111 protein-coding genes and 1 pseudogene (2 of these 112 cut by a window edge) are annotated in these 114,910 nt (G+C 57.0%); 38 read left to right on the top strand and 74 right to left on the bottom strand.

What is annotated here, in order from left to right:
* The 3 genes and pseudogenes from BUQ90_RS10665 to BUQ90_RS10655 all read right to left on the bottom strand — a co-directional run.
* On the bottom strand, positions 1-703 hold the 5' portion of the coding sequence (locus BUQ90_RS10665) for an amidohydrolase family protein (protein WP_074205211.1). Its footprint begins 593 nt before the window's first position; the window shows 703 of its 1,296 coding nt (coding positions 1-703); the start codon lies at positions 701-703; its stop codon lies off the left edge, out of view.
* Positions 700-2,103, bottom strand: a complete 1,404-nt coding sequence (locus tag BUQ90_RS10660; protein ID WP_074205210.1) for an amidohydrolase — start codon at positions 2,101-2,103, stop codon at positions 700-702. Before BUQ90_RS10660 ends, BUQ90_RS10665 begins: the two co-directional genes overlap by 4 nt.
* Positions 2,104-2,131: 28 nt before the next feature.
* A pseudogene (locus BUQ90_RS10655) lies at positions 2,132-3,961 on the bottom strand (peptide MFS transporter).
* A gap of 155 nt (positions 3,962-4,116) precedes the next feature.
* Here BUQ90_RS10655 and BUQ90_RS10650 point away from each other — a divergent pair.
* Positions 4,117-4,716 carry a nitroreductase family protein gene (locus BUQ90_RS10650; protein WP_074206351.1) on the top strand — a complete coding sequence of 200 codons (600 nt, stop codon included), beginning with the start codon at positions 4,117-4,119 and terminating at the stop codon, positions 4,714-4,716.
* Positions 4,717-4,798: 82 nt separating this feature from the next.
* Positions 4,799-5,143, top strand: a complete 345-nt coding sequence (locus BUQ90_RS10645) for a GntR family transcriptional regulator (RefSeq protein ID WP_074205209.1) — start codon at positions 4,799-4,801, stop codon at positions 5,141-5,143.
* A gap of 12 nt (positions 5,144-5,155) precedes the next feature.
* Here the strand turns inward: BUQ90_RS10645 and BUQ90_RS10640 are convergent, their stop codons facing one another.
* The 5 genes from BUQ90_RS10640 to BUQ90_RS10620 form a co-directional block, all read right to left on the bottom strand.
* Complete coding sequence (locus BUQ90_RS10640; protein ID WP_074205208.1) at positions 5,156-7,159, bottom strand: tetratricopeptide repeat protein; 2,004 nt, start codon at positions 7,157-7,159, stop codon at positions 5,156-5,158.
* Positions 7,160-7,162: 3 nt separating this feature from the next.
* Complete coding sequence (gene prsR / locus BUQ90_RS10635) at positions 7,163-8,545, bottom strand: PEP-CTERM-box response regulator transcription factor (RefSeq protein WP_074205207.1); 1,383 nt, start codon at positions 8,543-8,545, stop codon at positions 7,163-7,165.
* Position 8,546: 1 nt separating this feature from the next.
* Positions 8,547-10,658, bottom strand: a complete 2,112-nt coding sequence (gene prsK, locus BUQ90_RS10630; protein ID WP_074205206.1) for an XrtA/PEP-CTERM system histidine kinase PrsK — start codon at positions 10,656-10,658, stop codon at positions 8,547-8,549.
* Between the two features lie 2 nt (positions 10,659-10,660).
* Entirely contained in the window at positions 10,661-12,049 is a 1,389-nt protein-coding gene (locus BUQ90_RS10625; RefSeq protein ID WP_074205205.1) for a TIGR03013 family XrtA/PEP-CTERM system glycosyltransferase, read from the bottom strand.
* 134 nt (positions 12,050-12,183) lie between these two features.
* Positions 12,184-13,572, bottom strand: a complete 1,389-nt coding sequence (locus tag BUQ90_RS10620; RefSeq protein WP_074205204.1) for a helix-turn-helix domain-containing protein — start codon at positions 13,570-13,572, stop codon at positions 12,184-12,186.
* A gap of 273 nt (positions 13,573-13,845) precedes the next feature.
* On the opposite strand from BUQ90_RS10620, the gene BUQ90_RS10615 reads away from it, so the two are divergent.
* Positions 13,846-14,220 (top strand): hypothetical protein, encoded by a 375-nt coding sequence (locus tag BUQ90_RS10615; protein ID WP_074205203.1) that lies wholly within the window; start codon positions 13,846-13,848, stop codon positions 14,218-14,220.
* A gap of 28 nt (positions 14,221-14,248) precedes the next feature.
* Here BUQ90_RS10615 and BUQ90_RS10610 read toward each other — a convergent pair whose 3' ends face one another.
* From BUQ90_RS10610 to BUQ90_RS10580, 7 genes are all read right to left on the bottom strand, one after another.
* Positions 14,249-14,842, bottom strand: a complete 594-nt coding sequence (locus BUQ90_RS10610; RefSeq protein ID WP_074205202.1) for a DUF3501 family protein — start codon at positions 14,840-14,842, stop codon at positions 14,249-14,251.
* An 11-nt stretch (positions 14,843-14,853) separates the two neighbouring features.
* The gene (locus BUQ90_RS10605; protein WP_074205201.1) at positions 14,854-16,185 is read right to left on the bottom strand and encodes a (Fe-S)-binding protein; all 1,332 of its coding nucleotides are present in this window, start codon (positions 16,183-16,185) and stop codon (positions 14,854-14,856) included.
* A 115-nt stretch (positions 16,186-16,300) separates the two neighbouring features.
* Positions 16,301-16,720 (bottom strand): rubrerythrin family protein, encoded by a 420-nt coding sequence (locus BUQ90_RS10600; protein ID WP_074205200.1) that lies wholly within the window; start codon positions 16,718-16,720, stop codon positions 16,301-16,303.
* Between the two features lie 165 nt (positions 16,721-16,885).
* Positions 16,886-17,266 carry a hypothetical protein gene (locus BUQ90_RS10595; RefSeq protein ID WP_074205199.1) on the bottom strand — a complete coding sequence of 127 codons (381 nt, stop codon included), beginning with the start codon at positions 17,264-17,266 and terminating at the stop codon, positions 16,886-16,888.
* 1 nt (position 17,267) lies between these two features.
* A complete protein-coding gene (locus tag BUQ90_RS10590; RefSeq protein WP_074205198.1) occupies positions 17,268-18,596 on the bottom strand; it encodes an amidohydrolase in 1,329 nt (442 codons plus the stop codon).
* Positions 18,597-18,675: 79 nt separating this feature from the next.
* On the bottom strand, positions 18,676-19,299 hold the full coding sequence (locus tag BUQ90_RS10585; RefSeq protein WP_084192667.1) for a DUF4893 domain-containing protein: 624 nt from the start codon (positions 19,297-19,299) through the stop codon (positions 18,676-18,678).
* A complete protein-coding gene (locus BUQ90_RS10580; protein ID WP_074205196.1) occupies positions 19,296-20,081 on the bottom strand; it encodes a 3-hydroxybutyrate dehydrogenase in 786 nt (261 codons plus the stop codon). Before BUQ90_RS10580 ends, BUQ90_RS10585 begins: the two co-directional genes overlap by 4 nt.
* Before the next feature lie 130 nt (positions 20,082-20,211).
* Between BUQ90_RS10580 and ypfJ the strand changes: the two genes are divergently transcribed.
* Complete coding sequence (gene ypfJ, locus BUQ90_RS10575) at positions 20,212-21,096, top strand: KPN_02809 family neutral zinc metallopeptidase (RefSeq protein WP_074205195.1); 885 nt, start codon at positions 20,212-20,214, stop codon at positions 21,094-21,096.
* 5 nt (positions 21,097-21,101) lie between these two features.
* On the opposite strand, the gene creD is transcribed toward ypfJ, so the two are convergent.
* Entirely contained in the window at positions 21,102-22,520 is a 1,419-nt protein-coding gene (gene creD / locus BUQ90_RS10570) for a cell envelope integrity protein CreD (RefSeq protein WP_074205194.1), read from the bottom strand.
* 125 nt (positions 22,521-22,645) lie between these two features.
* Here creD and BUQ90_RS10565 point away from each other — a divergent pair, with 125 nt between their 5' ends.
* The 3 genes from BUQ90_RS10565 to BUQ90_RS10555 are packed head-to-tail and all read left to right on the top strand — an operon-like array spanning position 22,646 to position 24,873.
* Positions 22,646-23,794: an alpha-hydroxy acid oxidase gene (locus tag BUQ90_RS10565; RefSeq protein ID WP_074205193.1), complete on the top strand. Its 1,149-nt coding sequence runs from the start codon at positions 22,646-22,648 to the stop codon at positions 23,792-23,794.
* 26 nt (positions 23,795-23,820) lie between these two features.
* Positions 23,821-24,312, top strand: coding sequence for a hypothetical protein (locus tag BUQ90_RS10560; RefSeq protein ID WP_074205192.1), 492 nt, complete (start codon positions 23,821-23,823; stop codon positions 24,310-24,312).
* A 33-nt stretch (positions 24,313-24,345) separates the two neighbouring features.
* The gene (locus tag BUQ90_RS10555) at positions 24,346-24,873 is read left to right on the top strand and encodes a hypothetical protein (protein WP_074205191.1); all 528 of its coding nucleotides are present in this window, start codon (positions 24,346-24,348) and stop codon (positions 24,871-24,873) included.
* Here BUQ90_RS10555 and BUQ90_RS10550 read toward each other — a convergent pair.
* The 4 genes from BUQ90_RS10550 to sdhC are packed head-to-tail and all read right to left on the bottom strand — an operon-like array spanning position 24,851 to position 28,345.
* Entirely contained in the window at positions 24,851-25,675 is an 825-nt protein-coding gene (locus BUQ90_RS10550) for a class I SAM-dependent methyltransferase (protein ID WP_074205190.1), read from the bottom strand. The two genes, BUQ90_RS10555 and BUQ90_RS10550, sit on opposite strands and share 23 nt — an antisense overlap.
* 36 nt (positions 25,676-25,711) lie before the next feature.
* A complete protein-coding gene (gene sdhA, locus BUQ90_RS10545) occupies positions 25,712-27,553 on the bottom strand; it encodes a succinate dehydrogenase flavoprotein subunit (protein ID WP_074205189.1) in 1,842 nt (613 codons plus the stop codon).
* Positions 27,553-27,942, bottom strand: coding sequence for a succinate dehydrogenase, hydrophobic membrane anchor protein (gene sdhD / locus BUQ90_RS10540; protein ID WP_074205188.1), 390 nt, complete (start codon positions 27,940-27,942; stop codon positions 27,553-27,555). The genes sdhA and sdhD overlap by 1 nt, the downstream gene beginning before the upstream one ends.
* A 4-nt stretch (positions 27,943-27,946) precedes the next feature.
* Entirely contained in the window at positions 27,947-28,345 is a 399-nt protein-coding gene (gene sdhC / locus BUQ90_RS10535; RefSeq protein ID WP_074205187.1) for a succinate dehydrogenase, cytochrome b556 subunit, read from the bottom strand.
* A 238-nt stretch (positions 28,346-28,583) separates the two neighbouring features.
* Between sdhC and BUQ90_RS10530 the strand changes: the two genes are divergently transcribed.
* Together BUQ90_RS10530 and BUQ90_RS10525 are read left to right on the top strand one after the other, a co-directional pair.
* Complete coding sequence (locus BUQ90_RS10530) at positions 28,584-29,300, top strand: SDR family NAD(P)-dependent oxidoreductase (RefSeq protein ID WP_074205186.1); 717 nt, start codon at positions 28,584-28,586, stop codon at positions 29,298-29,300.
* Positions 29,297-29,977 (top strand): spermidine synthase, encoded by a 681-nt coding sequence (locus BUQ90_RS10525; protein ID WP_074205185.1) that lies wholly within the window; start codon positions 29,297-29,299, stop codon positions 29,975-29,977. Before BUQ90_RS10530 ends, BUQ90_RS10525 begins: the two co-directional genes overlap by 4 nt.
* Positions 29,978-30,053: 76 nt before the next feature.
* Here the strand turns inward: BUQ90_RS10525 and BUQ90_RS10520 are convergent, their stop codons facing one another.
* Positions 30,054-30,578 (bottom strand): hypothetical protein, encoded by a 525-nt coding sequence (locus tag BUQ90_RS10520; RefSeq protein WP_074205184.1) that lies wholly within the window; start codon positions 30,576-30,578, stop codon positions 30,054-30,056.
* A gap of 371 nt (positions 30,579-30,949) precedes the next feature.
* Here BUQ90_RS10520 and BUQ90_RS10515 point away from each other — a divergent pair, with 371 nt between their 5' ends.
* Both BUQ90_RS10515 and BUQ90_RS10510 read left to right on the top strand, forming a co-directional pair.
* On the top strand, positions 30,950-32,833 hold the full coding sequence (locus BUQ90_RS10515) for an ABC-F family ATP-binding cassette domain-containing protein (protein WP_074205183.1): 1,884 nt from the start codon (positions 30,950-30,952) through the stop codon (positions 32,831-32,833).
* Positions 32,826-33,809 (top strand): 50S ribosomal protein L11 methyltransferase, encoded by a 984-nt coding sequence (locus tag BUQ90_RS10510; protein ID WP_074205182.1) that lies wholly within the window; start codon positions 32,826-32,828, stop codon positions 33,807-33,809. The genes BUQ90_RS10515 and BUQ90_RS10510 overlap by 8 nt, the downstream gene beginning before the upstream one ends.
* Positions 33,810-33,831: 22 nt before the next feature.
* Here BUQ90_RS10510 and phhA read toward each other — a convergent pair whose 3' ends face one another.
* Entirely contained in the window at positions 33,832-34,728 is an 897-nt protein-coding gene (gene phhA / locus BUQ90_RS10505; RefSeq protein ID WP_074206350.1) for a phenylalanine 4-monooxygenase, read from the bottom strand.
* 29 nt (positions 34,729-34,757) lie between these two features.
* Here phhA and BUQ90_RS10500 point away from each other — a divergent pair, with 29 nt between their 5' ends.
* Positions 34,758-35,453, top strand: a complete 696-nt coding sequence (locus BUQ90_RS10500) for a TIGR02117 family protein (RefSeq protein ID WP_159437091.1) — start codon at positions 34,758-34,760, stop codon at positions 35,451-35,453.
* A 10-nt stretch (positions 35,454-35,463) separates the two neighbouring features.
* Here the strand turns inward: BUQ90_RS10500 and BUQ90_RS10495 are convergent, their stop codons facing one another.
* Positions 35,464-36,141 (bottom strand): Crp/Fnr family transcriptional regulator, encoded by a 678-nt coding sequence (locus BUQ90_RS10495; protein WP_074205181.1) that lies wholly within the window; start codon positions 36,139-36,141, stop codon positions 35,464-35,466.
* 84 nt (positions 36,142-36,225) lie between these two features.
* Between BUQ90_RS10495 and BUQ90_RS10490 the strand changes: the two genes are divergently transcribed.
* Complete coding sequence (locus BUQ90_RS10490; RefSeq protein WP_074205180.1) at positions 36,226-37,080, top strand: sterol desaturase family protein; 855 nt, start codon at positions 36,226-36,228, stop codon at positions 37,078-37,080.
* 66 nt (positions 37,081-37,146) lie between these two features.
* Here BUQ90_RS10490 and BUQ90_RS10485 read toward each other — a convergent pair whose 3' ends face one another.
* The 23 genes from BUQ90_RS10485 to BUQ90_RS10375 form a co-directional block, all read right to left on the bottom strand.
* Positions 37,147-38,637, bottom strand: coding sequence for a S41 family peptidase (locus tag BUQ90_RS10485; protein WP_074205179.1), 1,491 nt, complete (start codon positions 38,635-38,637; stop codon positions 37,147-37,149).
* Between the two features lie 133 nt (positions 38,638-38,770).
* Complete coding sequence (locus BUQ90_RS10480; RefSeq protein WP_074205178.1) at positions 38,771-39,886, bottom strand: helix-turn-helix domain-containing protein; 1,116 nt, start codon at positions 39,884-39,886, stop codon at positions 38,771-38,773.
* A gap of 91 nt (positions 39,887-39,977) precedes the next feature.
* Positions 39,978-42,095 carry an NAD-dependent DNA ligase LigA gene (gene ligA, locus BUQ90_RS10475; RefSeq protein ID WP_074206348.1) on the bottom strand — a complete coding sequence of 706 codons (2,118 nt, stop codon included), beginning with the start codon at positions 42,093-42,095 and terminating at the stop codon, positions 39,978-39,980.
* A gap of 50 nt (positions 42,096-42,145) precedes the next feature.
* Positions 42,146-42,547, bottom strand: coding sequence for an endonuclease domain-containing protein (locus BUQ90_RS10470; protein WP_074205177.1), 402 nt, complete (start codon positions 42,545-42,547; stop codon positions 42,146-42,148).
* Between the two features lie 128 nt (positions 42,548-42,675).
* A complete protein-coding gene (locus tag BUQ90_RS10465; RefSeq protein ID WP_239447414.1) occupies positions 42,676-43,056 on the bottom strand; it encodes a putative quinol monooxygenase in 381 nt (126 codons plus the stop codon).
* Positions 43,053-44,717, bottom strand: coding sequence for a DNA repair protein RecN (gene recN, locus BUQ90_RS10460; RefSeq protein ID WP_074205176.1), 1,665 nt, complete (start codon positions 44,715-44,717; stop codon positions 43,053-43,055). Before recN ends, BUQ90_RS10465 begins: the two co-directional genes overlap by 4 nt.
* A gap of 62 nt (positions 44,718-44,779) precedes the next feature.
* A complete protein-coding gene (locus BUQ90_RS10455) occupies positions 44,780-45,559 on the bottom strand; it encodes an outer membrane protein assembly factor BamD (protein ID WP_074205175.1) in 780 nt (259 codons plus the stop codon).
* A 144-nt stretch (positions 45,560-45,703) separates the two neighbouring features.
* Positions 45,704-46,279: a hypothetical protein gene (locus BUQ90_RS10450; RefSeq protein ID WP_074205174.1), complete on the bottom strand. Its 576-nt coding sequence runs from the start codon at positions 46,277-46,279 to the stop codon at positions 45,704-45,706.
* Between the two features lie 144 nt (positions 46,280-46,423).
* A complete protein-coding gene (gene pnp / locus BUQ90_RS10445; RefSeq protein ID WP_074205173.1) occupies positions 46,424-48,697 on the bottom strand; it encodes a polyribonucleotide nucleotidyltransferase in 2,274 nt (757 codons plus the stop codon).
* A gap of 174 nt (positions 48,698-48,871) precedes the next feature.
* On the bottom strand, positions 48,872-49,141 hold the full coding sequence (gene rpsO / locus BUQ90_RS10440; RefSeq protein WP_074205172.1) for a 30S ribosomal protein S15: 270 nt from the start codon (positions 49,139-49,141) through the stop codon (positions 48,872-48,874).
* Positions 49,142-49,166: 25 nt separating this feature from the next.
* The gene (truB, locus tag BUQ90_RS10435) at positions 49,167-50,174 is read right to left on the bottom strand and encodes a tRNA pseudouridine(55) synthase TruB (RefSeq protein WP_143182838.1); all 1,008 of its coding nucleotides are present in this window, start codon (positions 50,172-50,174) and stop codon (positions 49,167-49,169) included.
* On the bottom strand, positions 50,162-50,701 hold the full coding sequence (locus BUQ90_RS10430; protein ID WP_074205171.1) for a GNAT family N-acetyltransferase: 540 nt from the start codon (positions 50,699-50,701) through the stop codon (positions 50,162-50,164). The genes truB and BUQ90_RS10430 overlap by 13 nt, the downstream gene beginning before the upstream one ends.
* The gene (locus tag BUQ90_RS10425; RefSeq protein ID WP_074205170.1) at positions 50,694-51,272 is read right to left on the bottom strand and encodes a thymidine kinase; all 579 of its coding nucleotides are present in this window, start codon (positions 51,270-51,272) and stop codon (positions 50,694-50,696) included. Before BUQ90_RS10425 ends, BUQ90_RS10430 begins: the two co-directional genes overlap by 8 nt.
* A 73-nt stretch (positions 51,273-51,345) precedes the next feature.
* Entirely contained in the window at positions 51,346-51,756 is a 411-nt protein-coding gene (gene rbfA, locus BUQ90_RS10420; protein ID WP_074205169.1) for a 30S ribosome-binding factor RbfA, read from the bottom strand.
* A 102-nt stretch (positions 51,757-51,858) separates the two neighbouring features.
* Positions 51,859-54,381, bottom strand: coding sequence for a translation initiation factor IF-2 (gene infB, locus BUQ90_RS10415; protein ID WP_074205168.1), 2,523 nt, complete (start codon positions 54,379-54,381; stop codon positions 51,859-51,861).
* 60 nt (positions 54,382-54,441) lie between these two features.
* Positions 54,442-55,125 (bottom strand): DUF448 domain-containing protein, encoded by a 684-nt coding sequence (locus tag BUQ90_RS10410; protein WP_074205167.1) that lies wholly within the window; start codon positions 55,123-55,125, stop codon positions 54,442-54,444.
* Positions 55,106-56,749, bottom strand: coding sequence for a transcription termination factor NusA (nusA, locus tag BUQ90_RS10405; protein WP_074205166.1), 1,644 nt, complete (start codon positions 56,747-56,749; stop codon positions 55,106-55,108). The genes BUQ90_RS10410 and nusA overlap by 20 nt, the downstream gene beginning before the upstream one ends.
* Before the next feature lie 2 nt (positions 56,750-56,751).
* Positions 56,752-57,297 (bottom strand): ribosome maturation protein RimP, encoded by a 546-nt coding sequence (rimP, locus tag BUQ90_RS10400; protein WP_074205165.1) that lies wholly within the window; start codon positions 57,295-57,297, stop codon positions 56,752-56,754.
* Positions 57,298-57,403: 106 nt separating this feature from the next.
* Positions 57,404-58,099: an aquaporin gene (locus BUQ90_RS10395; protein ID WP_074205164.1), complete on the bottom strand. Its 696-nt coding sequence runs from the start codon at positions 58,097-58,099 to the stop codon at positions 57,404-57,406.
* Positions 58,100-58,110: 11 nt separating this feature from the next.
* Positions 58,111-58,536, bottom strand: a complete 426-nt coding sequence (locus tag BUQ90_RS10390) for a VOC family protein (protein ID WP_074205163.1) — start codon at positions 58,534-58,536, stop codon at positions 58,111-58,113.
* The gene (locus BUQ90_RS10385; RefSeq protein ID WP_074205162.1) at positions 58,533-58,877 is read right to left on the bottom strand and encodes an ArsR/SmtB family transcription factor; all 345 of its coding nucleotides are present in this window, start codon (positions 58,875-58,877) and stop codon (positions 58,533-58,535) included. The genes BUQ90_RS10390 and BUQ90_RS10385 overlap by 4 nt, the downstream gene beginning before the upstream one ends.
* 71 nt (positions 58,878-58,948) lie before the next feature.
* Positions 58,949-59,923: a calcium/sodium antiporter gene (locus tag BUQ90_RS10380; RefSeq protein WP_239447413.1), complete on the bottom strand. Its 975-nt coding sequence runs from the start codon at positions 59,921-59,923 to the stop codon at positions 58,949-58,951.
* 2 nt (positions 59,924-59,925) lie between these two features.
* Complete coding sequence (locus tag BUQ90_RS10375) at positions 59,926-61,188, bottom strand: argininosuccinate synthase (protein ID WP_275425819.1); 1,263 nt, start codon at positions 61,186-61,188, stop codon at positions 59,926-59,928.
* A 50-nt stretch (positions 61,189-61,238) separates the two neighbouring features.
* On the opposite strand from BUQ90_RS10375, the gene BUQ90_RS10370 reads away from it, so the two are divergent.
* Positions 61,239-61,682: a DUF1801 domain-containing protein gene (locus tag BUQ90_RS10370; protein ID WP_074205160.1), complete on the top strand. Its 444-nt coding sequence runs from the start codon at positions 61,239-61,241 to the stop codon at positions 61,680-61,682.
* Here the strand turns inward: BUQ90_RS10370 and BUQ90_RS10365 are convergent, their stop codons facing one another.
* From BUQ90_RS10365 to BUQ90_RS10350, 4 genes are all read right to left on the bottom strand, one after another.
* Entirely contained in the window at positions 61,683-62,921 is a 1,239-nt protein-coding gene (locus tag BUQ90_RS10365) for a class I SAM-dependent methyltransferase (protein ID WP_074205159.1), read from the bottom strand. It abuts the gene before it with no gap.
* Between the two features lie 34 nt (positions 62,922-62,955).
* Complete coding sequence (locus BUQ90_RS10360) at positions 62,956-63,717, bottom strand: molybdopterin-dependent oxidoreductase (protein ID WP_074205158.1); 762 nt, start codon at positions 63,715-63,717, stop codon at positions 62,956-62,958.
* Positions 63,710-64,525: a cytochrome b/b6 domain-containing protein gene (locus BUQ90_RS10355; RefSeq protein WP_239447412.1), complete on the bottom strand. Its 816-nt coding sequence runs from the start codon at positions 64,523-64,525 to the stop codon at positions 63,710-63,712. The genes BUQ90_RS10360 and BUQ90_RS10355 overlap by 8 nt, the downstream gene beginning before the upstream one ends.
* A gap of 168 nt (positions 64,526-64,693) precedes the next feature.
* Positions 64,694-65,329 carry an outer membrane protein gene (locus BUQ90_RS10350; protein ID WP_084192665.1) on the bottom strand — a complete coding sequence of 212 codons (636 nt, stop codon included), beginning with the start codon at positions 65,327-65,329 and terminating at the stop codon, positions 64,694-64,696.
* Positions 65,330-65,523: 194 nt separating this feature from the next.
* Here BUQ90_RS10350 and BUQ90_RS10345 point away from each other — a divergent pair, with 194 nt between their 5' ends.
* A complete protein-coding gene (locus BUQ90_RS10345) occupies positions 65,524-65,916 on the top strand; it encodes a RidA family protein (protein ID WP_074205155.1) in 393 nt (130 codons plus the stop codon).
* Position 65,917: 1 nt separating this feature from the next.
* Here the strand turns inward: BUQ90_RS10345 and rlmN are convergent, their stop codons facing one another.
* The 5 genes from rlmN to BUQ90_RS10320 all read right to left on the bottom strand — a co-directional run bounded on the left by rlmN (position 65,918) and on the right by BUQ90_RS10320 (position 69,467).
* Positions 65,918-67,147 (bottom strand): dual-specificity RNA methyltransferase RlmN, encoded by a 1,230-nt coding sequence (gene rlmN / locus BUQ90_RS10340; protein ID WP_074205154.1) that lies wholly within the window; start codon positions 67,145-67,147, stop codon positions 65,918-65,920.
* 60 nt (positions 67,148-67,207) lie between these two features.
* Entirely contained in the window at positions 67,208-67,576 is a 369-nt protein-coding gene (locus BUQ90_RS10335; protein ID WP_159437090.1) for a PilZ domain-containing protein, read from the bottom strand.
* 223 nt (positions 67,577-67,799) lie between these two features.
* A complete protein-coding gene (locus BUQ90_RS10330) occupies positions 67,800-68,204 on the bottom strand; it encodes a PilZ domain-containing protein (protein WP_084192664.1) in 405 nt (134 codons plus the stop codon).
* 115 nt (positions 68,205-68,319) lie between these two features.
* The gene (locus BUQ90_RS10325; protein ID WP_338044529.1) at positions 68,320-68,829 is read right to left on the bottom strand and encodes an invasion associated locus B family protein; all 510 of its coding nucleotides are present in this window, start codon (positions 68,827-68,829) and stop codon (positions 68,320-68,322) included.
* Entirely contained in the window at positions 68,826-69,467 is a 642-nt protein-coding gene (locus tag BUQ90_RS10320; RefSeq protein ID WP_074206343.1) for a histidine phosphatase family protein, read from the bottom strand. Before BUQ90_RS10320 ends, BUQ90_RS10325 begins: the two co-directional genes overlap by 4 nt.
* A 230-nt stretch (positions 69,468-69,697) precedes the next feature.
* Between BUQ90_RS10320 and dnaN the strand changes: the two genes are divergently transcribed.
* The 3 genes from dnaN (at position 69,698) to BUQ90_RS10305 (ending at position 72,467) form a co-directional block, all read left to right on the top strand.
* A complete protein-coding gene (gene dnaN, locus BUQ90_RS10315) occupies positions 69,698-70,813 on the top strand; it encodes a DNA polymerase III subunit beta (RefSeq protein ID WP_074205151.1) in 1,116 nt (371 codons plus the stop codon).
* A 70-nt stretch (positions 70,814-70,883) separates the two neighbouring features.
* Positions 70,884-71,321, top strand: a complete 438-nt coding sequence (locus tag BUQ90_RS10310; protein ID WP_074205150.1) for a DUF2946 family protein — start codon at positions 70,884-70,886, stop codon at positions 71,319-71,321.
* Between the two features lie 60 nt (positions 71,322-71,381).
* On the top strand, positions 71,382-72,467 hold the full coding sequence (locus tag BUQ90_RS10305) for an alpha-amylase (protein WP_074205149.1): 1,086 nt from the start codon (positions 71,382-71,384) through the stop codon (positions 72,465-72,467).
* Between the two features lie 42 nt (positions 72,468-72,509).
* Here BUQ90_RS10305 and BUQ90_RS10300 read toward each other — a convergent pair whose 3' ends face one another.
* Positions 72,510-72,902, bottom strand: a complete 393-nt coding sequence (locus tag BUQ90_RS10300; protein WP_074205148.1) for a hypothetical protein — start codon at positions 72,900-72,902, stop codon at positions 72,510-72,512.
* A gap of 3 nt (positions 72,903-72,905) precedes the next feature.
* On the bottom strand, positions 72,906-74,648 hold the full coding sequence (locus tag BUQ90_RS10295; RefSeq protein ID WP_074205147.1) for an N-acyl-D-amino-acid deacylase family protein: 1,743 nt from the start codon (positions 74,646-74,648) through the stop codon (positions 72,906-72,908).
* Between the two features lie 78 nt (positions 74,649-74,726).
* Here BUQ90_RS10295 and BUQ90_RS10290 point away from each other — a divergent pair, with 78 nt between their 5' ends.
* A complete protein-coding gene (locus BUQ90_RS10290; RefSeq protein ID WP_074205146.1) occupies positions 74,727-75,617 on the top strand; it encodes an alpha/beta fold hydrolase in 891 nt (296 codons plus the stop codon).
* Here BUQ90_RS10290 and BUQ90_RS10285 read toward each other — a convergent pair.
* Positions 75,614-76,921, bottom strand: coding sequence for an FAD-dependent oxidoreductase (locus BUQ90_RS10285; RefSeq protein WP_074205145.1), 1,308 nt, complete (start codon positions 76,919-76,921; stop codon positions 75,614-75,616). The genes BUQ90_RS10290 and BUQ90_RS10285 overlap by 4 nt on opposite strands.
* A 122-nt stretch (positions 76,922-77,043) precedes the next feature.
* Positions 77,044-77,811 carry a COG3904 family protein gene (locus BUQ90_RS10280; RefSeq protein WP_239447411.1) on the bottom strand — a complete coding sequence of 256 codons (768 nt, stop codon included), beginning with the start codon at positions 77,809-77,811 and terminating at the stop codon, positions 77,044-77,046.
* Positions 77,812-78,071: 260 nt separating this feature from the next.
* Here BUQ90_RS10280 and BUQ90_RS10275 point away from each other — a divergent pair, with 260 nt between their 5' ends.
* The 3 genes from BUQ90_RS10275 to BUQ90_RS10265 all read left to right on the top strand — a co-directional run bounded on the left by BUQ90_RS10275 (position 78,072) and on the right by BUQ90_RS10265 (position 82,035).
* Complete coding sequence (locus BUQ90_RS10275; RefSeq protein WP_074205143.1) at positions 78,072-78,839, top strand: CsgG/HfaB family protein; 768 nt, start codon at positions 78,072-78,074, stop codon at positions 78,837-78,839.
* Between the two features lie 106 nt (positions 78,840-78,945).
* Positions 78,946-79,959, top strand: a complete 1,014-nt coding sequence (locus tag BUQ90_RS10270; RefSeq protein ID WP_074205142.1) for a YncE family protein — start codon at positions 78,946-78,948, stop codon at positions 79,957-79,959.
* Positions 79,960-80,013: 54 nt separating this feature from the next.
* Positions 80,014-82,035 carry a GMC family oxidoreductase N-terminal domain-containing protein gene (locus tag BUQ90_RS10265; protein WP_239447410.1) on the top strand — a complete coding sequence of 674 codons (2,022 nt, stop codon included), beginning with the start codon at positions 80,014-80,016 and terminating at the stop codon, positions 82,033-82,035.
* Positions 82,036-82,119: 84 nt separating this feature from the next.
* Here BUQ90_RS10265 and BUQ90_RS10260 read toward each other — a convergent pair whose 3' ends face one another.
* Positions 82,120-82,695, bottom strand: a complete 576-nt coding sequence (locus BUQ90_RS10260; protein WP_074205141.1) for a phosphoribosyl-AMP cyclohydrolase — start codon at positions 82,693-82,695, stop codon at positions 82,120-82,122.
* A gap of 378 nt (positions 82,696-83,073) precedes the next feature.
* Between BUQ90_RS10260 and prfB the strand changes: the two genes are divergently transcribed.
* Both prfB and BUQ90_RS10250 read left to right on the top strand, forming a co-directional pair.
* Positions 83,074-84,201, top strand: coding sequence for a peptide chain release factor 2 (prfB, locus tag BUQ90_RS10255; RefSeq protein WP_074205140.1), 1,128 nt, complete (start codon positions 83,074-83,076; stop codon positions 84,199-84,201).
* A gap of 101 nt (positions 84,202-84,302) precedes the next feature.
* On the top strand, positions 84,303-85,043 hold the full coding sequence (locus tag BUQ90_RS10250; protein WP_143182916.1) for a class I SAM-dependent methyltransferase: 741 nt from the start codon (positions 84,303-84,305) through the stop codon (positions 85,041-85,043).
* A 307-nt stretch (positions 85,044-85,350) separates the two neighbouring features.
* Here BUQ90_RS10250 and lepA read toward each other — a convergent pair whose 3' ends face one another.
* The 4 genes from lepA to BUQ90_RS10225 all read right to left on the bottom strand — a co-directional run bounded on the left by lepA (position 85,351) and on the right by BUQ90_RS10225 (position 89,337).
* Positions 85,351-87,156, bottom strand: a complete 1,806-nt coding sequence (lepA, locus tag BUQ90_RS10240; RefSeq protein ID WP_074205137.1) for a translation elongation factor 4 — start codon at positions 87,154-87,156, stop codon at positions 85,351-85,353.
* 82 nt (positions 87,157-87,238) lie between these two features.
* Positions 87,239-88,138 carry a MipA/OmpV family protein gene (locus BUQ90_RS10235; protein ID WP_074205136.1) on the bottom strand — a complete coding sequence of 300 codons (900 nt, stop codon included), beginning with the start codon at positions 88,136-88,138 and terminating at the stop codon, positions 87,239-87,241.
* A 52-nt stretch (positions 88,139-88,190) separates the two neighbouring features.
* Entirely contained in the window at positions 88,191-88,619 is a 429-nt protein-coding gene (locus tag BUQ90_RS10230) for a DUF2141 domain-containing protein (protein WP_084192782.1), read from the bottom strand.
* A complete protein-coding gene (locus BUQ90_RS10225; RefSeq protein ID WP_420812015.1) occupies positions 88,588-89,337 on the bottom strand; it encodes a sterol desaturase family protein in 750 nt (249 codons plus the stop codon). Before BUQ90_RS10225 ends, BUQ90_RS10230 begins: the two co-directional genes overlap by 32 nt.
* 110 nt (positions 89,338-89,447) lie before the next feature.
* Between BUQ90_RS10225 and crtY the strand changes: the two genes are divergently transcribed.
* Genes crtY through BUQ90_RS10210 form a run of 3 tightly spaced genes read left to right on the top strand, consistent with a single transcriptional unit; the run spans position 89,448 to position 93,081 of the window.
* On the top strand, positions 89,448-90,620 hold the full coding sequence (gene crtY / locus BUQ90_RS10220) for a lycopene beta-cyclase CrtY (RefSeq protein WP_074205134.1): 1,173 nt from the start codon (positions 89,448-89,450) through the stop codon (positions 90,618-90,620).
* Positions 90,617-92,143: a phytoene desaturase gene (locus BUQ90_RS10215; protein ID WP_420812014.1), complete on the top strand. Its 1,527-nt coding sequence runs from the start codon at positions 90,617-90,619 to the stop codon at positions 92,141-92,143. Before crtY ends, BUQ90_RS10215 begins: the two co-directional genes overlap by 4 nt.
* Positions 92,144-92,151: 8 nt before the next feature.
* Positions 92,152-93,081, top strand: a complete 930-nt coding sequence (locus tag BUQ90_RS10210) for a phytoene/squalene synthase family protein (protein WP_074205133.1) — start codon at positions 92,152-92,154, stop codon at positions 93,079-93,081.
* A gap of 6 nt (positions 93,082-93,087) precedes the next feature.
* Here the strand turns inward: BUQ90_RS10210 and BUQ90_RS10205 are convergent, their stop codons facing one another.
* The 3 genes from BUQ90_RS10205 to BUQ90_RS10195 all read right to left on the bottom strand — a co-directional run bounded on the left by BUQ90_RS10205 (position 93,088) and on the right by BUQ90_RS10195 (position 95,618).
* The gene (locus BUQ90_RS10205; protein ID WP_074205132.1) at positions 93,088-93,867 is read right to left on the bottom strand and encodes a 3'(2'),5'-bisphosphate nucleotidase CysQ; all 780 of its coding nucleotides are present in this window, start codon (positions 93,865-93,867) and stop codon (positions 93,088-93,090) included.
* Between the two features lies 1 nt (position 93,868).
* Positions 93,869-95,215 carry a TldD/PmbA family protein gene (locus BUQ90_RS10200; RefSeq protein ID WP_074205131.1) on the bottom strand — a complete coding sequence of 449 codons (1,347 nt, stop codon included), beginning with the start codon at positions 95,213-95,215 and terminating at the stop codon, positions 93,869-93,871.
* A 97-nt stretch (positions 95,216-95,312) separates the two neighbouring features.
* Positions 95,313-95,618 carry a hypothetical protein gene (locus BUQ90_RS10195; RefSeq protein WP_159437088.1) on the bottom strand — a complete coding sequence of 102 codons (306 nt, stop codon included), beginning with the start codon at positions 95,616-95,618 and terminating at the stop codon, positions 95,313-95,315.
* A 304-nt stretch (positions 95,619-95,922) separates the two neighbouring features.
* On the opposite strand from BUQ90_RS10195, the gene BUQ90_RS10190 reads away from it, so the two are divergent.
* The gene (locus BUQ90_RS10190) at positions 95,923-97,209 is read left to right on the top strand and encodes an NADH:flavin oxidoreductase/NADH oxidase family protein (protein WP_074205129.1); all 1,287 of its coding nucleotides are present in this window, start codon (positions 95,923-95,925) and stop codon (positions 97,207-97,209) included.
* On the opposite strand, the gene BUQ90_RS10185 is transcribed toward BUQ90_RS10190, so the two are convergent.
* The 4 genes from BUQ90_RS10185 to BUQ90_RS10170 form a co-directional block, all read right to left on the bottom strand.
* A complete protein-coding gene (locus tag BUQ90_RS10185) occupies positions 97,210-97,986 on the bottom strand; it encodes a glucose 1-dehydrogenase (protein ID WP_074205128.1) in 777 nt (258 codons plus the stop codon).
* 186 nt (positions 97,987-98,172) lie between these two features.
* Positions 98,173-98,895, bottom strand: a complete 723-nt coding sequence (locus tag BUQ90_RS10180) for a hypothetical protein (protein WP_084192663.1) — start codon at positions 98,893-98,895, stop codon at positions 98,173-98,175.
* Positions 98,896-98,898: 3 nt separating this feature from the next.
* Positions 98,899-100,104 carry a toxic anion resistance protein gene (locus BUQ90_RS10175; protein ID WP_074205127.1) on the bottom strand — a complete coding sequence of 402 codons (1,206 nt, stop codon included), beginning with the start codon at positions 100,102-100,104 and terminating at the stop codon, positions 98,899-98,901.
* 152 nt (positions 100,105-100,256) lie between these two features.
* Complete coding sequence (locus BUQ90_RS10170) at positions 100,257-100,964, bottom strand: arylesterase (RefSeq protein ID WP_239447409.1); 708 nt, start codon at positions 100,962-100,964, stop codon at positions 100,257-100,259.
* 33 nt (positions 100,965-100,997) lie between these two features.
* Between BUQ90_RS10170 and BUQ90_RS10165 the strand changes: the two genes are divergently transcribed.
* Positions 100,998-101,723 carry an ABC transporter ATP-binding protein gene (locus BUQ90_RS10165; RefSeq protein ID WP_074205125.1) on the top strand — a complete coding sequence of 242 codons (726 nt, stop codon included), beginning with the start codon at positions 100,998-101,000 and terminating at the stop codon, positions 101,721-101,723.
* Positions 101,720-104,245, top strand: a complete 2,526-nt coding sequence (locus BUQ90_RS10160) for an ABC transporter permease (protein ID WP_074205124.1) — start codon at positions 101,720-101,722, stop codon at positions 104,243-104,245. The genes BUQ90_RS10165 and BUQ90_RS10160 overlap by 4 nt, the downstream gene beginning before the upstream one ends.
* A gap of 24 nt (positions 104,246-104,269) precedes the next feature.
* On the opposite strand, the gene BUQ90_RS10155 is transcribed toward BUQ90_RS10160, so the two are convergent.
* Entirely contained in the window at positions 104,270-105,229 is a 960-nt protein-coding gene (locus BUQ90_RS10155; protein ID WP_074205123.1) for a bile acid:sodium symporter family protein, read from the bottom strand.
* Between the two features lie 202 nt (positions 105,230-105,431).
* On the opposite strand from BUQ90_RS10155, the gene BUQ90_RS10150 reads away from it, so the two are divergent.
* The 8 genes from BUQ90_RS10150 (at position 105,432) to BUQ90_RS10115 (ending at position 113,386) form a co-directional block, all read left to right on the top strand.
* Positions 105,432-106,334 (top strand): tetratricopeptide repeat protein, encoded by a 903-nt coding sequence (locus BUQ90_RS10150; RefSeq protein ID WP_159437087.1) that lies wholly within the window; start codon positions 105,432-105,434, stop codon positions 106,332-106,334.
* Positions 106,307-107,248: a hypothetical protein gene (locus BUQ90_RS10145; protein ID WP_074205121.1), complete on the top strand. Its 942-nt coding sequence runs from the start codon at positions 106,307-106,309 to the stop codon at positions 107,246-107,248. The genes BUQ90_RS10150 and BUQ90_RS10145 overlap by 28 nt, the downstream gene beginning before the upstream one ends.
* 97 nt (positions 107,249-107,345) lie before the next feature.
* Positions 107,346-109,163, top strand: a complete 1,818-nt coding sequence (gene typA / locus BUQ90_RS10140) for a translational GTPase TypA (RefSeq protein WP_074205120.1) — start codon at positions 107,346-107,348, stop codon at positions 109,161-109,163.
* Positions 109,164-109,338: 175 nt separating this feature from the next.
* Positions 109,339-110,286: an MBL fold metallo-hydrolase gene (locus BUQ90_RS10135; protein WP_143182836.1), complete on the top strand. Its 948-nt coding sequence runs from the start codon at positions 109,339-109,341 to the stop codon at positions 110,284-110,286.
* 120 nt (positions 110,287-110,406) lie between these two features.
* Positions 110,407-111,258: a glycerophosphoryl diester phosphodiesterase membrane domain-containing protein gene (locus BUQ90_RS10130; RefSeq protein ID WP_074205118.1), complete on the top strand. Its 852-nt coding sequence runs from the start codon at positions 110,407-110,409 to the stop codon at positions 111,256-111,258.
* Between the two features lie 204 nt (positions 111,259-111,462).
* Complete coding sequence (locus BUQ90_RS10125; protein WP_074205117.1) at positions 111,463-111,759, top strand: DUF3297 family protein; 297 nt, start codon at positions 111,463-111,465, stop codon at positions 111,757-111,759.
* 23 nt (positions 111,760-111,782) lie between these two features.
* A complete protein-coding gene (locus tag BUQ90_RS10120; RefSeq protein ID WP_074205116.1) occupies positions 111,783-112,610 on the top strand; it encodes an SDR family NAD(P)-dependent oxidoreductase in 828 nt (275 codons plus the stop codon).
* Complete coding sequence (locus tag BUQ90_RS10115) at positions 112,610-113,386, top strand: enoyl-CoA hydratase (RefSeq protein ID WP_143182835.1); 777 nt, start codon at positions 112,610-112,612, stop codon at positions 113,384-113,386. The genes BUQ90_RS10120 and BUQ90_RS10115 overlap by 1 nt, the downstream gene beginning before the upstream one ends.
* A gap of 3 nt (positions 113,387-113,389) precedes the next feature.
* Here BUQ90_RS10115 and BUQ90_RS10110 read toward each other — a convergent pair whose 3' ends face one another.
* A complete protein-coding gene (locus BUQ90_RS10110) occupies positions 113,390-113,971 on the bottom strand; it encodes a hypothetical protein (RefSeq protein ID WP_074205115.1) in 582 nt (193 codons plus the stop codon).
* Between the two features lie 60 nt (positions 113,972-114,031).
* Positions 114,032-114,910 carry the 3' portion of an alpha/beta hydrolase fold domain-containing protein gene (locus BUQ90_RS10105; RefSeq protein WP_159437086.1) on the bottom strand. 21 nt of this gene lie beyond the right edge of the window, so the window shows 879 of its 900 coding nt (coding positions 22-900); its start codon lies off the right edge, out of view; its stop codon occupies positions 114,032-114,034.

Below are 114,910 nucleotides of genomic sequence, written 5' to 3'. Positions count from 1 at the left end.
GAACCAGCAGCCGGGTCGAACCATTCAGCACCGGCAACAGCGCCCTGGCATCCGATGCCTTCATCAGGTCACTGTCAAAGCGGGCCGGATTACTGGCATGGTTGCGCGCTTCGTTGAGCATCGCCCGAAACAGGATATGCGCGGCAGTCCGGCTGCCGCCGGCCCGGCGATGACCGGTTTCGCCGAGCTCGACAAACTGGAACGCCCTGGCCCTGGTAATTGGGCGACTGTCCTGGCCAAGGTCAATTATGGCTCCAAAGCCGCCAAAAATATTGGACGATGTGCTGGGCGACACCACCGCCCGGGTGACACCCGCTGCCCGGCTGACCGATATCGGAGAAGCGAAGGGATTGACTGCATATTGCACGTCCAGCGCTGCGGAAAATACCGAGCCGCTGGCATTGGCATCATTGGTCTGGCTAACCGCCCCTACCTCGATGAGGCCGACGCGGCTGAAGCCGGCAAAAATGCCCGGCGTCACCCACTTGCCCGTCGCATCGATCCGGCGGGCATTGGCGGGAATGGTGATATTTCGACCTGCTGCGACGACCTTGTCATCGCGCAAGATCACGGTGGCACCCTCCATGGGAGCGCTGCCATCGCCAACCACAACCGTGCCACCGGTGATCGCAAGGGTTTCTGCTGAAGCGCCGCTGGCCAGCAGTGAAACGGAAGCGGCGAGAATGGTTACGAGATGCTTCACTTCACATCTCCTTCGCCAGGCTGACCGAGCTCGAAATCACTCACCGGTCGGCGGGAGGGGTCAGCACTGTCAAACAGCAGCGCACCGTCGATCCAGACCTTTTCGGGCCGCGAATAGACGCTCAGCGGATTGCCGTTCCACAACACCACATCCGCCATCTTGCCGGGTTTCAGACTGCCAGTCTGATCGGCAATGCCCATCGCTTTGGCCGGGTTGTAGGTGATCCAGCTGATCGCGGTAGCATCGCTGATCTCAACGCCCATCGCGCGACCGTCCGCCATCGCCTTGGCAGCTTCCTGGTTGAGGCGCTGGATCTGGTTTTCATCGTCCGAATGGATGACGGTGCAGGCCCCGGCCTGGTGCAGCAGCGCGGCATTTTCCGGGATCGCGTCATAGGCTTCCATCTTGAAACCCCACCAGTCGGCCCAGATTGCCGAGCAAATGCCTTCCTCGGCCAGAATGTCTGCGATCTTGTAGCTCTCCACAGCGTGATGGAAGGCGGAGACCTTGTAGCCGAACTCCTTGGACATATCGATAATCTGCTTGAGTTCATCGGCGCGATAGCAGTGGTTGTGGACGAGGATTTCACCTTCGAGAACACCGACCAGAGTTTCCTTTGCCAGATTACGTTTCGGTGGTTTCCCGCTGCGCATCTTCTTTTGATAGTCCTGCGCATCAATCCAGGTCTGCCGGTTGAGCGCGAGATTGCCCATGCGGGTTGATGGCAAGCGATTGCGGTTGCCATAGACCCGCTTCGGATTCTCGCCGCAGGCCATTTTCATGCCGTAGGGCGCGCCCGGAAATTTCATCGCCTGAACGGTCCGCGCAGGTATGTTTTTCAGCGTGACCGCCCGACCACCGAACAGATTGGCAGAGCCGGGAAGGATCTGCAGCGAGGTTATCCCGCCATTCGCCATCGCCCGCGAGAAACCCGGGTCCTGCGGCCAGACACTATGCTCGGCCCAGACCTGTGGCGTCACCGGAGATGTCGCCTCATTGCCGTCATTGTGCGCCGCGACGCTGGGCGTCGGATAGTCACCGAGATGGCTGTGAATATCGATGATGCCGGGCGTGACATATTTGCCGGTCCCGTCGATCTGCATGGCCCCTGCGGGAATCTCGGTTTCGGTACCGCCAATTGCGCGAACCTTGCCATCGGACATGAACAGCACGCCATTGTCGATACGCCCGCCCTCGCCGTCAAAAATCGTAACACCGGTAATCGCCGTGTCGACAGACGGATAGGGCGTGTAGGTCGAAGGATACGGGGTTTTTGCCGATTCTGATGTATCCGATCCGGCATCCGAAGCACTGGCGGTATCCCGCTCCGCTGCGGTCGCGGCACAGCCGCTCGCCAAAGCGCCTGCTACTGCAACCGCCAGCCATCCCCGTGTTGTCATATGTCGTCCTCTGTCTGTTTCAGTCGCCTCAGGATTTTGTGGCCGGATGGATCCCGGCGGCCTGCGGCTCACCAATTTCCCGCTGACCTTCGAGATCATCATCGATGGTGTCATCTTTCAGCGTGTCCAGATGCATCAGCTTCTTGACCAGCGGACTGACCACCATGACGGCCACACCGATGCCGACAGCATACCAGCCGACCGTGGAATAGACATCGAGGACCAGTTGCTTGCCGGCTTCCTCGCCAACACCGTCACCGCCGGTGGCGGCGGCGATTTCCCCTGCAACCAAATTTCCAGTGGCAGAAGCAAAAAACCAGCTGCCCATTATTAACGATGCTATTTGTGGCGGGCTAAGGCGGTTCATCGCCGAGAGACCAACTGGCGAAAGACAGAGTTCACCGGTCGTGTGCAGCAGGTAAATCAGGAAGATGAAAATCACCGGTGTTGGAATGTTAACCCCGACACTCTCTGCGCCCCAAACCAGTACCAGGAAACCCAGCCCCACCTGAATGACCGCCAGACCAAATTTCATCGGCGTTGACGGTTCGACGTTTTTGGCAGCCAATCCCTGCCACAACATCGCAAACACCGGAGCCAGCAGAACAATGTAAATGGCATTGATCGATTGGAACATCGAGGCATTGACTCCCTGCGTGTCAACATGTCGGTCCGTAAAGACATTGAGCGAGGAACCGGCCTGCTCAAAAAGGGCCCAGAATACAACCGAAACGACGATAAGGAACATCGCAGAAATAATACGGTCGCGCTCGTGAAACACCTTTGTGAAGCACTGTTGGATGAGCACTGCCACAAGCAAGACGAAGCCCGCGAGCGCCATGTATCTCATGTTTTCCGATCCAAGCACTGCAGCAATTATTCCGATCACCATCACTGCAGAACCAGCAAGATACGCCGTGAATGGGCCTCTGGGAGCATTTTCCCATCCATCATATGCCATCTTGAACGTAACTATGGCGAGAACGTAAGATAACAAAGCTCCACCAAATGCACCCAACACAACACCCACCAGATCCTGCTACTGGATAGCGGCCCAACACAGCAGAACCATGCCAAGGCCGGCGCCATAAATCGCCCATTCCTTGCCGCCCGCGATTTTTGCCGGATCCTTCGGTTCGCCTTTGCCGAGAAGCAGAGGCTTGCCGATGATGAAGAAGACCAGACCAATCAGCATCCCGATGCCGGCCAATCCAAAGCCATATTCCCAACCATAGGTCTGCCCCAGGAAACCGCAGATTATCGAAGCGGTCGCAGCGCCCACGTTAATCCCCATGTAGAAGATGGTATAAGCGGGATCACGCCGGATATCGGTGCGATCATAGAGCTGGCCGACGATGACGGAGATATTGGCTTTCAGGAAACCAGAGCCAACGATGATCAAAGCCAGCGCAAGCCAGAATACATTGATCATCGGGTCAGCTTGTCCGCCGCCGCCTTCAAACGCCATGAAAAAATGCCCAAATGTCAGGAGAATAGCTCCGAACAGGACAGCCTTGCGCTGCCCTATATATTGATCTGCCAGATATCCGCCAACAACTGGCGCGATGTAGACAAGAGCGGTGTACGCTCCATAGATGACATAGGCTTTTTCTTCCGCAAACATCCAATGTTGAATGAGGTAGAAAATCAGAAGCGCCCGCATCCCGTAATAGGAAAAGCGTTCCCACATCTCGGCCATGAAAAGCAGGAACAGCCCCTTGGGGTGCCCGATAACCTCGGCCTGAGGGCGAGTGACCAGGAACAAACCGCCCAAAAGGAAGCCTGCCAAAGCGACAACGGCGATCCAGAATGTCCACATTTCAAATGCGGAATCAAATGTGAAAATTAACTCGTGCATGGTGTTGGATACTCCCCACTAACCGGAATATGGCCGTCTGTCGCAGCCTGATTGCAGGGCACCCTAATGAAAAAAAGCGGCAAGTGAAGCAGATTGTTGCATATGAGACCAAAAAGCCGCTTGCAATTGCGCCGCGGTCACACAAAGTCGGCAGCATGACAGACACAGCTTTCAACGATCTTTCCAGCCTCGGCAGTTACCTTAAAACCCGTCGGTCGAGCCGTCCGCGCAACATGACGGCGCCCGGCCCAAGTGATGCGGAACTGCGCGATTTTGTCGCGACCGCGATCCGGACGCCTGATCATGGCAAGCTGTCTCCCTGGCGTGTCGTTCAGGTCGACCTGGATCAGCGTGCCGCGCTGGCGCAAGGGTTTATCGAAGCCTACCGGGCGGACAAGCCAGATGCCGGGCGACTGGAGATCGAAGGACTGGAAAAAATTGCCCATGAAGCCCCGGCCCTGCTGGTTGTGCTGTTCTCACCGATCTCGTCCACAAAAATCCCGGTCTGGGAGCAGGAACTCAGCACCGGAGCCTTTTGCATGAACATTCTTCATGCCATCCATGAAAAAGGCTTTGTCGGAGGGTGGATCACCGGCTGGCCCGCCTATAGCGACCGGGTCCGGGACATGTTCGGAGGAGCATCCGAGAAAATTGCCGGATTTCTCTATGCCGGCACTGCCCGGGAGCCACTGGAAGAGCGCGGCCGCCCCGATCTGGACCGAATCTTCGGCAAGTGGGATCCTGCCGGCCACTAGCGTTCGGTCGCCGGTTTTATTAATCCTGTAAAATCGACGTAAAAACCTTGCCTGCGTCGCTGTATTATGGCAGTGATGCAGTATGAACAGTTCCAGCAAACCCGTCTATCTGAAATTGCGCGATATCATTTCGGATTCCATTCTCGACAAACAATATGCCGAGGGCGACATGTTGCCGTCCGTTCGGGCCTTTGCCGCCGAACAAGGCGCCAATCCGCTGACGGTTGCGAAAGCCTATCAGGGGTTCCAGGAAGACGGCCTGATCACGGTCAAACGCGGTGTCGGGATGTTTGTGGCGCGTGGAGCGAGAGACAAGCTGCTGGAATCGCAGCGCAAGGATTTCGTGAAGAATGTCTGGCCTCCAGTCGAACGCCAGATGCGCCGGCTGGATATCCGGCTGGACGAGTTGCTCGAAAAAGACGGCTGATTTCTCGGCTTCTCAGCCGGATTCAGGGTCTCCATTCCTCCTCAGCGTTGCTTCAGCCAGCTGCAGGCTATTCCTGTACATCTGATTGTCGGGTGCCAGCGCAACCGCCTTGCGGAGCAAATCGGCGGCATCTTTGGTGCGTGACCCATCGGCGAGCAGAGCTCGTCCGTAGAGATGCGAGACAACCGGACTGGATGGCTGGACATAATAGGCGATGCTCCCTGCCCTGATCGCTTCATCGGTACGACCCAGCCCTGAATAGGCCTGAGCGAGACCCGCCATGACCAGCGCATCATTTGGTCCGATCCGCGCTCGCAAATTTTCCAGAATCCGCCGCGCCACATTCCAGTTCTCTGTTTCGAGATGGGCATAGGCCATCCAGCGCAGCGCGGCGATGCTCGCAGGATTGTGATGGAGATATTCGGCCAATATCTCGCCTGAACGCTGCATTTCGCCTTGCGCCCGCAAAGCTTCGACCATCCGCAGCATCACCGGTTCGGAGAACCGGATCTGCCGGGCCTTTTCCAGTGCTGCCATGGCCGTGCGGTAATCGCCGCGTGCCATGGACACGTCCGCGACCAGCAGATGCGCATCGCTCACGCCGGGATTGGCGCGCTGCAACTTTCGGGCCTGGGCATAGGCGGCGGCATGATCACCGCGGTCCGACAACGCGCGAATATAGGGAATGACAATCCGGGCATTGCCGGGATTGCGCGACACTTCGGCTTGCAGCAATGTCAGCGGCGTTTCAGTTTTTAGCGCGGTATCCCGCCCAACCCGATGGCTCGCCGCCCGGTTCAGCCAGCCGGTAGCAGCCGCCCTGTCCCCTGCCGCTTCCATCGCTCTGCCCGCTTGCCACAGCGCGTAGGGTTCGGCGCCATCTCGCGCCACCTGGGGACGCAGCACGTTCGCTGCGTCGCGCGCATCACCGGCCATGTACAGAGAGCGCGCCAGCAAATTCTGTGCCTTGCGGTTGTGCGGCTGCATCGAATTCAGCCGCCGAAATCTCTCGATCGCCGTGTTGTAATTGCCCTCTGCATGTTCGATTACGCCCTGTACAAGGATGACAGCCGGCACGTCATCCAGACGCCCTTCTGTTTTCTGCATCAGGGTCCGGGCCAGGCCATATTCTCCGGCTCTTGCCGCCAGTACCGACTGCATGAAAAAGGCGCGCGCATTTTTACCATCAAGAGAAATGACGCGGCGGGCGACGATCAGCATTTCCTTCATCCGGCCCATATCGCCAAGAGTTGCCGCATATTCGGTAAGGACCGGAATGTCGTTCGGGTCGATTTGCAAGGCCCTTTCGAACCAGGGCAAGGCGGCCTTTAACCCGAACTGAAAGCGCACCATCTCGCCGCGGGTTTTGAGCGCACTGATATTGCCGGGGTCAAGTCTGACGGCCTCGTCCACTGCCGCGATCGCACCGGCCTGATTCCCCGAACGCAGGCGAAAGCGGGAGACATCCACCCACAGGTCGGCATTTTCCGGTTCAAGCTGGATCGCCCGGTCAAACGCCCGGGACGCGAGATCATCCTCGCCGGAGAACATCGCCACCCGGCCAAGGATCCGCGCAGCATAGGCCTGATGCTCGAAGGGAATGTCCCCTGCCATCAACTGCGCGCGCGCTTCGCGCAAGTTGCCTTGTAACTGCAAGGCATGACCATAGAGATGCCGGACTGCGGGCGCCGGGTGACCAAGGCCTATGGCGCGGTTGAGTTCTGCCTGCGCCCCGATACCGTCTGACAATCGCAACAGGATCTGCGCCTGGGCCAAGCGGGCAGCGATCCAGTCCGGGTCCTCCTTGATCGCATTCATCAGTTCGATGCGCGCTGACCGCACATCTCCACCCATACGAAACTCCTGCGCCCGTTCAAAGGCCGCCCGGGCATCGGCATTGCCGCTGCTTGCTGCTTGCGACCCGGCAAAAGTCACACCGAAAAATACCATGGCCAGCAGGACGGAAACAACCGTCCAGCCCGTCCAGTTTTTCAGTTGCAAGATACCGGCAGGCATCGGTCAGCTCGCTTGCTGCAACTGATATTGTTTCAGCAAGTCATACAGTGTCGGACGACTGATCCCCAGCAATTTGGCAGCATTCGAGATATTGCCGTCAGTCTGGGAGATGGCCCGGATGATCGCCACCCGATCCGCTGCCTCACGGGCCGCTTTCAGATTGAGCAGCTCACCGGTCTGCTCGTCATCATTGTCGAGATCCAGATCGGCTGACCCTATCAGCTTGCCATCTGCCATGATGACGGCGCGTTTGATCCTGTTCTCCAGTTCGCGAACATTGCCGGGCCAGTTCCACGCTTCCAGTGCCGCCAGCGCATCTGGTGCGATGCCCTTAACCGCAGGATTGATTTCCTCGGAATATTTCTTCTGGAAATGCCGGGCCAGCAAACTCGCATCCCCCGAACGTTCCGCCAGTGCCGGGATCTTGATCACGATTTCGGCAAGGCGGTAGTAGAGGTCCTCGCGGAAGGTGTTGTCCGCTATCATCTCTTCCAGATTTTGGTGGGTGGCGCACACAATCCGGGTGTCGACGGCAATCGCCTTGCGTCCTCCGATGCGTTCGATCACCCGCTCCTGAATGAAGCGCAGCAATTTGACTTGCAACGGCAGCGGAATGTCGCCCACTTCGTCAAGAAACAGCGTACCGTTGCTCGCCTGCTCGATCTTGCCTTCCGTGGTTTTGATGGCACCGGTAAAGGCGCCCTTTTCATGCCCGAACAATTCGGCTTCGAGGAGATTTTCGGGGATCGCGGCACAGTTGATCGCCACAAATGCGCCGTCGCGACGCTCACTGGCATCATGCAGACCACGCGCCAGCAATTCCTTGCCAGTGCCGCTGGCGCCGAGCAGCATGACCGAAGCGTTGGTGTTCGCCACCCGTTCAACCATTTGAGCGACCTTGAGCATTTCCGGTGCGCCCGTGATGATCTGACCCAGCACCCGATTGCTGTCGCCCTGTTGCGACGACAACTGAATATTTTCCAGCTCAAGCTTGCGGACATGGAAGGCCCGGCGAACGATGAGACCCAGTTCGTCAATTTCGACAGGCTTCTGGTAGAAATCCCAGGCTCCATTGGCGATGGCGCGCAAGGCGCTATCTTTTTCGCCATGTCCGGAAGCGACAATGATCTTGGTATCCGGCTTCAGACTGAGAATCGCGTCCATGGTCGCAAAACCCTCGGTCGTGCCATCCGGATCCGGTGGCAGGCCGAGGTCTAGCGTCACCACGTCTGGTTCTTCAGAGCGCAGCAAATTTATGGCCGTTTCCCGATCGCCGGCAACCAGGACCTCGAAATCCTCATAGGCCCATTTCAATTGCTTCTGCAGGCCGGGATCATCTTCGACGACCAGCAATTTCTCTTTCTGCTCAGCACTTTTGTCAGCCATTTCAAGCGGCCCTTTCGTTAATCGAATCTGCGTCTTTGTTCGGATTGTCAGTCAGTTCCGTGGCCAGCGGCAGGATCAGGGTAAACCGGCTTCCCGCGCCTTCCTTGCTCTCCACTTCCAGTCGTCCGCCCATCGCCTGGGCCAGTTGCCGTGCTTCATAGGCTCCTATGCCAAAGCCGCCTTCCTTGCTTGAGGCAAAGGGTTTGAACAGCTGGCTGCGGACAAATTCACTGGACATGCCTGTACCCCGGTCGCGAATTTCAATCGCCGCACTCAGGCCGCGGCGCCGGGCACTCATGGTGATGGGCTCGCCCTCTTCGCTGGCGTCTATGGCATTCTGAATAAGGTGGCCCAGGATCTGATCCACGCGCCTCGGATCAGCCATGATGGTCAGATCATCGATCTGGCTGGTCTGAATATCGTGAAGCAACCGCTTCTTGTCAGTGATCGACTGCAAGAGAAGGTTCAGCTTTATCGGCCGCGGATCTTCCGGCTTGCTCTTGTTATGCTGGGAGAGCCGGGCCAGCAGGCCATTCATCTTGTCCGCCGAATCCTGCAGCGTGGAGATCATGTCCTTGCGAAATTCGGGATTGTCGGCATGCCGTTCAGCATTGCGGGCAAGCAGGCTGAGCTGACTGACCAGATTTTTGATATCGTGCATGATAAACGCCATGCGTCGGTTGAATTCATCGAACCGCTGCGCCTCTGAAAGGGACTCCTGGCTACGAGCTTCGGCCAGATAGCTGGCGACCTGTCGTCCGACGACACGCAGCATGTCGAGATCTTCCCAGTCCAGGGTGCGGTTGATCCGCGGCCGGGCCAATATGATCAGACCGGCCAGCCGGTCAAAATGGACAAGCGGAACGGCCGCCCAGGTCTGCTCGTCATTGGTCATCCACTCCGGAATGGCCCTGGTATCACACTTGTCATCCTGTTCGGCGCGGAGGGCATCAAATTCGACGATATGACCCGATTCCTCAAAGAACGACACTGTCCGAGTCGTACAAGCGCGCGGCGGGACTTCGATCGAAGGCCAGTTCCAGCGAGACTGTAATGTCAGCCGCCCGGTATCGTCCGGCATCAGCAAAATCCCGGCAGGAGAGTCGGTGATATCGGCAATCGCCTTGACCACGCGTTCGTGGAAGGGCGCGCTGTCATCTCCCGGACGACCGATCGTATCCGTGAAACGGATCCACTCGGATCGATAGTCATAACGATGCTGGAAAAAATTCTTGGCCAGCTTCACCTTGAACCACGACCTGAACTTTCCGGAGGGCAACAATAACAGCGCCGCCACCGACGTGCCAAACAGGAAGCTGATCTGCGCGAGACGCGCATAGTCCCCGCCGATAATCTGCAGCGCAGTGGCAATGATGACCATCATCAGGAGATACCCGCCTATGGCAACCAGAGACAGCGAGCGAAATGCAACGCTGCGTGACAGTTTCAGCTCCCAGTCCGAATTGCGCATCGAAGCAAGACCCAGAATAGGGGCGATACAGGCAATGGCTGGACCACGCATGGCGAGCAGCTCCGCCGGATATTCCTGCGTGAGATAGGTAATGGTGTAGAGATTCAGGTCATAGGTCCAGATGGCTGCCAGAGACGCCATCGGGAGCCGTAGTCCCCACCGGGTTTCGGGTGCGGAAATCGAATATAGATTGTGCACCAGAACCAGCGCTCCAACCGAGAATATCATCCGCAGCACCAGCGAGGTATAGATAGCCATTCCCGACAATCGCGGACTGCCTTCGAACAGCGGGACCATAAGGTCTACAACGATCTGGCTGAACAGGATCAGCATAAGGGCGGCATAGATATACATCACGGTACGCGGTTCGTCCCGTCCCTCTCCTGTCCGCAGCAAGGCAAACATGAACGCCAGCCAGCCAATGTTGCGCAAGGATTCTGCAAAGCTTGCCATCGGTGACAGTGCACCTTCAACCGATACCGCCAGCGCCCAGAAACTTGTCATGGCGATGGCATTGATCAGCCACACCTGTGTCACATTGCGTTCCGACTTGCGCTGGAAAAGCCAGATCGCCAGAGCCGCGAACAACGCAGCCGCAATGCCGTGACCGAAGACGCTGATCTGTTCAAGCACCAGCTGCATGGTCAGCGCGCTCCTTCCGGCCACAGCACGACACGGATTGTCTGCAGCAGGATCAGAATATCCAGAAACGGCGTGTAGTTTTTCGCATAATACAGATCATATTCCAGCTTGTGGCGGCTGTCCTCGATCGAAGCGCCATAAGGATAATTGATCTGGGCCCAGCCCGTGATGCCCGGTTTGACCATATGCCGTTCGGTGTAGAAAGGCATTCTGGTCTGAAGGTCATCAACAAATTGCGGACGTTCAGGGCGCGGCCCGACAAAGCTCATCTCGCCTTTCAGGACGCTCCATGCCTGCGGCAGTTCATCAATGCGAACCTTGCGAATGAAACTGCCGATACGCGTGATCCGCGGATCATTTTCGCTGGCCCAGACAGCCTTGCCTTCCACCTCGGCATCGGCCCGCATGGAGCGCAATTTGGGTATGTAGAATTTTTGACCATAAAGGCCGACACGTTCCTGGCGGAAGAAAGCCCCACCGCGACTTTCCAGTTTGATCAACAATGCGAACAGCAGGATGATTGGTCCGGTCAGCAACAGCAATGCCAGACTCAGGAAAATATCAAAGCTCCGTTTGAAAACCGTCGAAATTCGGCGTCCGGAAGAGAAACCGTCCGAAAAAATAAACCAGCTGGGATTGACACTGTCGAGATCCACACGTCCGGTTTCCCGTTCCAGAAAGCTGGACATGTCGTTGACATGCACACCGGTCGTCTTGATCGTCAGCAGGTCCGCAACCGGGAGCGAATTGCGCCGCTCCTCCAACGCCAGAACCACCTCGCTGACCTCCAGATCGATCACATGCTGGGGGAGATTCCGGATCTGGCTGCGTTTGACTGCCCCATCGACAGTGGCAGGTCCCTCATTCATGTCGACATAGCCGGCAATGATGAAACCGCTTTCCTTCTTCTGAGCCAGTTTTGCGATCCGGCTCGCCCTTCCCCCGGCACCGAGGATCAGCAGTCGACGCTTGAACACAGTGCTATCAAGCATCGTGCCCAGCAAGATCCGCAAAACCATCAGCAGAAAGATCGACATTGCCATCGCGTAAAGCGAATTGGACCGCCACAGGGTGATACCCGGCAGTGCAAACGCCAGGATCGACAGGAAAATGACCCCGAGCGATATGGCGACCAATATGCGTGCAGCGGCAAAGCGCAATGATTGCAGAGCTTCTGTACTGTAAACGCCAACTGCGATCAGTGCGACTTCCAGTGCTATCGCAAAGCTCAATATCGGTGCAGGTCGGCTGTAGATCGAGCCGACATCCATGCCGATCTGTGTCGCGCGCAATATCCAGCTCAGTTCAGCTGCGGCGACAAGCAGCAGAAAATCCAGCAGACCCAGCAAAAGCACGGGATACGGGATATAATGTTTGAACAGTCGGATCATTTGACGCGCATTCTTTCCGTAATACGCGTCCCTGTTATCCAAAAAACGTAAGCTGTCGGTTAATTTTACACCGCACCGGTCAATTTTCCCTGCATTTGCGGACCGGTTGTATGAATTCCCGACACTGGGAAAGGTTAATCCTCAACAAAATTATAGGGAGCAAATCCCCGTTCCCGCTCATCGAATTTCAGACTGCGGCTCTTGGGTGGTGCGGATCGCTGCGAGCATTGCTGCCGGGTGCAGGCCGGACAGCCCAGTCCGATCGGCACTGCGCTTTCAAGAGAAAGATCCTTTCCCCTCGCGTAGACCAGCGGTGCGGCCAGCTCTGCCGAAAGGCCGAGACCAATGGCAAACTGCGGAGCATATCCTCCCGCACCGGAGCCGATGCCTTGCACCGAACGGGCAAGTGTGAACCAGGTCGAACCGTCTTCCAGCGCGACCAGCTGGGTTTGCACTTCTGCTGGTTGCTCAAAAACCCGGTGGATGTTCCAGAGCGGACAGCGATACTGGCTTTCGACCAGCGGCGCATTGCTCGCTCCGGAATAGCGTTTGGAAATCAGGCCCGCGCGATCGATCCGGACCATGAAAAACGGCAAGCCTCTGGCGCCCACTCGCTGCAGCGTGGTCAAGCGGTGCGCAACCTGTTCAAACCCGGCGCCGAAACGGCGCTGCAGAACCTGAATATGATACCCGGTTTGCTCGCAAGCCTTGAGAAACCGGGCATAGGGCATCATCAGGGCAGCGGCAAAATAATTGCTCAAGTGCCGGCGATGGAGACGCTCGGCCGCTCGATCAGCAAATGAACCGCCAGCGACCAGCGCATCAATTTCCGATTTTGCCTCTATCTGTCCGAGAACCAGCGCCGCCTGGAATGTCCGTGAAGCCGGATCCAGCATTTCGGAAAGCTGTAGTTGCCGGGCGTGCAGATCCAGTCTCCGCAGCTTGTCCGGCAAAACGGTTTCGGGCAAAATCCGGATTGTGAGCTGATGCTTGACGCGCAACCGTTCGGCAATGGCGCCGTAGAGATCACCGGCACCGAGACGGAGTTCGTCAGCAAGATTTTCCGCCATCGAGTCCAGATCGGCAAAATGATTGCGCCAGCGTTCGATCTCCCTCCGGACAAGCTGGATCGGGTCTGGCCGCGACATCGTGCTGTCAGGCAGCGCTGCCCGGTTATCGAAAACCCGGACAAAGGCTTCAGCCGTATTGGGGGCCGCATTCAGCCATTCCTCCACTTCTGTTCGGTCCACAGAGATATCATCAAAGACCGGGTCAGCCAGCCGCCGCCGCAGCCCGTCAATTCCGCCACCGGGTTCAGCCGCCATCAGCTGCCGCGGATCAAAATCAAACCGTTCGGCCAATAGCAGCATTAACCGGGCACTCAGCGGACGCTGGTTGCGTTCGATCAAGTTGAGATAGCTGGGTGAGATATCGAGCGCATCTGCGAGCGCGACCTGGGTCATCCCTGCGCCGCGTCGCAATCGTTTGATCGCTGCACCGGCAAATAGCTTTTTGTCAGTCATGCGATATTATTGTAAACAAATTTACCAAATTACAATTAAAATTCCCAAAACCCCCATAATTTACAAGATTCACACCGTCTTTGATTAGAAGCGTGCAGCGAGTTCGAATATTCCTGATCGCGATACATTTCAGACTTTTCCTGGGGAGGAAAAGCTGTCCGCCGGAGCACCGCTTGCCCGGTTTGCTCCGGCGGATTTTCCCGCGACATGGCGTAATCAATTGTTAAGGACCAGCTGTTAGCTTTCTCGCCAATTTTGTTGCGAGGTTTCGACATGTTCAAGCAAGTTTTGATTTTGGCGGGTTCGGTGATTGCCATTGCTGTGGCCGTGGCATCAACTGCTGGTGACTCACCGGAAAAACCAGCCCCGGCCGAGACCAGGGAAGAAGTGAAGAAAACTCCGGCTGCCAAGCCCGTCACGACCGATGACAGCTATTATGACGATGATGAAAACTTCGTCTTTGGCGAGCCGCTCACCTATGATGAGGACAACAATTCCGGTGCGTCTGCAAGTGCCTCTGATTACCCAGCAGGATCGGGTGGACGGACGGTGTCTGCAGCCAGCCCCGGATCCGCGCTGGCTAAACCGGGCAGCAAGGAAAATCCGATCAACGTTATGCCAGCTGGCGTGGAACGTCAGGTCCAATAAGGCAATGCGCCTCTGAACCGAATTCTGTTCAGTCCAGATCGCGGGACATGTCCCGCCTGCACTCGTCACTGATAATCGCTGCATGGCCGTAATTGGGATGGTCGATCTGAACCATGACCTGGCCTTCTCCACTTTTCCAGGCAGAGACCTGCTCTTCCGTCAGCTCAAAGTGCAGAAACTGGACCGCACTGGCTTTGCCGTCCGAACGGGTCCGGTCGATATCCTGCTCCGGTTCTGCGGTCACTTTTTGATCGCCGATGATCAAATGGATATGCTTGTCGACGCCGCCAAGCCCCTTCAGGAATGCGGTACGCCGCTCTTCCTCGTCTATCTCGAACATCAGGGTCGCGGTAAACTCCGAGCCGTTGGGTATCATCGGGTTATAGGCCGCCAGTTCGTCGACCAGCTGTTCATCCCCGCCCTTTTCAATACGCAGCATCTCCTGGATCTGGAGCCACATGCTGTCCCAGCTCTCAAACTGGATCGTGGCATGCGGACCGATGGCCAGGCGCCGGAACTTCTTGCGCAGAATGCTTTCCTGGCGCTTTTCTTTCCGGATCAGCTCATAGTCGCTCAGGGAAATAATGTCGTCACTGGTTATGACATGCTCATCGCGTGGCATAGATGGGTTCCTTAAAATCCGTAGGCTTTGGCGATCAGTTCGATGGGATGACCTATGCGCTCGGGTACGGCGTCCTGGTTACCCATTTCCATGATCTGCTTCAGATGGGGGCCGGCCAGCGGGCATTCGCTGACCATGTAATCCGGGTTGTTTTTGGCGACCGCCCGCGCAGCCGGGCGACCAACCTTGACTGCCTTGTCGAAATTATCCCTGAAGATGCCCCATTTGCCGCCATGCCCGGAACAACGTTCGGCGATCGTCGGTTTGGCTTCAGGAATGAGTTTCAGCATTTCCATCGCCTTCGGCCCCATATTCTGGGCCCGGCTGTGGCAGGCAAAATGGATACCAATGCTGGCTTCCATCGGCACGATCGGCATCAGACCATGCGCCTTGGAGATTTCCACCACATATTCGCTCAGGTCGCGTGTGGCGGCGGCCAGCTTTTTCACGTCTGCATTGTCCGGCAGGATGAGTGGCCATTCGAATTTCATCATCAGCGCACAGCTGGGTGTCAATGCAACGACATCAAACCCTTCATCAATGATCGGGCTGAAATGCGCAGCGACCTGTTCGGCCGTGGATGCGACCGCCGGGATATCTCCGTTTTCCAGCTTGGGCATGCCGCAGCACATCGGATATTCCACGCGGGTCTGTACACCGTTATGCGCCAGCACATCCAGAGCCGCCTTGCCCGAGGTCTGGTCGTTGAAATTGCCGTAACAGGTTGCATAGATCGCCGCCCTGGTTCCGAAAGCTGGCGCATCGGAATTGGGTGCCGGTCCGTTGCCTGGATGCTTGTGAGTCAGCGGCACATCCTCAAACTCTGGCAGGTGCGCCCGCTTGTCGATGCCAGCCACGGTCTGCAACACACCGCGTGTAAAACCATTGTCTTTCTTTGTCGCCCAGTTGGTGGCCCCGGCGACCGTTCCGGCAATCGCGGAATTGCGGTCAATCCTGGCGAGCTGCTTGTCAACGAAGGGCGTTTTGCCCTTGCGATTTTCAACCGCCCGGTGGCGCAGCATCAGGTGCGGGAAATCCAGATCAAACTCGTGCGGCGGGACATAGGGACATTTGACCATGAAGCACATGTCGCAAAGCGTGCAGGCATCAACCACCTTCTTCATGTCGTCCGCGCTGAGGTCCTCGACTTCCTCGTTGGGACTCTCATCGATCATGTCAAACAGTTGCGGGAAACTGTCACACAGGTTGAAACAACGGCGGCAACCGTGACAAATGTCAAAGACCCGGCGCAGTTCCTGGTCGAGTGCCTCTTCGTCGTAAAAAGATTCTTCCTGCCATGGAATCGGGTGACGCACCGGGGCGTCCAGGCTGCCTTCTTTCATGATATTCCCGCATATTGGATGTGAGGCCGGACAGATGTCCGCCGGATCTCAAAACTTGATTTGCCGCCACCGGTCTGAGGGACCGGCAGCGGCAGTTTTCTGATCTGAACTGGTGTCAGGCGTCCATTGACTCGAGCGTCTTCTGGAACTTGCCGGCGTGGCTTTTCTCTGCCTTGGCCAGCGTTTCGAACCAGTCGGCAATTTCGTCAAAACCTTCTTCGCGAGCCGATTTCGCCATGCCCGGATACATGTCCGTATATTCATGGGTTTCACCGGCAATCGCAGATTTCAGATTGGATGCCGTATCACCGATCGGCTCGCCGGTTGCCGGATCACCAACCTCTTCGAGAAACTCGAGATGGCCATGTGCGTGTCCGGTTTCGCCTTCCGCTGTGGAACGGAATACCGCAGCAACGTCGTTATATCCTTCGATGTCTGCTTTCTGCGCGAAATACAGATACCGACGGTTGGCCTGGCTTTCCCCGGCGAATGCGTCTTTCAGATTCTGTTCGGTCTTGCTGCCTGCGAGTCCCATGGTCTTCTCCTTTTAAATGGGTGCAATGAAAATGGTGCTGAGTGCTCATCAGCTGCGCATGCATTTACGCAAACCGGCGATTCTCATCCATCCAATTTTTTGATCTTTTGTAATCGAACAAACCGATTACTGTAATGCAAATTATTCGCAATAGCGATTACTGTTTCAGGACGGGCAGCGATTGAGAATATAGATGTCGGGTTCGACAAACAGCGTGATCTGATCACTGCCAACGACCATCACCGGACCCTCCATTTGAAACCGTCCCCCGGCCTCCCCGGTCTCTTCGTCCAGCGCCAGATCGACCAGGTTCAGCACCAGCTTTTCGCCATCCCATTGCCAGGTGCCTGTCAGATCCTCGGAAACGAAATTTCCGCCGCCAATCAGGGTCCAGTTTGATGGCAAGTCGCAATTCTCGTCGGCAAAGGTCCATCGGCCCTCGAACCAGGAAGATTCGACGGATGGCACTGCGTCCGGAGCTTCAGATACCTGACCGGACGTTGCGCCCGCCACGCTTGCAAGCAGAAGCGCTGCCGGAAAAGTCAAATCAATTGGTCTTTTTCATGAGGTCGAGGGCGGCAGCTGCCAGAGCTTCCGCACCGGTCGCAACAACTTTCTCGGCATCCGGAGCCCAAAGCGGACTGTGCAGCGATGGCAATTTGGCTCCGGTCTTCTGCGCTTCCAGATATTCTTCCATTGGTACACCACCAACCCAGAATATCATGCTCTTGATGGACGTGTCCGCCCGACGATAGCGGCTGAAATCTTCACCGCCCATGACCGGCTTGGTCTGATGAACCCGATCCTTGCCGAAACGCCCAGCAAACAGCTCTCCCATTTCCTTGCTGAATTCGGGACTGTTATAGGTTGCCGGCGTGTATTCGTCTTCCCGGATGCCAACCACCGGCATGCGGTCTTCCGGCACACCGGCGGCAATCGCTTCACCCCGGACGATCCGTTTGATCCCATCCAGAAGCTTGGCGCGGGTTTCATCCGAATAACTGCGAACCGTGAGCTGCAGGTTGGCCTTGTCGGAAATAATATTGTGCTTAAAGCCCGAATTGAAACTGCCAACCGTGACAACGGCAGGGTCTTGGGGATCAATTTCGCGACTGACCAGCGTTTGCAATGCCCCTACGATCCGTGAAGCCAGAACAATGGGATCCTTGGTCGTATGCGGATAGGCACCATGACCGCCCACACCATTGACCTGGATGTCGACACTGTCGACGTTGGCGAGAGCATAGCCGGCAGCATAACCGATATGTCCGGCGGGAGCGCCGGCCGCGTCATGGAAGGCCAGCACATATTCCGGTTTCGGAAAACGCGTATACAGGCCATCTTCCAGCATCGCCTTCGCCCCTTCCCCGGTTTCTTCTGCCGGTTGAAGTATCATCACCAGCGTCCCTGACCATTCTTCCTTGCGGGCAGCCAGCTGCCGGGCAGCCCCAACCCAGCCGGTCATGTGCGTGTCATGACCGCAGGCATGCATGACGCCCGTGTCGGCTCCTTCGCGGGTTTTCGCCATGACTTTCGACGCATAAGGCAGTCCGGTTTTCTCAATCAGTGGCAGGCCGTCCATGTCAGCACGCAACATCACGGTCGGGCCTTCGCCGTTTTTCATGACAGCGACCACGCCGGTGCCACCGACTTTTTCGGTCACCTCAAATCCCAACCGGCGCGCTTCCGCGGCCAGTTTGGCCGCTGTACGATACTCCTCACCGCTCAGTTCCGGATTGGCGTGCAGGTCGCGATAAATTTCCATGAGTGATGGCAGATCAGCCGATATTGCCTGATTGAGCCCCTCTGCCTGCGCCTGGGTAGCGAGCAGGATCGACGCTGTGAGAGCCAGGACCGATTTCGAAATTTTACGCATGATTTTCCCCGAACATTAGCTCAACTGAACGATGGCCGGAGCCTAACGGGTCTGTCGCGGATTGCGAGTCAGAAATTGCTCAGCGCGACAACGACAAGCGAACCGGCGTCAGTTCCATCACGTTCACAACCGACTCATAATAGGGAAAGGGATAGATCATGCGCCATCGCTGATTCCCGATCCTGTGGACCACCGCGACCTGATCGCGTTTTTCCGACTGGCCATAGGCCGCGGCCCGGTCCTCATATTCGTAAAAGGCCGTGCCGACATAAACCGACTGCCGATCTCCATCCTGATAAATCCAGCCCGCGGTCAGTTGCGAGCCGGTCAGCTTGGTAAACTGAAACCGGTTGCCCTGCCTGACAACACGGCAGCGAAAGGACGGATAAGCGATATAGGGCAAACCCCGATCCGGTTCTCCGCCCAGCTTGGTTAGGGAACAATGATAGAGCCCGGCGGGCATCATGCTGCGCTCCAGACCGGCATCGGGATCAAACAGGGGCGTTCGGCTGGTCAGCTTTTCAGACTGTCCGGCAGCCACCGCTCCTTCAGTGCCGCTGGTCAGCGCTTCCCGCCATCCAGCGACACGTTTCTGATCTGCTTCGGTAGCTCGTTCCCGCCAGTCCGGTTCGGCAACCGGCGTGGTTGCAGCGGAGCCGGCGGCGATCAATGCAGCGCTTGCGATCAGGGACAGCATATTCATTGTGCCGTCCAGCCGCCATCAATGGATATATTCGCGCCGGTAATCGCGCTGGCTTCGTCCTTGCAGAGAAAGACTGCCAATGCGGCAATCTGATCGATCTGCACGAATTCCTTGCTCGGTTGCCCGGCCAGAAGAACATCGTTGATCACTTCCTCCCGGCTCAGTCCCCTCACCTTCATCGTGTCGGGAATCTGTCCTTCGATCAGCGGTGTCCAGGTATAGCCGGGCGAGATGGTATTGACCGTGATGCCCTGCTGCGCCACTTCCAGGGCCACGGTCTTGCTGAAACCGGCAATGGCATGTTTGGCGGCATTATAGGCTGATTTGAACGGGCTCGCGACCTTGCTGTGCATCGACCCGGTATTGATGATCCGGCCCCATCCGCGTTCTTTCATCCCCGGCAAAACGGCTTTGGTGGTGTGAAACGCGCTGTTCATGATGATGTCCATGATGGCGTTCCATTTGTCCTCCGGGAATTCATCGACCGGGGCGACATGCTGGATTCCGGCATTGTTGACCAAAATGTCCACCGGGCCCAATTCATCCGCGCACTGCTCGGCCATCGCCCGGATCTGTTCCGGTTTGGTCATGTCTGCATCGCTGTATAGCGCCCCGGCTCCGCTCAAAGATTCCAGTTCCGTACGCAGCGTTTCAATTTCTCCGCTGTCACCAAATCCGTTGATCATGACTGCGGCGCCTTCCGCGGCCAGCGCTTTCGCATAGCCCCCGCCTATGCCCGATGTGGATCCCGTAATCAGGGCGGTCTTGCCTTTCAAAAACATAGATTATCTCCTTGTCCGAACCTTAAGACAGTCTTCCGTCACTGCAACGGCTTTTTGTAAAACCTTGGCCCAAGGTCCTTGCGCTTCGCATCGATTCAGGCAAACTGCGGCGCAACCAAGGAGAACCCGCATGCGCCTCGATGATCTGGATCCCAGCAAAAATGCCCGCGATCATGGTCGCGGAGGTGGCGGGGGCATGGGCGGCGGAGGTGGTGGCCTCGGATTGCTGCTCAGTTTTCTGCCAATGCTGCTGGGCCGGAAAATGGGCTGCGGAACCATCTTGCTGATCGGCGGGGCGATTGCGCTCTTCATGATGTTTGGAGGCGGCGGCGCCATGCTGGGTGGCGGAACGCAAACAGCCGGCACCGCCTACGATACAGCCGAAGAACAATTTGCCGGACGTGTTCTGACGTCGACGGAGCAGACCTGGTCCAGACTGTTTGCCGCCAATGGCCAGCAATATCGCCCGACAACGATCAATTTTTATGACGGCAATGTCAGCTCGCAAGGATGCGGATCGGCTTCCTCTGCTGCCGGGCCCTTTTATTGCCCGGCCGATCAGGGCATCTATCTCGACACATCCTTTTTTCGTGAAATGTCGACGCGGATGGGGGCAAAAGGCGATTTTGCTCAGGCTTATGTGATTGCGCATGAAGTCGGGCACCATATCCAGAATCTCACCGGTGTAGCCAATCAGGTGCGCCAGGCGCAAAGCCGGGCGAGCAAGGCGGAAGGCAATGCGTTGCAGGTCCGCATGGAATTGCAAGCCGATTGCTATGCTGGTGTCTGGGCGGCGCAGAATGCCGAACGGATGGAACCGGGTGATGTCGAGGAAGGGCTGAACGCCGCCCATGCGATCGGCGATGACACGCTGATGCGCAATGCCGGACAGCGACCGATTGAAAGCATGTTCACCCATGGCTCTTCCGAACAACGTATGACATGGCTGCGCAAGGGCATGCAGACCGGCGATCCGGCCGCGTGCGATACGTTCGCACGCGGCGCGGTCCGCTAGGCTGGTCAGGCCGTCGCGCCGTTTTTGCGCAAGGTGCTCGACCAGTCGAGACGCCGGGTGACAAACATGACCCCGGCCAGGGCTGCAAAGATCAGCAGCGATCCGATCAGCAATGAATAGGCTTCGAGGCTGAGCAGGATGTAAATCGCTCCGTAGAGCCCCGCCAGAAGCCCGCCGATCAGTGACGCCCGTCGCCAGCTCGACAGGACCGACGCCGAATAGGCGGTGATCAGCCCGATGGTCGCCGCCGATGCCGCAACAAAGGCCAGTGCAAATCCGATAATCTCGGCAAAAGCGAGCAACAGCACGAAGAACAGGATCAGTGCTGCACCGACCAGGATATACTGGACGGACGAGATCCGCACGCCGCCGATCAGATCAAACAGCAGGAACGCCACAAAGGTAAAGCCGATGATCAGGAAACCATATTTGGTTGCCCGGTCAACTTGACCGTAAAGATCCACGGGCTGGATCAGATTGACCGAAGCGCTGGCACTGCCGCCACCTCCACCAGGGATGTAAAAGCTTGCTGCGTCAGCCCGGGCCGGACTGACTTGTCCCCCCTGCTCCGTCGAAAGCAAAGCTGCACCCAAGGCAAGATTGGTGATCACATATTTTGCCTCAAAGCCATCGGCACTGATGGTCCGGCTTTCCGGCAGGAAACTGCCCGAGAAACTCGGATGCGGCCAGGCTGATTTGACCGTCCACTCGGTTTGCCCGGCATGGGGTGCAATGGTCACACCCTGATTGCCCTTGAACCGGACATCGAATGTCGTGTCGATCCGACCCTCGGCCAGTGCGCTGGCATCAACCCAGGCGAAGAATCCGCTATTGCCGGTTTCGCCAAGACCCTTGCCCGGCTGAAGGACCGACTCCTCACCGTTAATCGTGACGACATTGTCGCCGGCCAGTCCGCGTGCATCGGACAGTCCGAAGCGCAGTTCTGCCCGCGTAAAATCAATATCTTCCGGTGCCACACCATAGCGGTCGAGATCATCCGGAAGTGCGAAATTTGCCATGCCGGTGACATTGGTATCATAAACCACGACTTCATAGATCGCCCTTGTCTTCACCTGGGTATTGAGCGTCGTGTCCATCTTGATGGTTTCCGGGGCGAGATACAGTTCCCGCTGGACCGTATTGGTCCGGGTTACCGTTTTGCCGTCCTGTTCGACAGTTTCCTGTACCCGTGTAGTGTAGGGCAGAACCAGCTTAGGGCCGGCAAATACCTGCTCTCCACCCCAGCCGGTCACAATGGATTGCTGCGCCGTCTCGCTTTGCGACTGGCGGTCATAAACCAGCAGCCAGGTGGCAAAAAGCGGGATCGTCAGCAAAAAGCCGGTCAGCAGAACCAGCAGGAATTTCGCGCCGGGTGAGCGCTCCTTTCGCGGTTCCTCGTAGGTTTCTTCTGCAATTTCAGTCATTTTATTCCCTCCGGTCAACAGTAATTCGGGTGTTGCTCCCGACGTCCGTTCGTCTAAACTCGCGGCTTCTGCTCAGAATATCTGCGACGAGTTGAGCCTCACGTGCGTCGAATCGAAAGGCCTTTATGAGAATCACGGATTGCCACAATGTGAACGACTTTCGCACATTGGCAAAAAAACGCCTGCCATTTCCCATATTCGATTATATTGACGGGGCGGCTGATGACGAGGTGACGCGGCGGCGCAACACGGCGGCCTATGAAAGTTGCGACCTTGTACCAAATGTCCTTGCTGGCGTCGAAGACATTGACATGAGCGTGACGGTCATGGGTCAGAAACTGGCGATGCCGCTATTCCTGTCGCCAACGGCCCTCCAGCGCCTGTTCCATTGGCAAGGCGAACGCGGCGTGGCACGTGCAGCAGAAAAATTCGGGACGTTTTTTGGAATCTCTTCGCTTGCAACCGTCAGCATAGAGGAAATCGGGCAGTCGATTTCCACCCCGAAAATGTTCCAATTTTACGTGCACAAGGACAAGGGTCTGAACCAGTCGATGATCGAACGGTGCAAGGCCGCACGTTTTGATGCGCTGACCCTTACGGTTGATACGATTGTCGGCGGTAACCGTGAGCGCTGTCTGCGTTCCGGTTTCACCAGTCCGCCGAAGATCACCCCGTCCAGTTTCCTCAGCTATGCCGCCAAACCGGCCTGGGGACTGAATTATATGCTCCGCGAAAAGTTCGAACTGTCCAATCTCAAGGACCATGTCGGCGAAGGTACCAATGTGGCGCTTTCGGTGGCGGATTATTTCAACACCATGCTCGACCAGTCACTGAACTGGGAAATGGCGGCAGATATCCGCAAGGACTGGGATGGCGAATTCTGCCTGAAAGGGATCATGTCGGTGGAAGATGCAAAACGCGCCGCCGACATCGGCGCAACCGCGATCATGGTGTCCAACCATGGCGGGCGTCAGCTGGACGGTTCGCGCGCGCCCTTTGACCAGCTGGCCGAGATTTGCGACGCTGTCGGGGACCGGATAGATGTCATTTGCGACGGCGGTATCACCCGCGGCAGCCATGTCCTCAAGGCGCTGAGTGTCGGGGCAAAAGCCTGTTCCGGCGGGCGGCTCTATCTTTACGCCCTTGCAGCTGCCGGACAGGTCGGGGTTGAGCGAATCCTCGGTTTGCTGCAAACAGAGATTGAACGGGACATGAAACTCATGGGCGTCACGTCCGTGGATCAGCTGAGCAGAGACAATCTGCGCTGGCGCTAATCCGGGTCGGAAACAGGGGATGAAACATGATCAGCACATACAGGCTACCTGCGCTGCTTCTGGTGGCGGCGATCGGTGCAAGCCCGGTTCTGGCTCAGGAAGGTGCGCCCAAGGACTCCACCATCAAGAGTGCCGGCAACAAAGTCGCAGAACCTTTTGATGGCAAGGAAATCCCGCCCAAACTCCAATCCATTCAGGGCGATCCCTATTCGATGCGCGGCATGCGCAACTGCGCGGCAATTATTGCCGAGGTCCGCGAATTGAACGCCGTATTAGGTGCGGATGTCAATGAAAGGGTCAGCAAGAGCAAGGCCAAGAAGCGCGAAGAAACTGCCGGGCGTGTTGCCGGCAGCGCGGTTGGCTCGATCATTCCGTTTCGCGGGCTGATCGGAGAGGTGACGGGAGCGAATGCCGAGCGGCGGCGCTATAACCGGGCGGTCTATGCCGGAACAGTCCGGCGTGGATTTTTGAAAGGTGTGGGACGCGAACGAGGGTGCAAGAAACCGGCGCGACCGTAACAGCACATAAGGGGGCAGCAAGGAGAAGATGTCATGGCGTTTGCCAGGGCAGTTGTTGCCATTTCGCTTTTGTCCGTGACCGGACTGGATACTGCTGACGCAGAGACCCCGAATACCGAAAAGCCGATGCTCAATCACATGGGGGACGCGGTGACGCAGCCGGCGAAAGACGTGAACCTGAAAAAGGTCAAGATCCCCCCTCGCCTGCTGGAGGTACAGGAAAACCCCTATGATCTCGCGGGCATGGAAGCCTGTGTATCGATCAATGCGGAAATTACCGAACTCTATCCGTTACTGGGCCCCGACGTGAATGATCCCAATGAATATTCACGCGCGGAAAAGCGCGAACGCAGTGTCAGCCGGGTTGCTGGCGGGATATTGGGCGGACTGATACCGTTCCGCGGGGTCGTTCGGGAAATCTCCGGTGCAAACAAGGCGGAACGGCGCTACCTGAAGGCTCTGGCGGCAGGCAATGCCCGGCGCAGTTTCCTGAAAGGCTATGCGCAAAGCAGAGGATGTGAGCCCTGGACTCTCGCCTCTAGCCAGACACCCGAGCCGTAACCACCCAGATTCCGCCCGGCAAGGCCACGCGGCCATCCTTGTCATGGGGTGCCAGCGCTCCCCGTAATGCCTCCAGAAGCTGTGGATGCAAGGTCTCATCTGCTTCCTTCAAAGCTCGCGACGCCGGCCCGATCCGGGAGGAAAATTTGACCGCTTCCTCCACTCCACCGGACTGGGACAGACAAACGTCAAGGCCATGCGGTGTGATGGCAACTTCTTCAAAGCCGGCTGCCTCCAGGATCCCCTGCAACCGCTCCGGATCGGCAAATGCAAATGGGCCCGGATCATGCGGATCAACCTCTGGTGCTTCCGGCAGCAGGGGTTTCAGCGCGGCCATCGGAACCATCACCCACGCATTAACCTTGGGCGACTGCCAGCAGACGAAGGCCATGCGGCCACCGGGTTTGAGATTGCTCCGGATATTTGCGAACGCCGCCTGCGGATTGGCAAAAAACATGACGCCAAAGCGGGATATTACCAGATCATATTGTTGGCCGGACCGGAACGTGGCCGCGTCTTCGAGCTGAAATTCGACGCTGTCTCCTCCGCGAGAGCGGGCCAAATCGAGCATCGGACGGGAAATGTCCACGCCGGTGACATCGCCACCCTCCGCGCTGGCCATCAGACTTGTCTGACCGGTTCCGCAGCCAACATCCAGCACCCGTTCACCGGATTGGATTGCGGCCGCTTCCATCAGAACGGCCGTCGCCGGCGCCAGCATCTCGTCCAGCGCCACCTGATGGGCCGCCCATTGCGTGCCGGCGTCATCATTCCAATATTCGATCTGTTCTTCATTGGACATGGTCGAATATTCCTTCGGCTGGGAGATGGAGAAGCGTCAGTAAACCCGCTTCTTCGGCTTGATATATTCCGCTTCGTCGGTGAGCGTGAAATCATGAACCGGCCGCGTTGAGAGACCCACTTCACTGGACTTGCCACCCCATCCTTCAAACGTGCCGACCGAATGGTGCATCCAGTTCGTGTCATCCCGGTCCGGGCAGTCATCACGCGCATGAGCACCGCGACTTTCGGTCCGGTTGAGCGCGCTCTTGATGGTGACCATCGCCTGTCCCATCAGATTATCGAGTTCAAGCGTTTCGATCAGATCCGTATTCCAGATCATCGAACTGTCCGAAACCTTCACGTCCTGCATCTTTTTGTTGATGCCTTCGAGAACGGTCACGCCCTCGCTCATCAGCTCGTCCGTGCGGAAGACCGCGCAGTGTTTCTGCATCGCCTTCTGCATGTCGAGACGCAGTTCAGCCGTGGGAGAACCGCCTTTGGCATTGCGGAAATGATCGATGCGGGCGAGCGCCAGATCGGTACTGTCCTTTGGTAATGGCTTGTGCGCCGTACCGGGTTTCAGCGTGTCTTTCAGGCGCAAGCCGGTGGCCCGGCCGAAGACCACGAGGTCGATCAGCGAGTTGGAGCCGAGACGGTTGGCGCCGTGAACCGAAACACAGGCCGCCTCACCTACCGCAAACAGACCCGGAACCACATGGTCCGGATCATCCTTGGTCGGCATCACGACTTCGCCATGATAGTTACAGGGTATGCCGCCCATATTGTAATGGACCGTCGGCGTTACCGGCAGAGGCTCGCGGGTCAGGTCGACACCGGCAAAAATCTTGCCGCTCTCGGTGATTCCGGGCAGCCGTTCGGCGAGCACATTGGGGTCAATATGGTCGAGATGCAGGAAGATATGGTCCGCATCCTTGCCGACACCGCGGCCTTCCTTGATTTCACTCGCCATTGAACGCGAAACCACGTCGCGGCTGGCGAGGTCCTTGGCGCTGGGCGCATAGCGCTCCATGAAGCGTTCGCCTTCGCTGTTGGTCAGATAGCCGCCTTCGCCGCGCGCACCCTCGGTAATCAGCACGCCCGCGCCATAGATGCCTGTCGGGTGGAACTGGACAAATTCCATGTCCTGTAGCGCCAGTCCGGCGCGTAGCGCCATGCCGCCACCATCGCCGGTACAGGTATGAGCCGAGGTGCAGCTGTAGTAGGTCCGCCCACTGCCGCCGGTTGCCAGCACAACACTGTGACTGCGGAACCGGTGGATCGAGCCGTCTTCCATGCAGATCGCGATGACGCCGCGACATTCGGGACCATCGGGTCCGTCTTCCATGATCAGGTCAACGGCGAAATATTCGATGAAGAAATCCGCGTCATATTTGAGGCTCTGCTGATAGAGCGCGTGGAGCATCGCATGACCGGTCCGGTCTGCCGCCGCGCAGGTACGCTGAACCGGGGGCCCCTCGCCCATATTCTGCATGTGCCCGCCAAAGGGCCGCTGATAAATCGTGCCATCTTCGTTACGGGAGAAAGGCACACCGGCATGTTCCAGTTCATAGACGGCCTGGGGTGCTTCACGGACGAGATATTCGATCGCATCCTGATCGCCGAGCCAGTCGCTGCCCTTGACTGTGTCATACATGTGCCAGGACCAGTGATCAGGGCTGTTATTGCCCAGCGATGCAGCGATGCCGCCCTGTGCGGCAACGGTATGCGAACGCGTCGGAAAAACCTTGGTGATACAGGCCGTCTTCAGGCCCGCTTCCGCAGCTCCCATGGTGGCCCGCAGGCCCGAACCGCCGGCGCCGACTACGACACAGTCAAATGTGTGATCGATAATCTTGTAGGCAGGCTGTGTGTTTTCGTTTTTTGTATCTTCTGGCATTATGCAGCCACTCCGGTAAAGGCGACCTTGGCGACAGCAAAAATTCCCAGCGCTGCACCGCCAATGGCAAAAAAGTTGAGCAAGAGGATCAGGCCGAATTTCATGCCATGGTCCGGCACATAGTCTTCAATCAGAACCTGAAGTCCCAGGCGCAAATGCCAGAAAATACTGACAAGCATGAGAATCATGGGCACCGCGACCAGCGGCGAAGCCAGCCAGCCGATCATCAGTTCGTGCTCATAGTTGGGCAAACGCAGCAGCGAGAAGATCAGCCAGGTGATGAGGGCCAGATTGCCTACGGCTGTTACCCGTTGCAAAATCCAGTGATGGGCGCCTTCCTGCGCGGAGCCAAGACCGCGGACACGGCCGATATTTGTTCCTGAACCCATATGTCTATCCAATCAGCTTGGTGTAGATGAAGAACCACAGAGCGGCGGTCGAGACCAGCGCAAGTACAGGGACCGCGGAGGACCACAACCTGTTCTGCTGCAATTCATAGCCTGCTCCGGCATCCAGCACGAAATGGCGCAACCCGGAATATGTATGTTCGAACAGGGCGAAGGTCATGCCGATCAGGACGAACAGACCCACCGGGTGGGTCATGATGCCGGTAAAGGTCTCATAGGTCTCGGGGCCGGCCGAAATGCTGTACAGCCACCAGATCAAAAGCGGTGCCCCGGCAATAGCAAGCGCGTCACCGGTCGCCCGGTGCAAGATGGAAACCAGCATGTGCGGGCCCCATTTGTAGATGCCCAGATGCGGCGATAATGGTCTGTTTGTCGGCTTCACCAATTTCTGTCCCCTGTTCCTGAAACCCGGCCCTTGCCGGAGTCTCTTCAAACCTGTCCGTGCCTTAGCGAAAACAAACCCCCATGCAAACAGCCTAGCTGGCTTTTTATCGTTCTGAGACACGCATTCGCGGTGCAAATCCGCCGCCCGCAATTGCAAAATCCGGAAGTACTCACAATTTTGGCAGGCCCGCACGCGCATATGTTGGACCTTTGGTCCTGTGATCGCTATCCCGTCAGCCATGACAACATCTGACCCACATATACTCGTCACCGGTTCGAGCCGGGGCATCGGCAAGGCCATAGTAGGCGCACTGCAAGGCCGAGCCGTTGTCGCCGGCCATGGCACCATCGAGCAGGACGGTCGTTTGCGCGCCGATTTCGCAGTTCCCGGCGCCGCACCCGAACTATGGGACCGCGCGCTCGATCAGCTGGACGGCCGGATTGACGTACTGATCAATAATGCCGGAATTTTCGATCCCAATCCGGTTACTGCAGCTGACGCCGAATGGCTGGACAGCTGGAACCGCACCATGCAGATCAACCTCACTGCTGCAGCAGAGCTCTGCCGTCTGGCGGTTCGGCATTTTCAGAACAGCTCCCGTCCCGGACGGATCATCAATATCGCCAGTCGCGCGGCCTATCGCGGAGACAGTCCTGATCACTGGCATTATGCGGCGTCAAAAGGCGGCATGGTCGCCATGACCAAGACGATTGCGCGCGCCTATGCCAGCGAAGACATTCTCGCCTTTGCCATTTGCCCCGGCTTCACCATGACCGGGATGGCTGAAGACTATCTGGAAAGCCGGGGCGGCGACAAATTGCTCGCAGACATTCCGCTCGGCCGTGTGGCCCAGCCCGATGAGATCGCCTCGATGGCGGTCTATTGCGCCGTTGATGCCCCTCCCTCGATGACCGGTGCCGTGCTCGACGCCAATGGTGCCAGCTTCGTCCGATGATCGAGCGAAAACTGCTCGGGACCGGCAACATACCGGGCGGCGGTGGCGAACTGAAACTCTGGTCACGCGCGCTGAAGGGCGGCGACGAATTTTCGATTATGCTCGGCGGAACCGAACTGATGAACAGCCGCAAGAGCGGCTCGGAGGAGGCCCTGGCCACCCTCGCCTGCGAACAGATCCTGTCGGGCGCCAATCCGCGACTTCTGATTGGCGGTCTGGGGATGGGTTTCACCCTGCGGGCCGCCCTGCCCCTCCTTCCTGACGATGCGGTGATTGTCGTTGCGGAGCTGGTCCCTGCGGTTGTTGACTGGGCCCGTGGTCCTATGGCCGAACTTTATGGAGGCAGCCTTGAAGACCCGCGGGTCAATATCCGGCTGGAGGATGTCGCAGCAAGCATCAATGTCGCCGATGCAGGCTATGATGCCATCCTGCTCGATGTCGATAACGGTCCCGACGGACTGACCCACACGGGCAACGAAGCGATCTATTCGCATGCGGGTTTGAAAGCCGCCCGCAGGGCCTTGCGAACGAATGGGGTGCTGGCGGTCTGGTCATCCGCTCCGGATCCAGGATTTACGCGGCGGTTGAAAGAATGCGGATTTGCAGTCCGCGAGGCGAAGGCCCGCGCCCATGGCAAGCGCGGGGGCCATCATGTGATCTGGCTGGCGACGAAATGACGCCATCCCGCAAATGAAAATGGCCGACAGGACGAGAAGTCCTGTCGGCCATTTTTAGTTCGTATGTTATTCCGGCTCAGTCAGACCCAGCTTCCGGTTCTTCCTCGAGACCGGCAAGTTTTGCGCCAATGGTCTTGGCAACATCGACCCGCACCGAGTCATTATGCTCCTGAACGGTCTGCGAAACATTGCCATCCTTGTCGAGCAACACGGCCTCTTCATCGCTGCCTTCCGGCGCCAGTTGCACAATCAGTGGCCGCGGATAGAGGCGATTGCTGGCACCATTGCTTCCGTCAACCACAGCACCAACGCCACCGCCAAGGAGGATATTGCCAAATGCCGACCCGCCCAGCTTCGACTGGATCAGGACATAGGTAGACTTGTAACCCTCCAGCCAGATGTCTGCGCGCAGGTCATCTTTTCGTTTGGCTTCGATTTCACAGGGTGTGGTACATTCTTTGCCGTTGGTAAACTTGACCATCGCGCCCTCGGGACTCGATTGCGTCTTGTAGTCGACATTGGTTCCGTTCAGTACGGTCGCACAACCGCCAAGGTTGAGCGCCAGGCCGGCGACGAGCACCGACATCAATTGCTTGTTCATTTTTGATTGCCCCCAATAGATAGGGCTACTGTATTAACTGGCCGTTTTATTAATACAAGTATGAATTACTCAATATTTTTGAAAGAAACCAAATTGGGTTTTTCTGTTTGTAATCCGCGCTCTACACCGGGCAAATGACGGGTACACAATCCATTGCAACCGCACCGGTGTCAAAAATATGGATCGCACCTGCGCATCCCATGAAAAGGGGATGGTCGTTTGTATCCACTTCCCGCAGATAAATCTCAACCTGACCCCCCAATGCCCCGTCGGAACCAACCGGCGGGGCTTTTTTCATTCTTTCTGCTGAACGCTGCCCCCATTGGACGCTCCCCCTAGCCGAATCCCGCGCGCTCCGCTAACCAGCCGCGATGCTCAATTTCAGCAACATTACTGTCCGGCTGGGCGGAACGGTCATACTGGACGGCGCCACCGCGGCGCTGCCGCCCGGCGCGCGTGTTGGACTGATCGGGCGCAATGGCGCGGGCAAATCGACGCTGATGAAAGTCGTCGCCGGCATGCTGGAGCCAGATGACGGGCGGATCGACCTGCCAAAGGACGCACGGCTGGGCTATATTGCGCAAGAGGCTCCGGCGGGATCGGCCAATCCGCTCGAGACGGTATTGGCAGCCGATACCGAGCGCGCCGACCTGCTCGCAGAGGCGGAAACCGCGGATGATCCCCACCGCATCGCCGAAATCCATGAGCGGTTGAATGTGATCGAAGCGCACAGTGCCCCGGCGCGCGCTGCGCGGATCCTTGTCGGGCTCGGCTTTGATGAGGAGGCCCAGCAACAGCCGATGGACAGCTTTTCCGGCGGCTGGCGCATGCGCGTCGCTCTGGCCGCCCTGCTCTTTTCCCAGCCCGACATGCTGCTGCTCGACGAGCCCTCCAACCATCTTGATCTCGAAGCCACGCTGTGGCTGGAAAATTTTCTCACCAGCTATCGCGCGACAATCCTGGTGGTCAGCCATGAACGCGATCTGCTCAACAATGTGGTCGACCATATTCTCCATCTGCAGCAGGGCAAGACGACACTCTATCCCGGCGGCTATGATGCGTTCGAGAAACAGCGTGCCGAGCGTCAGGCGCAGATGGAATCGGCCCGTCAGAAACAGGTTGCAGAGCGGGACAAGCTGCAGGCCTTTGTTGACCGCTGGCGGACCAAGGCGCACAGCGCGAAACAGGCCCAGAGCCGGATCAAGGCTCTCGCCCGGATGGAACCGATTGCCGCAACCATCGAGGATCCCTCACTCAGCTTTCACTTTCCCAGTCCCTCGGAACTGAAACCGCCGCTGATTACGCTCGACGACGCGGCAGTCGGCTATGGCGACAATATTGTCCTGTCGGGCCTGAACCTGCGCATGGATCCGGATGACCGGACCGCGCTGCTCGGCCGCAACGGCAATGGCAAGACGACGCTTGCTCGCCTGATCGCCAGCCAGCTGGAACCCAAGGCCGGATCGATCAGCAAATCCGGCAAGCTCACGGTTGGATATTTTACGCAATATCAGGTCGAGGAGCTGGATACCGAAGACACGCCGCTGGAGCATATGACCCGGCTAATGTCCGATGCCAAACCCGCAGCAGTGCGGGCGCAGCTCGGCCGGTTCGGCTTTTCCGGCGACAAGGCGACGATCAAGGTCGGCAAACTGTCCGGCGGCGAACGAGCGCGGCTGGCGCTCGCGCTGATCACGCGGGATGCGCCGCATCTGCTGATCCTTGATGAACCCACCAACCATCTCGACGTCGATGCCCGCGAGGCTCTGGTCCATGCACTGAATGAATATCAGGGCGCCGTCATGATGGTGAGCCATGACCGGCACATGCTGGAACTGACCGCCGACCGGCTGGTGATGGTCGACAGTGGCCGGGCGAAGGAATTTTCCGGTAGTCTCGAAGACTATACCGACTTTGTGCTCGGCCGAAATCAGGAGAGCAAGACCAGGCCTGACAGCAATTCCCGAAGCGGCGGCAATCGCAAGGACGAGCGCCGGCAAGCGGCCGAACGGCGCAAGCAGCAGGCGGATCTTCGAAAAACGGCATCGCGCGCGGAAAAACAGATGGAAGAACTGGGCAAGCAGCTGTCCGACCTCGACCGCGCCATGTTTGATCCGGACAACGCCACTCCGGAACTGAAGGGCCTGACCATGACGGACCTGATGAAGAAACGCTCCGATGTTCAGGATGCGCTGGATCAGGCGGAGTCGGATTGGCTTGAGGCCAATGAGGCACTGGAAACGGCAGATGCCTGAAAGCTGGAAAATCACCCTGCCCTGTACGCGTGCAGAGGCGGAGATACTGGCGGAACAGGAACTTTTCGAGATCTCCGCGGATATGGGCCTGTCCATCGTGACGCGGGAAGTGGATGCGGCCCAACCTGATGCCTGGGTGATTGATATTTACACGGACTCGCAACCGACAAAGGATCAGCTGGCCCGCCTGGCAAAACTGTCGCCCTCTGCTCTCACCAGGAAGGTCAAACCCCAGGTAGAGAAATTGCCGGATGAAGACTGGGTCTCACTGAGCCAGCAAGGTCTGGAGCCTCTCCGCGCCGGGCGTTTCCATGTCCATACCGGGAATGATGCGCCGCTCTCTGATCCGGAGGTCGTGAACCTGCAGATTGATGCGGGACAGGCTTTTGGAACGGGCCATCATGAAACCACGCTGGGTTGCCTCACCACGCTCGATCTCCTGAAACGGCGCGGCAGGCATTATCGCAATATCATTGACGTTGGTACGGGTACCGGCCTGCTTGCAATGGCCGCTCGACACTTGTGGCCTGTGGCCCGGATCATGGCCAGTGACGTGGATCCTGTGGCGGTCGAGGTTTGCAAACGCAATGCGGCTTTGAACGGTCTGGAAACCGGATGCAGTCGCCATGGCATTACCATGGTGGCAAGCAACGGGCTCGATCACCGGGCCATCCGCCAGCGCGCACCCTATGACCTGATCATCGCCAATATCCTCGCCCGGCCCCTAATCGGCCTCGCTCCGCAAGTTGCGGCCGCCGCAGCGCCGGGATCCACACTGATACTGGCCGGGCTGCTGACCGAACAGCAGGAGGAACTGGTTGGCGCCTATCGGCACAACGGTTTCCGACTGGTGGAGTCACGGAAACAGGACCAGTGGCCGTGCCTCGTCCTGCAACGGCGGAGGGACCATCGGAGCAGCCGCCCGCTGAGTCAGATCCGCTCACCTCTTCCCGAGACCTATTTCGGGGAATGGTAAGTTGCTGGAAACGGCCTGCGCTTTAGATGATCGTCGCTTCACCCGATCGTGACTGGGCATAGGCCTGTGTGCCCACAGTCAGAACCTCATCGCTCTCGATGATTTCGGCAATCGCAATATCCGGCATGTCCGCAATCTTGTCATAAACCGGCTTGAAGTCAGTTTCGACGGTCACGCGCAACAATTCATCCAGGCTGGGGATGACGAAATAATTCTGCTGATAGTCGTCGATCCTGTACTCGGTCCGGAGCACCCGTTCGAGATCGAACATGATCCGGTTCGGACTGTCATCATCCAGGGCAAAGACGCTTTCGCCGTAGCTGGACACAATTCCCGCTCCATAGATGCGCAAGCCTTCCGCTTCCCGGATCAAACCAAATTCCACAGTGTACCAGTAGAGACGCGCGAGCTGTTTCAACGTTCCGAATTTCAGCGCCCGCAATCCGCCGCGACCATAGGCGGCCATATAGTCGGCAAAACGCTGGTCGGCGAGCATCGGCACATGACCGAAGACGTCATGGAAAATGTCCGGTTCCTTGAGATAGTCGAGCTGGTCGGGCTTGCGAATGAAGTTGCCTGAGACAAACCGCCGGTTGGCGAGATGTTCAAAAAACACGTCATCGGGCACCAGTCCCGGGACCGCCACCACTTCCCATCCGGTTGCGTCCTTCAAGATCCGATTAAGTTCACGAAAATCGGGGATGCCTGGCTTCGACAGTTGCAGAATATCCAGTCCGTCGAGGAACGCCTGCGCCGCCCGTCCCGGCAACATCTCCTTTTGCCGGGCGAAGAGGGTGTCCCAGACCTTGTGCTCCTCTTCACTGTAGGATTTCCAGTCCTGATCAATCGTCCAGTCCGCATTTGCGTGTGCGGGGGGCGATGAGTAAACATGGCTTTCCGGGTCGGGAGATGTCAGCATGGCGACACCGTACAGCAGAAAAGGTTTCAATGGCAACTTTTCCGGTCAGTTCTCTCCGCAAATGGATCATCCGCACGTGCGGCCTTTTGGCTTTTGCGGTCGCCGCGTTTCTTCTTGCCTCGCTGGCCGGCAGCATCATTCCGGTCAATCAGGGCTGGAAAAGCCCGGAACGAGGTATCCAGCTGTTCATCGAAACCAACGGCGTGCACACCGGGCTGATATTGCCGCTGCAAAGCGACGTGCATGACTGGACCGGGCTGATCCGGCCCGAACATCTCGAAGATCCGGCGCTTTATGGCAGTCATGTACTGATCGGATGGGGGCATGAGGGGGTCTATCGCAACACCATGCGCTGGCGTGATTTGCGGGCCGAGGATGCCGCCAGCGCGATTTTCGGGAGCAGCGAAGTTTTGCTGCATGTTTATCACCTGAAATATCCACAGGCTTATCCCCAGTATCGCCGCAGCTTTGAAGTCACCGAAGACGAGTATCGCCGCATCGTCTCGGCGATAGAAAGCCGTTTTGTCCTCGACAGTCGTGGTCGGAGTCAGCCGTCAGCCGGCTATGGCAAAGACGATCTCTTCTATGAAGCACGCGGGCATTACACCGCATTCTATACCTGCAATAACTGGACCAGCGATGTATTGCGGCAGGCGGGGATAAGAACCGGAATCTGGACACCATTCCAGGGCGGCGTCATGCGGTGGTTCCCGGAACCATCCTGAAGGACACTCGCTATGGGCCGGGAGAAAGGAGTTCTGACCTTCCGGATACAATTATCTTCCCGTATTTTCGCCGGATCGCTCCCTGCGATTCCAGTTCACCCAAAGCCTTGCCTAGCGACACCCTCGACACTCCGACAAGATCTGCCAGTTCCTGCTGTGTAACCGGTACCGCGATATCCTTGTCCTGCCCGCCGCACAGACGGAACAGGGCCTGCCGGGTGCGGTCGATTGCGGACAGGTTGCGGCTGGCTTCGACCAGGTCAAAAGCTTGCTGAACCATCCGCGCCATGGTCTTCAGTAATATGCGGGCGGCACGCGGATCGGATTCGATCAGCGCCTGCAATTCGGCCTCCCCGATGCGGATCAGCACCGCCTCGCTGCCCGCCATGGCATCGACCATGCGCGGAAATTCCCCCAGAAACGCCTGTTCCCCAAAAGATTCGCCCGGACCGAGCAGCGCGAAGAGAGTCAGCCTGCCATCGACGGAATAGCGGCCAATCTGAACCGAACCGGACTCGATATGCCAGAATTCCCTCCCTGGATCCCCGCGCTGCTGAATGATTTCCCCCTTGGCGAAGGAGCGGCGGCGGCCCGCGCCAAGCAGCCTGTCCCGGACATCCGCCGGCAATCCCGCCACAAATCCGGTTGCTCCCATGGTGGAACTGGCCGCGAGCTGGTATTTTTCCAAATGCTAACTCCTTTGCATTTATTCTCCCCTGTCTCTGATAGATCGACATATTAATCAAGATCAGAGCGACCGAGGAGACGGATCATGAGACCTGAAATTCTGGCCATTACCGGTGTTTTCGCCTTTTTTGCGCTTCTGGAACTGTTCCGGACGCAACTGTTCAACAAGCCGGATCAGACACGCGATGACGCCATGGTCGAAATTTTCGGTTCCGCGATCTTGCTGCTGTTCACACAGCCGGCCATCATCTTTGCCGCTCAATTCATCCTCGGTGCAGCCGTGCCGCAATGGGCCGGGGCCCTCGCCGGCATACCCCTGATAGCCGCTATTGGACTGTTCCTGATCTTTGATGACATGATGCAATATTGGTGGCACCGCCTGTCGCACAGCGTGCCGTTTCTCTACAATCTGCACCGCGCGCATCACAATGCGAAATATATGAGCATCCGGCTCGTCTACCGGAACAACATCTTCTACTATCTCACCATGCCCAGTATCTGGTTTTCGGGGGCCCTGATCTATCTGGGACTCGGCTGGGTCTATGTTGGCTATATCATCGTCAAGATGACCGTAATCATCGGTGCGCACAGTGATGTTGCATGGGACAAACCGCTGTATCAGATCAAATGGCTGTCTCCGGTCATGTGGGTGGTGGAGCGGACCATTTCGACGCCGTCGACCCATCACGCGCATCATGGCCGGCATCTCGAAGACGGGGTGACCAACTACAAGGGCAATTACGGAAATCTGCTGTTCTTCTGGGATGTCCTGTTCGGCACCGCCAAGATCACGCGGAATTATCCGGACAGCTATGGTGTCGAGAATCTGGCACCGGCCACATTGGGTCAGCAACTGGCCTGGCCGGTCTTTCCGGAAAACAAGCAAGGCGGCTACGGCGTCAAGGAACTGGCGGCGAAGGAAGCGGCGGCCAGGACCTAGGATCGACAAGCTTCGGGAGAGCGGGATCGGCTGATGGAAAAGAAATTCTCCATCAGCCGTTTCTGTTTAGCGAACTCCGGCCAGCGCCCTGGCCTGTTCCAGCGCAGGGTCCCGTCCGGCGCGAAAATCTGCAACGCTGCGCTCGACCAGTACATCCGGTGTCACGCCGGTTCCCGGCACATAATCCTGACCCATGTCCGCCGAATAGCGGATGGTCGGGACCCGGGCGCGGATACCGCTTTCCGGCAGGGTCAGGAAGAACAGGAGTCCGGCCGTCGCCCCGTCCGGGCTGCCACCGGTTTTTTCTCCGACCAGCAGCGCGCGGTCTTTCCGCTGAAACAGGCCAAGCAAATGTGTGCTACCGGAACTGTTCTCGTCACTGGTCAGCACGATCAGCTTGCCCTTGAAGACATTTTCCTTCGGTGCGATAGTTTTCAGATTGTCCTCAAACATGGGGCGCAGGGAATATGTCCCATTTGCGTTTTTCCGAAAACCCAGCGGATTGGGATTGATCGCCCGCTTGTCCCAGGTCCACAGATGTTCTTCCAGACCCTTGTGATCGAGGGTGACCATATAAGCATCGTCCATGGCCATCAGCTTTTCATCAAAAAGCCGGGTCACCAGACCGTTTTTCGCGTCGGTCGAACCGCCGCCATTATTCCGCAGATCGAGGATCAGCACGTCCCGTTCCTCGGCCGCCATACTGTCAAAAATCGGGTCATAGATCGTACCCGGCTTGACCGGATTGCGGTAATTCACAAAGCTGTCGACACGCAGATAGCTGACCCTGTCGTTCAAGCGCTCATAGGTCACGGTATCGGGGAAATTCCGGCCAAGTGACTGGCCGGCCTGTTCAGGAATGGCGCTCCACTGGTCGAGAGTGGTCCGGTCCATTGCGAGCTCATGCCCGGAGCCATCCGGGCGGGCAATCTTCACGCCGGTGCGCGGCTGGATGTCCCACAACAAGGCCCCGAAATGATCAACCGCGCCCCCGGCGAATTCCAGTGATTCCGAAACCCCGCCGCGGTTCGACCAGCCTGTAAATCCGTCGACCGGAATCAGCGGACGGACTTCCGCGATCATCTCCGCGATCGGGCGGCCATCAATTTCCAGAAGTTCGTCTCCCCGCTGCAATCCGCTGGTACCCGGAATGGTCACAATTGCGCGGTCTTCGATCAGCGTCCAGCGAAACGGCAGATAGACTGGAACCGCGTTCCTTTCCTTCCGCAACGCCGCCGGCAGTTCCACCTTGGTATGGTCGCAGCGGATCAGGGTGAGTACTTTCTGTAGTTCAATATAAAACTCTCCGACGGTCATGCCGTGGGTTGCTTTGGCGCGGGCCACGAGGCTGTCCCAGGCCGCGTCCAGCTGTGCGCGATCAGTGTGACGGTCATAACCGGGATGGATGCGTTCATAGCTTTCCCGGGCGAGCGCCACGTCGCTGCTGATCTGGTCAGCTGTCAACATGCGGTCCGCTTCGCCCGCCTGTGCAGGCTGGGACAGAACTGGCGTCATCATTGCCACAAGAGGGGCCGCCAGAAGATGTAATTTGGTCATAATATTGCTCCGTTCCTGAAAATATTCACGCCAGCAGCAACGGGCTGCGGCCTGGAAGCGGAGATGAGGGAAACAGGCGGTATTGGCGCCCCAATCAGCGAATTGAGACGCTGTTTACCGATTTTGAGACGTTTCAGGTCGCGCTGCTGCGGCGATATGCGCTGGGTGTTTCCCCGGTCATGTCCTTGAAAACACGATTGAACGTAGCCTTGCTGTTGAATCCCGACGCAAAGGCTACCTGAATCAGGCTTTCGTCGCTCGAAGTCAGGATATGCCGGGCATGTTCCACGCGCAGGCCATTGATAAATGCATTGAACGTGATTCCCAGCCCCTTGTTGAGTGCGCGCGAAATATAGGTTTCATTTGTTGCCCTTCGCGTCGCGACATCCCGGATGGTCAGCCGCGGTTCGAGATACCATTGTTCGTCCTGCACTTGCTTACGGAGCGAATGGCTTTCTGCTTTCCAGTCTTTCTGTTCAGGAGAATCTTTCGCCGGTTCCGGTGCCGTGATCTTGGGGAACGGCTCGCGGATCGAAGACAGCGCGTCAAAACCGGCAATGGCCACGAGCACGATCATCAACAACAGCACCGGATATTGCTCATTGTAACTGAGTGACATCACCCAGACATCAACAATTTCCAGCAACAGCCATGCCAGTGCCGCAACGCCGGCCAGCCAGAACAGACGTACGATCCAGCGCGGATCAAAATCGGAAGCGGCGGACTGGGTGGCCTGCAGATAATGGCGATACTGGCGGAGCATCCGCGCGATTGCGACAACCACCAGTCCGACACCAATGATCACCAGCGCGCTTTCCACCGGCACGATGTAGGGAACGTGGAAAGCTTCGTCATAAGCCCATTTGGACCGATAATCGCCCAGAGCAGTGAATGCCCACAGATAGTAAATCGTCTGGATCAGTCCCGGGACCAGCAGAAATTTGCGCCAGCCCAGCGGCTGGTCATGCATCAGGCACCAGGCATGCAAATAGAACAGCGCCGGGATCCACAATTTGGTGTTGAACGGAAAATAGGTCAGTCCCGGCCACACCGTATAGAAATTTGCATATCCGAGAATTTGCGGTGTCATCAGAAATGCCGCCGCGAATAATGTCGCCGCCAAAAATCCGCTGGCGCGACGCTCAATGGAACGCAGCAGCAGAAACAAAACGCAGCCATAGACCGGCAAGGCCGCGGCCAGCATCAGCGCACTGCGCCAGCCGATATCGATATTCGCCGGATCACCCACGGCTGTAACCACTCACTGACCGGATTCGAGCAGGCTCTTGAAAGGACAGTCTTTGAGGAAAGCGGTGGTGCAATGCCCTACCCTCGCCGACCTAGCCCGCGGCCCGGACGATTTCCGCCCAGCCCGCTTCGTCGATCACTTCTATCCCCAGTTCCGTGGCTTTTTTCATCTTCGAACCCGCTCCGGGACCCGCCACCAGCAGATCAGTCTTGGCGCTGACGGATCCGGAAGCCTTGGCGCCCAAAGCTTCCGCCTGGGCCTTGGCCTCGTCGCGGCTCATGGTTTCGAGCTTGCCGGTAAAAACCACGGTCTTGCCAGCAACCGCGCTGTCGCGGGTTTCGACGATATAGTTCGGCGGTGAAACCTCACTCAGCAAATCCTCCCACACCGCCTGATTATGCGGTTCGTGGAAGAAATCGGCCAGGGCCTGGGTCACGGTCGGGCCGACACCGTCAATAGCCGTAATCTCTTCCCGGATCGCTTCGTCCTCGCGCGCCGCCGTGCCCACTTCCGCCAGTTTGCCGAGCGTGACGAAATTCTTCAGCAGATCCCGTGCCGTCACCGCACCGATATGGCGGATACCGAGCCCGAACAGCAGGCGCGCTGCATCTGCGGAGCGCTTGTTTTCCACGGCTGCCAACAGATTATCCACAGACTTTTCCTGCCAGCCATCGCGCGCCAATATCTCTTCGCGATGCTGATGGAGCCGGAAAATGTCGGCCGGACTTTCGATCAAACCGGCTTCGATGAATTCCGCGATGCTTTTTTCGCCGAGACCGTCAATATCCAGTGCCGCACGGGAGACAAAATGTACCAGCCTCTGAAACCGCTGCGCCGGACAGATCAGGCCGCCGGTACAGCGGACATCGACCTCGCCTTCTTCGGCCACAGCTTCGCTCTGGCATTCGGGGCATTTTTCGGGGAAGACATATGGATCCCGCTGCTCGTCTCGCGTCAGGTTTTCGACCACCTGCGGGATCACATCTCCTGCCCTCTGAACCACCACCCGGTCACCCGGACGCACGCCCAGCCGTTCGATTTCGTCGCGGTTGTGCAGCGTCACATTGGATACGACCACACCACCAACCGTCACCGGTTTCAGGCGCCCCACCGGTGTCAGCTTGCCGGTACGGCCAACCTGGATATCGATGCTCTCCAGCGTCGTTTGCGCCTGTTCCGCCGGGAATTTGTGCGCCAGCGCCCAGCGCGGCGCCTTGGCGACAAATCCCAGCCGCTGCTGCCAGTCGAGCCGGTCGACCTTGTAGACCACGCCGTCGATATCATAGGGCAGATCGGCTCGTTCCGTCTCGATATGGCGATAATGGGCCAGCATCTCGTCCAGCGCGCCGAAACGCTGCACCAGCGGAGACAGCGGCAGGCCCCAGGAGGCGATTGCCGTCATGACGTCAAAGGCTGTTTCACCGGGCAATTCGCTGTGTACGCCCCAGCCATGCGCCCAGAATTTCAGCGGCCTATTGGCGGTGACATTCGCGTCTTTCTGACGCAGGGAACCTGCCGCCGCGTTGCGGGGATTGGCGAATTGGCGGATCTTGTCGGGATCGAAATCGATGCCCTTGGCCTCCGCATCGGCCCGCCCCTCATCCATCAGGCGCTCGTTCAACCCGTCAAAATCCGCCTTGGCCATATAAACCTCGCCGCGAATCTCGAAGAGGTCTGGGACGTTGTTCCCCGGCGCAGGCCGGGGTCCAGTTGGTGAATACTCTGGGTCCCGGCCTTCGCCGGGACACAACCGCTCCGGAATATCCGCGATCATCCGCACATTGGCGGTGACATCCTCGCCAATCTGCCCGTCGCCCCGGGTGGCCGCCAGCACCAGCTCGCCCTTTTCATAGCGCAGCGAACAGGACAGCCCGTCAATCTTGTCTTCGGCCGTGACGGCCACCGGCTCATCCTCGGGCAAGTTCAGAAACCGCCGCACCCGTGCCAGCCATTCGGCGATATCCTCGTCCGAAAAACCGTTGTCGAGGCTCATCATCCGCTGTTCATGCGTGACCTTGCTGAGCGGAGATGCCGCCACCGCCGCGCCGACCAGTTTGTTCGGACTGTCCTCGCGCACCAGATGCGGAAACGCCTCTTCCAGCGCATTGTTCCGCTTCACCAGCGCATCATAGTCGGCGTCGGAAATTTCGGGAGAATCCTCCGCATGATAGAGTTTGTTGTGTTTCGCGATGATCTTCGCCAGACGCATCAGTTCGTTGGCTGCATCGGCTTCGGAGAGGTTTTCCGGGGATTTGGCGCTCACTTGAATCTCTCCTTTGCAGAATGAGAATCTCGGTCAGTCTTCCGCCAATGATCTGCACTATTGTTCAGTGTTGCTAGCAAGGCTGTTAGAACTCCATCCATATTGTTCATCACATCCTTGTTCGAAAAGCGTATCGTCTGATATCCGCAGGCCAGCAAACGCTTATCCCGCTTTATGTCAGAATCGGTATGATGCGTATCTCCATCGACTTCAACAATCAGTCTTTTTTGCGGGCAGAAAAAGTCAGCGATACAATTTTCAATAACAGCCTGCCGCCGAAACTTGTGACCGGCCAGTTGAGAATTGGACAGATACCGCCAAAGCCGCTTTTCGGGTTCGGTGGGATTGTTCCGCATTTCACGGGCCCGTTTACGCAAAATGTCGCGGTCAAACGCCACCTGTAGCCCCTCCTTCTTGAAGGAGGGGTTGGGGTGGTTCTTCTTCCCGAGCGTTGAAGACCATTGGCTTCGCCACATCCCACCCCAGCCCCTCCCTTGAAAGGGAGGGGTTTGGATTGGCGGCACGCTCACCCCCCCGCAACCGGTGTGACTTCAAACCGGTGACCAAAGCCCTCGATCAGCGCCCGACCCTTGCCGATGGCCGCCTGCACGGATTCCAGTTGCAAGGAAGCTGCATGGGCGTCTTTTGACTCCCAATATTCGGTGATCCAGAGGGCGTTTTCATCGCTTTGGTCCTTTGATATGGTATAGCTGATATTGCCGGGCATGTTTCGGGTGCCCTCGGCAAGGATGGCGATCAGGGTCTCGCGCTGACCTGCCGCGACCTTCATCTGGCCGATAATGCCGTATGGCAGAACTTCTTCCATCCATCTTTCCTCCCTGATCGTCATGCAGCCGGGCAGCGCCACCACGCCCATCCAGGCCAGCATGTCCCGCCGCCGGATCAAACCCCCTCCAGCAGGCGATCGGCCTGCGCCCTCGCCTCGTCCGTGACATCCGCGCCGGACAGCATCCGGGCGATTTCCTGACGGCGGTTGTCGGCATCCAGCGCCTGCACATCAGTGCGTGACACGGTGCTGTCGGAACTTTTGTTGATCAGATAATGCGCATCCCCGCGCGAAGCGACCTGCGGGCTGTGGGTGACAACGAGCAATTGCGCACCATCCGACAGACGCGCCAGACGCTCGCCGATCGCCGCGGCTACCGCCCCGCCGACGCCGCGATCCACTTCGTCGAAAATGATCGATTTCGCCCCGCCTTCTTCCGCCAGAGCCACCTTGAGCGCAAGAATGAAGCGTGACAATTCCCCGCCCGAGGCAATCTTGCCCAGCGGGGCCAGCGGCGCACCCGGATTGGTCGAGATCAGGAACTCGACCCGGTCCATTCCCTTTATATTCCAGTTATCTTCCGGTAATTCTTCAACCAATGTCTCAAAACGCGCAGCATCCAGTTTCAGCGGCTTGAGCTCTCCCGCCACCGCCTTGTCGAGCGCCTTCGCCGCCTTGACACGTTTCGTCCGCAGGGCCTCGGCAGCCTCGATATACTCGTGCCTCGCTTCCTGCAAACAAGCGTCCAGTCGTTCCAGCGATTGCCCGCCATCGCTGATCGCCGCCAACCGGGTTTCGAGCTCAACCAGAAATGCCTGCAACCGGTCCGGCTCGACCCGGTGCTTGCGTGCCAGCGCCCGCAACTCGAAAAGCCGCGTTTCCATGTCGTCAAGCCGCTGCGGGTCAAAGGTCAGCGCACTGGCCGCTTCGTTGAGCTTGTCCTCCGCCTCCCCCGCTTCAATAACTGCGCGGTCGATCGCCGCCAGGGCCTCGGCAAGCAGCGGATGATCCCCCGCAATCCGGTCCAGTCGCCGGGCCGCTGCCCGGAGCGAAGCCAGCCCGCCTTCCGACCCGTCAAAGGTCGAGCGGATCGCTTCGAGATCGCCGGTGAGCTTCTCGCCCTTCATCATTGTTGCGCGCTCGAGAGCCAGCTCCTGCTCTTCTCCCTCCTGGGGCGCGAATTTCGAGAGTTCGGCGACGCTGTGCTGGAGATAATCCCGGTCTTTTTCAGCAGCCTCCTGATCCTCACGGGCTGTTTCCAATGCCTGTTTCGCGGCCTGCCAGGCGGCATGGGCTTTTTCAACAGCCGCAAGATTTGCGCCGGCAAACATGTCCAGCAATGCCCGGTGTCCGCGCGGATTGATAAGGCCGCGATCGTCATGCTGGCCGTGAATCTCGATCAACCGGCTTCCAGCCTGACGCAACAGTGCGGCCGAACAGGGCTGGTCATTGACAAATGCCCGACTGCCGCCGTCCGCCTTGACCGAGCGCTTGATGATCAGCGGCTCGCCGGGTTCCAGCTCGATATCATTCTCTTCCAGATATCGGGCGATCTTGCTGCCGGCTGGCGGCGCATCGAAAACCGCCGTCACCTGGGCTTTTTCCGATCCTTGCCGGACCAGCCCGCTATCCGCCCGGCTCCCCATGGTTAGTCCGAGAGAGTCGAGCAGGATGGACTTGCCCGCCCCGGTTTCTCCGGTCAGCACCGACAGGCCCGATCCGAATTCCAGATCAAGCGCTTCAATCAATACGATGTTGCGGATGGAAAGAGACTGCAGCACAGCCCTTCCTTAAATCACGTTCCAGTCAGCCGCAACGGGGCATGCACAATCGTAACCGTAATTCAGATCGCGCCGTGCTTGTTGACCAGCTCAAAAGCCCGTTCATACCATTTGGACCCGGGATAATTGGCGCCGAGCACGGCTGCGGATTTTTTCGCTTCCGCCGGGATGCCGAGCGACAGATAGGATTCCGTCAGCCGCATCAGCGCTTCCGGTGCGTGGGTTGTGGTCTGATATTTTTCGATCACAGTGCGAAACCGGATGGTGGCCGCCAGCCATTTGCCGCGACGCTGATAGAACCGGCCGATTTCCATTTCCTTGCCGGCAAGGTGGTCATTGACCAGATCCATTTTGAGCAGCGCATCCGCAGCATAACGGCTGTTCGGATAACGCCGGGACACTTCGCCAAGCGCTGCCAAAGCCTGTTCGGTAATTCGCTGATCCCGGGTCACATCGCTGATCTGCTCATAATAGCTGAGTGCGATCAGATAATAGGCATAGGGCGCGTCCTTGTTGCCCGGGTGAATCGACAGAAAACGGCGGGAGGATTCAATCGCCTTGTTATAATCGCCGGCAACATAATAGCTGAACGCGCTCATCTGCTGCGCGCGGCGGGCCCATGGCGAATAGGGATGCTGACGCTCCACTTCGTCGAACAGCGCCGCCGCAATCTTGTGCTGCCCGCGATCGAGCCGGTCTTTCGCCGCATTGTACAGGGTGTTCACATCCCGCGCGACATAGCGCGTATCGGCGCTGCCTCCGCCGCCGCCAAATGCCGCACAGGCCGACAATGTGGTGAGTGAAAAGCCCAGAAAGGCCGCTTTCAAAATCTGTGTTTTCATAACGTGACCCTCTTAGCCAGTTGATTTGATCCCGCCAAGAACAAACGGAAAAAAGCGGCGCCGGACAATGTCCTGCAGACCTTGCACGGTACAGCTTTATCGAGAATGAACCGCCGGTCCTGTTTTTCAACCGGTCATCATCGATCAGGGCCGCTGCCAGACTTCTCTTTCAATACGTTGGCCATTGGACAGTTCAATTGCTTCAATTTCAGCAAATGGGGCTGCGAAAAACAGACCGAGGGCCAATCCGCCATCTTTTCGAAACTTGTATGCGATCCGGTTGAGCGGTTCGCCTTCTCCGGAAGGAGGAAAAGTCAGATTGCTTTCGCTGACCGAACCCCATGTCTCGTCACTTCCATCGATTTTGATCCCTCCGGACCCCCCGCAGACCATCATCGAACCGCTGCGTTCCATCTCATGGCCATAAGGTGATTTGGGAATGAAGGATTTGGCCTTCCAGCTCTTGCCCTTGCTGTCCAGCGCGACGGTTCCTGCATTGTCCAGGTTCAAGCCAGCAGCGTCTTTCTTTGCCGTGAGGGCGATCCAGAAACCCGACAAATCCGGACTTTCCAGGCAAGGATTAACAGCGGCGCCGCTGGCGATTATCTGTACGTTGAAGTCCCGAACCTCGGGCTCGGTCTTACTGGCACCATCATCCGAAACCGGATTGCACGCCAGCAGTGTAATAACCGCCAGCATCGGAAACCCGCGAAAAATCATGGCGATCCTCCTCCCGATGACCACATGTTCCTGCCATACGGATCATCTGACCCACAGCATTATAGCGGAATTCCGCGAGCAATTCACGCACAAGAAAAGGGGCCCCGTCTGCACGGCGCCCCTTCCCTGTATCTGTGCGGATATTTAGTCTTCCGTAATCGAGTCCGGAAGCGGAATATCGGCACCGCCCTTGTCGTCGCCGCCATTGTCGCGACCCCGGCCCCGACCGCGTCCGCCACCATCACGACCGCGACCACGACCACCACCGCCATCACGGCGCGGGCCCTTGCCACGCGGTTCACGCGGCGGGCGGGTGTCTTCCAGCTCTTCTCCGGTTTCCTGATCAACAACCCGCATCGACAGGCGAACCTTGCCGCGCTGGTCAATCTCGAGAACCTTGACCTTGACTTCCTGACCTTCGCTGAGCTCGTCAGAGACTTTCTCGACACGCTCATTCTTGATCTCGGACACGTGAACCAGGCCGTCCTTGCCGCCCATGAAATTCACGAATGCGCCAAAGTCTACCAGATTGACGACCTTGCCTTCGTAGATCTTGCCGACTTCGGCTTCTTCGACAATGCCTTCGATCCACTTGACCGCGGCTTCGATTTGCGACTTGTCGGAAGAGGAGACCTTGATCAGACCTTCGTCGTCAATGTCCACCTTCGCACCGGTTTCGGCAACGATTTCACGAATGACCTTGCCGCCGGTACCAATCACGTCGCGGATTTTCTCTTTCGAGATCTGCATCGTTTCGATACGCGGAGCATGCTCGCTCATTTCGGTACGGACCGAGCTCAGCGCCTTGGACATTTCGCCCAGGATATGCGCCCGACCGCCATTGGCCTGCTCGAGGGCAGTCTGCATGATTTCCCGGGTAATACCGGCGACCTTGATGTCCATCTGCAACGAGGTGATACCCTGTTCGGTACCCGCGACCTTGAAGTCCATGTCGCCGAGATGATCCTCGTCACCGAGAATGTCGGACAGAACCGCAAACTCTTCGCCTTCGAGGATCAGGCCCATGGCAATGCCCGACACCGGACGCGCCAGCGGCACACCGGCATCCATCATCGCGAGCGAACCGCCGCAAACTGTCGCCATGGAAGACGAACCGTTAGACTCGGTTATGTCGCTGAGAACACGAATGGTGTACGGGAAGTCTTCCACCGTCGGCAGTACCGGACGCAGCGCGCGGAATGCGAGCTTGCCGTGGCCGGTTTCGCGGCGGCTGGTAAAGCCGAAACGACCCACTTCACCGACCGAATAGGGCGGGAAGTTATAGTGCAGCATGAAATTGCTGTAGCTCAGACCGTCAAGACCATCGATCATCTGCTCGGCATCCTTGGTGCCCAGCGTGGTCGTCACAATCGCCTGCGTTTCGCCGCGCGTGAACAGCGACGAACCGTGGGTCCGCGGCAACAGACCAACCATGGCTTCGATCGGGCGCACCTGATCGAGCTTGCGACCGTCGATACGCGTGCCATCCTTGATGATCGCGCCGCGAACGATTTCCGCTTCCAGCTTCTTGACCATCTTGCCAGCGGTCATCTGAACCTGGCCTTCTTCTTCGGCATATTTCTCTTTGGCTTTGTCGCGGGCCGCATTGAGTGCATCGCTGCGCTCGGACTTGTCGGTCAGCTTGTAAGCCGCTGCGATATCGTCACCGACCAGCTTGCGCAGGTCTTCCTTGATATCGCTATTGTCTTCGCCGGCATCGAGCTGCCAAGGCTCTTTTGCAGCCTGTTCCGCCAGATCGATGATCAGGCCGGCCACATCCTTGGACGCAGCATGGGCAAATTCGACAGCGCCGAGCATGACGTCTTCGGACAGCTCTTTCGCTTCCGATTCCACCATCATCACGGCACCCTGGGTGGCCGCAACAACGAGGTCGAGTTCGCCTTCGGCAACTTCTTCCATCGACGGGTTCAGCTGATATTCGCCTTCCTTGTAACCGACACGTGCTGCGCCGATCGGACCCATGAAGGGCACACCGGAAATGGTCAGCGCAGCAGAAGCCGCAACCATGGCGAGAATGTCGGGTTCGTTGACGCCATCATAGCTCAAAACCTGACAAATCACGTTGATTTCGTTGTAGAAACCTTCGGGGAACAGCGGACGGCACGGACGGTCAATCAAACGCGAGGTCAGCGTTTCCTTTTCCGTCGCGCGGCCTTCGCGCTTGAAAAAGCCGCCCGGAATACGTCCGGCAGCCGAGAATTTTTCCTGATAGTGGACGGTGAGCGGGAAGAAATCCTGTCCTTCACGCACCGATTTGGCGGCGGTAACTGCGCACAGTACAACCGTTTCGCCGAGGGTCGCGAGCACCGCGCCGTCGGCCTGACGGGCAATCCGGCCCGTTTCCAGAGTGAGGGTCTGTCCGCCCCACTCCATTTCTACTTTCTTTACATCAAACATTCTTGTTTTCCTTTGTCCCGCCTGCCCTATGCAGTGCGGGGGCTTACTTGTTGCAGGAATACCGTCCTGCGGCGGTTCGGGGTCATTTGTGCCCCATTTTCCGGGCATTGCCGCCTTATTGCCGCAACACCCAACAAGAAAACGGCCCCCGAGTGGGGGCCGCCTTCGAAACTCTTATTTCCGGAGACCAAGGTCCTTGATCAGCCTGGAATAGCGATCCGCGTCTTTCTTGCGGAGATAGTCCAGCAAGCTGCGGCGCTTGTTGACCATCGTCAGCAACCCGCGACGCGAGTGATTGTCCTTGTGATGGCCCTTGAAATGCTCGGTCAAGTTCACGATGCGCTCGGTGAGGATCGCAACCTGGACTTCCGGGGAACCGGTATCACCTTTTGTCTGGGCGAATTTTTCAATCAGTTCCTGCTTTTTTTCTGCGGTAATCGTCATAATCGTATTATTCCTCCGAACATCTTTACACATTAAACCCGCGGATGACCTTTACGATCCCATCAACAGACTCTGCCAGTGCAACCGGGGATCCCTCCTCAGTAGCCAGAAAAGTCCCGTTTATGGCGGGGTTCCCGATCAAATCCCGTTCGTCCAGCCGTTGGCCTTGCCGAAGCAGTCTTGCCTGATCAGGAGTGAGGTCAAAAGCCGGGATGTCGTCCAGCCCCGCCTCAAGCGGCAAGAGATAATCTTTAATGTCCGCGCCCTTACCAATTTCATTGAGTTTGTCCAGTGAAATCGCGTCTTTGAGCGCAAATGGTCCCGCCTTTGTCCGGCGGAGCATGGTGACGTGGCCATATGTCCCCACTTCCCCGGCAATATCGCGGGCCAGGGAACGGATATAGGTGCCTTTGGACACTTCGGCCCGGAGGGTGAGCGATTGCAGTTTTTCGTCACCCTGAACTTCTTTCAGGGTCCGCTTCTCATCTCTTGACGGCGCTTGAGGAGAAACGGATGCCGGAGCAAGTTCAGCATGACAAACAGACAGCGAAAACACTTTCACCCGCCGCATCTTCATCTCCACCTCTTCCCCGGCCCGGGCCAGGTCATAGGCGCGCTGGCCATCAATCTTCAGCGCCGAATATCTGGGTGGAATCTGTTCAATTTCCCCGGTGAACTGCGGTAAAACCGCATCTACTTCCGCGAGCGTCGGCCGATGTTCGGACGTTTCGGTCACCTCTCCTTCAGCATCAAGCGTATCGGTCTCACTGCCGAACGCGATGGTGAATTCATAGACCTTGGTGGCATCCAGCATTCGCCCGCACAGCTTGGTCGCCTCACCAATGGCGATCGGCAACACCCCGGTCGCCAAGGGATCCAGTGTCCCGCCATGCCCGACTTTCAGCTTGTCTTTGCCCTTTCCGAGCAGGCCGGCCTCCCGCAAATTGCGTTTCACCGCCCCGACGGCCTGGGTCGACCCCAGCTCGAGCGGCTTGTCGAGAATGATCCAGCCATGGGGTTTCAATGATTCCACTCGTCTTTCAGCAATCCGAAAACCGCCGTATCCCGGACATATCCGGTCCAGGTGATCCGGTTTTTCCGCAATGTGCCCTCGTGCTTGGCGCCGAGCTTCAGGACGGCCGCCATGGAGCGCTTGTTGCGGGTATCGACGCGGAATTCGATCCGGGTAAAGCCGCTGGCAAAGGCATGATCGATCATCAGCTTCTTCATCACTTCGTTAAAGCCACTGCCCCGAACGGAAGGTGCGATATAGGTCCCGCCAATCTCGGTAACTTTCGTGGTCATGTCCGGATTGATATAATTGGTCATGCCGACCACCTGACCGGTTTCGGTATTGATCACGGCAAATTGCGCCCAGCTCTTGAGGTCATGAAAAGCCCGCATCGCCTTGTCGAAATTTTCGTCCAGCATCGATACCGGATAAATCTCCCATATCTCCTGATCTTCCGCGCAGGCCGCCCGCAGCGGCTCCAGATGATGTTGCTGCAGTGGTTCCAGCCGCACGGGTCCACATTCGAGGACCTGTAAAAGTTCAGCCATTGAGCCGTTCCATAAAATGCTTGCGGCACAGGGCGATATAGAGCTCATTGCCGCCAATTTCGGTCTGTTCCCCGGCCAGCACGGGATTGCCTTTTTCATCGACCCGCATGTTCATCGTCGATTTGCTGCCGCATTCACAGACGGCCTTGAGCTCCACCAGTTCGTCCGCAATCGCCAGCAATTGCGCACTACCCGGGAACAGCGCCGCCTGAAAATCCGTACGGAGCCCATAGGCGAGCACAGGGATCTTGAGCTGGTCACAAACCAGGGCCAGCTGGAACACCTGGTCCTTGGTTAGAAACTGCGCCTCGTCGATCAGCACGCAGTCCAGCGGAGCCTCCTCGTGCAATGCGCTGATATCGGCCAGCATGTCGGTCTGATCGTCAAAGAGATTCGCCTTTTTCCTGAGACCAATACGGGAGTTGATCCACCCGGCATCATCGCGGTCATCCAGATGTGCGGTCCATACCATCGTCCGCATACCGCGCTCGCGATAGTTGAAATCCGCCTGCAACAAGGTCGTCGATTTGCCCGCATTCATCGAGCTGTAATAGAAATAGAGCTTGGCCATTTGATCTGTCTATCAACAACATGGCAGAGGTGAAAGGCGGGAAATGCTGACGCAGCCGGTCACAATTGAAGGCTCATTCCGTGCCTTCGGTTCCATCCAGATCCTGGGCGACTTTCGGGTTGCTCAGCAGATACTCGATATGGGCGGCTTCGTCGAAACTTTCGTCCGCGAGGAATTTCAGCTTCGCGGCATATTTCATCTTGATCCGGCTCGCGACCTGCTTCTGGAACCAGGCGGTGTTGGTTCTCAGCGCCTTGATGATGTCGGCCTCGTCGGTGCCGAGCAGCGGTTTCACAAAAACCGTCGCATGGCGCAAGTCAGGCGACATCCGGACCTCGGTGACGCTGACGCTGCTGCTGGTCAGCACCTCGTCATGCACCTCGCCGCGCATCAGCAGCTCGGACAGAATATGCCGCACCTGCTCGCCCACGCGGAGAAGGCGCACCGAGCGGCCTTCGGGAGATGTGTCGTTATATTTGGCCATATGCAGTATCTCCCCCCTCCCGCTTGCGGGAGGGGTCGGGGGAGGGATTGTCCGAGGAGGGCACTGGCCCTCCCCTAACCCCTCCCGTAAACGGGAGGGGAATTACAGAACCCGCTCTTTCTCTTCGACTTCAAAGACTTCCAGCATGTCGCCCGGCTTGATGTCGTTGGTGTCTTCGAGCACCGCACCACATTCCATGCCAGCTCGAACTTCATCGACATCGTCCTTGAACCGGCGCAGCGAGGCGATGGTTGTCTTGCTGACAATCACGTCTTCGCGGGTCAGGCGCGCGAACAGGCCTTTGCGCAGGGCACCTTCGGTGACCAGCAGACCAGCGGCCTTGTCCTTCTTGCCAGACTTGAACACTTCCTTGACCTCGGCCCGGCCCATGACATTCTCGATCTTTTCGGGACCCAGCTCCCCGGCCATTTCCGCGCGAATTTCGTCGGTCAGGTCGTAGATAATGTCAAAATATTTGAGCCGCACACCATCGCGCTTGGCGATTTCCCGCGCCTTGGCATTGGGACGGACGTTGAAGCCGATAATCGGCGCATTGCTGGCAGCGGCCAGCGTCACGTCACTTTCGGTGATCGCGCCCACGCCGCTGTGCAAGATACGGACCTTGATATCATCGTTGGAAATCTTGTTGAGCGCCTGGACAATGGCCTCGGTTGAGCCCTGGACATCCGCCTTGACGAGCAGCGGGAATTCCACTGCGCTGTCGGCGGCGGCGGAGAACATGTTCTCCAGCGAGGTCGGTGCCTGCGTTGTGCGCTGCAGTTTTTCCTGCTCCGCACGATAGGCCGCAACTTCGCGGGCACGGGCCTCATTCTCGACCACGGTGAGTTTGTCACCTGCGGACGGAACACCCGACAGGCCAAGAACTTCCACCGGAACCGAAGGACCGGCTTCCTTGGGCTGCGCACCCTTGTCGTCGATCATTGCCCGGACTTTACCGGTTTGCGAACCGACAACAAACACATCGCCGCGTTTCAGCGTCCCGCGCTGGACCAGAACCGTCGCCACCGGGCCCCGGCCCTTGTCGAGCTTGGCTTCGACGACAATCGCTTCGGCGGCCCGGTCCGGACGCGCCTTCAGTTCCAGCAGTTCTGCCTGCAGATGGATTTTCTCCATCAGCTCGTCGAGATTGGTCTTCTTCAGAGCCGACACTTCGACATCCTGCACGTCACCGGACATTTCCTCGACAATCACTTCATGTTCCAGCAGACGGGTCCGCACCTGGGTCGGATCCGCGCCTTCCTTGTCGATCTTGTTGATCGCCACAATCATCGGGACTTCCGCCGCCTTGGTGTGATTGATCGCCTCGATCGTCTGCGGCATCAGGCCGTCATCCGCAGCCACCACCAAAATGACGATATCCGTTACATTGGCGCCACGCGAGCGCATGCTGGTAAAGGCTTCATGGCCCGGCGTATCGAGGAAGGTGACCTTGTCGCCATTCTTCATCTTCACCTGGTAGGCGCCGATATGCTGGGTAATTCCGCCCGCTTCGCCAGCCACCACATCGGTGCCACGCAGGGCATCGAGCAGCGACGTCTTGCCATGATCGACATGGCCCATGATGGTCACGACCGGAGGCCGCGGCTTGAGGGTTTCTTCCGGATCGACATCTGCCTCGGTATCGATTTCGACATCGGATTCGGACACGCGCTGAATACGGTGACCGAATTCCTCGACGAGCAGTTCCGCAGTATCCTGATCGATGGTTTGATTCACCGTCACCATGGATCCCATGTTGAACAGGGATTTCACAAGGTCAGCGCCCTTCTCGCCCATACGCTTGGACAGTTCCTGCACGGTAATCGCTTCCGGAACGACAACATCGCGAACCTGCTTCTCTCGCGGCTCACGCGGCTGACCCGACATGGCCGCCCGCTTTTCTTTCTCGCGCGCCCGTTTCAGCGCAGCCAGCGACCGCGCGCGTGCCGCACCATCTTCGCCAGCGAGAGCCCGGTTGACGGTCAGCTTGCCGGACTGGCGGCGATCGCCACGGTCCGAACGTCCCGGTTTGGATTTGTCCGGCTTGGGCCGCTTCGGCGATTCCACGGGCGTGAACTTCCGCGCTGGCGGATGCGCACTGGATTTGGCGGCCGGAGCGTCGGTCTTTTCGGCTTCGGCGGCGGCAGAAGCATCGGCTGCCGCTTTTTCGGCAGCGGCGATCTCTTCGGCAGCCTTGCGAGCAGCTTCTTCCTCCGCCTTGCGATTTTCTTCGGCGCGCCGTTTCTCTTCTTCCGTCTGGTCCTTTTTCGCCTTGGCATCACGCTTGCGCGCTTCTTCCATGGCTGCGAGACGGGCCTCTTCCGCTTCACGCAGAAGCTTGGCCTGCATTTCCTGACGTGTGAGGACATCGTCCTGCTTCGGAGCCGGAGCAGGCTTTTTCTCTTCCACAGGCGCCGGTGCGGGGGCCGGAGCCTCCTTCTTGACTTCCTTCGCAGGTTCCTGTGCGCCGGGCTTGCCTACCAGCTTGCGCCGCTTGACTTCCACAACGACCTTGTTGGTGCGGCCGTGGCTAAACGTCTGCTTGACCTCGCCAGGCTCCACCGAACGCTTCAGCCCCAGAGGCTTGCGTGCAGGTTTTGGCGTATCTTTTGTATTATCACTCATCGAACAGACTTAATCCTTAATCATCAATTTGAATTTGGTACTCAAAACTCGAACAACCACTCACGCAACCTTCCGGGGCACTTCATCATCCGCTCCGCCGGAACCGATAAAGTGACGCCATCTGTTCAGCATGTGCGAAACACGCCCCGCTGCGCGCTTGTCGGTTATTCCGATATGCACCACATTCTGACGGCCCAATGCCACAGAAAGGCCCTGTCGGTCCACCGGCAATATCACACCGCGCAGCTTGTCGCCTTCACGGTCTGATCCCACGCGCCATGCCTGATCCAGTTTCCCGGAACCATCCTGCCCCGCATCGGCCGCGTGCAGCAGAAGAACAATATCTCCCTGACGTGCCGCATTGGCGATTTTTTCGGAACCGGTAAGCAGGCTGCCACCACGCGCCTCGAGGCCCAATCGGTCCAGCGTTGCCCGCTCCAGACCGCGCTCCACCTGCTCGGCGAGATCGTCGGGAATATCAAGCTTTCCGTCCTTGAAGGCCCGTGCCAGCGCTGCCTTTAGCTGGCCCCTGGCGTGCGCATTTTCAAGTGCAGTCCGATCGACCCCGATCCACGCGCCACGGCCAGGTGCTTTTTCCCGGATATCGGGTGCGACCTGATTATCCGGCCCCAGCGCCAGACGTACCAGTTGCTCCGCGGGAGAACTCTCCCCGGTCAATATGCATTTACGGTGTGGTACGCGATCTAGAGTTTCAGAGCGCGTCTCATTGGGGAGCTTCCGCATTCGCGTCCTCCCCGTTTTCCGCATCGGCTGGCGCAGCTTCCGCTGCGGGTGCCGGGTCTTCCTCGTCCTCGAACCAGTGCGCACGAGCGGCCATGATAATTTCATTGCCCTGCTCTTCGGTCAGACCATATTCGGCCAGCACACCATCGGGTTCCGGCTTGCGATTGTCATTGCGACGCCGCGGTTCGGCCTTGCGCTTGAGCACCAGCTCGTCCGTTGCCAGATCGGCAACATCGTCCAGCGTCTTGAGTCCGGCCTTGCCCAGTGTCACCAGCATGGCTTCGGTCATGTACGGCAGTTCGGCAATCGCATCCTCGACGCCCAGCTCGGTCCGTTCAGCCTTTGCCGCCTGTTCGCGCCGTTCCAGTGCTTCGAGAGCCCGGCTTTGCAGCTCGGCTGCCAGTTCCTCATCAAATCCTTCGATGCCGGAAAGCTCTTCCGGAGCGACATAGGCGACCTCTTCCATTTCGCTGAAACCTTCGGCCACCAGAAGCTGCGACAGGGTTTCGTCGACATCGAGATCTTCCTGGAACATCGCGGTGCGCTGGGCGAATTCGGCCTGGCGCTTCTCGCTGCTGTCCGCTTCGGTCATGATGTCGATGGCGAGTCCGGTCAGCTGCGACGCAAGACGGACATTCTGTCCGCGGCGACCAATGGCGAGACTCAGCTGGTCATCGGGAACAACCACTTCGATGCGGCCTTCCTCTTCGTCAATCAGCACCCGGCTGACGGTTGCCGGCTGCAATGCGTTGACGACGAAAGTTGCAATATCGTCGGACCAGGGAATGATGTCGATTTTCTCGCCCTGCATTTCCTGAACCACGGCCTGCACACGGCTACCCTTCATGCCGACACAGGCGCCGACCGGATCGATCGAGCTGTCCTGGCTGATCACACCGATTTTTGCCCGGCTTCCGGGATCACGGGCGGCGGCCTTGATTTCGATAATGCCGTCATAAATTTCCGGCACTTCCTGTGCGAAGAGCAGTTTCATGAAATCGGGATGTGCGCGAGACAGGAAAATCTGCGGTCCGCGGTTTTCGCGGCGCACGTTCAGGATCAGCGCACGAACACGGTCACCGACCCGGGCAGCTTCACGGGGAATCTGCTGATCCCGGCGAATAACACCTTCGGCCCGGCCCAGATCCACAACCACATGACCGAATTCCACGGATTTCACGACACCAGTTATGATTTCGCCGGCACGGTCCTTGAATTCCTCGAACTGCCGCTCGCGTTCTGCATCGCGGACTTTCTGAAAGATCACCTGCTTGGCCGACTGGGCATCAATCCGGCCCAGATCAACAGCGGGCAGCGGATCCACAATAAAGTCGCCAACTTTCGAACCTTTTTCCAGCTTTTCCGCTTGTTTCAGGTCGACCTGCTTGAAATAGTCCTCGACTTCTTCGACCACTTCGACAACCCGCCACAAGCGCAGGTCACCGGTCTGCACGTCGAGCTTGGCGCGAATGTCGTTCTCCGCGCCATAGCGGGCACGGGCGGCTTTCTGGATCGCCTCTTCCATCGCTTCGACAACGATTTCCTTGTCGATCATCTTTTCCGATGCAACCGCATTGGCGATCGCAAGCAGTTCAGCCTTGTTTGCAGAAATGGCACTGGCCATGATTAATCTTCCTGTTCTTCTACTAGAGTATCTTCTTCAATCTCGTCCGCTCCGTCCGGGGATACCGGCACGGTTGCGGCAATAAGGGCATCGGTCAGAATCAGTTTCGCGCTATGCACGTTCGACAGAGCCGTCTCCTGACGCCCAGACTTGCGATCGTCAATCGCTATTATCTCACCTTCTGCGCCAGCCAGCAAGCCGCGTAGCTGTTTTTTGCCGTCCACAGCCTCGATCAGGTTGATCCGAGCTTCATGCCCTGCCCAGTTGGCATAGTCCTTCGCCCGGGTCAGAGGTCGGTCAATCCCGGGAGAACTGACTTCCAGGCGATAGGCTTCGGCAATGGGATCGATCTCGTCAAACTTCTCCGAAATCCGCCGGGACAATGCCGCGCAGTCATCAATGTTGAGCTGGCCCGTTTCCGGACGCTCGGCCATGACCTGCAGCGTCAGCTCGTCCGCACCTGCGACAAACTGAACGCGCACAAGATCGAAACCCAAAGCGGTCGCTTCCGGTTCGATCAGCTGTTCAAGTGTGTTCAGGTCGGCCAAAAATCTTCCAGTCTATTGCACAAAGGCTAAAACCGCCGGCCCCTTTCGGCGCCAGCCCCTTCACTTCTCACCATGTCGGGATGACTGCTATTTAGGGACTGATTCCCTATTTTGCAACGGAAGATTGCGTTGCCGAGGTTTTTGGCTCGAATAGCCAGATCGCCAGCGCCCAGGCAAGAATGGCACCCGCAAACTGGGCGATCACGAACCCGGCGACATGTTCCGGCGCGATGCCTGCAAAACTGTTGGAAAATGCCCGGCCCACCGTAATCGCCGGATTGGCGAAGCTGGTTGAACTCGTGAACCAGTATCCGGCGGAAATGTAGAGCCCCACTGCCGGTGCCACCCATTCGGGTCGAAATCGGACGGTACCCAATATCGTGAATATCAAGCCGAAAGTGGCAATCAGTTCACCCAGCCACTGGCCATTGCCCGTCCGGACTTTTTCGCTGAACTGAACGACCGGCATGTCAAACATGACATGGGCCGACCAGACTCCGATCAACCCGCCCGCCAGTTGCGCCATTACAAACAGCACGGCAGCAGATATCGGCAATTGCTTGCGCAGGAACATGACCAGGGTGACAGCGGGGTTGAAATGGGCACCCGAAATGGGCGCCAGGATCGCGATCAGCACGAACAATATGGCGCCCGTCGCCAGCGTGTTTCCGAGCAAGGCGATAGCGACATTGCCGCCCGCCAGTGTTTCGGCCATGATTCCGGACCCCACGACGGTCGCGAACAGAAAAAACGATCCGAGCGCCTCGGCGCCCAGCTTTTGCGCCAGCGAAAAGCCCCACATGATTGACCGCGTCAGCTCAGACAGCAGGAGGTCGGATCAGACATTTTGCCCATCTCGGGCACCTTGCCATAATGGGTGACCTGCCCTTCGGTATGAAAGGCTTCCCAGATCACGCCGTCCGGATCGCTGGTCCAGTTTTTCTCTGATGATGCATAGCAGCAGGTCGTCTCGCCTTCTTCGAAGCGGGGTCCTGCCGCGTCTTGCACGCGATCGTAAATTGCCCGCAATTCATCGGGATTTTCGGCCTGCAGCCCGACATGGGCGATACCGGTGTCCCCGGTGCCCGGCTCGATTGAAAAGTTGATGAAGGGATCATCCAGCATCCACTTGACATAGTCGGGTTTCACCACCGCGGGTTCGGCTCCGAACAGGTGGCTGTAAAACTCGCGGGACTTTTCCAGGTCCGCAACTTTCAGATTCAGATGAAACCTTGTCATGATATTGTCTCCTTCAATGCCTCTTGCTGGCTGCCGGGCAGGCAGGCTTCGCCCGCACAGCAATTTTCCAGCAGAAACGCCATCAGCGCATTCATCGCGTCAAAATCTGCCCGGTAGATAATCGACCGCCCTTCCCGCTCATCCCGGATCATGCCGCCATTTTTCAAATGGGACAGATGGAAGGACAGCGAGCTGGCCGGCAGGTCGAGCATCTCGGCGATCCGCCCTGCCGGCAGACCTGACGATCCGGCCTGAACGAGCAACCGAAAAATCGCGAGGCGATGATCCTGAGCCAGTGCTGAAAGGGCAGAAACGGCCGATAATGTATCTTTAATTTCCATATTTCCAGTAATATCGAATTATAAGAAATTGTCAAGAGGTCAAACAAGCGTCCAGCTTGTCCAGCACAAACTCAGACAGCAACGAGGTTGTAGATCAGTTGCGCGATATAGAGAGTCAGCAGGATGGCCCCTTCCCAGCGGCTGATCCGGCGGCCGGTAATGGCAAAGATCAGCAAAACGGCAGACGCCACAATCAGCAAGGGCAGCCCATAGCCGGCAATTTCGGGCGGGATGGATCCTGGCGCGATTACGGCGGTCACCCCGCCTATGAGCAGCAGGTTGAAGATATTGGAACCCAGCACATTGCCGAGGGCAACCGCGCTCGCTCCCTTGTAAGCGGCGATGACCGAGGTCACCAGTTCCGGCAGCGACGTCCCGATGGCGATAACGGTCAGGCCGATCACCGCTTCGCTCATACCCAGCAGTCGCGCCAGATCTACTGCGCCTTCGACCAGCCACCGGCCACCGGCGACGATCAGCACGATACCCGCCAGCAGCACCAGAATGGCTCGCCACAGCGGCTGTTCATCGTGCAGATGGGTATCGGTCACCTCCAGAGCTTCGGCTTTTTCATGCAATGCACTGGCACCAACCGGCCGCGTGCGCTCGACCCAGTAGGCGTAGATCAGATAGGCTGTCAGCAGCGCCAGAAACGCCGCACCGAACAAAACCGTGGTGCCCGATGTTGTGGCCACCAGCCACAGCACGATGGTGGCGGCAAACGCCAGGCCGCCGTCCCGCCCCAACGGACCGCGCGGGACCATCATTGGCAGGATCAGGGACGCCGTACCCAGGATCAGCAGGCTGTTGGCCAGGTTCGACCCGACAACATTGCCCCAGGCAATGCCGGGAGACCCGGCCCGTGCCGCTTCGACACTCGCCACCAGCTCCGGTGCAGACGTGCCGAAACCGACAATCGTCAGACCGATCAGAAGCTGCGACATTCCGGCCTTTTCCGCCACCCGGACCGCACCGCGCACGAGCAGTTCGCCGCCGACAATCAGCACAACAAAGCCCAGCAGCAGGGTGAAGATGGCGATCAGCAAATCTAGCCCCGGCGCTTGCCGAGCAGCCGCAGCCGCAGGGCATTCAGCTTGATAAAGCCTTCGGCATCTTTCTGATCATAGGCGCCGGCGTCATCCTCGAATGTCACCACATCTTCGCTATACAGGTTGAAGTCGACGTCCGCCTTGCGGCCCACGACATTGACCGAACCCTTGTACAGTTTCAGCCGCACCGTCCCGGTCACCCGCTCCTGGCTCTTGTCGATGGCGGCCTGCAACATCTCCCGCTCGGGGGCGAACCAGAAGCCGTTATAGACCAGCTCGGCATAGCGCGGGGCCAGTTCATCCTTCATGTGGGCCGCCCCGCTGTCGAGCGTCAGCTGTTCGATTCCGCGATGCGCTGTGTGATAGATAGTCCCGCCAGGGGTTTCGTACATGCCGCGGGATTTCATGCCTACAAACCGGTTCTCCACCAGATCGAGGCGGCCAATGCCGTGCTCGCGGCCATAATCGTTCAGCTTCTCCAGCAAAGTGGCCGGACTCATCGCCTCACCGTTGATCGCGACGCCATCTCCCCGTTCGAAATCGATCGTGATATATTCCGGCGTATCTGGTGCATCCTCGGGATTGTTTGTCCGGCTGTAGACATAGTCCGGCACCTCTTCCCAGGGGTCCTCGAGAATTTTACCCTCGGAAGAGGTATGCAGCATATTGGCATCAGTTGAAAACGGCGCCTCGCCGCGCTTGTCCTTGGGAACGGGAATCTGGTTCTTCTCGGCAAATTCGATGAGTCGCGTCCGGCTGGTGAGGTCCCATTCGCGCCACGGGGCGATAACCTTCACGTCCGGGTTCAGCCCGTAATAGCCCAGTTCGAAGCGGATCTGGTCATTCCCCTTGCCGGTCGCACCATGCGCCACCGCATCGGCGCCGGTCTGGGTGGCAATCTCGATCTGTCGTTTGGAAATCAACGGCCGGGCAATCGAGGTGCCGAGCAGGTAGAGGCCCTCATACAGCGCATTGGCGCGCATCATTGGAAAGACATAGTCTTTTACAAATTCTTCGCGCAGATCATCGATGAAGATATGTTCGGGTTTGACCCCCAGAAGCTCTGCGGTCTTGCGGGCTGGCTCGAGCTCTTCCCCCTGCCCCAGGTCCGCAGTAAATGTTACGACTTCGCACTGATATTCCTGCTGCAGCCATTTCAGGATAACACTGGTATCCAGTCCGCCGGAAAAAGCCAAAACCACGCGCTTTACGGAATCGTTCATCTGTTTGTCTTTCGCTGAATGAAGCGCTGCGCCTAACAGGGTCCAAAATCCGGCGCAATATGATATGCACGCTCCGGGAGGAGAATCTGATGGCCCAGGCGCAAAACAAGACAGTTGAAAATGATGGGGACGTAGGTGCCTTTATCGACAGCGTGGAACATGATGGTCGCCGCGAAGACGCAAAAACGCTGCTCGAAATGTTTACGCGGATTACAGGCTACGAGCCCAAAATGTGGGGCGGCAGCATCATTGGTTTTGGCAGCTATCATTACAAATATGAAACCGGCCGCGAAGGCGACATGTGCAGGTCTGGCTTCAGCCCGCGCAAACAGAATATGAGCCTGTACGTGCTCAGCTGTACCAGCGAAGCCAAAAACAAGGCCAAACAGACCGAACTTCTGGACAAACTGGGCCCGCACAAACGCGGAAAATCCTGCCTTTATGTCACCCAGCTCAAGAAGGTCGATCTGGATGTTCTTGAAGAACTGATTGCCTTCGACAAGGCCGCGATGGACGAGAAATATCCGGTCTGACTATTCGCGCAACTTCTGTTCGACCTCGCCCAGATAGTCGCGGGTCAGCGGCAAACTGTGCCGGTTGCGGCTGAACTGGATCTGATAGTTGCACATTCCGCCACTTTCAAAAGCAGCCGTCGCGCCGGCCAGATAGAATGTCCACATGCGATAGAACCGCTCGTCATACATGGCGATGATCTTTTCCCTGTTCGCCTGGGTTCGCTTGTACCATTCGCGCAAGGTCAGGGCGTAATGCAGCCGCAGGGTTTCGATGTCTGTTGCAATCAGGCGGTAAGGTTCGCTGGCCTCCAGTGTTTCACTGAGCGCCGGAATATACCCCCCTGGGAAGATATATTTGCGGGTAAAGGCGTCGGTGGTGCCGGGTTTCCCCATACGCCCGATTGTGTGAAGGAGCATCACCCCGTCATCCGTCATCAGATTGGCGGCGCTGCGAAAGAAAGTCGGAAAATTGGGTGCCCCGACATGCTCGAACATTCCGATGGAAACGATCCGGTCAAAATGTCCGGCATCGCGCTCCGCCAGATCCCGATAGTCGATCAGTTCAAATTTTACTCTGTCTGATACACCAGCTTTTTCGGCGCGCTCCTGCGCGACGGCGAGCTGTTCCTCCGACAGCGTAATCCCAAGCACCTCAACATCAAACTTGCGATTCAGGTAGAGAGCGGTCCCGCCCCAGCCACACCCGATATCCAGCACTTTCTGACCTGCATGCAGATCCAGCTTGGCTGCGATATGGGCTTTTTTATCGAGCTGCGCCTGTTCCAGCGTATTGTCCGGGCTTGTCCAGTAAGCACAGCTATATTGCATGTCCTCATCAAGAAAAAGCTCGTACAAGTCCCGGCTGAGATCATAGTGATGGGCCACATTGGCCTTCGACCGGCGCTGATTGTTGAGGCCATCGAGCCTCCCCGCAATGCGGTCCTTGATCAGTTTGACCGGACCCGGCTCTTTCAGCCGGCCGCCACGCTCCCATTTGCGATTGGCCCGCAGCAGCTGGATCAGCGCCATGATGTCGCCCTTTTCCAGAATCAGACGCCCATCCATGAATGCCTCTGCCGCTCCCAGCCGGGGGTCGAGCAGGATCTGGCGCATGACCCCCTTGTCCGCCAGACGGACCGCGACATCGGGATAGCCATCAGCGGCGCTTCCGAACTGCTCGACAGACCCGTCAGGGTGATGCACCGCAATGGTGCCCTGCTTGATCACGCTTCCCAGAAACTGGCCTAATATGGACATGCATATGTTCCTTCAAAAACTGGTTTTGCAGCCATCAGATGCCCGCATACCATTCGTAATTGGCGACATCTTCCCAATAACCGCCCTTGCCCTCGCCAATACCATCCAGCGAGGCGACGGCTTCGATTCCGGTCAGATATTTGGCATGCTTGTATCCCAGTTGCCGTTCCACCCGCAGGCGCAAGGGCGCGCCATTCTCGATTGGCAGCAACTCCCCGTTCAGCCGGTGGGCAATGATCGTCTGGGGATGAAAGGCATCCAGCAGATCCGTACTTTCATAATAGGGGCGTCCGCCCAGGCTGTCCGCGCAATGGAAGATCAGGAAATTGGCGGTGTCGCGCAACTGGGCGAGATCAAGCAGCAATTTGAGCGGCACTCCGGTCCATTGTCCGATCGCGCTCCAGCCCTCGACACAGTCATGCCGGGTGATTTGCGTGCGTTGCGGCATGGACTGCAGCGCGGCGAAAGAAAAGGATTGCGGTTTGTTGACCAGCCCGAAAAGACGCAATTGCCAGTCGGAGAAACCATTGGCGGCGCTGGCATTGTAGTTTTGCGTATCCGGATTGCGGGTCCCGTTGGCCCGGAACGTGGGAGACAGATCGGCGATGGTATATTCACTCGCCAGTTCCATACGGTCGCCCAGCGCACGCTGGACATGGAAATTCCCGGTTTCCGCTGTCGCCAGCAAGTTCTGGAAAGCCGGGCTGCGGTTCAGGGCGTCACAGCCGCTGAGCAACCCACCCGCGCCGAGGGCCGCGCCGCCCAGGATGGTTCTGCGTGTCAGCAATTTAGTCATTCATGGCCTCCTTGCTATCCCGACCAGTAATCATACTGCGCGTCAGTCGCCACGGACCAGCCAGCAGCAGCGTAATCATGTGCACCAGGAAAAACAGTATCAACAGCGCCATGCCGATAAAATGGATTGAACGGGCCGATTGCCGGCCGCCAAAAATGTCGGTCAGCCAGGGCCAGTTGGCGTCCATCGCCGGGGACATGGCGAGCCCGGTAAATATCATGAGCGGCAGAACGACAAAAATCACGCCGATATAGCTCAACCGCTGGAGGATATTATAGCTACCTTCACGTTGTCCCGCATGGAAGCGCAACCGGGCATGATTACGAATATCTGCCCAGATCGCTGAGGGATGCCAGTCTTTGCGGCGCAAATGCAGATCGCGCTGAATGTGCCGGTTCCAGAGCGAGCGGATCATGAAGAAGGCCAGCCCGAAACTGAAAATCCAGGCGAAAAACAGATGCCAACGACGCCCGTCTGCCAGACTATAAGAAGACGGTATCGTTGCCCAGTCGGGAAAGGCCCAGGTCTGGATATTGCCATTTCGATCTTCCCAGTTGCCGATATAGCCAGTCGTATCGAACCTGGTTTCTCCAAAGCGGACATAGCCAATGGTTTGCGACGAACCGACTGCCGCCCAGGCATAATCGTCATTTGCGCCATATTCTCCCCAGTACAGCCGCGGATGGGCATTGAAGATAGTAAGGCCGCTCATGATCAGCACCAGCAGGCACAGTGCATTCACCCAGTGCCATATGCGGGTTGTCAGGCGGTGCCGAATCTTCCGATCACTCCGGTCTGGTTGAGGCATGAATTGCATCTTAGGCGGTTATTCGAATTTTGAAACGACAAGGTTACAATTACCTGGCCTTCAATGTTTCAGGACGTCCAAATTACGCCGGAGACGATTAAATCGCGTGCACTAAGCCGCGGTAAATGTCGCCGAGTCACCTTCCGCCATTGGTTTGAAAAGAGCCCTTTAAAAAAGGAGCCCCACACCTGCGATCGCCTGGTTCCGCCGAAAGCCGCGATCATATTCCGAGAACCGATATTCCGCGCGCAAAAACAGTTTTTTGCCGAGCCGATGTTCAGCGCCTCCGCCAACCCGAAACCCGTCGAGCCCGATACTCCGGAAACCAACGGTACGCAATCGCGTGTTCGCATAGCCGGCTTTCGCATAAATCAGGGTACGGCTGCTGATGGCATATCCCAAACGTCCACCCGCATAGAGATCTCTGCCGAGTTTTATTTCGCCAAGAAACCGATCATCGACATCGGCGGCAGAATCCAGAGCTTCGAGCTCGATGCCATAGACAATACCGCCTGACTGGCGATCATATCCGGCACTCAAGCCAAATACCGCGCCTTCGGCATTATTGTAATCATTACTCACTCCGTCCAAGGTGACAATTGCACCAAAGTCGCCGTTGTCATAGCCAATCAAGGCAGCGCCTTTAAAGCCGGAAAAATTGTCCTTTTCCCCCGCGATCGCAGGTGTTGCAACAATCCCTCCGGCAGCAAAAGCGGCTAGAATAAGTTTTTTCATTATTTGTTCTTTCAAAAAATTCAAAGACGATCGAAGTTGAAGTAGCATGAATTGGAATTCATCCCCCAATGAAGGCGAATGCTTTCTTGTTCAATTCATTGATATGTATTTTCTGGATGCAATGACGAATTATCTCACCTTGTGTCAAAAGAGTGACACATAGACCTTCTCCATTTTCTGGACGGAAGTTTCCTGCCCGTTGCAAGTTGGGAGCAAATCGGCAAGACTGCGTTAAACCAAAGCTCCAAACCACTGGAGAAGCCATGTTCGATAAAAGGGTCATCACGCTCGATCCTGATCCGCTCGCGCCCTATGCGATTTCACCTGGATGGCGGGTTGGAGATCTGCTTTTTCTGTCCGGTCAGGCCGCCATTGACGAAAGTGGCACGATTGTCGGACCGGATGATTTTGACAAGCAGGTAGCCCAAACCTTTGCCAATATTGACCGCGTACTGGCTGCCGGTGGCAGCAGCCGGGAGCAGATCGTCAAGGTCACCATCTATCTGACCGATATGGCAAATTTCCCGAAAATCGTGGAAGCGCGTCAGACCTATTTCACGGAACCATGGCCCGCCGACACGATTGTCGAGGTCCGGTCGCTGGCGCTTCCCGAACTGATGGTGGAGATTGACGTTATTGCTACTGTCGGGACATAGCTCAGCCGAGCGCAGCCTGCTTTTCCTCAGCCAGCCGGTCCAGTTCCGCGCGGCTTTTCTTTTCACTGGCGGACTTGAGCTGACCGCAGGCAGCCATGATGTCCCGGCCTCGTGGCGTGCGAATGGGAGCACTGATTCCGGCGTCAAATATAATTTTCGAAAAGGCCTTGATTCGCTCGGGTTCCGAGCACTCATATTCCGAACCTGGCCAGGGGTTGAACGGGATCAGATTGACCTTCGCCGGCAAGTCATATTGCCGGAGCAAATTCACCAGTTCGCGAGCATCCTCATCGCTGTCATTCTTGTCTTTCAGCATCACATATTCAAACGTGATCCGCCGGGCATTGCTGGCGCCAGGATAATCGGCACAGGCCTGGAGCAGTTCCTCAATCGAATATTTCCGGTTGAGCGGGACGATTTCGTCACGCGTTTCCTTGTTTACCGCGTGCAGCGAGATCGCCAGGTTGACGTTAATCTCCTCGCCGGCGCGCGCAATCATCGGCACAACACCACTGGTCGACAGAGTAATCCGGCGCCGTGACAACGCCAGACCGGCCCCGTCCATCACAACCTTCATAGCATCGCGGACATTGTCGAAATTATAGAGCGGTTCACCCATTCCCATCAGGACGATATTGGTGAGCAGCCGACCATCGCTTTCATAAGCCGTCGCGCTTTCCTCGTCATCGAGCGCATCCATGGCGCCCTTGGGCCATTCTCCGAGGGCATCGCGAGCCAGCATCACCTGACCGACAATCTCGCCGGGGGTCAGATTGCGGACCAGCCGCATCGTTCCGGTATGACAGAACCGGCAATTGAGCGTGCAACCGACCTGGCTGGATATACACAGCGTGCCGCGATCGGCATCAGGAATGAAGACCATTTCATAATCCTGGCCATCTGCCGACCGCAAAAGCCATTTTCGGGTACCATCACTGGATACGTGGGCCTCGACTATTTCCGGCCGTCCGACGACAAATCGTTCGTCCATCCATTGGCGCAGGGCCTTGCCGAGATCTGTCATCTGGTGAAAATCGACGATGCCGCGGTGATATATCCAGTGAAACAATTGCTTGGAACGCAGTTTCGCCTGTCTGGGATCCTGTCCTGCCTCGCCAAGCAGGTCCTGAATTTCCGGCTGGCTCAGACCGATCAGGTCTGCCCGACCGTCTTCACGCGGTGTCACCTTTGCAGGCAAAGGAACGGGGTCGATATGGCCAGGGATTTGCATGGCAGCGATATAGGAGCGGTTTTATGCAAAAGCCAGCCCGGTTGTTTGCCGGGTCAAGGCTCAGGACGAGCGCAACCCCGGCCTTCTGGTGGAAACCTCATGTTTGAAGCCTTTCCAGACGTGCCCGTTATCGATTTCCCGCACAAAATGGCCATCCTTGTTTTGCTGACCAAAATTGAAATTATCGACATTGATACGTTCTGCGAACTGCACCCCAAATTCCGTTGCACTGGTCCAGCGAACCGTTGCCCGCAATTCACCAAATCCTTCTTTTCGAATGGAGATCGTTTCTCCAGAGACAGGAATCTCTGCGGACCTTGCGCAAAGGCCGAATGAAGAGAGATTGCGCACAAACGCATCTACCGGGCCTCGACCATCCCGAAGGATCTCGATTTTGACAAGTTTACGCAAACGCGGTTCCCGAAACACATTCTGTGCCTCAGGGTCGTCCGGTTTTGGTCCTGTTCCTGTCTCCCTGCGCATGCAATCCCGCCATTAACCAGTTTTCCACTATAAAGAACGGCCAAAACCTGAGGTATTTTAGCTTTTTCGTTACGATGAAGCGGGATTTGATCCAGGTTCAATTTCCTGGAGGGAATTCAGTCCCTTAATCATCCGACGGATGTATTGATGAACCGATATAAGGGAAAAATTATCGCTTTATTCGGCGAGAAAAGCCCGGCCTTTTGACCACGATTTGGGGATCCAAACTGCGTCGAACCGTAACTGTTTCGTCTTTCGGTTTAAGCAACCCCTCGGTATTGCGATCCCCGAAACTGAATTGCTCGACATCGATCTCCTGATCAAATTCCACACCAAATTCCTGGCCCGAATTCCATCGCACCGTTCCAGAAACGGCATCAAAGCCGTGCTTCTGAATCTTGAGCGGTTGACCAGGTTGAACCCGATTGTCTCCAACAGGAATTTCGCCTCTTGCTCGCAAACCGTGTGTGGAAATGTTCCTTACAATCGCATTGAACTTTTTGCGGCCTTCGGCGGTGACTTCAACCTTGAACAAGCGGTGCTGCCGCAACTCGCGCCTTGGTTGTTTCTCCAAAACAGTCTACCTAGCAGATCCATTAGCACCGGATCATCGGGGCTATTCCTGCCGGAAGAATACCGGGTTTAGGCCGGTAAAGCTTGTACACGGCCTTCAGATTATCGTTAGAATCCTATTCTGCCGAGGAACGTGACAACCGTGAGCAACCCAAGGATGCCGCATCTATCGCGGTCGCGGCTCCTCTGAGCAAATACGCATCCACGATCGGTTTTCCATCACGTCCAACGCTTTCCACACTCATGCTCTTTGCCGACCGCAAGGCAGCGATAATGGCCGCATCCATTCGCCGATCCTGCGACCAGCCATCCGAACGATTCGCCGTTAGCTGGAAGCGGCGACCGGCAATGCTGACCATGACGCGGCTGTTGGTGGAACGGTCGCGGCTCAGCCTGACATGAAACTGCGCCCGTATCCCGCGTCCGGGCCAGAAACCTACCGAAGCATAGGACTTCCGGGACGCCTTGCCGGTTATCTCTTCGGATTCGGCAATGGCATAGCAGCGCGGAACATCTGGATCGCGAAATGCCCCCCAATTGTTAAAAACGCCCAGCGAATCCTTCGCCCAGCCAGGCCCAGGAACAAGCACCAAGAAAATACAGACCGATATACCGGCAATTTTCACGCCTTCTCCCCTTCCCCGCCGCCACGATGGATGACAGTTTCGGCCCCGTCACGAAATTCAACCATGGAGCCTTGCGGCAACCCCTCGGCAATGGGCACGCCAAATCGCGCATGAGGCGTCAAATCACTCAATAATCCGCGCAACACACGGGTGGTCATGCCATGACTGATCAGGACGGTATCTCGTTCCAGCCTCTGATCGGCGATCCAGTGTTTCAGGCGCGATGCAACATCGGCATAGCTCTCTCCCCCAGGAGCAACCGTTGCAAACAGCATCTCCTCCCGGTCAATTTCCAGCTTTCCGTCCAGTTCACGATAATAGACACCACCCCATTCCCCCATGTCGATTTCGCGCAGCCTGGCGTCCTGCTTCACCTGATGCCAGTCCGCTCCGACATGCTGAGCAACAATCGCCAGGGTCTGCAGCGCCCGGCCCGTATCCGAAGCAATCAGATCCAGAGGTGTGTCTTGCGGCAACCGGATCGCCAGAGCGCGCCCCATTTCATCGGCCTGCGCAAACCCGTTCAGGGTAAGTGGAGTATGGGCATGTTCACCCTGAATACGCCCTGCCAGATTGAAAATGGTTTCGCCGTGCCGCGCAATGAAAAGGCGATGACCGTTGGAATCCAAAATGCTCATAAAAGGGGCTTTTTCCTTCGAGATCGGGCCGATTTGGCCGCCATGTGACAAGCTTTAACCGGGTCACGGGTTTTTTCCACAGATTTTCACCGTGATATGACTGATCAGCGCCCCATCGGGCTTGCCCTTGTGTGCGATATTGTTAATGAAGCCATGAACTCCCCGTGATTTGTACGGATTCTGTTTTGCGCTCGTGTTTCCCACACAAGCATCAGATCAAAGGACGATAAATGAAAGCCACCATTGAAAGAGCAGCATTGCTGAAGAGCCTGGGCCACGTCCAGTCTGTGGTAGAGCGGCGCAACACCATTCCGATTTTGTCCAATGTGCTGATTGAAGCCAGTGATTCCGGCGGCATCAAGCTGATGGCCACCGATCTCGACCTTCAGGTTGTCGAGACCGTTGAAGCCCAGGTGGACACCGCTGGCTCGATAACGGTGTCAGCACATACCTTGTTCGATATCGCCCGAAAATTGCCGGATGGTGCCCAGGTCGAACTGGATGCCGCGGACGGCAAAATGAAAGTGAATGCCGGTCGTGCACGCTTCAACTTGCAAACACTCCCGCGCGATGATTTTCCCATCATTGCAGAGGGCGATCTGCCAACAAGTTTCGAATTGCCCGCAGCTTCCCTGATCCAGATAATCGACAAGACCAAATTTGCGATCTCAACCGAAGAAACGCGTTACTATCTCAATGGTATTTTCCTCCATGTGCAGGATGAGGAAACGCCGGTACTGAAAGCGGCGGCCACCGACGGTCACCGCCTTGCCCGGGTCACCTTGCCCCGTCCTGCCGGTGCCGAAGGCATGCCGGACGTCATCGTGCCGCGCAAATGTGTCAACGAACTGCGCAAATTGCTCGATGAAAATGGCGAAGCGGCGGTCCAGATTGACCTGTCAGCCAGCAAAATCCGGTTCACGCTCGGAACCGCAATCCTGACCAGCAAGCTGATCGACGGCACCTTCCCGGACTACACCCGTGTGATCCCCACCGGGAATGACAAGATCCTGAAAATCGACCCGAAAAGCTTTGCCCAGGGCGTAGATCGCGTTTCGACCATTGCGACCGAGAAAACCCGCGCTGTCAAAATGGCGCTGGGCGATGACAAGATCACGCTGTCCGTCACCTCTCCGGAAAATGGCACCGCATCGGAAGATGTACCGGGAGCTTACAAGGAGGATGGTTTCGAAATCGGGTTTAATTCCCGCTATCTGCTGGACATTCTGAGCGAGATTGAAGGCGACAATGTCGAACTGCACCTGGCCGATGCCAGTGCGCCGACACTGATCCGCGAGGATGACAAGTCGGCTGCACTCTACGTGCTGATGCCGATGCGGGTCTGAATTTCGTTCGGGGTCACCGGTTTTTCACTAGCCATTTCTTAACCGGAACAATATAGCGCCGGACAAGCGCATGATCCGAAAAACCGATCTTTTCTGGTTCCTGAGAACCCGTTTGGCAACACCGCTTCTCGCGCTGCTTGCCCTGTTCTTCGGTGCGTGGACACCGCAGGGCTTCATGCCGATGCACACCGAACAGGGCTTTGCCATTGTCCTGTGTTCGGGATATGGACCTGAAGTCCCCCTGCAAGATAGCGCCCATACGGATCATGCCGAAGGTGTGGACCATTCCCAACATGCCAGCGGACATGGTGATCACGACCAATCGGATATGGAGAATTCGACCTGTACCTATGCCGGAGCTGCAGGCGCCGGGCTGGATACCTCCGGTCCGGATGCATCGGATGCCAGCCTCGTAATCACTCCTCATGAGCCCGAAAGACGCCGGCATTTTGCGGTTCGCAATCGCCTCAGTATTCCGCCCGCAACGGGACCTCCTGCCCTGGTCTGACCATTTTGCTCACAGGGCGCATCAGCGCCTGCCAATATCAGACTGATACAGGAATAACTCATGAAAAACCTTGCTTCTGCAGGTGCGCTTGTCGCCGCCTGCGCAATTGCCACACCTGTGCTGGCCCATGATGTCCGCGCGGATGATCATGCACCTATCGGGGTCATGGCCGACCATGCCCACAAAAAGGGAGAGGTCATGTTCTCGGTCCGCCACATGCATATGGAAATGTCCGGTGCTCAGGTGGATACAGATCAGATTTCCGCCAATGACATTGTGACAACCATCCCCAACCGTTTTTTCGGTGCCCCCGGACAGCCACCCACTCTGCGTATCGTGCCGACTTCGATGCGTACCGACATGACCATGGTCGGGGCCATGTATGCCCCAACAGACTGGGTCACGCTGGTTGCTATGGGTAGTTACATCCAGAAGGAAATGGACCATGTGACCTTTGCCGGTGGCATGGGAACGACAGAACTGGGCGAATTCCGGACCAGTCCGGAAGGCTTTGGCGACATAACAGTCGGCGGTATTTTCCCGGTGCTGGGCGTGGCCGACCGCAAGGCTGACAATCAGCAAGAGCTGAACATCCGCGCCGCGATCTCCATTCCCACCGGTTCAACCACCAAAACCGACGATATCCTGACACCGATGGGTGGCAATCCAACGGTGCGGGTGCCTTACATGATGCAAATCGGTTCGGGCACATGGGATCTCAAGCCGGCGGTTACTTTTAAGGGCTGGGCCAGCAAGCTGGGCTATGGCGCGCAATATTCTGGCACAATCCGGACCGGGACCAATGATCAGGGGTACAGCTTCGGTGACATCCACGAAGCGACCGCCTGGATCAGCTATCTGGCCGCACAGGGCGTTAGCCTTTCCGGCCGTGTGAAAGCGCGGACGATGGGTTGGGTGGACGGCATTGATCCGATGATCATGGGCCCGGTCCAGACCGCCAATCCTGATTTTCAGGGTGGAGACCGGGTCGATCTCATCGCCGGTATCAATACGGTGGTTACGCATGGAGCCCTTGCGGGGCACCGTTTTGCGCTCGAAGTCGGCGCGCCGATTTATCAAAATCTCAACGGCCCGCAAATGCCGGGGGACTGGATGCTGACAATCGGTTGGCAAAAAGCCTTTTGATCTGTTGCGGGAGGTGATCCTGACAGGATCGCCTCCCGTCGCTTATGTTGTTCGACCGACTGCCGAAAACCAGAACAACACGGGATAGCTCAGCACAATGACGATGAAAGTCGACGCAATACCCCAGGGAACTTCGTCCGATTTTCCAGCGATGACCAGCGGCAGGACAAAGGCGAACATCCAAAGACTCTTGTAGACAATCTGAACGAGCACGACCGGCGCGAAAAAACGCGGCGCAAACAGGCCGGCAAAAGAGGCCGCCAATATGGCACACCACAAACTGCCGACAAGCAGGCGTAAACCCGCGGATTCTTCCACTTTGTTCTCAAACACACCGCCCACGCCACTGCCGAAAAACATCCCCCAGCAAATCGGAACCAGAATGATGATATTTGCCAGGTAAGCGAGCCTTAGAAGGCCGAAACCTGTGAACATCAGCTACTCCGCAGCTTCCAGCATTTCGACGGCCTGTGGGCCACGGATAAGCCCGCCAGGGCGCTTGTCGGTAACGACCCCACCCTTGAAGGTCACCTGCCCGGACTTGACCGTATAGTCGTAGCCATCCGCTTTTTGCAGCAAACGCTTGCCGCCAGCCGGGAGGTCGAAGGCCAGCCAGGGTTTGCCCAGCTTGATCCGGTCCATATCGATGATATTGACGTCCGCAAGATAACCCGGCTGCAGCACACCACGATCATTCAGGCCATAGAGCCGGGCCGTATCAAGGCACTGGCGCTTGATTGCATTTTCGATGCTGATCGTCCCGCGCTCCCGATTCTTGACCCAATGCTCGAGCATGAAGGTCGGGCTTGCCGCATCGCAGATAGTTCCGCAATGCGCGCCACCGTCGGACAGGCTGTTGACCGTGTCATCCGCATGCTGGAGCGGATGCAGGAAGTCCAGATTTCCGTCGATATAATTCAGAATAGGCAGATAGATCAGGCCCTTGCCCTCGTCCTGCATCAGCAAGTCATAGGCATATTCCGCGGGCGTGACACTCTGGGCATTGGCCCGGCTGTTGATACTTTCTTCTGCCGTCGGTTCATAGTTGAAGCCATCATCCATCTGATATTGCATGGCCCAGCCATCGGTGACAATGAACTGCACCGGGGCCATGTCAACATTCTCCGCCGGCAAGCTGGCTTCCGCAAGCAGCTTCGCCTTGAACTCCGGATCCTTGAGATGGGCAAGTTGCTCATCCCAGGGCAGTTCGGCAATCGATTCCCAGCTCGGTTTCCGGACAAAGGGATGAACCGTGCCCTGCCAGGCCATGATGATGCCATTCCCGCGCAGAGCGATCTGGGCAACAATATTGGCGCCATTGTCATTTTCGGCGCGCATATTGGAAATCTGTTCTTCGAGAGGTTGATCCTTGGCGATGGATTGCAGCGCGGCAAAGGTCACCGGCAAGCCGGTCTCGCGGCTGAGATCGCCCATCCAGCCAAATTCATCCCATTCCCGGTTAAGGTCACTGGCCATCTCAAACACGCCATAGCCGACGCGTCCCATCGCCCGGCCCAGCTCGATCAGTTCGTCCTTGGTCGCTGTTGTGCCGGGGACCAGTTCACCATCTACAGAACGGTGCAAAACGGTACGGCTGGTCGAAAAACCCAGAGCCCCGGCCCGGACGCCTTCTTCGACGATATCGGCCATCTTCCGGACGTCTTCCACGGTTGGCACCGCGCCGGGCTGTTCCCGGTCGCCCAAGACATAAGCGCGCACGGCACCATGCGGAACATGGGTGGCCACATCAACCGTCCGCGGCATTTTTTCCAGTTCGTCGAGATATTCCGGGAAGGTTTCCCAGTTCCAGCTCATCCCCTCGGCGAGAGCGGTTCCAGGAATATCTTCCACACCTTCCATCAGGCCGATCAGCCAGTCGTGCCGGTCCGGTTTGGCCGGAGCAAAACCGACCCCGCAATTGCCCATGACCACCGTCGTCACACCATGCCAGCTGGAGGGTGCCATTTCATCGTCCCAGGTTGCCTGACCGTCATAATGGGTGTGCACATCGACGAAACCGGGCGTGACAAATTTGCCAGTCGCGTCAATCTCTTCGCGTGCTTCGGCATCCACCGTTCCGACCATTGTGACCCTGTCACCATCAATGGCCACGTCACCGACAAAGGGTTCGCCGCCGGTACCATCCACGATAGTGCCGCCTCTAATGATCAGATCATGCATTGATTCTCTCCTGCGTTTTTTGATCGAATAGCAGAATTAACTGGCTGATTAAAGGTGGAGCCTGCTAGCATTAGTGGCATGAGCGACAGACTTTCCTGGCAGCCCGATCCGGACAGTGAAATCACCGTAGACTGGATCGAAGCCAACGGGCAGAAATTCGAGGTGGCGCAGGCGGGAGAAGGCGACCGGCTCGCCCTGTGCCTGCATGGATTTCCTGAACTGCACTATAGCTGGCGGTTCCAGATGCCGTTACTCGCAGAAATGGGCTACCGGGTCTGGGCGCCCAATCTGCGCGGATATGGAGGCACCAGCAAACCCGAAGGCGTCCGTGCCTATGCGCTCGATCACTTGTGCGCGGACATTGCCGCGCTGATCGATGCCAGCGGGGCAAAAGAGGTGACGCTGATCGCGCATGACTGGGGCGCAATCATTGCCTGGGCCTTTGCCATCCAGAAAATTCGCCCGCTTGTCCGGCTCATCATCATGAACGTGCCGCATCCGATGGTCGGTCGCCGGGAAATCCGGCACTGGCGGCAACTTCGCCGGAGCTGGTATATTTTCTTTTTCCAGATCCCCTGGCTTCCTGAAAAGCTGCTCTCCCGAAATGGTGGCAGGCCGATCAAGGATGCCTTCTCGAAAATGGCGTGTGATCAGACCAATTTCTCCAATGATGCACTGGATATCTACGCCCGGGCCGCACTGCGCCCTGGCTCGCTCAACTCCATGATCAACTACTACCGGGCTTTGCTGCGTCATCGGGATGCCATTGATATCGGAGATGGCAAAGTGAATGTGCCCACGCTGATGATCTGGGGAGAGGAAGATTCAGCGCTCAATATCAAATGCACCGAAGGAACTGAGGAGTGGGTGGGCGATTTCACGCTTCACCGTCTTCCGGGCGTTTCACACTGGGTGCAACAGGAAGCGCCGGAGGAAGTGAATGCTATTTTGCGGGACTGGTTGAGCTAGCTTTTCCGCGCCGCGATCATGTCCGCCACGTCGGTGAACTTTTCGCGCGGCGCCCCATCACGGGCATTTGCGATCTCGGCTTCCTCAATTTTTTTCCAGTCGCGGAAGGTAACCGGTTCCACGCCGCGGCGGTCCAGCAGCCGATCAAGACCGCTTCGGCCATCTCGATTGTCCCCCATGCCGATATCCTCTGCCACCGCTTCGATGATGGCAAAGCCGTCCGGTTTGTTTGTTCCAATCGTGCCGGTTGGCCCCCGTCTCGCCCAGCCCACACAATAGAGCCCGGGCAGGATACGCCCGTCAACATTTGCAAATCGGCCGCGTCCATGTTCATAAGGAACACCTTCAATGGGCGGCGTGCGATAACCGATACAGCTGACCACCAGCTCGCAATCAATTTCATAAGTCTCGCCGGTTCCGGTTGACCGCAGGTCCTTGTCCAGCTCGGTCTTTTCGACAACGAGGCTCTGGACCCGCCCATCACCCTTGATCTCGACCGGCATGGCAAAGAAATCAAAATCGATGGCAACGGGTTTTCCCCGCAACTCCCCGGCTTTCCGGAAGAATTCACGCAAATGCGTGACAGATTTGCGCATGCCCGGCTCAAGCATCGCGTCATCGCCTTCGTCCGGGAAATCCAGCGGATCCACCACCGGGCGGGCCCGTTCCAGATGCATTAACTCACCCAGCTCCTTTGGCGTCATTGCAATCTGGTGCGGTCCCCGCCGCCCGAGAAAAATGATGCGTTCCACCGCGCTGCGGGTCAGCGCATCGAGTGCATGTCCGACAATGTCACTGCCGACAAACTCGCTTTCGGTTTTGGCGAGGATACGGGCAACATCCAGCGCGACATTGCCATTGCCAATAATTGCCACCGACCTGGCATCGAGCGGCGGGTGCAAATCTGCAAAGTCCGGATGGCCGTTATACCAGCCGACAAAGGCGGCGCTGCCAATGACACCATCCAGATCGCTGCCCGGAATTTCCAGCGGCCGGTCATTGGGTGCCCCGGTTGCCAAAATCACGGCATCGTAGAGCCCTTGCAGTTCGGAGATGCTGACATCAGTCCCGACCGTCACATTACCGACAAATCGGACATTGTCGGTAAGCGCGGTCTTTTCATAACGCCGCGACACGGCCTTGATCGACTGATGATCCGGTGCAACGCCAGTCCTTATCAGCCCGAACGGAACCGGCAGCCGGTCGATAATATCCACTTGCACGTCATCGTCATATTTTTTCTGTGCGGCCTCGGCAGAATAATAGCCCGCGGGCCCCGACCCGATTATCGCGATATGACGCATTCCAGTTCCTCCCCGATCACCTTCCCTGCGAGTGTCGGCATGCTAGCGCGTAATTTCCAAAAGGGAAGAGAAAGGGTTCAGGCGCAATGGCGGAAACCGGAGCAACGAAATCAGCGGTTTGATCAACCGCCGGTTTCTTCGGCAATATTCGCAACATTATACAGGAATGTTTCTTTGCGGGTCAGGCAGCGGCGAGTGCTTCTATCTCCGTCGCTCGTTTTGACGGCTTTCTGGCGGTACATGATATCGGTCAGCAATTTTCGCGAGACGCCCATCCGGATCAGAAAGTCATTATCCTCGGAGGCGAGCAAGGCACTGTCCTGTTCCACTTCACCAATCAGTTCCGCGGTGGATTCCGTCCCCATTTCAACGCTGAAGCTGATCGCATCACGATCCCCCGTCATGGTGAACATGTGAACCATGAACAAACCACCCTCATCAATGATCCGGGCGCGTCCGCCCATGAAGACAAAATTGCAGGCGCTGAAACAGGCCCAGTTTGCCGGAATGCGGGTCAGCACACCAGGCTTGTCGCCGGTTTTCTTGCCCTCGGCATCCCGCACAACCCAGGTCTCCCGAATGATCCGCCCCGCTTCGTTTCCGGCCCGCGCATCCCCGCCAGGTGAGCGCAACCAGATTTCCGCGATTTCGGGATCCGAGGCCAAAATCTGCTTGAGACGATTGGGCAAATCGCGGTCTATCCGGCCTTCGGCCAGCAAAACCTTCACCCCGCTTCTCTCCACTGGCGTCAGCGTCATCGCCGGGATGTTGCTCCAATTCGGATCCATTGGACAGGTCGGATTGTCGGGATCCATTTTTGCGTCCGTCGCCGAAACCAGAAAAGCGGTGGCGAGTATCAGCATTCCGGACCGGATGCGCCTGTTTTTCATATGGAGTACAATTCCCGTATCATTGCTTTGGCAGTATGCCGGGCCTGCGGAAATGGCCGAACCGGCATGTCTGTTGTCTCTGTCTTGCTGCCATCTGCAAATAATTTGTCCAAATTATGCTATCGATCACAGACAGTCCAACATATACGGTTCAAACAGTGATTTGTAAATTTCGTGGTCGCAAGCCATTTTGCCATGTCTCTGACATCTGGCCGTTACGCCAGAGAGATGATGGTCAGAATTTATACCGGAGGGAAATCATGTTGAAAAAAATCGTATCAGCGCTGGCCATCTCGTCACTCGCACTAACCAGCGGAACCGCAATGGCGCAGAGCCGGTCCAAGGGACAAAAAGCCCAGGATCGCGGTGTTGCCCAAATCCCTACTTGCTACAAAAAGCTGGGAACCATCGCCATTGTTGAGCCAGAAGTGCAATGGTGGCGGAGCTACAAGATCGGTTCTCCGGAAGCCTTGATCAAAACCTTCGTATCCCGCTCCGGCTGTTTCGGTCTGGTAGATCGCGGCCGGGGACTGGCCAGTCGCGCCGTTGAGCGCGCGCTTGCGGACTCGGGCGAACTGCAACGCGGCTCCAATGTCGGCAAGCGCCAGGTCAAGGCCGCCGACTATGTCATGGTTCCCGATATTATTTCGGCCAATAATCGCTCTGGCGGCGGCGGCGCCCTTGGCGCAATTGGCGGCGCTCTTGGCGGCCGAACCTTTGGCGGATTGTTTGGCGGACTGAAGGTCAACAAAAAGGAAGCCAATGTTACCCTCGCTCTGGTCAATGTCCGGACCACCGAAATTGAACGGACGGTTGAAGGCTATGCCCGCAAATCGGACGTGAAGTTCGGCGGCGGCGGAGGCGGCTTCTTTGGCGGTGCGATCGCTGGTGCGGCAGGTGGTGGGTATACCGACACCCAGATCGGTCGTGTCATGGCTCTCGCCTATCTCGACGCCTATACGCAGCTGGTCACGCAGCTGGGCGGTTTGCCGGAAGATCCCAGCGCTGCAGCGCCGCTGGCCGAATGATCAGGTGTCGGAGCCTGCATGAAACAAACCCGGTCGATGCCATCCGCATCGACCGGGTTTTTTATTTGTATCTCCGGAGGGAAAACAAGAACGGGTCGATTAAAACATGAGAAACACTCTGATCGGGATAATCGCGGCATTGGTACTGACTGCCTGCACGGCGTCAGCGGAAGGTTCTGGCCCCGCGCCATCCGGCAAGTCCGGCCTGCTGCTTGTCGGCAACAAGGGAGAAGACACGCTCAGCTTCGTCGACCTGGAAACGGGAGAAGAACTCTCCCGGGAACCTACCGGAAGTCAGCCGCATGAAATTGCGATATCTCCAGATGGCCGGCTGGCGGCGGTGGTATCCTATGGCGGAGAGTCGATCGATCTGTTCGACACAGCAGCGCGGAAAAAGGTGGAAACTATCATGCTGAGCCCCAATAAAAGGCCCCATGGCATTGCCTGGTTGAACGACGGCAGGATCGTCGCGACGACTGAAGGCAGCGATACCATCACGGTAGTCTCTCCGCCGGACGGAGAATCCCGGACCCGGACCATTACCAGTGTCTCGACCGGACAAAAAGGCAGCCACATGCTCGCTGTTTCGCCTTCACGTGACCGCGTTTATGTGAGCAACATGCAGTCCGGAACGGTCAGTGTGATCGATTTCCTCAAGAAACGGAAAATCCGGGATCTTGCGGCCGGACGAGAGCCGGAAGGTCTGGCACTCACGCCCAATGGAAAGCGCCTGCTGGTTGCCGACCGACAAGAGGATGTCCTTTATATATTCGATACGGAAAGCCTGACAGAAATCGCTGCACTGGACACCGGGAAATTCCCGATCCGCGTCGCCGTCAGCCCTGACGGACGGATCGCTGTGACATCGAATCTGGGAGACGGCGCGCTGGGCGTGTACGACCTCGAAAAACTGGAGCCCCTGCCCGCCATAGAGGTCAGCGGTGATGCGCGGGCCGCACAGGTTACCATCCTCTTTTCCGATGATGGCAAGACCATCTATGCCGCCGAAACGGGAACCAACCGGATTGCCGAGATCGATATCGAAACCGGAATGGTGGTGCGCCGACTGCCGGCTGGAACCAAGGGGGACGGTCTGGGTATTGTACCGGCTGCTCCGTAGAAACAGGTATCTGGAAAGACAGAATATCCCGGGTCGCTGCTAGGGAGACTGAACGTGCAAAAACCTTTCAACTGGCTGCAGGCGCGGATGATCAAGGCGCTGACCGAAACGCTGTTTTACGAGACGCCAATGGCGATCTCGCCACAACAGGTCGTGGACAATCTCCAGGAACATTTTTCCAATATCAGCGGTGACAAGCCGAAGGAAATTGCACTGGCCTTCACAGGTCTGTTCTTCATCCTCGGTGGCCCGTTCTTTCTCTGGGGCTCACCCAAATTCCGCCGGACCCGCATCCGCCGGAGACTGCAAAATAGCCGCGTGGACTTTTTTCAGGATATTGCCCGCACCAAAGGCGTGATCCTTGCCGGCTATTACGGGCACTGGGAAAAGGGTGATGAAGAAGCCAATTACGACAATCCCATCTACCAGAGATTGAAATATGACCTCCCTGGAAAACGGGACCGGTCGGCGCCCGGGGAAGTCAAGATTGAACGGGAAGACGGACGCGATCTCAGGGCGGAAGTTTTTGTTGGCCATGACGCCATTCCGGAGGAAGTCGATGTTATCGTGATCGGCTCAGGTGCTGGGGGAGCGGTCGCAGCGGCCGCTGTTGCGGACGAGGGCCATGAAGTCTTGATACTGGAGGCCGGGAGCAGTTATCCGTCTTCCCGCATCACCCACGAAGAGGCCCGGATGACCGCCCGGCTTTTCAAGGATGGAGCGCTGCAAACAACGAAAGACCGCGATATCATAGTCTTTCAGGGGCGTGTCGTGGGTGGATCCACAGTCATCAACAACGGGATCTGCCTGCGCATGAAACAGGACGGGCTGGTCCATCCCGATGCCGAAGATGTTTTTGAAACCTGGGCAGAACTCGGTGCACCTGTCACGGAAGCCGAACTTGCCACCAGTTACGAGGCGATCGAAAGCCGTCTCGAAGTCTCGGAAATGTCTCAGATTTCGGGGCGCTACAACGGTCCTCACCTGATCAATGGCTGGCAGAAATATGCGGCACAGTCCCAGGACCCGATGGACAAGCGCGCGATTTCCGCCTGGTTCCACAAAAATTATGGTCCACAGGCGCCCAAGACCGAATGTGTCTATTGTGGCTACTGCAACACCGGCTGCCCCTATGGCCGCAAAAAAGCCATGCCAGAGAGCTTTTTGAGCCATGCCACCGACGACGCGCGTCCAAACCCAGCACGCATACTGGACGGGGCACAGGCAGACAAAATCGGCTGGGCCAGTAACGCTGGCGGAGATCGCATTGCACAATCGGTGAAGGTCACATTGAATGACGGACGAAAAAGAGAGATCAAAGTGCGCAAAGGTGTCGTCGTCGCCGCCGGTGCGCTGGCATCCAGCGTGATCCTGCAGAATAGCGGGATAGACAAGTCCGGCGACGGCATATCGCTGAACATCGCTTGCCCCGTTGTCGCGTTGATGCCCAACGGAACAGAGGCAAATGTCTGGAATGAAGATCAGATGGCGACCTATGTTGATCGGGGAGACTTTCTGATCGAGAGCCATTTCCAGCCACCAATGAGCATGGCAACGCTGATTCCGGGCTGGTTTGACGAGCATTTCCGGCGAATGCACAATTATAACCGGCTTGTGTCCGCCGGCGTGTTGTTTCCGGCAGATCGCCTTGGTCACATCGAGAAAGGCAAGCTCAAGCTGAAAATCGGGGAACCGGAACTGGGCCTGCTACGCCGCGCTCTTGCGACGATGACCAAGGTACATTTTCTGAACGGGGCGATTGAGGTCTATCCGGCGCTGCTCAAAGGTCAAACTTTGCGCAAGGGCATGAGTGATCAGGAGATTGATGACTTTTATGAAAGCGCGATTGTCGAACCGGATGACGTCGTGCTGTCCAGCTCGCACCCGCATGGCGGAAACGGGATCAACATGGATCCGGAAAAAGGTGTCGTTGACCTCGACCAGCGGGTTCACGGCACGGAAAATGTCTACGTGGCAGATGCCAGCGTAATGCCAAGTTGCATCCGTGTGAATGCTCAGCTCACAACAATGGCCATGGCGCATCGCGCCATGGCCGGAAAGAAGCGGTTTGGATAAACCCTGTTCCGAAAAAACCGGGACAGGAGTGGTCCCCTAGGGGAAACGAGACGCCGAAATAATTCGGCGCCTCATCCCATTCGGCTAGCCTCCAAAGGGAACCGAACTGTGGTGAAGATTGATTTTCAGATCACCGTCTGCCCCGCGCACGTAGCCAAAGCTGTACTCGACCTTGGTGTCATTGCCGTCAGTGTCGGTGAAATAGTAGTTGCCCATTGCCATGGCGCTGTCACCGTCAACAATGGTGCCTTCATTTTCCCAGCGTACGGCCGTCCAGGGCTTGATTGCAAATCCTGAGTCCTCGGACCCTTCGGTGCCGATGAAATAGCTCATGGCTTCTTCAAAACTGCCACGGAACTGATCTTCTGCAGCGAGCGTGGGCTTGAATAGTACAGTCGCACCGTCGCCATAGGCATAGAATTTTTTGATGTGCTCGTCAGCAGCGGCCTTGAAGTCTCCTTCATCGGTGAACGCTTTGCCGATTGTCACAATGCCTTCGCCCCAGGCTTGCTGGGCCGCAGCAACTTCTTCAGCCGTGATCGGAGCCGCTGCATCTGCAGCTTCCGTGCCCTGAGCGTCCGAAGCATCGGCAGTTGCGTCAGAAGTGCAAGCTACGAGAGCCAACGGTGCTGCTGCAAGCAAGATAGCAAATTTCTTCATGATGTTTTCCTTGTTCTGTTTTGCGCCAGACTTAACTCCGCGCGATTATATCAAAAATCGCCTGAATTGCCCCGGCAAAATATTTGGCCTCCGGTTTTTTCGCGAATTCCCGCGAAGGAGGATTCCTGTTATTCTCCAAATGCTACACAAAATATTTCTACTTTGATGGGCGGGATATCGATGTCAGATGTCCAAAGGGCAAATCAAAAGCATCTTACTATTTTGATAGATATCGTCTATGAACAAGTCTTTGGACTGCATATGGTTAAATCAGCCAATCCGGCTTGTTTTGAAAAGCTTAGATCCGCTGTGTCGATCGATGCTTTACTTAATCGAGCAATCGTCTAATCGAGGCCCAGCTTTATTGGAGACGACGAAATGCGTGCGGAAGCGCAAGCCTCTGTCGACCGGATCAATGCCGCGCTCGACCTGCTGAAAACTTCCCTGAACTGGGATGTCGCCCTGCGCCGGCTGGATGAGCTGAATGCAAGGGTGGAAGATCCGACCCTGTGGGATGACCCGGGAACCGCACAATCGGTGATGACCGAACGACGGCGACTGGATGAATCGATCACTGCAGCACGCGAAATCCAGCAGGAGATGGAAGACGCGCTGGAATTTATCGAGATGGCCGAGGAAGAAGGCGACGAGGCGGTAGCCGATGAGGGTGTTGCTTCGCTGGAAGCCCTCGCCGAACGTGCCGATCGCGACAAGGTCCAGGCCCTGCTTTCGGGCGAAGCGGACAATCTCGACACCTATCTCGAAATCCATGCCGGGGCCGGTGGTACGGAAAGCCAGGACTGGGCCGAAATGCTGCTGCGCATGTACCAGCGCTGGGCCGAGTCCCGCGGCTACAAGGTGGCCATGGTGGACTATCAGGCGGGTGATCAGGCCGGTATCAAATCTGCGACGCTGGAGATCAAGGGTGACAATGCCTATGGATTTGCCAAAACGGAAAGCGGTGTCCACCGGCTGGTGCGGATCTCGCCCTTTGACAGCGCAGCCAAGCGACACACCAGTTTTTCCAGTGTCTGGGTTTATCCTGTGATCGATGACAGCTTCGAAGTGGAGATCAACGAGGGTGACCTGAAAATTGATACGTATCGGGCGTCCGGTTCCGGCGGTCAGCATGTCAACACCACAGATAGCGCCGTGCGGATTACCCATCAGCCATCCGGTATTGTTGTGGCCTCACAAAATGATCGAAGCCAGCACAAGAACCGGGCAACCGCGATGGGCATGCTCAAAGCCCGACTTTATGAAGCGGAATTGCAACGGCGCGAAGCAGAGGCGACCGGTGAATATGAGGCCAAGACCGAAATCGGCTGGGGGCATCAGATTCGCTCCTATGTGCTGCAACCCTATCAGATGGTCAAAGACCTGCGCACCGGACTGACCAGCAGTGCTCCCGGAGATGTACTGGACGGCGCCCTGGACGATTTTATTGCGGCCGCGTTGTCACAGCGAGTCACCGGGGAAAAAGTGGAAGTGGAGGACGTGGACTGAGCCGTATTACAACGGCAACAGATCGCATCAAAAGCATTGAACAGCGCAATTCCCTCCCCTAACCTGAAAACATGAACGGAAGCCATCCAGCCTTGCGGAAAATGTCTGCGCTTGTTGTTGTTCCCTTGCTGCTGGGAACACCACTTGCCGGGTGCAAAAAGATCAGCGATGCGGATGCCAGTCGTCCGGAAACGGCAAGAGCCTACCCGCCAGCTTCCCGGCCCGTGTCCCAGCTTGCCGGCAATCAATGGTCCACCGAAACCGCTCGTGACAAAGTGGGAGAGGCCGAAGAAATCATGGCAGCTGCGGGAATTGAACCCGGGATGACCGTGGCGGATATTGGTGCTGGTGAAGGTTATTACACGGTACGTCTGGCCGAAAAAGTGGGAGCAGAAGGCCGGGTTCTGGCTCAGGATATTGACGAAGCTGCGATAACCCGGCTGGCCGACCGTGTCGCCCGCGACGATCTTGACAATGTTTCGATCAAGCTCGGTGCCGGTGACGACCCGCGCTTGCCGGAGAACAGCTTCGACCGGGTGTTTTTGGTCCACATGTACCATGAGGTCCGGGAGCCTTATGCCTTTTTGGCGCGGCTGCGACCGGCGATCAAGCAGGATGCGGACAATCTCGGCGAAGTCATTGTCGTGGATGTCAATCGGCCCATCGAGGAACACGGGATCGCCCCGAAACAGCTTTTCTGTGAATTTGAAGCCGTGGGCTATCAGCTGCTGGGATTTATGGAGCGGCCAGAACTGGGGGGCTATTTCGCCCGCTTTCGGCCGGTCGGAAAAGCCCCGCTTCCCGGACGGATCAAACCCTGCAAGATGAAATCCAGCAGTTAACCTCGCGATCCCCAGCGGCTCAGCGGTAGTTCAGCGATCAAACTTGTATGATTTGCGCAGCAATCTGCGCCAATGCCGACAATCTCGCTCATTGCCTATGGTTGCCTGTATGCGCTTTCGCAAAATGGATGGCGCTTTGTCCCCATATTGCCGATACAGATATTTCAGCTCACGTTCGTCTTTTTCCCGCTGTTTGCGCGATTCAAAAAGATCCAGCATCCCTCATGCCCATCTGAATGGCACGACCCGTGAAACACCCTATAACGTGATTGCTGTGCGTTGAAAAGTCAGCGGCGATTTCTGGACGTCAAGCCTCATCACCCATCTTGAGGGCTGCAATAAAGGCTTCCTGCGGAATGCTGACATTGCCATATTCCCGCATCTTGGCCTTGCCCTTCTTTTGCTTGTCGAGCAGTTTCTTTTTGCGGCTGATATCCCCGCCATAGCATTTGGCCGTTACATCCTTGCGCATTGCGGCGATTGTCTCCCGAGCGATGACTTTCCCGCCAATCGCTGCCTGAACCGGGATCTTGAACAAGTGGCGGGGAATCAGGTCCTTGAGCCGCTCGCACATGTGGCGACCACGACTCTCCGCCGCAGCACGGTGGACGATCATGCTGAGCGCATCAACCGGATCTCCATTGACGAGAATGTTCATCTTCACGAGATCTCCGCTGCGCAGGCCGATCTGATGATAGTCAAAGCTCGCATATCCGCGCGAAATGCTCTTGAGCCGATCATAGAAATCAAACACGACCTCGTTGAGCGGCAGTTCGTAAACAACCTGCGCCCGGTCGCCGACATAGGTGAGATTTTTCTGCACCCCGCGCCGGTCCTGGCAAAGTTTTAGTATCCCGCCCAGATACTCGTCCGGACAATAGATCGTCGCTTCGATCCATGGCTCTTCGATATCTGCAATCTTCACCACATCCGGCATGTCAGCCGGATTGTGCAGGAACTGTTCGGATCCGTCGTTCATGACCATGCGATACACCACCGACGGAGCGGTGGTGATCAGGTCCAGATCATATTCGCGGGTCAGCCGTTCCTGGATGATCTCAAGGTGCAAAAGTCCCAGGAAACCACAGCGGAACCCCTGCCCCAGTGCGGCACTGGTTTCCATTTCGAAGGTAAAGCTGGCGTCATTCAGCCGCAACTTGCTGATGCTTTCGCGCAATTTCTCAAAGTCCGCGGCATCCACCGGGAACAGCCCGCAAAATACCACCGACTGCACTTCCTTGAAACCTGGCAGGGCCTCCGCTGCCCCGTCCTTGACAGTGGTGATCGTATCACCGACCGCGGTTTGGGACACTTCCTTGATCTGAGCGGTGATGAAGCCGATCTCGCCCGCAGCCAGTTCCGGAAGCTGTTCGATCTTGGGCCGCATGCAACCGACACGGTCGACCAGATGCTCGGTGCCCTGCGCCATGAACTTGATCCGTTGGCCTTTGGTCAGAACGCCATCGATCACCCGCACCAGGATAACGACACCGAGATACGGGTCGTACCAGCTGTCAACCAGCATGGCCTTGAGCGGGGCATCCCGGTCCCCGCCCGGAGCCGGAATTTTCTCCACGACCTGTTCCAGAATGTCCTGAATTCCGATCCCGGATTTTGCAGAGGCCATCACCGCATCGGATGCGTCCAGTCCGATGATTTCCTCGATTTCGTTGCGGACCCGTTCGGGTTCCGCCGCGGGCAGATCGATCTTGTTGAGTACCGGCAAGATTTCGTGGTCGTGCTCGATTGACTGATAGACATTGGCCAGCGTCTGTGCCTCCACGCCCTGAGCTGCATCAACGACCAGAAGCGCGCCTTCACACGCCGCGAGGCTGCGCGAGACTTCATAGGCAAAATCCACATGTCCTGGCGTGTCCATGAGGTTGAGCTCGTATGTCTCGCCATCCTTGGCCGTATATTTCAGACGGACAGTCTGTGCCTTGATCGTGATGCCGCGTTCGCGCTCGATATCCATATTGTCGAGCACCTGCTCGCTCATCTCCCGCTCTGTCAGACCCCCCGTATACTGGATCAGGCGATCAGCGAGCGTCGACTTGCCATGGTCGATATGAGCAATGATGGAGAAATTGCGGATATGGGAGCGGTCGGTCATGCGGCGCAGTTAGCAGGGCTCAGAGAGGTTGTCAGCAGGGAAACGACCATCGATCACAAGACATTTGCGACCAGAGTGCCGACTAGAAGGTATATCCGATTCCCACGGCTCCGAAAAACTGGTCGGCGTCACCACGGATCGATGTGACAGGCGACCGTTTGGCGTCTTCGAGCAAGCGCGAATAGCTGCCGAGAAAAATGACCCCGAAACCGCCATTGGTCACGTCGCCATCGAGATCGATCCCCGCAAACACTGTGGCACCGACATTTTTCCAGCCACCTTCCGCTGCAAAGGTTGGCAGACCGCTGGCAAGATTGCCGGCAGGCGTGATGGAAAAATAATAGTCCGCATAATCGTCATCGACATATTCCGCACTGAGCGACAGGCTGACTGCCACACCCCGATTGATCGGCGTAAAATAGGTCAGGCTGGGAAACACCACCATGCCACTATGGGCTCCAGCCACGTCCCATCGCAAATCAACTTCTGCTGTAATCGAGTCAAACGGGTGAAGAATGCGGTTCACCTGTATGCCAGCAACACCGCCCAGTTCGACAGCGACATCAAGTTCACCGAGACTGCGAACAACATCATCTTCAATCGAGTTGTTACGATCAAATCTGGCGCGAACAACCGGGCCCAGAACGAAATCAATCTTGGCACCATCCTGATCGGGGATCACGTCGAGCGCGACGCCCGGTCCCCGCGGCTGGAAATCCACACCCGCAAAACTGCCAAGAATCACCGGCAGCGGAGAAATGGTATAATTATCCGAACCTTCATAGCTCGACCCGACGACAGCCCCCAAGCCAACCGTCAGATAGTCGCCATCAAACACTGTTTCCCCGGGTGGTCCCTGTCGCTGCGTTTCTGGCGGAGTTCCTTGATCCTGGGAAGCAATTGCAGCTGTGCCGAACAGCAATGCGGCTGCAGGAACGACATTCCGGATGATCTGGGCGATGGGGGGAACGGAAATTGTCATGACGCTATAATGCGCATCGGAAGGGACGGTTCCAAGCCATTTCGTGGTCCGGTCACAGAATATATTTCATTTTCACGGCATGTTTGGCGTCGTCGGTGCCTACCGTAAACTGCGCGGATTTGAATTTCGGTGGTCCCATCCCGATTTTCGGATTCCGCGAAAATCCAAAGCCCTCGCGAGGCAGGAAAAGGCGCATATCCATTTTGCCATTGGCGTTTTCGTCATGAATCAACGCAACTGCATAGGTTCCGGGCGCAACGTCCGTGATCGATATGCTGGAAGCATCGGTTGCAGCGACTTTGAGTTTCCGGGCCTCGCTATCCTTGCGACAGTCCGGAAAATGCTTCGGATTCGTGCTGAGGCATACGAGCACGTCGCCTTTTTGCGAGCGCAGGTTGGTGATCGAAATATCCAGTGTGGCAGCAACCACCGGTGCCACTGCTGGCTGATTAGCCGTTGCCCCGCCGAGCGGAATTGTCATCAAAAGTCCCAAGCCCGATATCAGTGCCACAGACTTTGTCCCAAAACCGGAAATACAAACCATAATTACCCCTGTACAACTCGTGATGCTTCTCGTGATGGGATGCGGTTATCAACCCCTTCCCTAACGACCCCTGAACCAGCCAGCGCGGAAACATTTCCCACCCCATATGGTTCGTCACCCCCATAACGGTCATGATCAGCAGTACAATAGCCAATACGCCGACATGAATCGGAACAGCGATGACCAGAGCTGGAATGACAATGGCCCCGCTTATGGCTTCAACCGGATGAAAACTCATTGCTGCCCAGGCAGTTGGCGGACGGCTGTCATGATGTACGGCATGCGCAATGCGAAACCATGACGGCCGGTGGAACAAACGATGAGTCCAGTAAAACCAGGTGTCGTGTGCAAAAAGATACAGGAAAAGCGAGGCCGGCAAATACCATATTGGGTACATATTGATGTCGGTATAGATTTGGGTCCAGCCGGCATTTTGCCACCCCCAGGCTACGATGCCCGCGGGAACCCCGTAAATGGCAGCGGAGGCCAGTGACCAGCGTCGCTCTCTACCCATTTGCAGCTCAAGCCTGGAATATTGCCCCGGTCGTATTCGGTTGGTGAGCCAGGCAAAAAACCCGCTGCTCAACAAATAGCGGACACCGATGATCAAAGTCATCGCCAGGGCAGACAAAAGGACGGGAAGGACCAGTTCCATGGCCCCGGAATATGACGGGAAACCGAGCGGAGCAAGGCCAAACCGGATTAAATATCTACCTGCTTTCAGACAGGCTTTCCCCCGCGCACCGGTTGGGCTAATGCTGCGCCATGTCCGGCAGTTCCGCTTCCCAAAACTCATATGACCTGGCCATTGCCGGTGGCGGTCTGGCCGGCGGACTGATCGCAGTGGCGTTGCAGGAGCTGCGACCCGAGCTGGATGTCGCCCTGATCGAGGCGGAAGACCGGTTCGGCGGCAGTCACATCTGGTCCTTTTTTGACAGTGACGTGGACCCGGAAAACAAATGGCTGGTTGAACCACTGATCTCTCGCCACTGGGACAGCTATGACGTGCACTTTCCGGAGTTTAGCCGGAGCATCGCAAATGGTTACAACTCGATAGAATCTGCCAATTTCGACAGTTTTCTAAGGGAAAAACTACCGAAATCCAGCTTGATAACCGGAAAAAGGATCAGCTGTATCGGGGACGGTCTGGTGAAACTCGAAAAGGGCGAAGACATCGCGGCCAAGGCAGTAATCGACGTGCGTGGCGGCGGGAACATCGATGCGCTCGAATTTGGCTGGCAGAAGTTTTTCGGGCAGATGCTGAAATTGCACGAACCTCACGGGCTGGAACGACCGGTCATCATGGATGCGACGGTCGACCAGAGTGATGGCTATCGATTTGTCTACTGCCTGCCTTTTGGTGAGAAACAGATCTTCGTCGAGGACACATATTATTCCGATACCAGGGATCTCGACCCCGACGCCCTGCGCGCATCAATTGCGGGCTATGCAGCTGATCAGGAGTGGCATATCGATGCTATTGTCAGCGAAGAACATGGGCAGCTACCTGTCATATATGGCGGTGATTTCCGGTCGTTCTGGAAAGAGAATGACGGGCCAGATGCAAGGGCCGGAACGCGCGCCGCGCTGATTCAGCCGATTACAAGCTACTCGCTGCCGATGGCCGTACAGAGCGCAGTACTGATCGCAAAAATGCCGGACATCACCCAGTCAAACCTCGATGAAGCACTAAAGGATATGGCTACAAAGCATTGGAAGAGTGGAAAATTCTACCGCATGCTTTGCGCTTTCCTGTTCAAGGGTGCAGATCCGGACAAACGCTATCTTACCCTGCAGCATACCTACAGCAAAGACGAAGATCTGCTGGCACGCTTTTACGCAGGGAAAACTACCAGGCGGGATCAGGCAGCCTTGCTGTCGGGCAAGCCGCCCATTCCCATTCGCCGCGCCCTACCCTTGATGATGAAATATCGATGAGCACCCATCCCATGACCGAAACTCCCTCTTCCCAACCTGGCCTTTTTCGAAAGGCAGCTGTAATCGGCTCCGGCTTTGGCGGCCTGGCACTGGCCATTCGACTGCAGTCCGCCGGTATCCAGACCACTATTCTGGAAAGCCGGGACAAACCGGGCGGGCGGGCATATTACTGGGAGAAAGATGGCTTCATCTTTGATGGCGGCCCGACGGTGATTACAGATCCGGATTGCCTGAGCCAGCTGTGGGAACTGACTGGCCATGACATGGCGAAAGACATTGAATTGATGCCAGTCTCACCCTTTTACCGTCTCAACTGGCCTGACGGCACCAATTTCGATTATGTCAATGATCCCGAACAGTTACGCGAGGAAATTGCGAAGATCGAGCCGGATGATGTCGAGGGATATGAACGCTTCCTGGAATATAGCGGCGGTCTTTATGAAGAAGGTTATGTCAAGCTGGGCACCACGGCGTTTTTGGACTTCAAATCGATGGTCAGCGCGGCTCCGGCATTGATGAAATTCCAGGCCTACCGTTCGGTTTATGCGAAGGTTTCCACTTTCGTCAAAAACGAGAAACTGCGAGAGTTTCTGTCCTTTCAATCGCTGCTGGTCGGCGGCAATCCGATGACGACCAGCGCCATATACGGGCTGATCCACAAGCTGGAACGGCTGGGCGGTGTCTGGTTTGCAAAAGGCGGAACCAACATGCTCGTCGCTGCCATGGTCAAGCATTTCGAGCGGATCGGTGGAACCATCCGTCTGGCTGATCCGGTGGTTCGCATTGATACGGTGGGCGACAAGGCCTCCGCCGTGGAGTGCAAATCGGGCTGGTCAGAGGAATTTGACGCGGTCGCGTCGAATGCGGATGTCATGCACAGCTATCGCGACCTGCTGGGACACCAGCATCGCAGCCAGACTGTCACCAAATCCTTGAAGAGAAAGAAATATTCCCCTTCCCTTTTTGTCGTCCATTTCGGACTAAAGGGCAGCTGGCCCGGAATTCCGCACCACATGATCCTGTTCGGTCCACGCTACAAGGGCCTGCTCGAGGACATCTACAATAATGGCGTCTTGCCGGAAGATTTCTCGCTCTATCTCCACCATCCAACCATTACCGATCCGGAAATGGCACCCGAGGGTCACAGCACTTTCTACGTCCTCGCTCCGGTCCCGCATCAGGGCAAATTGCCCATTGACTGGGAAGAAATGGGCCCAATTTATGAAAAACGCATACTGGACGAGATCGGCAAGCGTCTTATCCCCGACATTCATGATCGGATCATCACCAGTTTCCACTACACGCCTCAGGACTTCGGCACGGATCTCAACGCCCATCTCGGCAGCGCTTTCAGCCTCGAACCCCTGCTGACCCAGAGCGCCTGGTTCCGGGTGCACAATCGTGATGACGTGATCAGCAACCTGTATTTTGTCGGTGCCGGAACCCATCCCGGTGCCGGAATTCCGGGCGTCGTTGGTAGCGCCAAGGCCACGGCCGAGCTGATGATCGAGGATCTCGGGTAAGGACCGCAGTGAACCGGGAAGAACTTGTCGGGCTGGCCAGGGCCAGTATCGAGCGGGGATCAAAATCCTTTGCACAGGCTTCCCGGCTGTTTCCGGCTACGGTGCGCGAGCGGGTCTGGTTGCTCTATTTCTGGTGTCGGGCTTGTGACGATATGGCGGACGGCCAGGATCATGGCCACGGGATGTCGGCAGTCGCCGATCCGGAAAAAACCGTGGCTGACATGCGCAGGATGACGGCCCAGGCCTTTGACGGAAAGCAGACGGGCAATCCGCCCTTTGATGCCATTGGACGCGTTGCTGAGGAATGTCAGGTACCCAAGGCGCTCGCGGACGATCTGATTGACGGATTTGCCCTCGATGCCCGGGACTGGCGTCCGGATTCCGAAGGTGATCTGATGCAATATTGCTATCACGTCGCCGGTGCGGTCGGCTGCATGATGGCCATTGTCATGGGCATTCCATCGAGCGACGAGGACACGCTGGACCGGGCCTGCGATCTGGGTCTGGCATTTCAGCTCGCCAATATTGCACGGGATATCGCTGAAGATGCTGAAGCGGGGCGCTGCTACCTGCCAAAGCAATGGCTGCGCGAGCAGGATCTCAATCAGGAGAACATGCTGGCACTCGGCAACCGGGCGGCCACTGCTGCTCTGGTGAATCAGCTTTGTACCCGCGCCGAAGGCTATGCCGCATCCGCCCGGGTCGGCGCTTCCCGGCTGCCCTTTCGCTGCCGCTGGGCGGTATTGGCTGCTGCCGGCATCTACGGCGAAATCGCACGCAAAGTGGCGAAAGATCCGGAAGCCGCTTTACGGCAACGGGTCGTTGTCGGGAAAAAGGCGAAACTGGCCTGGATTGCCCGGGCATTTGGTCAGGCGGTTCTCCAGCCATCCGAAGTTGATCGTGCCGGTCTGTGGACCAGACCGCGGCCGCAACAATAAAGCTGTTCAGGGCTCACCCTCGGCATTGGCCGCGAATTTGGCTAGCCGCTCCACCGCCGCATCATATATTCCGCCGGAGCAGCACAGGACACCAAGGGCTTTGCCGTGGGTTCCGTTATAGGCCAGCGATTTGCCGAGGGCATCGGTGACACTGGCACCGGCTTCCTCGGCAATGACGTGTGCGGCGGCAATATCCCATTCATGACCCCAGCGCGTGGAAGCCACCAGGTCGGCACGATCATCAGCAACCATCGCCATGCGCAACGCTATGCTGTTCGGTTTGAAAACAGAGGTCAGTTTGATCTCCGGGGGTAAGTTTTCTGCCGGTATCCGGCACCCATCATATTCCGCGCGACGGCTGGCCGAGAGCGCCTTGCCGTTTAGCTCGGTGTGACTTCCCGCCTTGGCCACCCACATTTCATCCATGGCCGGGGCATTGAGGACACCGAAAATTGGCGCCCCGTTTTGCACCAGAGCAACCGAAACGCACCAGCCGGGTTTTCCCGCAACAAAATCCTTTGTACCGTCAATAGGGTCGACAACCCAGGTCAGCTCATCGCCGGCCCCGCTATGGTCAATATGGGTTTCTTCCGAAAGCCAGCCCGCCGCTGGCAGTAGTTGTTCGAGGCGTGCACGCAAGAACCGGTCGACCGCAATATCGGCATCACTGACGATCTGACCAGGCGATTTCTCCCACGTCCCGGATGCCTTCTTGCCCGATTGCCAGTCGCGCATGGCAAGATCCCCGGCTTCCCCGGTTATCTGGATCAGCTGGTCAAAATCCATATCAGCCACCGGCGACCGTCATGCTGTCGGTCCGCAAGGTTGGTGTATTTATCGCGTGGCGATAGGTCAGGTCATTTGCCGGGGTCAGGCTTGCAAACATGTCCTTCAGGTTTCCCGCAATGGTGATTTCGGATACCGGCGCACCGATTTCTCCGTCGACAATCAGAAAACCACCTGCGCCGCGGCTATAATCACCAGTGACAGGATTGACCCCCTGCCCGATCAGTTCCGTGACCAGCACGCCCAGCCTGATATCACTGATCAGATCCTCGCGGCTGACTTCGCCATTGCACATGTGCAAATTGGTCACGCTGACGCCCGGTGCCCCACCGACACCGCGCGAGGCATGGCCGGTCGGTTGCAGCCCGAGTTGCCGGGCCGATGCGCTTTCCATGATCCATTGTGTCAATCGACCGTTCTCAATGAGCCTGGCCTTTGCGGTCGGTAATCCCTCGCCATCAAATGCCTTGGACCGCAGGCCGCGCTTGCGATGCGGGCAGTCGATAATATTGATAGCACAGTCAAACACCTGGCTATCCAGCGCATCAAGCAGAAAACTGGTTTTGCGTGCGATGCTGCTGCCGGAAATCGCTCCGACAAAATGCCCCAGCAGCGAACTGCTGATGCGCGGATCGAACACCACCGGCATGGCGCCGCTTTCAAACTCCACCGGGTTAAGACGCGATACCGCCCTGTTGCCAGCCTTTTCCCCAATGTCCGCAGGGTTGTCGAGATCTTCGAAATGCCGGGTGCTGTGATAGGCATAGTCCCTTTCCATACCATCACCACTACCCGCGATGACGCTCGCTGAAACGCCATAGCCGCTGGTGGAATAGGCACCGGAAAAGCCGTGGCTGGTGGCCAGTGCCACGATGGACCGTCCGGCCGAAGCCCCGCCGCCTTCACTGTTGGTAACGCCTTCAACCGCCCGGGCGGCATTCTCCGCCTGCAGCGCCATTTCGCGCAATTCTGCCGGATCCGGTTCGACACCGTCATCGCCGTCAATTGCGGGGAGACCCGATTTTGCAATCAGTTCCTTGGGAGCCAGACCGGCATAATCATCCTCAGGGGCTTCCCGTGCCATGTCCATCGCTCTGCCGACCAGACCTTCCAGAATGTCGGGATTCATATCCGAAGATGACACCGTGGCGGACCGCTTTCCGACAAATACGCGCAGGCCGATTTCTTCGCCTTCGGACCGCTCCACATCTTCCAGCTGCCCCAGCCGCATTTGCACCTGGGTCGAGGCATCACATACATAGATCGCATCCGCAGCATCGGCTCCGGATTTTCTGGCCTGGGAAATAAGGGCGTCGGCGCGGTCCTGCGCTTCTTCAGGTTTCAGCATGCACAGCACATAGGTGCGGGACCGGCGAGCGTCAATGTCATGCCGGTTACAGCTGTCAGGAATTCAAAAATATCGGTGCTTGATCAAGCGCCAGATGTCAGAAAATATAGGCGAAAAGCTGGATGATCCCAACGAAGATGATGGGTAATCCGATGGCCAGCAGCCAGAGAGTGATCGCATCCCGCCGGAAACGCAGCGCCATATTGGTTTCGGGAATGCTGGACTTCGCCAGTTCCTCCCATCGTTTTTCATATCTGCGGCAAAAAGGGATAATGATTGCGACCAGAAGTACCAGACCGAAATAGGGCGCAATGGACATGCCCTTGGTTTCGATGAAGCTCAGAACAAAGAAAATTTGCATCATCGTATAAAAGAGCAGCGCACCGGCACAGTGGTTGCTCATCTTCTTGTCCCAGCGGACAGAATGCGATGATTGAATCTTGCTGTCTTTGCGACTGATCGCCACGGATTTGCGTGTTGATCTTTGCGAGGCCGCTGTAACCATATGTCTTCCCCTCATGGCGTCCAGTTCCTTGCCGCCCGGTGTACTCCCGATGCTGGCCCCTCCACTATACCGAAAATTAAGCAAAAGCCAAATGTCCCCTGATTCAGCACATTACAGGGTTAATATCCGGAATTGCTTGCAAATTTCCCGGAAATGACCAGAATCAGTTTTCATTCGCAATTCAATCGAAAGCATCAATGGCATGACAGTTACACTGGACAGCGCGATCACCCTGCCCTGCGGCGCGACCCTCTCAAACCGCTTGGCAAAGGGTGCCATGACAGAAGGTATGGCGACGCCTGATGGAGTGCCAACAAAGGAACTGGAACGGCTTTATGGCATCTGGTCCGATGGCGGCGCCGGCATGTTGCTCAGCGGCAATATCCAGATTGACCGGGATCATCTCGAACGCCCCGGCAATGTCGTCATCGATCGCCCCGCGGATGAGGAAATGAAAGCGGCGCTGAAAAGCTGGGCGGAAGTGGCAACGAGGAACGGGAATCATTTCTGGGCCCAGATCAGCCACGCCGGGCGTCAGACACAGGCCAATGTGAACAAGAATCCCAAAGCCCCTTCCGTGGTCAAGCTGGGCTTGCCGGGCGGCCAGTTCGGAGAGCCGGTAGCCTTGACCGAAGCCGAAATCGAGGAGCTCGTCGATCGCTTTGCTCTCGCCGCTGCAACTTGCCAGGCGGCCGGATTCACTGGTGTGCAGATCCATTCCGCCCATGGCTATTTGCTGAGTAGTTTTCTGAGCCCGCGAGCCAATCAGCGCACGGACAAATATGGTGGCAGCCTCGAGAACCGGGCCCGCTTTCTACTCGCCGTCATTGCAAAAACCCGGGCAGCCGTCGGACCGGACTTTCCGATCTCAGTGAAGCTCAACAGCGCGGACTTTCAGAAAGGCGGCTTTGCCTTTGAAGACAGTCTGCAGGTTGTGCAGTGGCTGGAAGCAGCCAGTGTTGACCTGATCGAGATATCGGGCGGTACCTATGAACAGCCTGCTCTTATGGGGGCTGAGGGCATGGAAGAAAAAGAAGAACAGAATGTCGCGCCTTCAACCCAGGCGCGCGAGGCCTATTTTGTCGACTTTGCGAAGGCCATGCAGGAATCCGTCAAGGTGCCGCTGATGGTCACGGGTGGTTTTCGCACCCGAGCCGCGATGGAACAGGCACTGGCTGATGGCGCGGCCGATGTCATTGGCCTGGGGCGACCGATGTGCGTGATGACCGACGCGCCCAACCAGTTGCTGGCAGGCCGCGACGAATTGCCGCGATATGAAAACCAGCTGCAACTGATTCCGGACTGGCTGGGTTTCCTCAAACGGTTCCAGATGGTCAAGGCAATTGACGGTTTCGCCAATATCTACTGGTTCTACGAACAGCTGCACAATCTGGGCCACCGTGGCCATACCGATCCCGGCCTGAGCGTGTTCAAGGGTCTGCGGGCTGTAGAAGCGCGCAACAAGGAGATACTCGCTGCGCGCAGCTGATCAGGGCCTCGAAATCATCCCGCCATCCAGGACAATCGTATGCCCGACAACCCAGGCCGAGGCCCGGGACGAGAGGTAGAGCGCGGTTCCGGCAATATCTTCCGGTGTCCCGGCCCTGCCCCGCGGAATTTGCGAAATCGCCATCTTGGTCATTTCTTCATTCTCGACAATCTGCTTCGTCATGTTGCTCGGAAACAGACCCGGCGCGATGGCATTGACGTTGATGTAGTACGGCGACAGGTCCGTAGCCAGATGCTCGGTCAGGTGAATGACGCCGGATTTGCTCGCGGAATAGGCATAGGTCGGCATGCCCGAATTGCGGATCCCGTTGATCGAGGCAATGTTGATTACCCGGGCCGGATCTTCGGCATCTCCCGCCGCTTTCAGCAGCGGCAGGAATTTCTGGGTCGCGAAAAAGATCGATTTGATATTGATATCCATCACCTTGTCCCAGCCGCCTTCCGGAAAAGTCTCGATCGGCGCGGCCCAGTTGGCTCCGGCATTGTTGATCAGGATATCGACATGGTCTTCCTTGGCACTGATAGCGGAAACCAGCTCTTCAATGGCATCCACGCTAGACATGTCGGCCGGGATGGCGATGCATTCGCCATATTGCGACAGTTCTTCCGCCATGGCCTCAAGCCGTTCCACCTTGCGCGCGGTAATGTAGACACGGGCGCCGTTTTCCAGCAGGCCGCGAGCCATCATCGCCCCGATCCCGCTGGATCCGCCGGTTACCACTGCAACCTTGCCGCTTACATCAAATAGTGCCTTCATGATCGTCCTCTTCTTTTTTGTCTCTGGAATTCACTTGAATCGATTCAAGCCCCTTTCACAGCTGGCGATACTTGTCCACGAGTGATTTGCCTCGCGTCCCAGCGGAACGAGCTTCAGAGCAGCGCGATTTAAAGGGCTTGCAACGCCATCACATTCTGATGATGGCCATGCCGGTCAAGACCAGGTTCAAGTCTCGGCTTCGGCACTCTTGTCATATTTGAGCTCAAGATAGCGTCCGCGGATGGAGAGATTGTCGATATCGCCTTTGGCAATTTGCTGGGTAACCCCGGCAATTTCCTTCTCGATCAGGCTGAGCCCGCCAATCAGTTGCTCGTCGGGAGTCTTTCCGTGATCATTGTCCTGATTGCGCATCGATTCCGGAATGGCGCGATAGCCAGATATCAGTTCGGGCAGATGCTCACCCATCAGCTTGCGGATTTCGTAAGCGGCGGCATCACCCTCATTGAGTTTCTGCAATTGCGGTGACAGCATGTCGAGCTGGGTGCCGATATTATTGACGATCTTGATCGCAGGTTTTGGTAGAGCCGGACGTTGCGCCTCCAGCCAGATCTCGGTTTTTCCGGCCAGGGACTTGAGATCCGATTGCACCAGCGATTCCGGCGTCGGGATCTTCATCTTCGGAAATTTCATCGCCGCCCAGATTCCTCCGGCAATCAGCCCGGCGGAGATCATCACGCCCCAAAAACCGATACCGTTCAAAATTCCGCCGACAATGCTCGCACCAACCAGAACGCCGGCCGTTATCAGCGCCGCACGGCCCAGTTTCTTGAAAAAATGTCCACGCTTCATTTGATGGGATTTGTGCCCGATTGATCGCCGGAATTGGGAATCCTTCAGTGCGCGATTGGCACTGGCCATGATCTGGTCCGATGTTTCGCCAATCGCCACAGGTTATTCCTCCAGTGCACTCAGTGGATTGTCGGCCGGAGCTTCGAGCTGGGCCTTGGCCTGACCTTCTGACCGGGCGATATAGCCTTTGGACTTTTCGATCTCACCGGACAGCGAATTCACGGTTGTTTTCATGTTTTCGAGGGCCTTGATCTTGAACGTGTCGATATTGTCCATCGTGTCATAAACATTCTGGAACGCGCGTTGCAGCGTCTCGAGCGGGATGGTTGAAGACGCGGCCTGCTCGTGAATCTGGCCAGTCTGGTTCTTCAGCATCTCGCTGGTGGAGTCGATTACCCCTGCTGTCGTGGTATTGAGAGCCGTGATCTGATCCAGCACCAGTTTCTGGTTGGTCAGCGCCTGGGCAACGGTCACACCGGTCCGAAGGGCACCCACAGTCGTCGTGCTTGCCCGGTCGACGCCTTTCACCAGTTCGACATTGTTCTTCTTGACCAGATCCAGCGCGAGGTAGCCCTGCACCGTCACGGCCATTTGGGTCATCAGGTCCTGGGTCCGCTGGCGCACGTAAAACAGCGCACTTTCGCGCAAGGCCTTGGCTTTTGCCGGATCTGTTGCGTCGAGTTCGGCAGCCTTGTCTTCCAGGCGCTGGTCCATCGTCTGGGACACGTGAATCATCTGTTCCAGACGTCCCATTGCCGCCCACAGATTCTTGCGCTCCACATCGATCGCTGCATTATCCATGAGCAGCTCATCCTTGCCCGAGCGCAAGCGATCGAGGATGGACCCGATATGGCCCTGGGCGCTTTTGTAGCCATCAAAATAGTTGCGCAGCTTGTTGCCGAAAGGAATGATCCCGAACAACTTTCTTTTTGTTGTCAGATCGCCACGTTTGCCGGGGTCAAGATCTTCCACCGTCCGGCGCAATTCCGCCAGATCGGCACCGATACCACTTTCCTCGTCCATCGACCGGATGGGGCGATCAAGGAAGCGATTGGACTGGCCGGCCGCTTCGGCAATTTCCTTGCGACCCATATTGGTAATCTGGTCAACTTTTTTGCCGAATTCCGGGCTGTTCTCGTCCTGCGCGATCAGATCCTCAATGAACCCGTCGACCTTTTCCTCGAGCTTGGATTTGATCTCGTCTCCAACAGGCACAAGCCCTGCGGCCTTGGTCGGTTCTACCGCAACCACCGGATCAGGCGGGGTAAGGGTCAGATCTTCAGTTGCGGTCTTTGTTTCGGTGGCCATCAGGTCAATTCTCCATATCGCTGTCTCTCATGCAGCATCATAGCACAAATGGATATAAATGCCGCGTTTTTCAAGCGCTTCAACAGCTGTATTACAATAATAATACAGTTAAGGCAAGGGAGCCGAACAAGCGTCCAGTTGTTCCAGCCATGTTATCCGCCCGCCGCTTCGTCCCCAGGCAGGGCTGACAATACTGTCGGCGTGATCTTTTCGACGATCAGGTCAATGCCCGCCGCGCTGGGATGCAGGCCGTCATCGAGCAATAAATCGGCCTTCCCAACCAGCCCGTCCATAAAGAAGGGATAGAGCGCCGTGTCATATTTCTGTGCCATTGCCGGAAACACGATATTGAACTCGTCGCTAAACTCCTTGCCGAGATTTGGCGGCGCCAGCATCCCCGTCAACATAATCGGGATATCCCGATCCTTCAGCTTTTTGACCATGGCCTCCATATTTGCCCGGGTTTCGGAAGGTTTCAGCCCCCGCAATACATCATTGCCGCCCAGACCCAGAATGAACAGGTCAGGTTTTCTGGGCAGACTGTCGAGGACGAAATCGATGCGGCGCAGACCGGCTGCCGTTGTATCGCCGGAAACACCGGCATTATGTACGCGAACATCTTTCCCTGCGGTTTGCAGCGCTCTTTCGAGCTCCGGGGCAAAGCCCTCATTCTGGTCCAGGCCATAGCCAGCATATAGGCTGTCACCAAAGGCAACGACCAGCAGATCCGCTTCGACGATTTCTGCCGTATCTGTTCCGTTTTCTACAGATCCGGACTGTTCGGAAGTAGCGGCATCATCGCTTGCCGCGCCGCATGCAATCAAAAGTTGAAGAAGCGCAATACACAACCCATATGACACTAACGTTCTTAACATCGGATACCCTTTCCCGTCATGGCCCAAACATACGCCGCAACCAGCGACGCCCCAGAAACTGATTCCCATATTGCGATCCAGGCGAATAATGTCACCCTTTCTTTGGGAGAAGGCGAAGCCCGGGTGGATATTCTCGGCGGGATCAATCTTGCCATCGAGACAGGAAAAACCGTCGCGCTGCTGGGGCCTTCCGGCTCGGGCAAGTCTTCCCTAATGGCGATACTTTCCGGACTCGAGCGTGCTACAAGTGGCGAAGTTCATATTGCCGGTGCCGATTTTGGGCGCATGAACGAAGACGAGCTGGCGATAGCCCGGCGGGGTCGCGTCGGTATTGTCCTGCAGGCTTTCCATCTGTTGCCCACCATGACGGCGCTGGAAAATGTCGCCGTTCCTCTGGAGCTGGACAGTCAGGGTGATCCGTTCACGATTGCAGCAGAAGAGCTTGCCGCGGTCGGTCTTGGAGACCGCCTTGGCCATTACCCGACCCAGCTTTCCGGTGGCGAACAACAGAGGGTCGCGATCGCGAGAGCCATGGCGTCACGTCCGCGGATCATCTTCGCAGATGAACCCACCGGCAATCTGGATGGCGCGACCGGCGAAAAAATTATCGAACTTCTGTTTGAACGACAGCAGGCAACACAGGCGACATTACTCATCATCACCCATGATCCGGATCTCGCCAAAAGATGTGACCGCATCATCGAACTTCGCGATGGCATGATCGAGAAAGACAGCGCTGCATGAGCAGGCAGTCACCCGAAAACAGCGGCTGGGGCAAAGCCTGGACCATAGCGCGCCGGGACCTGCGGGGTCGTTTTGTCGGCCTGCGCCTGCTGATCACCTGCCTTTTCCTCGGGGTCGCAACGCTGGCCGCCATTGGTAGTCTGACCAACTCCATAACCGAGGAACTCGCCAATCGCGGTCAGGCCATTCTGGGTGGAGATCTGGAGATTTCCATCGCCCAGCGAGAAGCCAGCCCGACCGAACTGGAGACGCTCCGATCTGCCGGAGAGCTTTCCGAAACATTGCGCATGCAGGCCATGGCCCGGCTGCCGGATGGCAGCGATACCCAGCTGGTCGAACTGAAAGGCGTGGACGCACCCTACCCCCTATACGGCACGTTCACTCTGGCGGATGGCAGAGCGGCGCCACCGCTTGGTGCGGACGAAATCTACGTGACACCGGCGCTAATGCAGCGACTGTCTCTTTCTGTGGGAGATAATATCGAATTCGGAGAGGCAGCATTTTCCATTGCGGGAGTCATCGGTGACGAGCCGGACCGGCTGAGCGAGGGTCTCTCTCTTGGGCCGGTGGCGATCACGTCACTGGAAGGATTGCGCAGTACCAACCTCATCCAGCCAGGCAGCCTTTTTGAAGGCAAGTACCGGTTGAAACTGCCGCCGGAAACAGACCCTTCGGAGCTGGCCGACACACTGGAAGCGCAGTTCAAGAACGCTGCCTGGGAAGTCAAAACCCGGGATAACGGCGCACCCAGCACACGGCGGTTTATTGAACGGATGGGGCAATTCCTGACGCTGGTTGGCCTGGCGTCGCTGGTTATTGCCGGAATTGGTGTCGGCAATGGCGTTGCCTCCTATCTCCGGGGGAAACAGGGCGCGATCGCCACGCTGAAAATCCTCGGTGCTGATAGCGGCATGATTTTTCGCATCTACATGTTGCAGATCTTTGCGATCGCATTCGTTGCAATCGTGGCGGGTCTGGTCGTCGGTGCTATTGTTCCCTTGCTGATCATTCAGGTGGCCGGTGACGTGTTGCCGATCCGTCCGGACTTCGCGCTCTATCCGCTGCCGCTCGCGATTAGCGCAGCCTATGGATTCCTGATTGCGATTATCTTTGCCTTGCCTCCTTTGTCCCGCGCCAAACTGATCCCGGCTGCCGGATTGTTCCGGGGGGAGATCAAGCCCTGGCGACAATTTGACCGACCCACCTGGCTCGCCGTGGGACTGGCAATTGCGGCCATCATATTGCTGGCGGTCGGGGGCACGAGAGAACCGCTTTTCTCGATCTGGTTCATTGTGGCCGCCCTGGGCGTGCTGCTGTTGCTCACTCTTCTGGGAATCACAATCCGGTGGCTGGCCAGCAAGACCCCGCGTCCCAAACAGCCGCTATTGAGACTGGCGCTCACCAATCTGCATCGCCCCGGTGCCCAGACCGGCCAGCTTGTCGTGGCGCTGGGACTCGGCCTGACGCTGTTCGCGACACTGGCGGCCATCCAGACCAGCCTGACCAATGAAATCCGTCTGAGCGTGCCACGCGAAGCGCCGAGCTTTTTCGTTCTCGATATCCCGGTTGAACGGGCATCGGAATTCCAGGAACAGGTGACCGAACGCGCACCCGAAGCTCAAATTAATATCGTACCGACACTGCGGGGGATCATCACGGAATATGGTGGCCAGGTCGTGGCTGAACTCGATCAGATACCCGAAGGCGCCTGGGTCCTCCGGGGCGATCGCGGACTGACTTACAGCGCCACAATCCCCGAAGGCAGCGAAATTGTCGCGGGTGAATGGTGGCCGGAAGACTATGATGGACCGCCACTGGTTTCCGTCGATGCGGAACAGGCCGGTGCGCTCGGACTTTCCGTCGGTGACAGCCTGACCATCAGCCTGCTGGGCGTGGAAATTCAGTCGACGGTGGCCTCTTTGCGTGAAGTAAACTGGAGAAATTTCGGGTTCAACTATGTGCTGGTCTTTCCGCCCAGCGTCCTCGCCAATACACCCCATAATGTCGCTGCGACGATCCAGATCGACGAAACCCGCGAAAGCGGTTTGCTGAGTAGTCTGCCGCAGGCCTTTCCATCCATTTCGATGGTCAAGGTCAAGGAAATCGCCTCACAGATCGGTACGATCCTCGATCAGATGGCAACCGCTATCGGTTCGGCGGCTTCGATTGCCATCTTTTCGGGCATTGCAGTGCTCGTCGGAGCCGTGGCGGCCTCACGCCAGTCGCGGATTTATGACAGTGTCATCCTGAAACTGCTCGGTGCGACCCGCCGCCAGATTTTGACCGCACAGGCGATCGAATATGCGGTTCTGGCAGTTCTTCTGTCGCTGGTCGCCCTGGGGCTTGGTCTCCTGTCAGGCTGGTTCGTCATTACCCAGATATTCGAATTTACCTGGCAACCGGACTGGGACATTGTTTTGGCGACCCTCGCTGTTGGCGCGGTCGTCACACTGGGCATCGGACTGATCGGATCTATTCCTGTCCTGTCGGCAAAACCGGCAAGAGCACTGCGCGAACTCTAGTCCGCGCACGTCCGGAGCAGCTTGTCATTCTTCGGCCAGCCGGACGGCAAGCGGCGCGGACAGTGTCAGGCTGCTGAGGTGATAGAATAGCAGCGGGACCAGTAACATCCCGGCGGCATCCGGCGGAAACAATATGGCCGCCAGTGGCGCACCAACGGCGATGCTTTTTTGTGCACCGCCGAACAGCAGCGCCTTCCGGTCACCAGACCCGAAACCCAGCCACTTTCCGAGGCTCCAGGCACCGCCAAAGGCAAATGTCAGCAAGGCCGCTGTTGCCGCTCCGACCAGGATCAGCTCCTTCCCGCTGACCTGTTGCCATATCCCGCCAACAACTGCGCCCGAGAATGCCACATAAACAGCGAGGCTGATTGCGAGCCGGTCTGCCCAGCCGGTTAAATTCCTGTGGCGCAAAATCCACGGCCGCGCCCGGGATTGTATCGCCTGTCCGATGGCAAAAGGCAGCAGCAGCATGGTCACGATCTTCAGAAATGACGAACCGGTAATAATGATTCCAACACTGCTCGCGAGCAATGCAAAGAGCACCGGGGTCAAAACAATGGATGACAGATTGACCGCCGCTGCCGCAACCACCGAAGCCCCGACATTGCCTTTGGCAATTAACGTGTAACTGGCAGCAGACTGGACGGTCGAAGGCAGGCAGCCCAGATACAGAAATCCTATGGCAATCATCGAGGTAATATGACCATCGAGAACAAGTGACAATGCCAGGCCCGCTACCGTCATGGCGCCAAAAACAAATCCGAAGATTGTCGACTGCAGGCGCCAGTTCCGAAATCCCTCAACAACTTCTTTTCGCTCCAGCCGGATACCGTGAAGCAGGAAAATCCAGAAAATCGCGGCGGAAACTGCAAAGTTTGCATAGGGAACGGCGGCTCCGCTCACCGGCAGAAAAGTGGCCAGTGTCACCGCAATGGTGAGCAGCCAGATGAATTTGTCGGAGAGAATGAGGCGGATCGTTCGCATGCTGGCCCAGCCGAATGGCGGGGATAGACGGCAATTGCAAGTATGTGCTGCGAAATTGACGGTCCCGCTTTCCGGTTTGGCAACGTCACTTTACCCACGGAATTTTGCCAATGGAGAAAATCGGCAGTTTGGTGTAACCTTTCGGTATTCAACGCGAATAATGGTACAGTCATAGAGCAAGCTGGAGGAAGCAATGTCCCGAATGTCCCGTACGATAATGGGAGCAGCCCTGCTGGCGCTCTCGGCAAGTCCCATGGCAATGGCAGCCGGAGGGGGCGGAGGCGGGTTTTCGGGCAGCAGCGCACCGAGCTATGATCCGGCGGTAGAATATCAAAAGGGCCTGACTGCCTTTCGAGCCAAAGAATATAAAAAGGCCACGACAGCATTCAAAAGAACGCTCAAGGTGACGCCCAAAAATGCCAATGCCCAGTATTTGCTTGGCCTCAGCTATGCCCGGCTGGGCAATTACAAGCGTGCACGAAAACCACTCGAAAAAGCGGTCAAATATGCACCGGGAATGATCGATGCCCACCGGGATCTTTCACTGGTCTATCTGAAACTGGACATGACCGAAAAAGCCGAGAAAACGCTCGCAGGAATCAAGGCCGAGAAAGCGAAATGTGCGGGTAGCTGCGCTGATGCCCAAAAGATCAACCTCGCAATCTCGAAGATCGAAAAGGCCATGAACGGCGGCACGATCACGGTTTCCCTTCCACCGGAATGGCAGACGGCAAGTCTGGAATCCGGCGACAAGCTTTATCTGGAGGCTGTCGGCCTCATCAATGAGAAGCGCTATGAAGAAGCGCTGGTTGAGCTTGACCGCACAGCTCGTGCCGTCGGCCCCCACCCGGACGTCCTGACATATATCGGCTTCGCTCATCGAAAAATGCAGCGATTTGATGTTGCCGAGGATTATTATCAGCGCGCACTGGCGGTGGCGCCCGATCATCTGGGGGCACTGGAATATTATGGCGAGCTAAAGGTTGAACGCCAGGATTTGGATGGCGCCAGACAACATCTGGCGAGGATTGAAGAGCTCTGCAGTTTTGGTTGTCATGAAGCGGATGAACTGCGCAAGTGGATCGACAACGCCAAAACCTCCTGATCGCGATTGTCGCGACGCTTTGCGGTGTTGCAGCTGCTCAAGCCGCCGACAAACCGGCTTTTCGGGCCCTGAGCTGGATCGCTCCGGGCCAGGAGTTCGAGGCCCTGTCCTCTGAACCGATCGGAAGTTTGCGGCTCTCGGCGGTTCTGGCTGACAAAAGTCAGGATATTGCCATTGGCCGCGCCCTGTTCGAAACCCCGACATTGCTGGGAGGGCAAGCGGCCAAGGCCGGACTGAGTTGTGGCAGTTGCCACACCAACGGCAGGGACAACCCGCATTTCCAGTTTCCCGGAGTATCAGGTGCACCCGGCACCGCCGATGTTACGCACAGCTTCTTCAGCTCGAAACGCGGGGATGGAACCTTCAATCCCGTCAGGATTCCCGATCTGGCCAAACCGGGCAAAGTGTCTCGCTTAGCTGAGCTACCGGACCTCGAAACATTTGTCCGGGCGCTGATTGTTGAGGAATTTGACGGTGAAGAACCCAGTGACGCCGTGCTTGCTGCACTTTCGTCCTACATAAGAGCCCTGTGTGACGGATGTGACAAAACAAAGCGGCCGGTCACCGTGCAGAACCCGCTTGGTCGTATTGAACAGGCCCTGATGCTTGTTGAACAGGGAAAAGCGCGGCTTGCGGATGATGTGCTGCATCTGCTTCTCGCGAGCGCCCGGCATCAACTGGGATTGATCCATGAACGCTATGTTGCGCCAGACCTGTCCCGGCAGCGCAAAGCTCTGAAGAAGCTCAGTCTTGATCTGATGCTGGTTCAGCGCAGTCTGGCAAACGAGCAACGCGACAATCGTTTGCCCATAGGCGAAGTCATCGAAGATTTTTCGACCTTGCGCGATGAACTCATCAGGCTGGAATCGCAGTCGCTGTACAATCCGGAGAAGCTGGCGCGAGCGATCAAGTAAAAGCATATGTTGCACTGCGGTAGTGACACCGCTATAGCGCCCGCAATTTCGGGCATTGGAGCAACCACCGCCCGCCCCTCTTTCTGGCAGAAAACTTATGTCGCTTCGCAATATTGCAATCATTGCCCATGTTGATCATGGAAAAACCACCCTGGTGGACCAGCTTTTCCGTCAGTCGGGAACCTTCCGCGACAACGAGCGCGTCGAAGAACGCGCGATGGACAGCAACGACCTGGAAAAAGAACGCGGCATCACCATTCTCGCAAAATGCACCAGTGTCGAATGGAAAGGTACCCGGATCAACATCGTGGACACGCCCGGCCATGCCGACTTTGGCGGTGAGGTGGAGCGGATCCTGTCAATGGTCGATGGCGTTATTCTGCTTGTTGACAGCGCCGAAGGTGCCATGCCCCAGACAAAATTCGTCACCGGCAAAGCGCTGGCGCTGGGATTGAAGCCTATTGTGGTGGTCAACAAAATTGATCGACCCGATGGCCGGGCCGAGGAAGTTCTCGACGAAGTGTTTGACCTGTTCGTCAACCTCGATGCAAATGACGAGCAGCTCGACTTCCCTTCCCTGTTCGCCAGCGGTCGCAATGGCTATGCCGGCGACACGCCGGAAGTACGGGACGGCGATTTGTCATCTCTGTTCGACACGATAATCGATCATGTCCCCGAACCAGACGTCAATCCTGACGACGCCTTCAAGTTTCTTGTAACCCTTCTCGACAGGGACAATTTTGTTGGTCGCATTCTCACCGGCAAAGTGGAAAGCGGGAAGATTGATATCAACGCTCCAATCCACGCGCTGGATATGGACGGCAATGTGGTCGAGAGTGGCCGCGCAACCAAAATCATGGCTTTCCGGGGTCTGGAACGCGTACCGGTCGAAAGCGCCCAGGCTGGTGACATCATTTCACTCGCCGGACTAACCGAAGCAACCGTCGCAAACACCATTTGTGATCCGTCTGTCTCCGAGCCGCTGGAAGCGCAACCGATTGATCCGCCGACCCTGTCGATGCGCTTCGCAGTGAACGACAGTCCGGTCGCCGGCCGCGAAGGCGACAAGGTTACCAGTCGCGTGATCCGCGATCGCTTGTTGCGCGAAGCAGAATCCAATGTCGCCATCAAAATTACCGAAAGTGCAGACAAGGACAGTTTTGAAGTGGCCGGACGGGGCGAGCTGCAGCTGGGCGTCCTGATCGAGACCATGCGCCGCGAAGGATTTGAACTCGGCATTTCCCGGCCCCGCGTTCTTTACCGCGAAGAAAATGGCCAGCGCACCGAACCCTATGAAACAGTCGTGATTGACGTGGACGATGAGCATGCCAGCACGGTGGTTTCCAAGATGCAGCGGCGCAAGGCGGAACTGACTGAGCAGCGGCCTTCAGGTGGCGGCAAGACCCGCCTGTCCTTTTCCGCACCGTCTCGCGGTTTGATCGGGTATCACGGAGAATTCCTGTCAGACACGCGCGGCACCGGAATCATGAACCGCCTGTTTGAGAAATATGGCCCGTACAAAGGCGCGATTGATGGCAGGCCGGTTGGTGTTCTGGTTTCGAATGGCACCGGGACCGCCATGCCCTATGCACTCAACGCACTGGAAGAACGCGGAATATTGTTTATTGGCGGCCAGACCCCTGTCTACGAAGGCATGATTATCGGCGAGAATGCAAAGCCCGGCGATCTGGATGTCAATCCGATGAAATCCAAGCAGCTGACAAATTTCCGCTCTACCGGCAAGGACGATGCTGTGCGCTTGACTCCGCCTACGATCATGACGCTGGAACAGGCCATCGCCTATATCGACGATGACGAACTGGTTGAGGTCACGCCGCAGAATGTCCGGCTGAGGAAACGGTATCTGGATCCCAATGATCGCAAGAAAGCCGCCCGAAAAGCGGAAGCGGCCTGAGTCCTGTTACCAGCTTTTGGGGGAAATCAGCAGTTCTCCGGGATATCGAGCTGCGTGAACTGGGCGTCGTCACCCACAGCGAGATGACGGCGTTGATGCGCGCAACCGCACCGCTTTGCCACCGTCAGTGACACGAGCAATTGCAAGTCGGGTCCTTTTGGATCAGGATGACGCCATGATGATTTCCTTCAGGAGCGCAATCCGGGCTTTGTTCATGATCCTGGGCCTGGCATCATGTTCGACCGCCGGCGACGAAGTGGTGGAGCCGACAAGCTGTGCCTCAAATCCTCTGGCTCTGCAGGTTCTGGGATCTGGTGGTCCCATCGCCGATGATCACCGCGCCGGATCCAGCAACATTGTCTGGATCGATGGCAAGGCCCGCGTGTTGATTGATGCCGGTCCGGGCAGCTTTGTCCGGTTTGGAGAAGCTGGTGCTCGGTTCGAAGATCTGACGGCAATTTTGCTCACTCATTTTCATGGGGATCATGTTGGGGGCCTTCCGGGCCTGTTGAACGCCGGAAGTTTTTCCCGACGCACGGATCTGCTGCTCATTGCCGGACCTGATGGATCAGAAACATTCCCGTCAACCTCTGAATTGCTGGCCGCTTATGTGGGCTCTGAAGGAGCCTTGCGCTATCTGGCTCCCTATCTCGATGGCAGCGCCGATCTGCCCCGGCTAAACGTCCGCAATATCGTCACCAGCCGCGATTATCTCCAGGCCGTCTGGCGGTTGGATGGTGTGGATATCGATACCGTCGCCGTAAAGCATCTTGAAGTGCCAGCACTTGCGTTCGTGGTTCGGCACAAGGGAAAAAGGCTGCTGTTTGCCGGTGACCAGAGCTTCCTTAGCGAAGGCTTCGTCGAAGCAACACGTAATGGTCAACCAGACCTCATGGTGATGCACAACGCCATCTCCATGGCCGACGGACAACCGCGCGGATTGCATCGCGATGGCCGGTCGATCGGTGAAGCTGCACGGGCAGCCGGTGCCAAAAAACTCGTCCTCACCCATCACATGCAGCGCGCGCTGGATGACCGTGACGCGGTGATGGCAGCTATCCGGGAAAGCTACACTGGACCGGTGGAATTTGCCGATGATCTGTCCTGCTTTCCGGTTGAGTGATCTCGACATGGCGGTCGGATGAGTCAATTTATCCAGCTTGCGCGACAAAAGATCACATCAAAACGGGTTGCTTTGCTTCACATGCTTCCCCAAAATCAATCATAACAAGGGGGATGAGGAATGCAGAAATTTGATATGGCCAAAGCCTGGACCATCAACATAAACATGGTCAAAGATCACGGTATCGTTGTAGGCCTGATACTTTTTGCGACCTACCTGATCATGGCACTGCTTTTTTTCTCGCTGTTTGGCGGTGTTTCGACATCATTGTTCAATCCGACGGAGGCAGATCCAGAAGCGATGGCAGCCATGATGGCTGGCCGATTCGGCTTTCTCGGCTTGGTGAGCCTGGGGGTATTCCTGCTTTCCATTGCAGGCTATTTCATTTCCTGGAGAGTGGTACTTTCCGGAAAGGATGAAACAATCGGAGGCGCTTTTGTCTATGGACTTGTCGCATCAATGCCCGCATTTATTGCCATTATAGTTTTATACATCGCTTTCACGATTGTTTTTGGGATCGTTTTCGCAATCTTTGGAGTAGCGCTATTCGGGGCTGTCGGTGCTGATTCCAACAGTGCCGGTGCTGGCGCCGTTGGTCTCATGGTCCTTCTTTATATCGGCCTTCTTGGCACAATGCTTTTCCTGTTCGCAAGACTCGGAACAACAGGTCCGATAATGGCCGCCAATCGCAGCTACAACCCGTTCGGCGCAATGATGGAATCATGGAAGATAACCAAAAACAACAGCCTCATGCTGATGTTGTATTTGTTTCTGATTTCTGTCGCTTTCTTCGTTGTCTATATGATCATCGCACTTGTCGCCGGCCTCCTGATCAATCTGTCCGTAGCCATAGGGATTATCCTCGGTGTTGTTGCAATTGTCCCGTTGATGATATTTTATCTGCTTGTCCCGGCTGCGATATACAGTTCGCTGCTTGACACAAATCTGGATGTCGAGAACGTATTTAGCTAACAATGGTCAAGATATCGATCATGATGGCCTTGATTGCTTCTTGCAGGAAACATCTGATCAGCTTGTCAAAACAACTGCCAGGTCACCGTACATAGTTCTGGCTTCGTTAATCACCTGTTCTCCTTAATGGGACAGCAGACATGAGCACAAATCGCAATTTGGCCAAAGAAACCGATGGCCAAATGAAAAGGAAAGTATGAATTCATGACTGAATCCGAAAACGCAACGAGTTCCGGAAACGATACACCTCCCGACCGCCTCGCGATCAATCCCCGCAGCCCGCACTATGGCGGTGATTTGCTTGCAAGGGGCATCGGGATCAATTTTCGAGGTGAACGCAAACACAGCATAGAGGAATATTGCGTCTCGGAAGGGTGGGTCAAGGTTCAGGCCGGCAAGACCCTCGATCGCAAAGGCAACCCCCTTTTGATCAAACTCAACGGGGAAGTGGAAGCCTGGTTTGAAGATCTGGGTGACGAGGCTCCGAAAACCACCAAATAGAGCATGTTCTTCGGGGATTATTGATGTCAGAATTCAAAAACAAAACTGTATGGATCACCGGAGCCTCTTCCGGAATTGGTGAAGCACTTGCAAGATCCTTTGCCGATGCCGGTGCAAATTTGATCCTTTCGGGGCGACGCACCGAGGCTTTGACCAGTGTTGCCGACTGCATCCCGACAGAGTCTCTTGTCCTTCCGTTTGAAACGACAGACTATGATGCCTTGCCGGGCGTTGTTGACGAAGCCAAAAACTGGAAAGGCAGCGTCGATATTCTCGTCAACAATGCGGGGATCAGCCAGCGCAGCCTGGCGCTGGATACCCATCCGGACGTCCACCACAAGATCATCAACGTCGACCTGTTGGCACCGATCTGGCTGACTCAATTGCTCCTGCCCCACATGATCGCATCAGGCGGCGGACATATAGTGGGCATCAGTTCGGTCGCAGGGCGTGTCGGGGTTCCGCTCAGAACAGCCTATTGTGCGGCCAAGCACGGACTGATCGGTTATCTTGATGCATTGCGCGCGGAGACCCAAAAGCTGCATGATATCCATGTTACGAACATCCTGCCTGGTTCGATCCGCACCGATGTCTCCCGCAATGCCCTGACCAAGGACGGGACGCGCCGAGCCAAGTCGGATGCGGTCATCGACAATGGCATGGAACCATCAGAATGCGCGCGCCAGATTCTGGAGGCGGTGCGTTCCAATCAACCGGAATTGATTATCGCCGAAGGACCAGAGCTCATGCTGGCGCAAATGCGACAGTCCGATCCGGAGAAGCTGTTCGAAATGACTGCCGCACTCGGAGCGCAAATCGCGGAAAAATATGAATCCGGGGATGACGACTGATGTCACTGGTGTTGCTGGACAAATCCGATGGCATTGCAACCATCACGCTGAACCGACCGGAAGCCATGAATGCTTTGTCTCATGCCATGCGCGGTGAAATATATGATGCCTGCCAGGACATTCGGCAAGACAGGGATATTCGGGCCGCTATCATCACTGGTGCCGGTGACCGGGCATTCACCGCCGGCCTTGATCTCAAAGAACTCGGACAACATGGTCTCGGAGCTGCAACGGATCAAAATCCCGTACGCAACCCCTGCCGGGCGATTGAGGAGATCGAAGTTCCTGTCATAGGTGCGATAAACGGGGTTGCGATCACCGGCGGTTTCGAACTCGCCATGTCGTGCGACATCAGGATTGCATCTTCCCGCGCCCGTTTCGCCGACACCCATGCCAGTATCGGGATCATTCCCGGCTGGGGGCTGTCGCAAAAACTGTCCCGTACGATTGGTTTGTCGCGAGCCTGCGAGCTCAGCTTTACCGGGCAGTTCCTGGATGCCGAAACGGCATGTTTATGGGGCCTGGTGAACCGCGTATATGCGCCAGAGGACCTATTGCCCGAAGCACAGGCTCTCGCCGAGGACATGACCACAATTGATGGCAAGTTTTTGCGTGCTTACAAGAAACTGATTTTCGACGGTTTCGGCCGGAACTTGCAGGATGCTCTCGCATTGGAGAAACAAACAACAGATGCCTGGAACGACAATGTTTCTGCCCAGGAAGTCGAAGACCGTCGCAAGGCCGTTATCGCCAGGGGCCGCCAGCTAAAGGATTAGCTGTTAGCGAAAAAAGCAGTTGGTTCCGGCATAAAGAGATTCCACGACAGCGTTGCCGTCCGTTCCTGACAGAAAACCGCCAATAAAACCATCTGCTCCGCGATCTGACAAAAACTCGTTACCCAGCGTGCTGTCGGGCTGCATCACAATCGGCATTTGCGCCACGGCTGTTTCCCGAATGGACCCGATTCCCACAGCCTCTGGAGTCTTGACGATGGGCGACGCGCCGTCGATGAACCAGCCAACAAAAGCTTCATCCTGGAAGTTCAGCTTGAGGTCTCCGAACGTAACGAACTGCATCGGTCCTGCACCGCATTCGTCGTTGGCAGACGCGATACCTTCGATCTCGGTCTGCGCAGAAACTGCGGAAACCGTTTTTGCCATCGGAGTTCCGAACGGAAGAGAAATGAGTTCCGCCTCTCCGGCAGCCCGAAGTTGCAATCCATCGGCCGCCACTATGGTCTCGGAGGTCGCATTGGCGGTCGACGACGATTCATCAGATTCGGGCAAATCTGATTCAACACCACAGGAGGCAAGCAAAAGTGCTGAACCAATGGCCAGATAACTCCGTTTGGTTTGAAGCATGAAAATCCCTTCTGTTTAGGTGCCGGTCAGTGATTCATATAAGTAATCCCGGCCTGTCGCCTAGATTGATCGCCTGATCTGACTGGCAATAGTCTCTCTGACCGCCTTGGCTTCCGGAATCGGAAACAGCATCCAGACATGCTGCATAGCCGGATACTCGTAATAATCCATTGCCACTGCTGACTTATCGGCTTTTTCCTTGAGCTTTCTTGCATCCGGCCAAAGAATGTCAAACGTCCCGGTGAACACGGAAATCGGAGGCAGCCCCTCAATATCGCCAAACAGCGGGCTGACCGGACTCGCGTCAGTTTTCCCGGAACTGCCTGCCCACCATTCACCGGCTGCTTTCAATCCTGCTCTTGCAAGGATGCGGTCCTTCTGTTCGATAGCCGGTTGCATCGGGTCAGTCATTGTCACATCGAGCCAGGGAGAAAGCAAAACCAGATGGCCGGGCAATTCCTTCCCCTCATCTCGCAACAATTGGGTGAAACCCAGGGTGAATCCTGCCCCCGCACTGTCGCCCATGATCGTGACATTGTCGCTGTCCGTCCTGGCGAGCAAATCTTCGTAGACTGCCATCATCCAGTCATAGCTGGATCGCCAGTCGCTTTCCGGTGCCAGCGGATAGCAGGCAACGATTGTTTCGGCATCTGTCTTGTCGGTGATTTCGGAGAGGAACTTCCAGTATACGGACTGAATGCCAAGTACATAGGCACCGCCGTGGATATAGAGAATATAGCGTTTCGGGTCTGGTCGGGAGCTCAGTTTAAATACGGGATGCCCGGCCTTCTCGGACTGCCGCACATGCATTTTGCGACGTAGCGCTTTGCCGGGAGCCGCCAGTTTCTTTTTTCGCTGACGAGCCACATGGGCTCTGAGCTTGTCAGGGTTGGAGAAATAGGCTTTTGCGCCCGCAAAACGCAGGGCCTTGTCCAGCAA

Origin of the sequence: Parasphingorhabdus marina DSM 22363 (genome assembly GCF_900128895.1) — a bacterium.
GTDB classification, from domain to species: Bacteria; Pseudomonadota; Alphaproteobacteria; order Sphingomonadales; family Sphingomonadaceae; genus Parasphingorhabdus; species Parasphingorhabdus marina.
The sequence above is the reverse complement of the archived record's forward strand: the minus strand, read 5'-3'. Positions and strand labels throughout refer to the sequence as shown.

Bases quoted from the DNA above. Each gene is read 5' to 3' on its own strand.
- BUQ90_RS10660 (WP_074205210.1), bottom strand. From the start codon at position 2,103: ATGACAACACGGGGATGGCTGGCGGTTGCAGTAGCAGGCGCTTTGGCG.
- BUQ90_RS10650 (WP_074206351.1), top strand. From the start codon at position 4,117: ATGACAGACACAGCTTTCAACGATCTTTCCAGCCTCGGCAGTTACCTT.
- BUQ90_RS10645 (WP_074205209.1), top strand. From the start codon at position 4,799: ATGAACAGTTCCAGCAAACCCGTCTATCTGAAATTGCGCGATATCATT.
- BUQ90_RS10640 (WP_074205208.1), bottom strand. From the start codon at position 7,159: ATGCCTGCCGGTATCTTGCAACTGAAAAACTGGACGGGCTGGACGGTT.
- prsR (WP_074205207.1), bottom strand. From the start codon at position 8,545: ATGGCTGACAAAAGTGCTGAGCAGAAAGAGAAATTGCTGGTCGTCGAA.
- prsK (WP_074205206.1), bottom strand. From the start codon at position 10,658: ATGCAGCTGGTGCTTGAACAGATCAGCGTCTTCGGTCACGGCATTGCG.
- BUQ90_RS10625 (WP_074205205.1), bottom strand. From the start codon at position 12,049: ATGATCCGACTGTTCAAACATTATATCCCGTATCCCGTGCTTTTGCTG.
- BUQ90_RS10620 (WP_074205204.1), bottom strand. From the start codon at position 13,572: ATGACTGACAAAAAGCTATTTGCCGGTGCAGCGATCAAACGATTGCGA.
- BUQ90_RS10615 (WP_074205203.1), top strand. From the start codon at position 13,846: ATGTTCAAGCAAGTTTTGATTTTGGCGGGTTCGGTGATTGCCATTGCT.
- BUQ90_RS10610 (WP_074205202.1), bottom strand. From the start codon at position 14,842: ATGCCACGCGATGAGCATGTCATAACCAGTGACGACATTATTTCCCTG.
- BUQ90_RS10605 (WP_074205201.1), bottom strand. From the start codon at position 16,185: ATGAAAGAAGGCAGCCTGGACGCCCCGGTGCGTCACCCGATTCCATGG.
- BUQ90_RS10600 (WP_074205200.1), bottom strand. From the start codon at position 16,720: ATGGGACTCGCAGGCAGCAAGACCGAACAGAATCTGAAAGACGCATTC.
- BUQ90_RS10590 (WP_074205198.1), bottom strand. From the start codon at position 18,596: ATGCGTAAAATTTCGAAATCGGTCCTGGCTCTCACAGCGTCGATCCTG.
- BUQ90_RS10585 (WP_084192667.1), bottom strand. From the start codon at position 19,299: ATGAATATGCTGTCCCTGATCGCAAGCGCTGCATTGATCGCCGCCGGC.
- BUQ90_RS10580 (WP_074205196.1), bottom strand. From the start codon at position 20,081: ATGTTTTTGAAAGGCAAGACCGCCCTGATTACGGGATCCACATCGGGC.
- ypfJ (WP_074205195.1), top strand. From the start codon at position 20,212: ATGCGCCTCGATGATCTGGATCCCAGCAAAAATGCCCGCGATCATGGT.
- creD (WP_074205194.1), bottom strand. From the start codon at position 22,520: ATGACTGAAATTGCAGAAGAAACCTACGAGGAACCGCGAAAGGAGCGC.
- BUQ90_RS10565 (WP_074205193.1), top strand. From the start codon at position 22,646: ATGAGAATCACGGATTGCCACAATGTGAACGACTTTCGCACATTGGCA.
- BUQ90_RS10560 (WP_074205192.1), top strand. From the start codon at position 23,821: ATGATCAGCACATACAGGCTACCTGCGCTGCTTCTGGTGGCGGCGATC.
- BUQ90_RS10555 (WP_074205191.1), top strand. From the start codon at position 24,346: ATGGCGTTTGCCAGGGCAGTTGTTGCCATTTCGCTTTTGTCCGTGACC.
- BUQ90_RS10550 (WP_074205190.1), bottom strand. From the start codon at position 25,675: ATGTCCAATGAAGAACAGATCGAATATTGGAATGATGACGCCGGCACG.
- sdhA (WP_074205189.1), bottom strand. From the start codon at position 27,553: ATGCCAGAAGATACAAAAAACGAAAACACACAGCCTGCCTACAAGATT.
- sdhD (WP_074205188.1), bottom strand. From the start codon at position 27,942: ATGGGTTCAGGAACAAATATCGGCCGTGTCCGCGGTCTTGGCTCCGCG.
- BUQ90_RS10530 (WP_074205186.1), top strand. From the start codon at position 28,584: ATGACAACATCTGACCCACATATACTCGTCACCGGTTCGAGCCGGGGC.
- BUQ90_RS10525 (WP_074205185.1), top strand. From the start codon at position 29,297: ATGATCGAGCGAAAACTGCTCGGGACCGGCAACATACCGGGCGGCGGT.
- BUQ90_RS10520 (WP_074205184.1), bottom strand. From the start codon at position 30,578: ATGAACAAGCAATTGATGTCGGTGCTCGTCGCCGGCCTGGCGCTCAAC.
- BUQ90_RS10515 (WP_074205183.1), top strand. From the start codon at position 30,950: ATGCTCAATTTCAGCAACATTACTGTCCGGCTGGGCGGAACGGTCATA.
- BUQ90_RS10510 (WP_074205182.1), top strand. From the start codon at position 32,826: ATGCCTGAAAGCTGGAAAATCACCCTGCCCTGTACGCGTGCAGAGGCG.
- phhA (WP_074206350.1), bottom strand. From the start codon at position 34,728: ATGCTGACATCTCCCGACCCGGAAAGCCATGTTTACTCATCGCCCCCC.
- BUQ90_RS10500 (WP_159437091.1), top strand. From the start codon at position 34,758: ATGGCAACTTTTCCGGTCAGTTCTCTCCGCAAATGGATCATCCGCACG.
- BUQ90_RS10490 (WP_074205180.1), top strand. From the start codon at position 36,226: ATGAGACCTGAAATTCTGGCCATTACCGGTGTTTTCGCCTTTTTTGCG.
- BUQ90_RS10485 (WP_074205179.1), bottom strand. From the start codon at position 38,637: ATGACCAAATTACATCTTCTGGCGGCCCCTCTTGTGGCAATGATGACG.
- ligA (WP_074206348.1), bottom strand. From the start codon at position 42,095: ATGCGTCTGGCGAAGATCATCGCGAAACACAACAAACTCTATCATGCG.
- BUQ90_RS10455 (WP_074205175.1), bottom strand. From the start codon at position 45,559: ATGAAAACACAGATTTTGAAAGCGGCCTTTCTGGGCTTTTCACTCACC.
- BUQ90_RS10450 (WP_074205174.1), bottom strand. From the start codon at position 46,279: ATGATTTTTCGCGGGTTTCCGATGCTGGCGGTTATTACACTGCTGGCG.
- pnp (WP_074205173.1), bottom strand. From the start codon at position 48,697: ATGTTTGATGTAAAGAAAGTAGAAATGGAGTGGGGCGGACAGACCCTC.
- rpsO (WP_074205172.1), bottom strand. From the start codon at position 49,141: ATGACGATTACCGCAGAAAAAAAGCAGGAACTGATTGAAAAATTCGCC.
- BUQ90_RS10430 (WP_074205171.1), bottom strand. From the start codon at position 50,701: ATGGCTGAACTTTTACAGGTCCTCGAATGTGGACCCGTGCGGCTGGAA.
- BUQ90_RS10425 (WP_074205170.1), bottom strand. From the start codon at position 51,272: ATGGCCAAGCTCTATTTCTATTACAGCTCGATGAATGCGGGCAAATCG.
- rbfA (WP_074205169.1), bottom strand. From the start codon at position 51,756: ATGGCCAAATATAACGACACATCTCCCGAAGGCCGCTCGGTGCGCCTT.
- infB (WP_074205168.1), bottom strand. From the start codon at position 54,381: ATGAGTGATAATACAAAAGATACGCCAAAACCTGCACGCAAGCCTCTG.
- BUQ90_RS10410 (WP_074205167.1), bottom strand. From the start codon at position 55,125: ATGCGGAAGCTCCCCAATGAGACGCGCTCTGAAACTCTAGATCGCGTA.
- nusA (WP_074205166.1), bottom strand. From the start codon at position 56,749: ATGGCCAGTGCCATTTCTGCAAACAAGGCTGAACTGCTTGCGATCGCC.
- BUQ90_RS10395 (WP_074205164.1), bottom strand. From the start codon at position 58,099: ATGTGGGGCTTTTCGCTGGCGCAAAAGCTGGGCGCCGAGGCGCTCGGA.
- BUQ90_RS10390 (WP_074205163.1), bottom strand. From the start codon at position 58,536: ATGACAAGGTTTCATCTGAATCTGAAAGTTGCGGACCTGGAAAAGTCC.
- BUQ90_RS10385 (WP_074205162.1), bottom strand. From the start codon at position 58,877: ATGGAAATTAAAGATACATTATCGGCCGTTTCTGCCCTTTCAGCACTG.
- BUQ90_RS10370 (WP_074205160.1), top strand. From the start codon at position 61,239: ATGGCCCAGGCGCAAAACAAGACAGTTGAAAATGATGGGGACGTAGGT.
- BUQ90_RS10365 (WP_074205159.1), bottom strand. From the start codon at position 62,921: ATGTCCATATTAGGCCAGTTTCTGGGAAGCGTGATCAAGCAGGGCACC.
- BUQ90_RS10360 (WP_074205158.1), bottom strand. From the start codon at position 63,717: ATGACTAAATTGCTGACACGCAGAACCATCCTGGGCGGCGCGGCCCTC.
- BUQ90_RS10355 (WP_239447412.1), bottom strand. From the start codon at position 64,525: ATGCCTCAACCAGACCGGAGTGATCGGAAGATTCGGCACCGCCTGACA.
- BUQ90_RS10345 (WP_074205155.1), top strand. From the start codon at position 65,524: ATGTTCGATAAAAGGGTCATCACGCTCGATCCTGATCCGCTCGCGCCC.
- rlmN (WP_074205154.1), bottom strand. From the start codon at position 67,147: ATGCAAATCCCTGGCCATATCGACCCCGTTCCTTTGCCTGCAAAGGTG.
- BUQ90_RS10320 (WP_074206343.1), bottom strand. From the start codon at position 69,467: ATGAGCATTTTGGATTCCAACGGTCATCGCCTTTTCATTGCGCGGCAC.
- dnaN (WP_074205151.1), top strand. From the start codon at position 69,698: ATGAAAGCCACCATTGAAAGAGCAGCATTGCTGAAGAGCCTGGGCCAC.
- BUQ90_RS10310 (WP_074205150.1), top strand. From the start codon at position 70,884: ATGATCCGAAAAACCGATCTTTTCTGGTTCCTGAGAACCCGTTTGGCA.
- BUQ90_RS10305 (WP_074205149.1), top strand. From the start codon at position 71,382: ATGAAAAACCTTGCTTCTGCAGGTGCGCTTGTCGCCGCCTGCGCAATT.
- BUQ90_RS10300 (WP_074205148.1), bottom strand. From the start codon at position 72,902: ATGTTCACAGGTTTCGGCCTTCTAAGGCTCGCTTACCTGGCAAATATC.
- BUQ90_RS10295 (WP_074205147.1), bottom strand. From the start codon at position 74,648: ATGCATGATCTGATCATTAGAGGCGGCACTATCGTGGATGGTACCGGC.
- BUQ90_RS10290 (WP_074205146.1), top strand. From the start codon at position 74,727: ATGAGCGACAGACTTTCCTGGCAGCCCGATCCGGACAGTGAAATCACC.
- BUQ90_RS10285 (WP_074205145.1), bottom strand. From the start codon at position 76,921: ATGCGTCATATCGCGATAATCGGGTCGGGGCCCGCGGGCTATTATTCT.
- BUQ90_RS10280 (WP_239447411.1), bottom strand. From the start codon at position 77,811: ATGAAAAACAGGCGCATCCGGTCCGGAATGCTGATACTCGCCACCGCT.
- BUQ90_RS10275 (WP_074205143.1), top strand. From the start codon at position 78,072: ATGTTGAAAAAAATCGTATCAGCGCTGGCCATCTCGTCACTCGCACTA.
- BUQ90_RS10270 (WP_074205142.1), top strand. From the start codon at position 78,946: ATGAGAAACACTCTGATCGGGATAATCGCGGCATTGGTACTGACTGCC.
- BUQ90_RS10260 (WP_074205141.1), bottom strand. From the start codon at position 82,695: ATGAAGAAATTTGCTATCTTGCTTGCAGCAGCACCGTTGGCTCTCGTA.
- prfB (WP_074205140.1), top strand. From the start codon at position 83,074: ATGCGTGCGGAAGCGCAAGCCTCTGTCGACCGGATCAATGCCGCGCTC.
- BUQ90_RS10250 (WP_143182916.1), top strand. From the start codon at position 84,303: ATGTCTGCGCTTGTTGTTGTTCCCTTGCTGCTGGGAACACCACTTGCC.
- lepA (WP_074205137.1), bottom strand. From the start codon at position 87,156: ATGACCGACCGCTCCCATATCCGCAATTTCTCCATCATTGCTCATATC.
- BUQ90_RS10235 (WP_074205136.1), bottom strand. From the start codon at position 88,138: ATGACAATTTCCGTTCCCCCCATCGCCCAGATCATCCGGAATGTCGTT.
- BUQ90_RS10230 (WP_084192782.1), bottom strand. From the start codon at position 88,619: ATGACAATTCCGCTCGGCGGGGCAACGGCTAATCAGCCAGCAGTGGCA.
- BUQ90_RS10225 (WP_420812015.1), bottom strand. From the start codon at position 89,337: ATGGAACTGGTCCTTCCCGTCCTTTTGTCTGCCCTGGCGATGACTTTG.
- crtY (WP_074205134.1), top strand. From the start codon at position 89,448: ATGTCCGGCAGTTCCGCTTCCCAAAACTCATATGACCTGGCCATTGCC.
- BUQ90_RS10215 (WP_420812014.1), top strand. From the start codon at position 90,617: ATGAGCACCCATCCCATGACCGAAACTCCCTCTTCCCAACCTGGCCTT.
- BUQ90_RS10205 (WP_074205132.1), bottom strand. From the start codon at position 93,867: ATGGATTTTGACCAGCTGATCCAGATAACCGGGGAAGCCGGGGATCTT.
- BUQ90_RS10200 (WP_074205131.1), bottom strand. From the start codon at position 95,215: ATGCTGAAACCTGAAGAAGCGCAGGACCGCGCCGACGCCCTTATTTCC.
- BUQ90_RS10195 (WP_159437088.1), bottom strand. From the start codon at position 95,618: ATGAGCAACCACTGTGCCGGTGCGCTGCTCTTTTATACGATGATGCAA.
- BUQ90_RS10190 (WP_074205129.1), top strand. From the start codon at position 95,923: ATGACAGTTACACTGGACAGCGCGATCACCCTGCCCTGCGGCGCGACC.
- BUQ90_RS10185 (WP_074205128.1), bottom strand. From the start codon at position 97,986: ATGAAGGCACTATTTGATGTAAGCGGCAAGGTTGCAGTGGTAACCGGC.
- BUQ90_RS10175 (WP_074205127.1), bottom strand. From the start codon at position 100,104: ATGGCCACCGAAACAAAGACCGCAACTGAAGATCTGACCCTTACCCCG.
- BUQ90_RS10165 (WP_074205125.1), top strand. From the start codon at position 100,998: ATGGCCCAAACATACGCCGCAACCAGCGACGCCCCAGAAACTGATTCC.
- BUQ90_RS10160 (WP_074205124.1), top strand. From the start codon at position 101,720: ATGAGCAGGCAGTCACCCGAAAACAGCGGCTGGGGCAAAGCCTGGACC.
- BUQ90_RS10155 (WP_074205123.1), bottom strand. From the start codon at position 105,229: ATGCGAACGATCCGCCTCATTCTCTCCGACAAATTCATCTGGCTGCTC.
- BUQ90_RS10150 (WP_159437087.1), top strand. From the start codon at position 105,432: ATGTCCCGTACGATAATGGGAGCAGCCCTGCTGGCGCTCTCGGCAAGT.
- typA (WP_074205120.1), top strand. From the start codon at position 107,346: ATGTCGCTTCGCAATATTGCAATCATTGCCCATGTTGATCATGGAAAA.
- BUQ90_RS10135 (WP_143182836.1), top strand. From the start codon at position 109,339: ATGATGATTTCCTTCAGGAGCGCAATCCGGGCTTTGTTCATGATCCTG.
- BUQ90_RS10130 (WP_074205118.1), top strand. From the start codon at position 110,407: ATGCAGAAATTTGATATGGCCAAAGCCTGGACCATCAACATAAACATG.
- BUQ90_RS10125 (WP_074205117.1), top strand. From the start codon at position 111,463: ATGACTGAATCCGAAAACGCAACGAGTTCCGGAAACGATACACCTCCC.
- BUQ90_RS10120 (WP_074205116.1), top strand. From the start codon at position 111,783: ATGTCAGAATTCAAAAACAAAACTGTATGGATCACCGGAGCCTCTTCC.
- BUQ90_RS10115 (WP_143182835.1), top strand. From the start codon at position 112,610: ATGTCACTGGTGTTGCTGGACAAATCCGATGGCATTGCAACCATCACG.
- BUQ90_RS10110 (WP_074205115.1), bottom strand. From the start codon at position 113,971: ATGCTTCAAACCAAACGGAGTTATCTGGCCATTGGTTCAGCACTTTTG.